Genomic DNA, 113,411 nt, shown 5'->3' on the forward strand with positions numbered 1-113,411 from the left:
CGGTTGACCGGTGTTGATTGGCAGCGGCCGGTGTTATTCCGCTGGGCGCGTGCCATTCGTGATGAGTTGTTGGCGGCGCGTGAGCCGGTGACAGTGGTGGCACACAGCTTTGGTTGTCTGGCTGCCGCCGTGGCGGTGGAGCAGTGCCCGCAAAAAGTCGCGGGTGTGGTGATGGTGGCACCGGCCGATCCACAACGGTTTTCGGTATGGGGCAAGCGTACCCACTGGCGCGCCTTTGCCAAGGGTGTGGATCAGCATCTGCCGCTAAACGGGCTGGGTGTTCCGGGGGTTCTGGTGGGCAGTCGTAACGACCCGTGGATGGCGCTGGATGATGCTGCGGCGTTGGCCGAACGCTGGCGGTTGTCGTTCTACGACGCTGGCCTGGCGGGTCATATCAATGCCGATTCCGGTTATGGCCCGTGGCCGTGGATAACCGATTTGCTGGCCAACACTGATCTGGTGACCCGCAGTCGTCTGGTCGATCGACAGCAACCGGTGCGGTTTTATTCCTGACAGGAGCACATCAATATGGCGATGCAACAGCCACCGCGGAGGCAACTCCCCGGTGGCTTTTTTGTATGCGGCATTCCTGCGTTGCGTTCCTGCATTCGATAACTGCATTCGATAATTGCACGACCTGCACGGCTTTTTAATTTGCCAGGCCGCTTGCCCTCCTGGGGGACCTTGTCCCCCGGCCGGGCGGGCCTCCCCCTGCTTTTGCCCTGCTGGGCTCGTGCCTCCGAAATTCACCGACAACGGCGTTTCGACCCCGGCCCGATGGCACATCCCTGTGCCAACGGGCCTTGCGGGGCATCCATGCCCCGGCTGGGTCGGCCGTTGCGATGAATCCCGGCTCGCCCAGATGGGCATTGGGCAGCCAGCTGCGCTGGGCAAAATTGGTGTGCTGGTGGATGCTGTTCGTCCGACTTCTGGCGGCTGCTCGGCTTGTTAATTGGCCCGGCCGCTTGCCCTCCTGGGGGACCTTGTCCCCCGGCCGGGCGGGCCTCCCCCTGCTTTTGCCCTGCTGGGCTCGTGTCTCCGAAATTCACCGACAACGGCGTTTCGACCCCGGCCCGATGGCACGTCCTTGTGCCAACGGGCCTTGCAGGGCATCCATGCCCCGGCCGGGTCGGCCATTGCGGTGAATTCCGGCTCGCCCAGATGGGCATTTTGTAGCCACCTTTGGTGGGTGACATCGGTGTGCTGGTGGATACTGTTCGTCCGACGTCCGACGTCCGACGTCCGACGTCCGACTTCTGGCAGCTGCTCGGCTTTTTAATTTGCCTGGCCGCTTGCCCTCCTGGGGGACCTTGTCCCCCGGCCGGGCGGGCCTCCCCCTGCTTTTGCCCTGCTGGGCTCGTGCCTCCGAAATTCACCGACAACGGCGTTTCGACCCCGGCCCGATGGCACATCCCTGTGCCAACGGGCCTTGCGGGGCATCCATGCCCCGGCCGGGTCGGCCATTGCGGTGAATTCCGGCTCGCCCAGATGGGCATTTTGTAGCCAGCTGCGCTGGGCAAAATTGGTGTGCTGGTGGATGCTGTTCGTCAGACGTCAGACGTCAGACGCCCCAGCATTAGCTGTTTTGTGGCAAAGCTTGTGATTTTTTCTTATTTCCACCGCCGCAGGCCGATCGATAGACTTTTGAAATTGGTTATCAGGGGGTGGTTATGTCAGATCTGGAAGTTATAAAAAGCACCCGGCCGGGTGTCAGGGAGCGGTTATGAGCGGGTTGTCCCGACATTCGGTTTTACCCGGTTTTGGCCTGTCGTTGGGTTACACGCTGGTGTACCTGTCGCTGATTGTATTGCTGCCACTGGCGGCGGTGTTCGCCAAAACCATGAGCCTGTCGTTTGTTGAGTTCTGGGCGATTGTTACCGAGCCACGGGTGCTGGCGTCGTACCGGTTGTCGTTTGGCACGTCGCTGCTGGCGGCGTTGATCAATACGGTGTTTGGCCTGCTGCTGGCGTGGGCGCTGGTGCGTTATTCGTTCCCCGGCAAAAAGCTGGTGGATGCCCTGGTTGATCTGCCGTTTGCGCTGCCGACCGCCGTGGCGGGGATCGCGCTGACCGCTCTGTATGCTCCGAACGGCTGGCTGGGGCAGTTTATTCAGGGTGATCTCGGGATCAAGGTGGCGTTTACGCCGCTGGGGATTCTGGTGGCGCTGGTGTTTATCGGTTTGCCGTTTGTGGTGCGTACCGTTCAGCCGATTCTGGAAGACCTCGACAGCGAGTTTGAAGAAGCCGCGGCCAGTCTGGGAGCCAGTCGCTGGCAGACCATCCGTTATGTGGTGTTGCCGGTGTTGTTGCCCGCCTTGTTAACCGGTTTTGCGTTGGCCTTCGCGCGGGCGGTGGGGGAGTACGGTTCGGTGATTTTTATCGCCGGTAACATTCCGATGGTGTCGGAAATTACCCCGCTGATGATCATCACCAAGCTGGAGCAATACAACTATGCCGGTGCTACGGCGATTGCGGTGGTGATGTTGCTGTTGTCGTTCCTGATGTTGTTGCTGGTGAATGGTCTGCAGGCCTGGACGGCCCGTCGCACCGGGAGGAATCGTTGATGAATGCGGTTGTTGCAAGCCTGCCGGGTGGCCGAACCTCGTCGCAAACCCGTTTTGAACGCAATTCCGCCACCGCCGAGCAGTCGTGGGTGCGTGCCGTGGTGTTAACGCTGGCGTTGGTGTTTTTTGGTCTGTTCCTGTTGTTGCCGTTAATCGCCGTGTTTGTGGAGGCGTTACGCAAAGGGCTGGAGGTGTACTGGACGGCGCTGGCCGATGCCGATGCGCTGGCGGCGGTGCGTCTGACCTTGCTGACGGCATTGATCGCCTTGCCGCTGAATCTGGTGTTCGGGGTGGCGGCGGCCTGGGCGATTGCGCGTTTCGAGTTTCGTGGCAAACACCTGCTGCTGACCCTGATTGATCTGCCGTTTTCGGTGTCGCCGGTGATTGTGGGCCTGATGTATGTGCTGCTGTTTGGGGCGCATGGCTGGTTTGGCAGCTGGCTGGCCGAACACGATATTCGCATCATTTTTGCCGTGCCCGGCATTGTGCTGGCGACTGTGTTTGTGACTTTTCCGTTTGTTGCACGCGAGCTGATTCCGCTGATGCAGGCACAAGGCAAGGAAGAGGAAGAGGCCGCAGTGGTGCTGGGAGCGCGTGGTTGGCAGGTGTTCTGGTACGTCACTCTGCCCAACATCAAATGGGGGCTGCTGTACGGTGTGATTCTCTGTAATGCGCGGGCGATGGGTGAATTTGGTGCGGTGTCGGTGGTATCCGGCCATATCCGCGGCCTGACCAACACCATGCCGTTACACGTCGAGATTCTCTACAACGAATACAACTTTGCGGCCGCCTTTGCGGTGGCTTCCCTGCTGGCGTTGCTGGCATTGCTGACCCTGGTGATCAAGACCTGGGTTGAACATCGCACCCACACCAGCGGCCATCGCCACTGAGGAGTTGAGCATGAGTATCCAGGTACGCAACCTGCAAAAACGTTTTGGTGACTTCACCGCGCTGGCCAATGTCAGCCTTGATTTTCCGGCTGGCGAGCTGGTGGCACTGCTGGGGCCGTCGGGCTGTGGCAAAACCACCCTGTTGCGGATCATCGCCGGGCTTGAACAGGCGGACTCCGGTCAGGTGTTGTTGGAAGGTGCCGATGCCTCCGACACCCATGTGCGGGAGCGTCAGGTCGGTTTTGTGTTTCAGCACTATGCCTTGTTCCGCCACATGACGGTGTTCGATAACGTCGCGTTTGGCCTGAGAATGCGCCCGCGCAGCACTCGTCCGGATGAGGCGACGATCAGACGCAAGGTCATGGAGTTGCTGGAGCTGGTGCAACTGGCCTGGCTGGCCGACCGCTTCCCGGCCCAGTTGTCCGGTGGTCAGCGCCAGCGTATTGCGCTGGCACGGGCCTTGGCGGTTGAGCCTCGGGTGTTGCTGCTGGATGAACCGTTTGGCGCGCTGGATGCCCAGGTGCGCAAGGAACTGCGGCGCTGGTTGCGCAAGTTGCACGACGAGCTGCATATCACCTCGATTTTTGTGACTCACGATCAGGAAGAAGCGCTGGAAGTAGCCGACCGCGTGGTGTTGATGGATCATGGCAAGGTTGAGCAGGTGGGCTCGCCCGAGCAGGTGTATAACCAGCCTGCGACGCCATTTGTGTATGGCTTCCTGGGTTCGGTTAACCGGATTCACGGCCAGTTTGATGCAGGCCATGTGCGGGTAGGGGATGATCGTTTGCCCCATAGCCCGGCCAGCCACAACGACATTCGCCACGGCAGTGATGTACAGGCATTTGTGCGTCCCCATGAGCTGGACATTGTGACCGACACCGACAGCCGTGCTGGTATCGCTGCTCGTGTGGATCGGGTGCTGCGTTTTGGCAGCAGCGCGCGGGTAGAGCTGGACGGTGTCGACAGCCTCAGCGGCCAGCGGTTTGAGGTGGAATTGCCAGACTCCCGCCTGTATGCACTCGATTTGCAAGCAGGACAGAATGTACGACTGCTGCCCACGCGGCTGGCAGTTTTTGAATCCAATCCGGGCCTGCCAGGAGGCAAGACGGCATGAACTTTCAACAGTTGCGGATTATCCGCGAAACCGTGCGGCGTGATTTTAATCTCACCGACGTTGCCAATGCCCTGTTTACCTCACAGTCCGGTGTCTCGCGCCATATCAAGGATCTGGAAGACGAGCTGGGTGTTGAGCTGTACGTGCGTAAGGGTAAGCGTTTGCTGGGGCTGACCGAGCCGGGCCAGCAGATGCTGAAAATCGTTGAACGTATGCTGCTGGACGCCAGCAACATCCGTAATCTGGCTGAACAGTACAGTCAGCAAGACACCGGTCAGCTCACCATTGCTACCACCCACACTCAGGCGCGTTATGTGTTACCAGCGGTGGTGACGCGCTTTCGTCAGCAGTTTCCGGGCGTGCACCTGAAATTGCATCAGGGCAGTCCGGGAGAAATTGCGCGGATGCTGCAACAGGGCGAGGCGGACATTGCGCTGGCGACGGAAGCGCTGGCGGATTTTGATCAGTTAACCGCTTTTCCGCTGTATCAGTGGCATCACGCTGTGGTGGTATCGGCTGGTCATCCGCTGGCATTGCAGGTGCTGGAGCGGGGCGAAACGCTGTCGCTGGAGGCGATTGCCGAACATCCGATTATTACCTATCACGAAGGGTTTACCGGTCGTGGTCGTATTGAACAGGCATTTCGCGATGCGGGCGTAACACCGGATGTGGTGATGTCGGCGCTGGATGCCGACGTGATCAAGTCGTATGTCGAGCTGGGGTTGGGCATTGGCATTATTGCCTCGGTGGCGTTTTCGGCCGAACGTGACCACAACCTGCGCCTGTTAGCTGCGAATCATCTGTTTCCGGTCAACGAAACCAAACTGGCCCTTCGCCGTGGCCATTTGTTACGTCAGTACGCCTATCGGTTTATCGAAATGTGCTCACCCGAGCTGACTGAAACCTATGTGGTTCAGCAGCTGGCAGAAGCTGCGGATGTCGGGATTTAATCGGACGTTCGTACGGGAGTGTTTTGGGGGTAGAAGTGTATTTTCGGGGGCGTATTTGTCGCCGCACACGATTCGCGCCCCGGAATCGGAATGTGTCGGTAATTTTTCTGAATATTGCACTGATTTTTCGCTAGCATATCCAAATATTCCTGAATATATCGAAATGTTTCAGGGTGGCTCTTTTTGTATTGGACATTGGTCGAATTATTCGACCAAAGTTTAAACATACCGGCTCGAATCGCGGCGTCGGACTCTTTAGCGTTGATCCTGATCACACAATAAACCTGATAAAGAGATCGACGATATGGCAATTCAACAACGCAAGGATGGCGCCGAACATCCGTATTGGCCGGCTGGGCCATTCAAAATACGTTTACCCTTTGTGCATTATCGCTGGGAGTTTCCGGAGATGGTGCAGGGGCTGGTGATGTTTGTGGTCGGTCTGGCCATGATTCCGCTGCTGCAAAAATATCTGGGTATGCCTTACGAGGCCGCACTCGCATTCTGTTTTATCGCCGGTATTGGTTACATGCTGCCAGCGCTGCTGGGTGTGCCGCTGGTGCCGGGCTGGATTACACCAGCGATTCCGGTGGTGATTCTGTTTCTGAACGGTTATGAACCGGGGCCGGAAGCCATCAAGGCCATGTTTGCCCTGCAAATTGAGGTTATGGTGATTTTCCTGATTCTCGGCCTCACCGGCTGGGGTTCAAAACTGGTGAATGTGATTCCGAACTCGCTGAAGTCGGGGATTATTATCGGTGCCGGTATCGCCGCCATGATGGGTGAATTAAAAGCCGGTGGTCGTATCGACAATACACCGATTTCCCTGATTGCCGGTTCCATTGTTGCCGCCTATATCCTGTTTTCGCTGTCGTTCAAAAACGTGGTGGAGCAATCGGCCTTTGCCCGTAAGATCGCCAACTTCGGTATGGTGCCAGGTATGCTGGTGGCCATGGCGATTGGCTGGATTGTGGGTGAATACCCGCTGCCGGATATCCAGTGGGGTATTACCCATCCGGATTTCGAGCTGATGTCGCAATATCTGATCATGAGCATCGGTTTCCCGGAGCTGGATATGTTCCTGCTGGCGATTCCAACCGCACTGATCGCCTATGTGATTGCCTTTGGTGACATTCTGGTCGGCACCACGCTGGTGGCGCGTGTGGATCGTGAACGCCCGGATGAACAGATCGAAATCAGCGTTGACCGCATTCACGTGGTGACCGCTATTCGTAATGCCCTGCATGCCTTCCTGGCACCGTGGCCTGGCCTGTCTGGCCCGCTGTTCACCGCCGCGCATGCAACCGTAGCCGAACGTTACGCGATGGGCCGCAAGGCGATGGATTCTATCTACAGTGGTGGTGGTACGTTCTGGGTAACCGGTTTCCTGGCGCTGTTCTGCCTGCCGCTGGTTTCCATGTTCAAACCCGTGCTGCCAATTGCGCTGTCGCTGACGCTGGTGCTGACCGCTTACATCTGCATCATGGTGGGGATGGAGCAGTTGAAAAACTCAGCCGAGCGCGGCGTTGCTGGTATCGTGGCGGTGACGTTGGCCATGCCTGATCCAAAGTCCACTGTGTATGCGGTGGTGATTGGTCTGGTGTTGTATTTCCTGATTGAACGTCCGCGTTTACTGGGTAAACACAAAGAGGAAGATGAGTTTATCTTTGCGGATGCCAAAACCTCGGAAGAAAGCCGGTAACGCTGGCGGCTGGCCGGGCCGCGATCGGATCTGGCGTCTGACGGCTACTCGGTTTGTTAATTGGCCAGGTCGCTTGCCCTCCTGAGGGGCTTGTCTGACGGCTACTCGGCTTGTTAATTGGCCAGACTGCTTGCCCTCCTGGGGGACCTTGTCCCCCGGCCGGGCGGGCCTCCCCCTGCTTTTGCCCGACTGGGCTCGTTTCTCCGAAATTCACCGACAACGGCTTTCGACCCCGGCCAGATGGTACATCCCTGTACCAACTGGCCTTGCGGGGCATCCATGCCCCGGCCGGGTCGGCCATTGCGGTGAATTCCGGCTCGCCCAGATGGGCATTGTGCAGCCAGCTGCGCTGGGCAAAATCGGTGTGTTGATGAATGCTGCTCGTCCGACGTCCGACGTCCGACGTCTGGCGCTTTGCGGCTACTCGGTTTGTTAAGTGGCCAGGCTGCTTGCCCTCCAGGGGGACCTTGTCCCCCGGCCGGGCGGGCCTCCCCCTGCTTTTGCCCGACTGGGCTCGTTTCTCCGAAATTCACCGACAATGGCGTTTCGACCCCGGCCCGATGGCACGTCCTTGTGCCAACGGGCCTTGCGGGGCATCCATGCCCCGGCCGGGTCGGCCATTGCGGTGAATTCCGGCTCGCCCAGATGGGCATTTAACGGTGGCCAGCTGCGCTGGGTGAAAACGGTGTTAATTCTCGTTCCCACGCTCCTGCGTGGGAATGTTGTGCTGGAGGTGTGGGTCTGGATGCTGTTCGTCCGACGTCCGACGTCCGACGTCTGGCGTCTGGCGTCTGGCGCTTTGCGGCTACTCGGCTTGTTAATTGGCTTGGCCTTTTGCCCTCCTGAGGGACCTTGTCCCCCGGCCGGGCGGGCCTCCCCCTGCTTTTGCCCGACTGGGCTCGTTTCTCCGAAATTCACCGACAACGGCTGTTCGACCCCGGCCTGATGGCACGTCCCTGTGCCAACGGGGCTGGCGGGGCATCCATGCCCCGGCTGGGTCGGCCATTGCGGTGAGTTCCGGCTCGCCCAGATGGGCATTGTGCAGCCAGCTGCGCTGGGCGAGAGCGGTTTTGTGGTAGGAGCGCGCCGTTGGCCGCGATGGCGTGGCGGTTGTTCCCGGCGTTGATGGATGCTGTTCGTCCGACGTCCGACGTCCGACGTCCGACGTCCGACGTCCGAAAATGCGAGCCAGTTGGCGTAGATACAGTTTCGCAACAGGCTGTCACAATGTGATTCAAGCGCTGACAGTCTGGTACGGCCACCGGTGATATGCTGTACAAAGATTAAACAGGGGTGTTCCACATGAGTGACGTCGGCTCCCTCTCTGCCAGTTATTCTTCTTATTCAGGCGCGTCTGCCAGTACTCAGGCCAGTGCGCAGCAGTTGTCGTCCGGGCAACGTATTTCAAGTGCGGCCGGTGACGCCGCCGGCATGGCCATTGGCTCGCGGATGTCGGCGCAGCTGAGTGGTATGGATATGGCGGCCCGCAACAGTATGGACGGTGTGTCGATGGTGCAAACCGCCAGCGGTGCGCTGGATACTTTGACCTCCAATATGTCGCGGATGCGTGAACTCGCTGTGCAGGCGGGTAACGGCACGCTCAATGATTCCGATCGGGCGGCGATCCAGTCGGAGATCAATCAGCTTAACGAACAGAACTCCAGCCTGCTGGAAGATGCCAACTACAACGGTCAGGCGCTGTTTCAGAACAGCCAGCCAATGCAGCTGCAGACCGGCCCGAATGCCGGTGATACCACCGAGCTGGCAACCGGTGATCTGCTGCAAACTCTGAAAGATTCCGGGGTGTTTTCGTTGGACGTCAGCAGCTCGGATGCTGCGAGTATGAGTCTGTCGACGCTGGATCTGGCGCTGTCGCAGGTAGGTGAGCGGCAATCGGGGCTGGGCGCGTTAAGTAACCGGCTTGATAGCAATCTCGATAACCTGGCAGAACGGCGACTGAATACCGCCGCCGCACAAAGCCGGATTATGGATACTGATATTGCCAAGGCGGCCAGTGAGTGGAGTTCATCGCAGATAAAAGATCAGATGCAGCTGGCCATGCAGGCGCAAGCCAATGCCCATGCGGGTGATATGTTGCAGTTGCTGGGCTGACGGGGTGGCTCAATAAGTGGATGTGCGAGTGTTGGGAAGTGCTTGTTTGTTCTGACGAGCGGTTGTTTGACGTTGGTTTGAGTGTTTTGACGTTGGCTTGAATAGTTTGAAGTTGTCAGTAGCAAGATGTTGGTTATAGCTCAGGGGTAACACCACGCGGTGTTACCCCTTTTTTTGTACAGCGGGTTTTGCCCCATACGCTTTCGGTACGAGTTTTCTCTATGAGGCGTGCGCAGGGCAAACCGGCTTACAGGCTGATGGTATCCAGCACGTCGTACATCTTCTGCAGCCATACTTTCACACGCTGACGCTCCAGCATACCCAGGGTTTCAATGCTGTCGCCCTTGTTGTTGATGGCTTTCCAGAAGCTGGTGTTGTGCAGGTCGATCTTCTGCATGGAGCCTTCGTTCAGCTTCGGCATGGAGATGATGGTGGCACCCAGCTCTTCCGCGCGGGCTTTTTCGGCAGACTGTTCGAAAATGGAGAAGTCGGAGCAACGGCCGTAGTTCTGCACCAGAATGTAGTTCGGCTTGTCGCCGTAGGTGTCGAACAGGTGGTTCAGCAGGTTAACGGAATCCTTGCTGCCATCGATCACGTGCCAGAAGTTCACCTGAATACCCAGTTCATCAAACAGGGTAAACAGGTCTGAATCTTCCACCCAACGCGCTACCGGAGCAAACGTCTGTGCTGCCAGATCAATCAGCACACTGTGCTCAGGATCTTCTGCAAAACACTCACCAATCAGGTCCAGGCTTTCGTAACTGTCGACCACGGTTTTGTGGGCGTAATCTTCGTAGAAACGACGGAAAGACTGGTGGGAACGGTCGGTGTCGAAACCGGTGAATGGTTTCTTCTGGTCAATAAAGTACTGGGCCAGAACACGAGACAGCACTGACTTGCCAACGCCGCCTTTTTCACCGCCGATAAAGTTAAGAGATCCCATGGTTTTCAGTTCCTTGCTTGAGTGGTAAGGCTGGTGGTTTCTGTCGTGAAAGTCAGCCGTCCGGATAGGGGCGTGAACCTTAGGGATAATTGCGCAGACATGCAACAGGAAAGGAGCGGGTGGTTCAGACGGTGTGGACTTTATTGGCAGAGTGCCGGGTATTGGCTGGATAAGATGGCTGTATGTGCTTATCATGGGTACATTGTACACGGAGGTTCCGGGTGATTACCTTTATCGAACTGGAAAGTTTCAGGAAGCGCCGTAGCACCTTGATGGACGATGACGAGTTCCGGGAGTTGCAGCAAACGCTTATTGTCAATCCGGAGCTGGGTCCGGTGATATCTGGTACGGGAGGCTTTCGCAAGTTGCGCTGGTCCCGTCCCGGGGCGGGCAAAAGTGGCGGAGTCAGAGTGATCTATTACAACCGTTCAGAGACTACGGGGCGTGTGTATCTGGCACTGATCTACGCGAAAAATGAAGCTGACAACCTGACCGCTGAACAGAAACACCTGCTGAAGGCTGTTGTAGAAAAGCTTAAGTGAGGCATTCAATGAAAGACGAACTTTTTGCCGATTTATTGGCCAGTGCCGAAGAAATGGTAGCGATTGAAACAGGAGTCAAAGCTCCGGCTCCTGAAGCTGTTCATGTCTTTGATACCGTCGACGTGCGTGCGATTCGCGAGGCGACAGGACGCAGTCGAGACGAATTTGCTGTTTTGATTGGCACCAGTGTGGAAACCGTAAAAAGCTGGGAAAACAGACGCCGTAATCCAACGGGTCCTACTCAGAAGCTGTTGCTGTTGATCCAGCATAATCCGGTGGCGATGACAGCCATTCTCGAACAAGGTGCTCATTAACAGGGGTGGGGTTACAAGGTGGCGGCATGACGGAGCAGGCTAGCTCATCTTGGATAGATTTAATTCAGATGATGTATTACGCGTTACGCCTGACGGCGCAACGCTAATACATCTACGGTGCTGTTCTCTGGACTCCAGACTGGAGCATCACACCTTGCGTGCCTTGATGGCGCGGCCTTTTACTTTGCCTTTGGTCAGCATGGTTAATGCCAGGCTGGCGCGTGGGCGTGGCACGGCGACGTAGGCGACAAAGTCCATCACGTCGATCTTGCCGATTTCATTACCATCCAGACCGCCAGCGGCGGTGAGGGCGCCAACGATGTCGCCCGGGCGCAGTTTGTCTTTACGACCCGCTGCCAGACACAGGGTAACCATGGCCGGGCGTTGCGGGTTGAGGCTGCGGTTACCCAGTTCAACCGGGCTGATCAGCTGGATGTCGGCCTGTTGCTGTTCGCGAATGGCGTTCTGTTTGTAGTCTTCGCTGCTGCTCACCAGGCTGATGGCGATACCTTCTTTACCGGCGCGGCCAGTACGACCGATACGGTGGGTGTACACCTCGGTATCGCGTGGCAGTTCGTAGTTGATTACCGCTGGCAGGTCGTCAACGTCGAGGCCGCGGGCGGCAACGTCGGTGGCGATCAGGAAGTTGGCGCTGTTCTGTTTGAAGCAGGTTAACACCTGATCACGCTCGCGTTGTTCCATATCACCGTGAATCGGCAGGGCGATGTAGCCGAGGTCTTTCAGGTGACGGGCGGTTTCTTCGGTGGTCTGACGGGTGTTACAGAAGATCACCGCTTGCTGCAGGTTGTAGTTGGCCAGTACGCGTTCGAGAGTGCCCAGGCGCTGGTCGCGTTCGGTCAGCACAAACGCCTGACGAATGCTGCTGGCGGTGTGCAAGGATTCAACTTTGACCGATTTTGGCTCCTGCTGGATGCGCGCGCTCAGCTGCTGAATGTTGTCTGGGTAAGTAGCGGAGAACAGCAGGGTCTGGCGGTCTTCCGGGGTGTGGCCAATGATGTGGTGAATGTCTTCGGTGAAGCCCATGTCGAGCATACGGTCGGCTTCGTCCAGCACCAGCATCTGCACTTCATCAATGCGCAGGGTGTTCTTGCGCAGGTGATCCTTGATGCGGCCCGGTGTGCCCACCACGATATGCGCGCCGTGCTCCAGCGAGGCGATTTGTGGTCCGATGGAGACGCCACCACACAGTACGACAATTTTTACGTTGGGTTGGAAACGCGCCAGGCGCCGCAGCTCGGTGGCTACCTGGGTGGCCAGTTCGCGGGTTGGGCACAACACCAGACCCTGACAGCCAAAGAAGCGCGGGTTGATACCGAGCAGCAATGGCAGGCCGAAGCTGGCGGTTTTACCGGAACCGGTGCGTGCCTGGGCAATCAGGTCGTGACCTTCCAGCGCCAGCGGCAGGGCCTGCTGCTGGATGGCGGTCATTTCCTTGTAACCAAGGCTGTCGAGGTTTTCGAGCAGGGCGGCCGGCAGTGGCAGCGAGGCGAAACTGGATGCGGTCATGAACTGGCTCCGTGGCGACGACGCAGCAACACGCCGGTTTCAATGTGTTCGGTGTACGGGAACTGGTCAAACAGGGCCAGACGTACAATGTCGTGAGTGGTGGTTAACACCTGCAGGTTCTGTTGCAGGGTTTCCGGGTTACAGGAAATGTACAGAATGTTGTCGTAACCCTGGGTCTGGCGCACGGATTCGTCGTCGAGACCGGCGCGTGGCGGGTCGACCAGAACGGTACGGAAATCATAAGACGCCAGATCAACACCTTTCAGGCGTTCGAATTGTTGTTCGCCACGCAGGGCGGTCACAAATTCTTCGCTCGACAGTCTGGCAATAATCAGATTGTCGATCTCATTTTTGGCTATATTAATCTGGGCGGCTGCAACCGAGGTTTTGGAAATCTCGGTGGCCAGTACGCGCTCAAAGCGGTCGGCCAGTGCAATCGAGAAGTTGCCGTTACCGCAGTAAAGCTCCAGCAAGTCTCCACCCATCCCGGTCAGGCATTCACGCGCCCATGACAACATGCGGCAGTTCATGCCGCCGTTTGGCTGTGTGAAGCCGCCTTCAATCTGGCGATAGTGGAGCTGCAGGCCATCAACCGGCAGGCACTCGTTCACGTAGTCACGATCCAGCACGATCTTCTGTTTTTTGGAGCGGCCAATCACCGGGAAACCGAGGGTGGCCATCAGCTGGCGTGCGGCTTCTTGCCATTCGTCTTCGAGTTTTTTGTGGTAGATCAGCGTGATCAGGGCGTCGCCACTGAGGGTGGTCAGAAACTCTACCTGAAACAGGCGATGACGCAGGATGTGATGCTGGTGCAGCTGGTCGAGCAGCTCCTGCATCAGGCGGTTGATCAGCGGAGCGGCAATCGGGAATTCGCGGACCTCGTAAACCTTGCTGCGATCACCCGGTTCAAACATGGCGTAAAAGCAACGTTCAGCCGTGTGCCACAGCCGGAATTCGGCACGCAGACGGAAGTGGCTGGGCGCGCTGGCGTGAACTTCAACGGCGGGTGGGTTGAACTCCGCCATCAGGCTTTGCAGCCGTTGGCTCTTTTGTTCCAGAAGTTCGGCGTAGCGTTCGGGGTCGACCCCGTGCTGGTACAAGTCGGACATATTTGTGGGTAAGCTCTGCGCTCGGTACGTTAGGTTCGCGTTCGAAAAAGCCGGGCATTATACGGTAAAGTCGGCGCGATGTTCGTATTTTGTGCGATTGCGCAAGCTGCCAGACAAGAATTGATAACCATAACAATAACAGCGTCATGATCTTGCCGGTGCCGTGGAGTGCAATGTGGCGGGGTCATTGCTGCAGGGGCATGAATGGCATGAGTAACGTTCTGGATGAATTGCTGGATCTTTTGGGGCTGGAGGCGATTGGTATGAATCGTTTCCGGGGCCGCTGTCAGGATCTCGGCTTTCGCAGTCTGTTTGGTGGGCAGGTGCTGGGGCAGGGGTTATCTGCTGCCATGCAAACCTTGCCCGGTGATTCGGGGCAGGGCTGGTGGCCCAACTCCCTGCACGCCTATTTTCTGCGCCCTGGTTCGGTGACTGAAAGCATCGAGCTGGAGGTGTCACTGCTGCGCGATGGCCGCAGCTTCGCCAATCGGCAGGTTATCGTCAGTCAGAAAGGCAAGGCACTGCTGTCGATGATCTGTTCGTTCCATCGGCCGGAAGACGGCTTCGAGCATCAGACCATCAAGCCGGATGTGCCCGGCCCGGAGGGTATTGCCTCGCAGGTGGAGCTGGCGCGTCAGTGGCGCGATCACTTCCCAGAACGTTTGCGGCCGCTCTACACTGCCGACAAGCCCATCGAAATGCGGGTGTTGAACCCGGTCAATATTTTCTCGCCTGAAGCCCGCGCCCCGGAAAAGGTGGTGTGGATGCGTGCCGATGACATGCTCGGCGGCAGTGTGCGCGAGCATACCTCGTTGCTGGCGTATGCCTCGGATTTCAACCTGATTACCACGGCGTTGTATCCGCATGGGGTGTCGGTGTATCAAAAGGATATGCAGGTCGCGAGTCTTGATCACAGCATCTGGTTTCATCGCCCGTTCCGGATGGATGAGTGGTTGCTGTATTGCATCGACAGCCCGAGTGCCAGTGGTGGGCGAGGGTTCTGTCGGGGGCAGATTTTCAGTGCTAGCGGTGAGCTGGTGGCGTCGGTGGCGCAGGAAGGTTTGATACGCAAACGGTGAGCGAGAGTGTTTTGTGTTCCCACGCCCCTCGGCAAAAAATCACCGTTGATACATGAAATGTGCCTGATCTTCAGATTGACCCGACATGGCATAGCCGTTTAACTGGCCGTTTTATGTATCCAGGGGATTACTCATGAACAATCTGACGACCATCCTGATGGATCTGCTCTGTTATCTCTCGGTAGAACCGGACAACGGTTACGACCCGGATGAAACGGCGGATTTGCAGATCAATGCCTGGCAAACCCTGATTCACGATCTGACGGAAGAAGAGTCGGAACTGATAAAAGAGGCCGCCCGTGTGAAGCTGGCGGCGATGGAAGGCATTCAGAATCCATCCGCCGAGCAGGAGCAGGTGATGGATATTCTGGCCGCGTTTGTGGACGGTGAGCTGCAGTAACGGACTGAAGCCGACGCTGGCGGGTGTCAGTATCAGCAGCCACCGTCGGTGAGAACCGGTGGCCATCCTGGAGGGCTGTTGTTGATCAGCGGCCTTCGAAGACCGGTCTGGTTTTGCTGCGCCAGGCTTCCATGCCACGATCGGCGTCTTCGCTGAACATCATGCGGTCGCTTTGCAGGCGGGTCTGGTACTGGATTTCGGTCGGGGTTTTGCCCATGGCGTCCAGGCACATGCGTTTGCTGTACTGCACCACCAGCGGTGCGTTGTCGGCCAGAATACGCGCCATACGCATGGCTTCTTCACGTTCCTTGCCCGGTGCCACCAGACGGTTGGCAAAGCCGACATCGTAGGCGCGCTGGCCACTGATGGGCTCGGCCAGCATGATCATTTCCATGGCCAGACGGGCAGGCATGCGTTTCACCGCGCCGATAATCAGGCCGTTGGAGAAGCCCAGCTTGGCTTCCGGGTAGTTGAAGACGGTTTCGTCACTCACCACGATGAAGTCGCACATCGACACCAGTGATACCCCAATACCAATGACCTTCTGGTTAGCGGCCACGATGATGGGTTTGTCGGTCTGGAAACCGATTTCCGGAATGGCTTCCCAGATATTTTCCGGTGGCTCGAACAGGTCGGCTCCCGCACAAAACACGCGCTCATCGTTGGATACCAGCACCGCCACCCGATCATCACTGGCGGCAAAACGTTTGAAGCAATCACGCAGTTCCGCCGCCATGCGGAACGAGATGGCGTTACGCTTGTCCGCCCGATTCAGGGCAATGGTGGCGATGCCATCGTTTGATTGGTAATCCATGAATTCATACATCGGCGGTTCCTCTGCTTTTATTTTGATTAGGGTTTATTTTGATTGGGCAAGGATGAACTTAAATTCTGAAATATAGAATTGAATTTCATACAGCGCCGCTGATGATCAAAAGCGTCGAAAGCGCACTCAACCACCCGCTGCAATTGTTCACCAAATACAGCCTGCGCTCAGCGGCCACCTGCACCTCTGTCGGGCTGGTATTGCTGGCGCATCAGGCTAGTGAGGTGATCGAGAACTTTGCCAATAATCTGGTTCCGGCGACACCAAAATCCATGACGTCCGCCGACGTTCTGCGGGAGCGCCTGCACAACATTCGTCACAGCGGTCATGTGATTGTGCGCGACGAATGGCAGTTCGGACTGTTGGCGGTATCGGTGGCGATCTACGAAAACGGCGAAGTCTCCGCCTGCATCACCATTTCCGGCACCTCGGACCGCCTGACCGCAGCCGTTGCCGAAAGCCTGTTACCCGCCATGCACAAAGCGGCAGCCGATATCAGCACGCTGATGCGCGGCGGATTCGGGCGTTAGTGGCCTTGTTGCTGGATTTCCGCACCGCAGGGTGGTTTAGCCGAGCGTCGCCCGGCTGGGGCGTAATCCATCAAACCATTCGATGTATTATTCGGTTCGCCTGGTGGCGTACACGCTAATACATCCTACAAAACTCCGATATCGTCTACCTCAATCCACCCAATCTTCCACCCGCAATCCCGGCACTCGTTCAAACTCCCTGAGGTTATTGGTCACCAGTATCAGCCCCTGGCTGCGGGCGTGTCCGGCGATCATTTGGTCGTAGTGACGTAGGATGTAATAGCCGAAGGCGTATTACATCAAGCCATTCGATGTATTACGCGGTTCGCCTGGCGGCGTACTCGCCAATACATTCTGCCAAACTCGGCTGGCACTGACCCGAGCTGGTGCTTACACCATGCCCGAGGCCATCAGTTGTTTGATGTCTTTCATCGGTGGTGCGCCGAACATGCGGCTGTATTCGCGGCTGAACTGGGAGGGGCTTTCGTAGCCGACTTCATAGGCGGCTTGGGAGGCTTCGAGTTGTTCGGCCAGCATCAGACGACGGGCTTCGCTCAGGCGAATCCGTTTGATGAATTGCAGCGGGGTCATGGCAGTCATGGCGCGGAAGTGGCTGTGGAACGCCGATACACTCAGGCCGGCGTCGCTGGCGAGGTCTTCAATTCGGACCGGGTGTTTGAAGTGGGTTTTTAACCATTCAATCACGCGGGCGATCTGGTGGCTGTGGCTACCGCTGGTGATGATGTTGCGCAGACGTGGTCCCTGATCGCTTTTTAACAGGCGATAGAAAATCTCCTGCTGGATCAGTGGTGCAAGGGTAGGGATGTCATCGGGCTGATCCAGCAGGCCCAGCAGGCGTTCGAATGCTCCGCGCAGATCGGCCGACAGATCACTCACGGCAACGCCCAGACGATCATCTTTCTGACGGCTGTTCTGTACCGGGTTGTCGATCATCAGTTGTGAGATGAGTTTGAGGTTCAGCTCCATGGTCAGGCCGAGGTAGGGCGCATCCGCGCTGGCGTCGGTGATCTGCGACACCACTGGCAGCTCAATGGAGGTAATCAGGAAGGTGTTGCAGTCGTAGACGAAGGCATCTTCGCCCAGAAACAGGCGTTTCTGGCCCTGGCCGATCAGGCAAATGCTGGGCGACAGCATGTAACTGACCGGTTCGGTCGGGTGTTCCCAACGATGCAGGGTCAGCCCCGGAATGGAGGGGGTCAGTCGATTGCCAAATGCCAGATGACGATTGATCTGGCTGGCCAGTGTCGTAACTGGCGGTGATGTTGAATTGCCTGATTCTATTGCCATGGCGTTTCTCCCGTCTTTTATGGAGATGGATGCTAGCACCGCTCGCGAACAGGCGCACAAGGCTTGCCTGATATTCGCAGAATCTGGCAATAAACTCGCAGGATCAGGCAAGTTGGATTGTTATGGCTCATGGGATCTATGAGTGTCGCGAATTAATAACTGCAGGGCTTCGTAGAATCAGGCAAAAACTGGCGAGGATTGGTCTACCGGCTGCAAGCGCCCGGACGCTTTAATGGACGCCATTGTTTCGAGAGTGAAATCCATCGTCCGAGGGAGATTTTTATGGCGAACAAATCCCGTATCAGTCCAGCCGCTTTGTTGGCGATTGCTGGTCTTTCCGGTGAAGTCAACGCAGCTGAAGCCCAGACTGTGTATCCGGCTGGCACTCTGCCGACCTTCACTGGCCCGGAAGCCATGTTCACCGGCAAGGTGGATGTGCAGATGGCTTTTCCGGGTGACAACACTCCCTACTCAGGCGCGTTTGTAACCTTCCAGCCGAGTGCACGTACGGCCTGGCACGATCATCCGGCGGGTCAGCACATGGTGGTGACCAAAGGCACGGCGATTACGGCAACCCGTGATGGTCAGGTGGTCAGTTTTTCTGAAGGTGAAGCGGTGTGGTGCCCGGAAGGGGTTGATCACTGGCACGGTGCTACACCGCATGCGGCCATGACCCATTTTGTGGTGACTGGCAGCAAGGACAACAGCGCTGTTAACTGGAAAGACAAGGTTTCGGATGCCCAATATCAGGCCGCGCTGGATGCTCTGAAAGGCACTGCCCCCGAGATCAAACGGCTGACCATTCGGGAACAGCAGCTGGTCGTCGCGGTTGCGTTTGCCGCAGCGGATGATCTGGGATCGCTGCGGGCGGTGTTTGATGAGTCGCTGGAAGCCGGAGTCACGATCAATGATCTGTCCGAATCCATGGTGCATCTGTACCCGTACGGCGGTTTTCCAAAATCCCTGAATGGTCTGGGTACCCTGATGGCGGTGGTGAACGAACGTAAGGCTGCCGGTAAAAAAGACGTAGAGGGCGCAGAGCCACAACCTCTGCCAGCACCGGATCAGGCGGAAGCGCTGGGCAAAAAAGTCCAGACCGAGCTGGTGGGGCATCCGGTAAGCGGCCCATTGTTCGACTTTGAACCAGTGGCCAACACTTTCCTGCAGAAACATCTGTTTGGTGATGTGTTCGCCCGTGGCCTGTTCAGCAATCAGGAACGGGAAATCCTGACGGTGGCAATTCTGGCCAGTATGCCGGGTGCTGCTCCGCAGCTGAATTCCCACATTGGTATGTCGCTGCACACCGGCGTCAGCCCGGAAACACTGCAGGAACTGGCCAGCTTGCTGGAATTCCGCGTCAGCCGTGCCACGGGGTTGCGCGTAAGCAGCGCACTGACGGCTGTACAAAACTGATCGGTTATCTCCCTTACGATGGGGAATCAGCTCCCGGTACAGGCGTTCGGGAGTGCGGTGAGTCTCTGATCGTAACCATCTTGCCCCGGTCCCCGGCCGGGGATTTTTTATTCTGCTGGTAGGTTGGTGTTCTCAGGGATACGCCGATTCTGCGGCCAAAGTCCCGTTACTTCATTCCCGTAATCTCCTTGCCAGGATTTTGATGGCTTCGCCAACGTCAATGGCGTTGTGGCGTAGATAGCCAGCCTGATTCTCGGATGAGGTAATACCTGCCAGCTCTGTTGTTGTCCCCATTTTCTGGGGACAACCTCTCTTGTCTTGTCCCTTTATTCTTGCCGGGTTGTCTGGTGTGCCGCGCCTGCGGGCTGCGTGATGCCAATACTCATCCAACAATAATGACAAGAGGTTTCTGCCATGCAGTATCACCTGAACGGTTTCAAGCCTGGCAACTTGCAGGTTGCTGATGCCGCCCGCGTTCCCGATCCGATTCCTCCGCTGGTTGATCTGCCCGACGAAGTGGATGTGCTGATCGTCGGTTGTGGTCCGGCCGGGTTGGCGCTGGCGCGTCAACTGGCGGATTTTGCCGATATTCGTACCTGTATTGTCGAGCAAAAAGCCGGACCGATGCTGTTTGGTCAGGCTGACGGTATTTCCTGTCGCACCCTGGAGATCATGGAAGCCTTCAACAGCAGCGAACTGCTGGTGAAAGAAACCTACCAACTGCGCCAAAACGCGTTCTGGGAGCCGGACGTGAACCAACCGCAACACATCAAGCGCGCTCACAAGGTAGCGGATGCGCGCCTGGGCCTGTCGGAGTTTGTTCATGGTGTGGTTAACCAGTCGCGCCTGCACGATATTCTGCTCGATGGCATGGCCAGCTCGATCAACCATCTGCGGCCGCATTACAGTCGCCGCCTGCTGGAGCTGAACATCGATCAGATCCTGACCCAGGATCTGAAGGCGTATCCTGTTACGGCGACGTTTGAGCGCCTGAATGCCACCATCGGCGGCTCTGAAACCCATCCGGCAGTGCGTACCGAAACCATCAAGGCCCGTTATATCGTCGGTTGCGATGGTGCTCGCAGCGCGGTGCGCAAAAACCTCGGTATTGCCTTGCAAGGTGACTCGGCCAACAAGGCCTGGGGCGTGATGGACGTGCTGCTGGTGACGGATTTTCCGGACATCCGGGTCAAGAGTTTCATTCAGTCGAAAGAACACGGTGCGGTGATGCTGATTCCTCGCGAGGGCGGTTATCTGGTGCGTTTGTACGTTGAACTGGATCTGCTCGGTCAGGATCAGCGGGCGGCGCAGCTCGACCTCAACGCCGACGACATCATTGCCAAGGCCAGACTCATCATGAATCCGTACCAGCTGGACGTGAAAGAAGTCGCCTGGTGGTCGATTTATGAAGTGGGCCAGCGGGTGGCGGAGCGTTTTACCGACCTGCCCGCCGACCTGACAGACGCCGAACGCGCCGGACGGATTCCGAGGGCGTTTGTCGCCGGTGACGCCTGCCACACCCACAGCCCGAAAGGTGGTTGGGGCCTGAACACCTCGTTGCCGGACACCTTCAATCTGGGCTGGAAGCTGGCGGCGGTGCTGCAAGGCAAGGCTCGCCCCGAGCTGCTGCAAAGCTACGAAGCCGAGCGTCGCAAGGTGGCGTTTATGCTGATTAACGCCGACCGCGAAATGTCAGCGCTGGTGGCGACCCAACCGAAAAAAGACGCCGCGCCGGTGAAGACCAATACCGCCGACATCGAGAAATTTATTGCCCGTCAGAACGGCTTTATTGCCGGCACCTCGATTGGCTACGACGCCTCGTATCTGTGCTGTGGGCATGAGCATCAGGCGCTGGCGACCGGTTTTCCGGTAGGGCAGCGATTTCATTCCGCCGAGGCGGTGCGCCTGGCCGATGGCTGCCCGGTGCAACTCGGGCATCTGGTCAAGGCTGATGGCCGCTGGCGCATTTTTGTGTTCGCTGACGCCGTCAGCCCGGTGACCACGACCGCCGCAAACCCTGGCTCAGAGGCGCTGCGACTGCTGGAATTTCTGGCCCATAACCCGCAATCCCCGCTGCTGAAATACACCCCGGCGGGAGCCGACATCGACTCGGTGATCGATGTTTACAGCGTATTCCAGCAGCAGGATCTGGCGCTGGAGAACCTGCCTGGCTCCCTCGATCCCGTCTTGCAGCCGCAGAAGGGCAAATTCGGCCTGCGCGATTACGAAAAGGTGTTCCAGACCGATGCTGGCCACGACATTTTCAACCAGCGTGGTATCGACCGTGAGCGTGGCTGCATGGTGATTGTGCGTCCGGATCAGCATATCGGTGCTCTGCTGCCGTTAACGGATCAGGTCGGGCTGGCGCAATTTTTTGCCCGCTTCATGATCGACAACGGCTGAAAACACCGTAGCATTTGCATCGGGCTTTCTGCGCAAGACGTTCTGTATTGGTCTTTCTGCCGTGAGCTGCCGGTGCAATTACCCAGGTGCTATACCATGCCGTCACAGACATCCTCCTGCGCCCTGGGGCGTCAACCGCTTGCTGATCCTCTGTTTCTCACTCAGCTGGCGCTGTTGGAAAGCCTTGGCGAGGGGGATTTCTTCGAAAAGCTGCTTGGCTGGATGCATGAGGTTCTGCAAACGGATCAATGCATGCTGTTTTTTCTGGGCAACGACCAACCGCTCAGCACTCTGCTGTACAAGGACTTCAGTGCTGATGCCCGTGCGCGCCAGCTGGCGTTTGAGTACATCAGTGAGGGACGCTATCGCCATGATCCGAATTTTGCGCGGCTGGTGGGCAGTGAAGAAGGCCGGATCGAAACCTGGTGCCTTGATGATCTTGGCCCGTCGATGCCGCGTGAGTACCGCAAGCGTTTTTTCGAGGCTCCGGGGTTCGTTGATAAATGGTCGATTCTGTTCCGCGCCCGTAACGGCTGTTTTTACCTGAATCTTTACAGTCGGCGGCAGATCTTCCGGGATCTGTTTGGCACCAGCCTGCCTGACGAAAACACCGTGGCCCGGCTGCTGGCGGTGCTGATCGGCAAGCACTACCAGATCAGTCAGGTGCAGTTGAGCCAGGGGCCGCTGGCGTTTCTGTCGGAGCGGGAGCGGCAGGTCTGTGAAGGCACGCTGGCCGGTAAAAAAGCCGAAGCCATTGCCCATGAACTTGGGGTTGCGGCCAGCAGCATCGTCACCTACCGCAAACGCGCCTACGACAAACTGGGCATCAATTCACGGGCGCAATTGTTTGCGCTGTGCCATGGCAAGGGCGACTGAGCCTGGCTGATCGGCTCTGCAGGTCGGCGCTGTGGCCAGCAAGTCGACCACCGGTATGTGATCGTGGCCAGATTGTATTACCGACAGGCTAACGCCCGATCACCAGTCCTACTTTCAGCCCGAAAAGCCCAAGCAACTGGTTCAGGGTTTTGATGGTGGGGTTACCTTTGCCGGATTCGATCTGGGCCAGTGTTCTCAGGGATACGCCGACAAGTTGGGCAAAGTCCTGTTGTTTCAGTCCTGTAATCTCCTTGCGCAGGATTTTGATGGCCTCTCCAAAGTCGATGGCACCCGAGTTCAACTGTTGCTCCACTGACTGCAGAATCTCGCGGCGTGAAGCGGTGTTCGATTGTTTGCTCATAGCAGCCCCCAGTTTGCCAAGCGGCTTTTCAGATTGCCCAGCTGGATGCGAGGATGATTAAAAACCGCGTCGGGTAGATGGTAGTCGCTGGCCAGGTCCGGTACCGATAACAGATCCTGTTTGGCAAATTGCCTGATTCCTTCCCATAAGGTCTCTTCGGAGAGCCCTGTGCTGGTGGCCGCGGCGACACATATTGCTCGCCAGTCAAACCGACCACCCAGCTCCAGATTGCCCCAGCGGCTGGTGCGGGTAATGCCTTCAGCATCCATACACATAGGCGCGAGGTCATAAACGGGTGCCAGCTGTAGTTGGTCGGCCTGTTTCAGAATGGCGGTGTTACGCCCGTGGTTGTCGGTATTGCCCAGCACAACGTTGAGCAGGTCGCGACGGAGGTAATCGAGGACCATATCTTCGATTTTTGATTGCTGATTGTATTCGCTCCAGTATCGAACCAGGCTGGCCAGATAGTCTGTGTGCTGAACCGTCTGGCCGGGTTCGCTAACCCCCTGCATGGCGTAGAGTGATTCCATACCGAGCCGGTGCTGCGCATCCGGTCTGTCAAAACGTTTCAGCCAGAGGCTGGGTTTGCTGATGAGTGGGTCATCATGATGGCTGAAAAAGATGGAGTCGAATCCTTTGGGGCCGGTGTCGATGCTGGTGATGCGATTGATGCGACTGCAAATCTGATAGTAACGGTATTCGCCTTCCAGAATGGTTTGGTCGAGTTGTAAAGACTGGTGGCGTGGAAACTTGACCAGAAATTGTTCTGCACAATTTTCATCGGGCAGTGATCCTGCCGGGTAATAAAGGCCATCAGAACCGAGCGATACCAGTAGTTTCGGTGCTTCACCGCCGGCGCCGGTTGCCCCGCCAATCGCTGCCCCTTGTTCGCGGGCATAGTCCAGAAAATCCGAATCCCGTTTAAGTACGTCAGTCATCGGGAAGCCGATTGCGGGAGTATCGGGTTGCTGAAGTGCTGACTCCAGGACCCGGAGGTTGCCGATGGGTGCCGGACAGTGGTTGCGCAGAAGGTAGAAATCATGGATTGGGCTGCTGTAGTTTTCCAGACCCAGCCGAAGACAGATGGCCCGGCGGGCGGCTCCTAATGGCAGAATATCCAGCAGAAAGGCAGGCCAGTGTTCGTTATGGTGAGGAAAAAAATCAACCGGAAACTCAAGGCTCAGGCGTGCGGCTGGATACTGCCTGAAACGAGCCACATAAGACGCATCATATTCAAGCTCAATCGCGCTGCTGCGGCCTCTGTCCGGATTGAGCACGGATAGCGTAGCGGCTGTCTGCCATGCTCCAGCCAGCCAGGTTTGCAAGGTAATGTGCTGGGGTGTCATACCGGTGCCTGCAATGGGTTGATAGTGCATTATAGTGCACTATTGGATCTGATAAGTTGAGTTTTATGTGTTTAAATACATTTTATGAGTCTTGAGATCTCTTTTAATGCATTAACGTGCATTTTTGAGGATGTGACCATCAGGGCGGCGGCATATTCATCAGCGGTGTCTGGGCTGACAATCCGGGTGATTCGGCTAACGATGAATTTTTGTAGAATCAGGCAATCATCAAACAGGATCTGGCACTCGTAAAAATCATGATCGCACTACACTGTTGTGTCATCCGGTGTCGGGCTTGCAAAGGCTCGGCCCGTTATTCCAGATTCTCTGACATCCTCAGGAGTGTGTATGAAAACGGTTGGTTACGCGGCTTTTTCGGCCAATGCCCAGATGGCACCTTATCACTTTGAACGTCGTGCCCTGCGTGGCAATGACGTTGCCATCGAGATTCTCTACAGCGGTATCTGCCACTCCGACCTCCACACCGTCAACGGTGATTGGGGTCCGCATCCATTTCCGCTGGTTCCTGGCCACGAGATTATCGGGCAAGTGATCGACGTGGGCGCTGATGTGACCCGTTACAAGGTGGGCGACAAGGTGGGTGTGGGCTGTATGGTCGACAGCTGCCAGCACTGTGATCAGTGTGATCACGGTGAAGAGCAATACTGCCGTCATGGTCTGACCGTGACTTACGGTGGTCTTGATCGTATTACCGGCGAAGTGACCCAGGGCGGTTACGCCAAACACATCGTGGTGCGTGAGGAGTTTGTGCTGCGCATTCCTGCAGCGCTGGATATGAAACGCGCTGCACCGATCCTGTGTGCCGGTATCACCACGTATTCTCCGCTGCGTACCTGGGGCGTAAAGGCCGGTACTCGTGTGGGGGTGATTGGTCTGGGTGGTCTGGGTCATATGGCGGTCAAACTGGCAGTGGCCATGGGTGCTGAGGTCACGGTGATCAGTCGTTCGGCTTCCAAGGATGCTGATGCCAAAAAACTGGGGGCCAAAGGCATTCTGGTGTCTACCGATGCTGAAGCGATGAAGGCCGCTGCGTGTTCGCTGGATCTGATTGTGGATACTGTGCCGGTCAAACACTCGGTTGATCTGTATACACCACTGCTGGATATCGACGGCACTCTGGTGATTGTGGGTCAGGTTGGCCCTATGGGTGAGCTGATGTCGGTGCCGCTGCTGCTGGGACGTCGTCGGGTTGCCGGTTCGATTATTGGTGGTATCCGTGAAACCCAGGAGGTGCTGGATTTCTGTGCCGAGCACAACATCCATCCTGAGTGTGAAATGATCCGTCCGGACCAGATCAACGATGCTTTTGCAGTGATGGAAAAGGGCGATATTGCCCACCGTTACGTGATGGATATGTCGAGCCTGGCACTGTAATCCGCCGCGATGTTTCGGGCTCGCCCCGAATCCTCCGACCAGAGCCGCCCAGCTCTGGTCAGTTTCTGGCCCGATGCGGCATCTTCAGATAAATCCCTACCGACAGAACCAGTACCAGTAACGAGGCGTACATACCGTAGCGCCACGGGCTGGAATAATCGTACAGGCGTTCAAATCGCTGCACATAAATGGTTTCGCAAGCGCCATTACCGGTGTCGGTGCGAACCGTGCTGGTCCCCCGGCTGCTGCCGCTATCGCCCTTGTAACTCGCCAGCATGCCGCTGATGTGAATCTGGTCACCGATGCCCAGTTTGGCGATTTCGTTACGCAGATAAGGGTTTTCGGTAATCAGGTGGTTGTTGGACAACTGGTCGCCGCGAAACTGCTGCCAGGCGGCGGAGTCGGTGGTTTTGAAGTTGCAGGTAAATTCGCCGTTCCAGAAATCAAAGCGGGTGAGATCCAGCGCGGCGGCGTTGTCGGCCCACACCACACAGACATCGGCGACGTTCAGATAATCGCCCCAGTCGTGGTGAATACCGAAGTCGGTGTTGTGTACCCGGTACGACACGACCAGTCCGTACAGATCGTAGTTGTACTGCGGTGCAACCTGATAGGTGTGCTCGCCCACCTGCACCTCAAAAGGAGCAACCGGAGTGGCTTCCTGCACGGGTTCGGCTGCCAGTTCCTGACGCGGAGCCGGGCGGAATGTGAGGTCGTCGCGCATCCAGAAACACACCAGCAGGGATATAAAACTGAACAGAATGATGTTGCGGATCACCAGCTGCACCTCGGTTGGGTTGGTGGTCGGTTGCCCATCACGCTAACAGGCATGGATGAATAGCAGCAATCAGAGGGCGGCCAGTGGTTGGGCCGGGCGGATAAAACGGCGACAGCGGAATCGTGCCGAGCAGGGTGAGATATCAAACGGCGAAGATTGAGCCTGGCCGTCGATGCCACGCGGGGCGCGCATCGACGGCGGCTGACGCCTTATTTTACGGTCTTGAGGATATCCAGATACGTATTGGCGTTGTGGTGCAGGGCTTCTGAGTTGAGCTTCGTAACCTTGGCGGAAGCGGTGTTGGTCAGTGCACTGATGGCGCTGCTGCCCAGGCTGGAGCCAGACTGCAGAGTACCGTCGTCTTTCAGAGTCAGCAGGGTGCCGATGCTGCGTTTGTTCATGGTCAGACCGGCGCTGGCCAGTTGCACGTAATCGTATTCACGTACGTACAGGGTGCTGATCTTGTTCAGGCGTGAGGTGATATCGGATGCCGCCAGTTTGCTCTGGAAGTTGGCGTCGGTTTCGTCACTCGGAATCTTGAAGATGGGTGGTGCACCAAAGGTGGTGACTTCGGTTACCGGGAAACCTTCAGCCATCAGTTTCATGGCCGCGGCCGCCGCGATTGCGCCGCCCTTGCTGTGGCCGCTCATCACAATGGCGGTCGGATTCTTTTCACGAATCAGCGCGGTGATATCGGCTTCGGCTTCTTCCCATGCGCTCACAAACCCCTGACGCACCGGGTAGCTGCTGGTCTGGTAGGTTTCGTACTGGCTCAGCAGGCTCAGGAAGTCTTTTTTCTCGTTGGAGCCGGTAAAGCTGATGTACAGGGTTTTGCCTTCTTCCGCGACGATGTATTGGGTGCCGCTGCTGGTGTTGGCGGTTTCGGTCAGACCTACGTATTTCACTTCGGTCAGGCCCTGTTCTGACAGCAGGCTCAGGCGGGTCTTGGCTGCCTGGTTATAGGCAGCGGCGGACAGCGCGGCTGATTTCAGATGCTGGGTCAGCGTGGCTTTGTCCTGGGTTACAACGGCATCGGTGCTGGAGGTTGCGCTGGTGCTGCTGGTGGCGGCAACGCCGGTCTGAACCATCTGTGTTGCGGCACCGCAGCCGCCCAGCAGGCCGAGTGAACAGGCCAGCAGGGCCGTGGTACCGGTTTTCAACAATTGCATGCTCATATTCTCCCTGAATGCATGGTGAGTTCGGATTTATAACCGCTTGATTGCGGGCAGTATGGGAGCAGTGGCCATGTCAGGCCAGCCTTGAAGGCGCAAATGCGGCACCACTGCACATTTCATGACTGTTTTTTCTTGAATAAATTCCTGAAGAATCAAACGTTTGCTGACCTTTTCGGAGATTGTCCGGAAGTGTCAGCGGGTTGGCGCGCGGGTCGGTGTTGGCGATTGTCGGCTTGCGGTTGCCACAGCAACGATCTGTTCCTGCCGATGCCGTGGGTATTTGCATTCGGTGCGTTGCTGCGCTTGTGGTGGCTCCGTATGGTGGTGGTTTTACGATACGGGGGTAACGACATGTTGAAGGGCAGCTGTTTGTGTGGCGCGGTTCAGTACGAACTGGATGGTGAGCTGGGGCCAATGGTGATGTGTCATTGCCAACGTTGCCGCAAGGCCAATGGTGCGGCGTATGCGGTGAATGCACCGATCAACTCGGCCGAGTTCCGCTGGGTCAGTGGTGAAACCGCACTGGCAGAGTTTGAATCCTCGCCGGGTGTGTTGCGGGTGTTCTGCCAGCGCTGTGCGTCGCCCCTGATCAGTCGCCGTGTCTCGCAGCCGGAGTTGTTCCGCTTGCGTCTGGGGACGCTGGATACTCCGATTGATGCGCGCCCGACGGCGCATATTTTTGTCGGTTCCAAAGCGGAATGGGACGAGATTCACGACGATTTGCCGCAGTACACCGAACGTCCGTGAATTGGGCAGCGGCGGCCTGTGCTGCCGCGGTCGTTGCTCCGTCAAAATGGGCGGCGACCCACTATTTTCATGACAGGATTGCGATTGTCATCGAACTTTCATATTCGAGGATTTAAGTGATCTGACGTCCGTTAGTTTTCGAAGGTCAGGACGAACCTTCCGTGATCCTTTCAAGGAGCTGATTATGATCAAACACGTTTGTCTGCTGGGGGCCGTTGGTCTGCTCGGGCTGTCATCGCTGGTGTCTGCCAATGGTGTAACCCCGATTGTTGGCAACAACCAGAACAACGAAATCTTTTACATCGAATTCGATAGCAAGCCCTACCGCTTTGAGCGTGAAACGCCGTCAACGACCGGGGGCCGCAGCATCGTTACGGCCTCGGAAAATATCGCCTGTGAGTTCGAGAGCAAGGGTGCCAATGCCCGTGAGTTCCATTGTGCGGCCGATGCCCCGGCGCCTCTGGCCGGTACTCGTTATCGGGCGGAACGGGTGAAGGGACGTTGTGAAGACGAAGATGACGAATTCCGTTATGTCTGTGTGGAAGGGTGTGACACACAGGCGGATGCCCCGCGCGAGATGTTCCAGGGCTACTGGGACTGCGAATAACCCCGGCCCACTGCCGACGGTGGTTCGCAATCATCGTCGGCAGGAGTAGTCTTGGCGGGTCTGTTCTGATTTCAGGGAAGCCGTTGTGACTGCTGATTCTTCTTCAAACCTGCGTAGTTATTACCCACCGATCGAGCCTTATGCGTCCGGTATGCTGGATGTTGGCGATGGCCATCAGATTTACTGGGAGCGGGTAGGGACCCCGGGTGCCAAACCGGCAGTGTTCCTGCACGGTGGTCCGGGGGGTGGCTGCAACGCCAACCATCGACGGGTGTTTGATCCGGCCCGATATGACGTTCTGTTGTTTGATCAGCGCGGTTGTGGCCGTTCTACCCCGCATGCCTGTCTGGACGCCAACACCACCTGGGATCTGGTGGCCGATATCGAGCGTTTGCGTGAACTCTGTGGCATCGACCAGTGGCTGGTATTCGGTGGCAGCTGGGGTTCGACGCTGGCGCTGGCCTATGCCGAAACCCATCCGCAGCGGGTGAGTGAACTGGTGCTGCGCGGCATCTATACCCTGACCCAGGCCGAGTTGGACTGGTACTACCAGTACGGCGTATCGGAAATGCATCCGGAAAAATTCGAGAAATTCCAGGCGCCGATTCCGGAAGCCGAACGTGGCGACATGATGATGGCGTATCACCGTCGTCTGACGGGTAACAACGAGGCCGAAAAACTGGCCTGTGCCAAAGCCTGGAGCCAGTGGGAAGGTGGCACCGTCACCCTGTTGCCAGATCCGGCGCTGGTGGATGACTTTGGTGGAGACCAGTTTGCACTGGCGTTTGCCCGCATCGAAAACCACTTCTTTGTGAACAAGGGCTGGATGGACGAAGGCCAGTTGCAGCGCGATGCCTTCAAGCTGAAAGGGATTCCCGGTGTGATTGTGCATGGTCGTTTTGATATGCCGTGCCCGCTCAAATATGCCTGGAATCTGGCCAAGGCCTGGCCAGAGGCCGAGCTGTTTATTGTTGAGGCCGCAGGCCACTCCATGACCGAACCGGGCATTCTCGATTGCCTGATTCGCGCCACCGACGCCTTTGCTGGTCAGGAATAATCAGGAGGTTTTTATGGCTGAACAACCCGATGACCAGACGGTGATTGCCGGGTTTCAGAGTTTTATTGGTGGATTCCGCTCGGCCGTGCTGGCCACGGTGGGCGGTGACGCCGTTCCTGAGGCCAGTTACGCGCCGGTGCTACAACAGGATGGCTGTTTTTACATTTATGTCTCCCGGCTGGCGGCCCATACCCGTAACCTGTTGGGCAGTCTCGAAAGCCCAGGCGAAAACGCCAATCTCTGTCTGCTGTTTATCGAACCGGAAGAACAGGCGCGTAACCTGTTTGCCCGCCAGCGCGCCACGGTGCAAGGCCGTGCGCGATTGATCGAGCGCGAATGTGGAGAGTGGCAGCAGCGTCTGGATGCCATGGCAGCGCAGTTCGGTGAAACCATCGGCCTGATCCGCCAGTTGCCAGACTTCTGTCTGTTCGAAATCACACCGCTCAGCGGTACGCTGGTGACCGGCTTTGCCAAAGCCTGGAAACTGGAGGGTGAGGGGCTGCGTCAGGTGACCTGGCAAACCCGCTGAGCCGATTGTTGTTCCTGCTGCGGGTGTGGCACAGCTATCTGCTGACACACCCGCTGGTCGCAGTCCGGCAGCTTGTATCAATCCCCTGTAACCTGTTTGCGCTTTCCTTTCTTTCTATCCCTCTGACAGGAGTTGTCGAATATGAAAATCGTGGTATCCGCCCAGGTAGATGCTCCACTGGCAGATGTGTGGTCCGCTTACACCACCCCGGCTGACATCGTGAACTGGAACTCGGCCTCGGATGACTGGTGCACCCGTTGGGCCACCGTTGATTTGCGAGTGGGGGGCGAGTTTTGTGCCCGTATGGAAGCGCGCGATGGCAGTGTCGGTTTTGACTTTACTGGTACCTACAGCGTGGTCGAGCCGATGACGTTAATTGAGTATCACTGCTGGGATCGTCATGTGCGGGTGGATTTTGAAGCTCAGGAGGCGGCAGCTGTGGTTGTGCGCGTGAGTTTTGATCCGGAAGACGAGAATCCGCTGGAGCTGCAACGGCAGGGTTGGCAGGCGATTCTGGATAATTTTGCCCGTTATGTCGCGGCCAAAAGCTGATCACGCGGCGCCACGCCCGGGAGTTTGATATGAAAGTTGATGTAGTTGAGCGTCCGGCGGTAGCCGTCGCCGGTTTCCGCCATACCGGCCCTTACGGTGCCAGCATCCAGCGTTTTTGGCAGGAGACGTACGCTCCGTGGGCGATGGCCAATCGTCTCGGTGCCGATCATGCCCGTTATGGCATCGCCTGGGATAATCCGCAAACCACGCCCGCCAAGGCCTGTCGCTACGATGCCATGGCAGAGCTGACCGAGGATTTTGCGAACTTGCCCGGCCCGGCCGGGGTTGCCTCGCACTCGATGGTGGCTGCTGGTCTGTACGCGGTGGTGGCATTTCGGGGTTCGTTACCGCAGTTGTTGGATGTCTGGCTGTGGTTGATGCAGGACTGGTTGCCAGCCAGTGGCTGGCGCATGGATGAGCGTCCGGCATTTGAGTATTACCGGCAAGGTGCATTTTTTGACCCGGAAAGCGGTGAGTTTGAATGTGAGGTTTGTGTGCCGGTGGTGAACGCCTGAGTGGGCGGGGCATTCATGACCGACGACCGACGACCGACGGCTGGTCTGCTTGTTAATTTGCCAGGCTGCTTGCCCTGCCTGGGGGACCTTGTCCCCCGGCCGGGCGGCCGTCCCCCTGCTTAGCCCTGCTGGGCTCGTTTATCCGGTTTTCACCGACAACGGCGTTTCGACCCCGGCCAGATGGCACGTCCCTGTGCCAACGGGCCTTGCGGGGCATCCATGCCCCGGCCGGGTCGGCCGTTGCGGTGAATCCCGGCTCGCCCAGATGGGCAATTGGCAGCCACCTTCGGTGGGCGAAAACTGCATTGTCTTGTAGGGGAGAGCCGTTGTCCGCGATGGCGTGGCGGTTATTCGCGGTGTTGATGAATGCTGCGCTCCCGACACCCGACGCCCGCCCCCCTACCTCACACGTTGGCCCAGATTTTCTCGGCCAGCGCTTTCAGTTGCAGTGATTCCTGCCAGCGGTCGGTGATGTCGAGTCCGTTGTGGCCGGTGATGGCGTAGGGGCGGGTGCCGAGTTCGCAGGTGAATGAGAGGGTGTCGCCTTGCTGGTGGCGGTGTTTCCAGTCGGTAAAGCCGTAGTGCCACAGTGATTGGAAGGCTTCTACCCAGGGTTGGTGCTGGGCGAAGCTGATGGGGATTTGTACGTGTTCGCGGTCGGCGATGCGGCCGTGGTAGGCCTGGCAGTTGCGCATGATGCGTTGCAGCTGGGCGATTTCAACGGCTGCGCCTTCATCGAGCGGAATCTCGTGGCCGGCGACGTAATGTGACAGGTCGCCCAGCAGTTGCAGGTTGGGCATGGCGTCGAGGATTTCGAGGGTAAACAGCAGGTCGTTGGTCAGGCGGTAACGGTGGGTTTCGATCAGCACCGGAACGTCGATCTGTTCAGCCAGTTTCTGCCAACCTTCGATAATCCGCATGGCTTCGCGCAGGTTGCGGGTGCGCACGTCCGGCTGAATGGTGACGTGATGGCAGCCAAACTCGGCCGCCAGCTCAATGGTAGGTTTGAGGGCATCAATGCTGGTGGGAAAACACTGGCCTTCCATGGTCAGGCCCAGAGGTTTGAGTTCGCTCATGATGGCCTGCACTTTGCGGCGCTCGATCATATGGTCGGTGATGCCATCAAAACCATGATCGGCGATGCGCTGTATGGCTTCTGGCATGGGTAATGTAGTGCCATCGGGCAGGATGTTTTCCATCGCCCACATCGACTGTAAAACCAGTAGTTTCATGATGTTTATCCTTTCAGCAGGCTTTTGAGGCTGATGCTGGTATCGGCCAGCTGTTCGGCGGATGGATGTAAACCCTGATTGATCAGGCGTTCGGCGATCTTGATATCGCGGGCCACGGTATTGCCGGGACCAACACCACAGGCGGCCACCAGTTGTTGGTGGGCGTTGAGCAAAAACACCAGACGGCTGCCGTTGAAGTCGCGGATAACCTCCTGTGTAACACCGATAGGCAGGCCCACCATTTGTAATCCCAGTTGATATTGATCGGACCAGAACCACGGGGCGACGTTGTAAATGGTGTTGGCGCCGAGCATGTTAAGAGCGGCGATTTCGCCCTGTTCGCGGGCGCAGCGCCAGGATTCCAGCCGTACCTCGGTGTTGTATAAGTCCAGCGGGAAGCGGGCGCAGTCACCGGCGGCAAAAATCATCGGGTCGCTGGTGCGCAGGCAATGATCCACCTGTATACCGTTATCTACGTTCAAGCCCGCGTCCTGTGCCAGGTGGGTGTTGGGCACCGAGCCGATGCCAGCCAGCACCCAGTCGGCGTTAATCCGCTCGCCGTTAAGCAGATGAAGCTGGTAGCCATAATCGGTGCTGCTGGCGTATTCAACGCTGCTTTGGCAACGAATTTCGACGCCCTGTTGCTGGTGTTCGGCGGCAATCAGGCTGGCAATACTGGCGGGCACGGCGCGTTGCAGGATGCGTTCGGCACTTTCCAGCACGGTAACCTCAAGACCCAGGGTGCGCAGGCTGGCGGCCAGTTCGAGGCCAATAAAACCGGCACCAATCATCACCACGTTCTGACCGGGCCTGGCTCGTTGGCGAATGCGTTCGGCATCGCCACGGCTGCGCAGGGTTAACACCTGCTCGGCGGGCATGCCTTCGATGGTGAGTGTGCGGGCCTGTGCTCCGGTCGCCAATAACAGGCGTTCGTAAGGTAGCTGTTCACCACTGGCCAGTTCGACCTGCTGTTGGTTGCGGTGAATGGCCACTACTCGTTGGCCGTTGCGGTACTGAATGTTCAGGGCTTCCAGCTGCTGGCTACCACTGATCAGTGGGGCATCGCTGCCGTCGAGCAGGCATTGTTTCGACAGCGGTGGGCGTTCGTATGGGCGGCCACTTTCGTCACCGAGCAGGGTGATCTGGCCCTGATAACCCTGCTGGCGCAGGGTCAGAGCGGCCTGCACACCGGCTTCTCCGGCGCCGATAATCAGGATTCCGTACATGGCGGTCTCCTTATTCGACGTTGAGGAATATCAGGCCGTTTTCGACCCGGGTTGGCCAGGTTTTCAGGTGTTCACACACCGGTGCACCCTGGGCCTTGCCGGTTTTGTAGTTGAAACGGCCGTTATGTTTCGGGCATTCGATGATGTCGTCCATCACCAGGCCGTCGGCCAGATGGATGCGTTCGTGGGTGCAGTGGCCGCTGGTGGCGTATACCTCACCGTTCGGGCAGCGATAAATGGCCCAGCTGTGCTGGTTGTGGTCAAAACGCATTACGTCTTCAGGGTCGATCTCGTCGAGAGAGCAGACTTCAATCCAGTTGGCCATAAGGAGTTCCTCGTTTTTATTGTTAATGATCAGGCGGTTTGGGGATGTTGGGCTGGCTGGTGATCGGTTGCGCTGCGTTGTGGCAATTCCCGCTGGATGTCGTATTCCGGGTTGTCGGTCTGGATCAGCAGGGCCGGCAGCATTTCGCGGATGGCACTGAAGGTGCTCGGGTACACCACCGGTAATTCGGCTTTCATCAGTTCATGCAGTTGTGGCAGGGCGTGGTACGGCACCATCGGGAACATGTGGTGTTCGGTGTGGTAATTCATGTTGGAGTAGATAAACCGGAATACCGGGTTCATCAGAATGGTGCGGCAGTTCAGGCGATGGTCGAGCACGTTCTCTGGCAGACCGGCGTGTTGCGTCAGACCAAAAATAAAGGCTATCCAGACACCGTACATACTCGGCAGCACGCCAATCACCATCACCAGATAAAACGATTGCAGATGTAGCGCCAGCGCAATAATGGCGGCGTGTACCAGCAGCGTCTGGCGGGCATAACGGATCACTTTGGTCTGTTCGGTCAGCGGAATAAAGTTGCGTTCTTCGGAGTTGAGATCACCACCGGCGTGCTGCAGCAGGCTTTTGAGCGTGCCCCAGGTTTGTGGAATACCGAACAGACCGGCGATCAGGCGGGCAATCTGTACCGGGCGTTTGGCCATGATTTCATAATCACGCCCGACCACGATGGTGTCGGTGTGATGACGGGCGTGGCTCCATTTCCAGACGTGGGATTCACGGAACACCATAAAGCTGGCGATCTGGTAAACGGCATCGTTCATCCAGCGGGTTTTGAACGCGGTGCCGTGGCTGCATTCGTGCCAGCGGGAGTCGGAGGCTGAACCGTACAACACGCCATACGCAACAAAGCAGGGAATGGCCCATAGAGTGCCCCAGCTCAGGTAACCCAGCCCGGCAAACAGTACCAGCAAGGCCAGCCACAACAGGGTATCGCGAATGGCCGGTGCATCACGGCGGGTCATCAGCGCTTTCATGGTTTTGCGGGGAATATCGGTCTGATACCAGTTAGCCGACACCAGGCCAGCCGCATGGGCATGGGGGGTAGAGGCGCCGGTGAGGGAATAGTCGCGCCGGGTTCCGAATGAACTCATCTTGTTCTCCAATGTTCCGATCCAGACATCCAGAGATACTCTGAATCCATGTCTGGAATTATTGTTATTGTGGAATTTGGCCAGCCGAAAGCCCTTCAGAGACAATCCCTGAATCACCGGAAGGTAAAAGAACTGCAGGCTGGATGGAGAAAATGTACGTGAACGCCATGCCGGGAAACATGGCGGGTTTTAATCAAAACATATCCATAATCACAATCGGATAGTTTGTTACGGGCGCTTGCGGAAGGTTTCCCGGAAGGCTTTGGGCGACAAACCATGACAGGCCTTGAACTGCCGTGAGAAGTGAAAGGCGGTGGCGAATCCGCATTGTTCGGCAATGAGGTTGATGGCCAGCTCGGTATGGCGCAGCAGGCTTTCTGCCTGCTTGATTCGCAGCCGCCACAAATAACGCATGGGGGTGGTCTGGTAACTGCGGTTGAACTGGTTGATCAGATGATTGACCGAGCAGTGAGCCTGTTCGGCGATCTGTTCGAGGGTCAGTGGCTGGCTGTAAAAACGCGCCATAAAGCGGCAGGCACGGTGCACGCTGCGTGGAATGCCATCGGGGCGGTCGTCTTCCGGCACTTGCTGGATAGCCAGATAAAACTGCAGCAGGGCTTCGCCCAGACGCTTCAGAACGACCTGCTGATCGATACGGGTATTGGCCGAAATCATCAGCCCCAGTTCGAGCAGCTGTTCCATTTCCGGGGTAACGGTGAGCTGGATCGGCAGGGTTTGCAGGTGTTCCACCCACTCCTGTGGCAGCTGCTGGAAGTCGAGCTGGCACCAGCTGTGTTCACTTTCCTGATCGGGATGAAAGTAATAGGACTCCTGGCGCTCCGGCAGCATCAGCGCCAGATTTCCCGGTTTGATGGCGGTGCGAATGCCGTCGACCTCAATCTCCAGGCCACCGGAAATCAGATACACAAACTGGATGCCGCGCTGGATGCGTGGCCCCAGCTTGCCACCCGGTGGGTATTTGACGATGCCAAAAAACACCCGGCGCAGATCGGGTAAAAACTGGTCGGTCTGCATGATTACTCCGCCTCCGACCACAGGTTTTCAGCGGTGTAGAGCTCAAACGGCAGAATGACCCGCGAGCGCGCCGGGGTTTGCTGGTTGCTCAGCTCCAGCATCAGGTCCACCGCCGATTGCGCCAGCCGTGGCCGCGGGTGGGAGATAACGCAGTCAATCCAGCCTTCAATCAGGGCATCGCGGGTTTCATCGGTCAGCTCATTACAGACGGTAATCACGTCGCGCCGACCGCTATCGCGCAGCGCCTGAATCACCCCGCTGACGCCACCACCTGCGCAGTAAATCCCGGTGATATCCGGGTTGGCAGTTAACAGCTCCAGCGTCGCTTCTTCGGCCAGGCTGGCGTCTTCAAGGCTGACCACGGCTTCCACCAGCCGGATATCCGCAGCGTTTTCGCGGCAGTAGGAGCGGAAACTCACCTCACACAGCTCCTGACACAGATAACGATGGCTGCCCATCACAATGCCGACCTTGCCGGGACGTCCGCTAAGGCGGGTCAGCATCCAGGCCGCGGTGCGTCCGGCCGAACGATTATCCAGCCCCACATGCCCGGCCTGCGCAGGTGACGACAGTTCACTAAGCAGGGTGATCACTGGCACCGGAGACTGCTCCAGCGCCAGATTCACCACCGGATGGTCGGCGGCGACCACCGCGATGGCATCACACTGTTCAGTCAGGCGGCTGATGCCCTGCGTGACGGCCCGTGGGCCCAGCTCATCGAGGAACAGAATCTGGGCGCTGACATGCGGATAACGGCTGCAGGCTTCTTTCAGGGCCTGACCCAGTAACCGGTAGAACAGGGTGCTTTTCTTCTGCAACAGAAAGCCCAGCTGGCGTGGTGGTTCCCGGGTTTCGAGGTTGTTACGAATCACCCGTGTGGCCCGGAACCCCAGTTGTTCCGCTGCTGCCAGCACTCGTCGGGCGGTGTCCTGACGTACTGGTGCCCGCTGGTTAACGACCCGGTCGACGGTGGCAACACCAACACCCGCCAGTTCGGCGACATCCTGCATGGTGACACGTTTACTGGCGCCGGAATCATCGGCCGGGTGGTCTGGCTGGTCACTCATATTGGCTCCTGTCGGGATGCTTGGGTTGCCCGGGTGGGGGTTCTTGAAAACACGGGTTTAGGTTGTTGATGGTTTGATAGGTTCTATCATTTTTATCAAATCGGGCCACTGAAAGTTTTGATTGAAAGCGGTCGTGGGCAATTGTTGGATGCCATTTTCTGCTTCTAGAATGGCCACTAACAGACCAACAGTCCAGAACAGCGGATGGTTTCTGTTGCGCAAAATAATAACAAAAACAGTGATATGCCAGTCTTCGCGGCAAGTGTGACCGATGTTGATACATCGGCAAACTGAATCCCTGATGTTTGTTATGACCTCTGCCAGCCGAATGCCTCTGATGTCCTGATATTTTGATAGCTTGATAGATCGAGGCAACCATCATGAGTTTGCGTGTGGGTGTAATTGGCACCGGAGCCATCGGCCGCGTTCACATCGAACGCATTACCAACCGCCTGACCGGTGCGGCGATTGTCGCCGTTAACGATGTGAGCCGCTCGCTGGCGGAAAAAGCGGTGCAGGATTTCGGCATCAACGCTGAAGTGTTTACCAGCGGTGTTGATCTGATTCGCAGCGATTCAGTGGATGCGGTGATTGTGGCCTCCTGGGGCCCGACCCACGAAGAATTTGTGCTGGCCGCCATTGCCGCTGGCAAACCGGTGTTCTGTGAAAAACCTCTGGCGGTGACCGCTGGTGGTTGCAAGGCGATTGTGGAAGCCGAAATGGCCGCCGGTCGCAAGCTGGTACAGGTTGGTTTTATGCGCCGTTACGACCTGGCCTATCGCCAGCTCAAGGATGTGATTGTGAACAATCGCATTGGTGCGCCACTGACCCTGAACTGTGCTCACCGTGCACCGGCTGCGCCGGGGTTTGCCGGTGACATGGCGATTACCGATTCCTGTGTGCACGAGTTTGATGTGTTGCGCTGGTTGCTGGCCGATGACTACGTGTCTGCCCAGGTGATCCTGCCACGCAAGACCTCTCTGTGTGATGAGCAGCTGCAAGATCCACATGTGATCCAGCTGCGTACCCGTTCCGGGGTGCATATCAGCATCGAGAGTTTTGTGAACGCCCAGTATGGCTATGACATTCGTTGTCAGGTGACCGGTGAAACCGGTATCGCCCATCTGGCGCAGCCGATCAGTGTGACTCTGCAAACCGCAGCCACAGAGCAGTCGGCCATTATCGTTGATTGGCAGGAGCGTTTTGTCGACGCCTTCGATCGTGAGTTCCAGTGCTGGATCAACGACACCCTCAAGGGTGAGATGAACGGCCCGAGCGCGTGGGATGGTTATGTGGTGGCAGTAACGGCCGATGCCTGTGTGAAAGCCAAGTATTCCGGCCTGATCGAAGCGATCAGCCTGCCAGAAACCCCGGCTTTTTATGCCTGAGCCGATTCGTACGGAATTTCTGATTCACACTGTTTGCGGAGCGTAACGCTGTTATGAAACTGTCTTTTTGTACCGACAGCCTGGGGCATCTGAGCTACACCGAGATGCTGGATTACCTCAAGGCCATGGATGTTCACTACGTTGAAATGACCACTGGCGGCTGGTCGTCGGCACCCCACGTGCGGATGGACCAACTGCTGGCCAGCTCGGAAGCCCGCAGTGTTTTCCTGAACGAACTGGAAATCCGCGGCATGCAGATTGCCGCCCTTAACGTCTCCGGCAACCCGCTGGACCCGGGCGCGATGGGCAAGGCCCACGCCAAGGCCGCCTTCGACACCATGGAACTGGCGGGTCTGCTGGGCGTGAAAAAGATTGTGATGATGAGTGGTCTGCCAGCGGCAGCACCGGGTGATACCGTGCCGAACTGGATTACCTATACCGTCAGCTGGCCAGCTTCGCTGAAAGAGCGTCTGGACTACCAATGGAACGACGTGGCCATCCCGTTCTGGAAAGAGCTGGTGGCCCATGCCGAGAAACACGGCGTGCAAAAGATTGCGCTGGAAAACTTCAGCTCCATGCTGGTCTGGAACCCGGAAACCCTGTTCCGTCTGCGTGATGCCGTAGGCCCAATGGTGGGTCTGAACCTCGACCCGAGCCACCTGATCTGGATGGGGGCTGATCCGATTGCTGCCGCTCGTGCTCTGGGCCCGGCGATTCACCATGTACACGGCAAGGACGTTCGTCTGGAGCGTGGTCTGGTGGATGTAAACGGTCTGCTCGAAACCAAGGTGGTGACCGATGTTGCCAACCGCGCCTGGAACTACGTGGCCGTTGGTTGTGGTCAGGACCTGCAGTGGTGGAAAGAATTTTTCTCGGTCGTTCGCATGATGGGCTACAACGATCATGTATCGCTGGAAATGGAAGACCTGACCATGTCGGTGGAAGCCGGTATCAAGACCTCGATCGCCGCTCTGAAACAATCCATCAGTCTCTGATGGATCTGGCCGTAGCGGTCGGCCCTGGCCGCTACGGCTTTATCACCAGCACCGTACAAGCCCGGTAGGGTCAATGGCTTGTTCATGAATAATAAGAAAACGAGGACACCAAGATGAAAGCATTTAGCAAAACCCTGATGGCCGCCGTAATCAGCGCGGGCTGTGTACTGGCTGCACCGGTGCATGCCGCCGACAAGATCAAGCTGGGCGTCACCCTGTTCAGCTTCGACGATAACTTCCTGTCGGTCCTACGCAACAGCATCGAGCAGTCTGCTCGTGATCAGGGTGTGGACTTCCAGGTGGAAGACGCCAAGAACGAGATTGGCACCCAGCTGAACCAGATCCAGAATTTTATCGCCGCCGGTGTGGACGCCATCATTGTGGATACCGTCGATTCTGACTCCACTCGCGCCATGACCGACTATGCCAAGGATGCCGGTATTCCGCTGGTATTCGTAGGCCGTCGCCCGATCAACGTTGACTCCCTGCCGGATAACCAGGCGTTTGTGGCATCCAACGAAGACGAATCCGGCACCCTGCAAACCCAGGAAGTCTGCCGTCTGCTGGGTGGCAAGGGTGATGTGCTGGTGATGATGGGTACACTGGGTGACAACGCCGCCGTTCAACGTACCGCTGACATTCACAAGGTGCTGGAACGTCCTGAGTGCAAAGGCATGAAGATTGTTGAAGAGCAGACCGCTGACTTCATGCGCACCAAGGGTAACGACCTGATGACCAACTGGCTGACGGCTGGTCTGGAGTTCGATGCCATCATCGCCAACAACGACGAGATGGCGATTGGTGCGATTCAGGCGCTGAAGGCTGATGGTCGCAAGATGGATTCTGTCGTGATTGCCGGTATCGACGCCACCGCTGACGCCCTGACTGCCATGCAAGCCGGTGATCTGGACGTGACTGTATTCCAGAACGCTGCGGCGCAAGGCCGTCAGGCGGTGGAAGCGGCGGTGAAGCTGGTGAAAGGTGTGGATGTGGATCAGAAGGTGTGGGTGCCGTTTGAACTGGTGACCCCGGCCAATATGGACAAGTACATCAAGCGCAACTGATAGCGGTTTGATGCCAATGTTTGACGAGTAGTGCCCTGGCAGGCATTTATCCTCTTACCGGGCTGGCTGCCCGGTTTTTTTATTTTGGGCCGACGGCTGGCGTCCTTCTCGTTCCCACGTGGGAATGCTGCGGTTTTTACTTGATCGGCGTCTGGCGCAACGCCGCTTGCCCTGCCTGGGGGACCTTGTCCCCCGGCCGGGCGGCCGTCCCCCTGCTTTTGCCCGACTGGGCTCGTTTACCCGGTTTTCACCGACAACGGCGTTTCGACCCCGACCCGATGGCACGTCCCTGTGCCAGCGGGTCTGGCGGGGCATCCATGCCCCGGCCGGGGCGGCCGTTGCGGTGAATCCCGGCTCGCCCAGATGGGCATTCTGCGGCCAGCTACGCTGGGTGAAGCCGGTGTTGATTGATACTGTTCGTCTGGCGTCTGGCGTCTGGCGTCTGGCGTCTGGCGTCTGGCGTCTGGCCGGGCCGCGATCGGATCTGGCGTCTGGCGCAACGCCGCTTGCCCTGCCTGGGGGACCTTGTCCCCCGGCCGGGCGGCCGTCCCCCTGCTTTTGCCCGACTGGGCTCGTTTACCCGGTTTTCACCGACAACGGCGTTTCGACCCCGACCCGATGGCACGTCCCTGTGCCAACGGGCCTTGCGGGGCATCCATGCCCCGGCCGGGTCGGCCGTTGCGGTGAATCCCGGCTCGCCCAGATGGGCATTCTGCGGCCAGCTACGCTGGGGGATGCTGTATTTTTTGTAGGAACTGCCGTTGGTTGTGATGGCGTGGCGGTTATTTGCGATGTTGATGGATTTCTCGTTCCCACGTTCCCACGTGGGAATGCTGCTGTTTTTACTTGATCGACGTCTGGCGTCTGGCGCAAAGCTGCTTGCCCTGCCTGGGGGACCTTGTCCCCCGGCCGGGCGGCCGTCCCCCTGCTTAGCCCTGCTGGGCTCATTTATCCGGTTTTCACCGACAACGGCGTTTCGACCCCGACCCGATGGCACGTCCCTGTGCCAACGGGTCTGGCGGGGCATCCATGCCCCGGCCGGGTCGGCCGTTGCGGTGAATCCAGGCTCGCCCAGATGGGCATTCTGCGGCCAGCTGCGCTGGGTGAAATCGTTTCAAATTGATGCTCTGTTGTAGTGTGGGCATTTATGCCCACAAAAATCGCGCCCGACGTCCGACGCCCGACGCCCGACGCCCGACGCCCGACATCAAACGCCCTACGGCCAAAGTGCGGTGGCGGTGGGATGGCGGGCGGGGTAGTCTCGTTGAGTTTCCCATTTTGCAGGAGCATGTGCCCGATGTCTGATTTCCGTATCCAGGCCGGTGAGGTCAGGGAGTTTCCGCACGGTATTTTCCGGATTGATGCTGATTACGTTCTGCCCGGTGTGGCCTGTGTGTATCTGCTGCGTGAGGGTGACCGGTTGGCGTTGATTGAAACCGGTACGGCCAATACGGTGCCGCATGTGCTGGCGGCGATTGCGGCGTTGGGGTTGACTCCCGAGCATCTGGATTATGTGATTCCGACCCATATCCACCTGGATCATGCGGCCGGTGCCGGGGCGCTGATTGCGCAATGTCCGAATGCGCGGCTGGTGATTCATCCGCGTGGCGCGGGGCATATGATCAATCCGGAAAAGCTGGAGGCGGGTACGCTGGCGGTGTATGGCGAGGCGCTGTATCGCAAGCTGTACGGCAGCCTGGTGCCGGTGCCGGAAGACAAGGTGACGGTGGCGCCGGATAACTTCACCCTCGATTTTAATGGCCGTACCCTGACTTTTCTCGATACGCCGGGCCATGCGTTACACCATTTCTGCATTCACGACAGCGCCAGTCAGTCGGTGTTTTCTGGTGATACTTTTGGCTTGTCGTACCGCCAGTTTGATACCGATGATGGCCGCGTTTTCCTGTTTGTAACCACTACGCCGGTGCATTTTGATCCGCAGGCCATGCGCGCCAGTATTGAGCGTATTGCGGCGTTGCAGCCTGAGCAGGTGTATCTGACGCACTTTGGGCCGGTGAACGCCGATGCCGATAATCTGCAGCAGTTGCTGGCGTCGCTGGATGCGTTTGTGGCGATTGCGAATGCTGAGCGTGGTCAGTCCGAGGGGCGTCATGGCCGTATGCGCGATGCGTTGATGAACTGGTTCTTGCAGCAGGTGCAGGCGCGGCAGATCCCGGTACGTGAATCGTTTGTGCGTCAGTGGCTGGCGACCGATGCCGATCTGAATGCCCAGGGGCTTGAGGTGTGGTTGCAGCGTCAGGAAAAAGCGGCGGGCTGATCCGCTGCAACCGCAGCCGGTCTTCGTGACCTGCTGCGGGGGCGGCAGGTCACGAAGTCCGATTTCTGGCAATGACGTTTGGCGAGGGCCTATTGCAGGGACAAGGTCCCGTTGAGGGTCAGGCTGGTGGTTTCACCACTGAAGCCTGGCACCACGAGGTCGTTAAAGCTGATGGTGTGATCGGTTTCGTTGACGGTGATATTGCTGCCCGGATTGGTGAGGTACCAGGTGTTGCCAAGCCAGCTGACGAAGCTGACCACCTGCCCGAAACCGGCTTGCCCGGGTTGGTCAAAGTAGAGGGTCATGCCGTTGCTGCTGGTCCAGGTGTAGCGGGTGTAAACACTGTTGGGTTGGGTAACGGCCAGGGTGTCACTGTCAAATCCGCTGCCGGCCCGCACGGTGCCGGTTCCGGAAATTTCTACCGCTTCGCCCGTCACAGGGGTGCTGTGCAGGGTGCCGTTGAGGGTCATGGTGCCGGAGCTTCCCGGCAGAGCATTCAGGCTGACGTTGGTGAACTCCCATTCACCGGCAGCGAGGTCCACACTGACGCCCAGCCCCGGCAATTTGTTGGCAACGTTGGTGCCTTGCCAGGTACCAAAGTTGGCGACCGATCCAATCGAATAACCACTCAGAGACAGAGCCCAGCTGTTGCTGCCAGCACTGACTCGCCAGATCTGGTAAAGCCCTTCCTTGCTGCTGGTCGCCGGAGCGAAGGTAGCCGGTACGCTGCTGATGCCCGCTGGATTGCCACTGATGCTGAGTGTGCCCAGTGCCCCCGTCGACGGGTATTCATCGCTGCTGGTGCTGTCATCTTCTGCGGTCAGATTGCGAATACTGATGCTGGCGTCCGCCGGGGACTCACCGGAGAACTGGCCGTCGGCAAACAGGTCGAGATGCGCTTCGTCAAAGTGCAGATACATCATGACCGGGTCGGCATCGGGTTCGATACAAATGGATTCCGGGTTGTAGACACTGGTGTTCAACACAATGGTGCCAGCCGCGGTTGAGGCGAAGCTGAAACTTCCGGTGCTGGTGAAGTCGCCAGCGTCGTTGTAACTGCCTTGTTCGCCGGTCCAGGTTTTTGCCCAGGTCTCCAGTTCGTCCGAGGTAGGCACCCGTACAATGGCGTCCTCTGCAAAACGGCTGGTATCACAGGTCAGGGTTTCAGTGCCGTCATCCGTGCCAGTATCGGTGCCGTCATCTGTACCTGTGTCAGTGCCCGTATCTGTTCCCGTATCGGTGCCGGTGTCGTCTCCGGTGTCTGTTTCCGATCCAGAGTTGTTGGAGGCGTTATTACCGTCCGATGAATTGCCGCCGCAGGCGGTGAGGGTACTGGTGGCGGCCACCAGCAACAGTGCCAGCATTCGTTTGTTCATGATCACTTCCCTTGTTATCACCGGCACCTGTGCTCAGGTGCTCGGGTGTTGTTGTGCAGACAGCCTAAGCGTCCGGACAAGGGAGGTGTTATCCCGTAACCACGGGGGATAATCGCACGACCACTGGCACGGCCTTTGCTTTGCCAGCGGTCAGAGCGGCGCTGCTGATCAGCGATTTTCGAGGCGGTTGTAGTCGAGAATGCCACTGCTGATTGGGAAGTGACGACGGTTTATATCGGCAATGGCATCACTCGCCGCCCAGAAATCCGGATTGGTACGGCGCACGCCAAAGCGGTCTAGCAGGCGGCTGTAATCCGCTTCGCTGGTCATACTGACAATGGCGGTCACCAGTTCCGGCAGGTCTTTGCGGTCGGCCTTGAGGATGACGTTGGGGTAATCGCCCAGTGTCCCGCGGCCAAGGGTGATGGAGTCTTCTGCCGGAATCAGGTTGTCGGCTTCACCGAACAGGCTGGAAATATTGGCGTGGCCACGGTTATGCACCAGGCTCAGCACTTCCAGCGGTTGCTCGTTATCGGTCACCAGCAACAACGACAGCTCTGGCAAATACTGCAGGGCAGCACCACGGGCATTGGCCAGTGGTTCAAGGTCGTGCTGGCTTTTGACCGGCAGAGGGCTGCGGTGTAACTCACGTTCGTGGTTTAGCACCGGCTGCAGATATTCACTCAGGCGATCAAACAGCTCCTGTTGGTGGTGAGCGGTGTGATACGGAATCGCGGTTTCCACATCCAGATGGATCAGGTCGGAGAAAATGTAATCCTTGATGTCGGTGCTGGCGTTGCGATACCAGTAATCGCGGATGTCATCGCGCTGCTGTTTTGGTAACAGCAACAGGAAGTTCATTTCACCTTCCATCCGCAGGAAGTCCATATACAGGCGGGTCACCAGCTGGTGGCCGACGTTGCCATACACATCAAAACCGGCCACCAGCAAATAATGGATACGCTCCAGCAGCGGGTAGTCGATTAACCAGGCGGTTTTCGGATATTGACCCACCAGGCCCTGCACCACGGCGGCGTTGTCGAAGTGGCGCATGACGGTCAGGGCGGCATTCGGATTGGTGCCGTCACCGTTCCAGAGCAGGTGTTCATCCAGACGGATACGGCTGCTGGCCAATTCGCGGTTGATCAGTTTCGACTTGGCGTGCAGGTAGTCTTTTTGCTGTTCGGAAAACTCAACCCACGAACTGAGTGGCAGGGCATTGCTGCTTTCACGGGCGGGGAGGTCGAGGTTACGCACCTGTTTTTCGAGGAACTGCGAGGCTTCGCTGCCGTAGGTGAGATCCGGGTTCACAAAATAGACCCAGAACTGTTCGTTGATGACGTTTACGGCCACCTGACCATGGCATACCGGGCCTTTGATAAAGGCCATGATGGTTTCCAGCGAATGCTCCAGCAGGAAGCGGTAACGGCTGTTGGCAGGCAGTTCGTGAAAGGTCTGGAACGGATTGGACGCACTTTCGACGTCGTAGCCCGGCAGTTTGCTGACCTCATAGGCTGGCTCGTAAAAAAGCCCGGACCAGAGTTTCCAGCGTGACTCGTCGAGTGAGAGCGGAATATGGGTCTTGGCGATGCGCGACTCACGATCTTCCATCAGGCGATACCAGGGACGTGTTACCCCCGGAGAGTCATACGGGCGACGGTCGGGAATAACGTCGATTGGCTGGCCAGGCGGTGTGCGTGAGCGTACCAGCCGGAAGCGGATGTTATGGTCGAGACCCAGATTCAGGCTGTACAGATAGATGTGTTCGTAAATATAACGATTCACCAGCTGTGACTTGATATCGTCGCCGTTGAAACGGTGCTCCCACAGCATCACCAGCTGCTGCAGTTCTTCGCTCAGGGGCGGCGTGGTTGGCATCAGGGCACCGCGCTGAATCCATTGCGCGAGCGTGCTGTATTCTTTCTGGTTCAGGGCTGGCAGGCCGTAGGGCATCCCCCAGCCCGGATAGTTGGTCGCAAACTGGTCATAGGTTTCGATAGTGGGGCACTGCTGGTTGCGATCGAGGCTGAAGTCGTAACTGGCGGGCAGAATCTTGTCGGTAAAGTCACCCTGCTGGCGACGCAGGGAAATAGCCCGGAACATCAGGCTGGCGTTGAGATTGCCCAACTGGGTATGACGGCGTTCGTTTAATACCGGGCTGAAGCCTTTGGCACGCCATTCATCGGTGTTGTGGGCATCAATAAAGAGCCGGGACGGTTCGGCGGCCAGCAGACGGGTGCCGTTGTATACGGGGTCTTTGTTGATACCGCGGTCGATCCCTTCCGGGGCGGTCAGCTTGAGCTGGCAGGGAGCGTCGTAACAGGCATGACAGGCCACGCAACGACTTTCCAGAACCGGTTTGACTTCCTGATTATAAAAACGGCCTTCAACACTCTGGTAACTGACCTGTCGGGTGCCCGGTTCGGGTTGGCCGTAGATGTCATCAAATTGCTGGGTTGCATAAACCGCACAGCCGCTGATCAGCAGGCAGGCGATCCAGACAAGGGTTGCCGGTTTCAGGCGTACAAACATGGGGTTACTCCACAACTCGATGGCCTGAGCATATCAGACACTTGTTGACAGAGCTGCTGACAACCCCCTGTTTAAGCGCGTCAAAAGATCAGGCCGCTTCCATACCGGCGTTTTTCATCACAACAGACTGTTCGCGTTTGCGCATCAGCAGCAATTGCCAGCCGAGGAAAGCGGTGGTTGCCAGCACCAGCAGTGACCCCATCACCACACCTTGCCAGTGTTGCCACTGCCAGAACTGGTTCAGGTACAGGCCACCGACACTGGCACCGGTGTAATAGAACACCAGATAGAGCGAGCTGGCACTGGCCTTTGCATGAGTCGCATTGCGGCTGACCCAGGCGCTGGCGGTGGAGTGGGTAAAGAAGAACCCGAATGAGTTGATAAAGAAGCCGAGGATAATGGTCGGCAGCCACGGGGTCAGGGTGACCAGAGTGCCCACCATCAGCAACAGGCTGCCTGCCACCATACATTGTGGTTGGCCAAAGCGGTTGCCCATACGGCCGGACAGGCTGGAACCCACGGTGCCGGTCAGATAGGTCAGGAACAGCATGCCGAGCCAGCTGGCCGACAGGTTCCACGGATCGGCTTCCAGCACGAAGGTAATAAAGCTGTACTGGTTTACAAAAATCATGAAGTTCAGGCCACCAATCAGGTAGGCAATCAACAAGCGTGGCGTACGCAAGTGCATACCGAGGTCGCGGGCCATCGATGCCGGATGCAACGGGCGTGGCTTGAACCCTTGCGGGGTGGGTAGCAACCAGAACACCACCAGCCATAGGGTCAGGCCGAGGGCGCCAATGGCCAGAAACGCATTGCTCCAGCCCAGATATTCACCGGCAAAACCACCAATCAGACGACCACCAATGCCACCGAGGGAGTTGGCCGCAATGTACAGACCGACGGCCGACAACAGGGCTGGTGGTTCGAACTCATCGGCCATGTAGGCCAGTGCCATGGCTGGCAAGCCACCCAGACACAGGCCTTGCAGGGCGCGCCACAACAGCAGGTGGTTGTAGTCCTGAACCTGACTCAGCGCTACGGTGCACAGCACCACACCCAGCATGCTGCCAATCATCAACCAGCGACGGCCAATGGCATCGGACAGTGGTCCGTAGATCAGCAGGGATACCCCCAGCGCCATGGTCGACACGGTAAAACTGTAGCTGGCTTGCAGCGGCGTAACGCCAAATTCGCGGGCTAACATGGGCAGCAGCGGCTGGGTTACGTAGAGGTTGGAAAACACCATAAACGAGGCCAGACACAAGGCCAGTGTCATGCGCCACCAGGCTGGGCTTCCGGATTGAATCATGGTTGGTACTCACACATCGCGTTCATCTGTGGGCACTATAGGCCTGACAAAATCATCATAAAAATATATGTTTAATATAATCGTGATCAAAAATTTTGATGCTTTGGCGGAGGTGATCATGGACTTCAAGGCGTTGGGGTATTTCTACGAAGTGGCACGTCTGGGCAGCTTTACCCGTGCGGCGGAATTCCTGAATCTGGCCCAGCCAGCAGTCAGTATGGCGGTCAAACGGCTGGAGCAATCGCTGGAGTTGAACCTGTTTCACCGCCATGAGCGGCAGATTTCCCTGACCACTGAAGGCGAACGTCTGTATCAGCAAGCGGGCAAGATTCTGCAAGCCATGGCCGATGCTGAACTGGAAATGGAAGAACTGCGGGGGCTGGAACGTGGTGTGGTGCAGCTGGGCACGCCCAGTATGCTGGGCTCCTATCACTTTCCGCCGATCATTATGGCCTTCAAGCACAAGTATCCGAACCTGATGTTTTCGGTGTACGAGGGTGGTGCCTGGCAGCTGCAACAGATGCTGGAGAAAGGTGAGCTGGATCTGGCTGTCATTGAAGCGGAGGAGGTGCCCGACAACATCGAGGCCCGCACGATTCTGCGTGAGGAAATGCGGGTTGTGGTGCCGCTCGATCACCCGTTCGCCACTCGCACGTCGGTGCCGGTGGAAGATTTTTTACGCGAGGATCTGGTCATCTTCCGCAAAGGCTATTTTCACCGCAAGGTGCTGGATCGTATGGCTGAAGAAGCCGGTATTGAACCGCGTATCAACGTTGAAACCAACCTGCTGCCGCTGATTCGCACCATCGTTAAACAGGGGTTTGCGATATCAACGCTGCTGAATATGGCGGTGGAGAATGACCCGGAGCTGGTGACGGTGTCGTTTGATCCACCGATCTGGCTGGATCTGTGTATCGCCTGGCGCAAGGATGGGTATCTGTCGCGCGCCAATCAGGCGTTTGTGGATTTTGTGCTGCAGAACGTCAAGGTTGAATGACCGGTTGTCGTAGCCCGGAAGAGCCGGAGGCGTTATCCGGGGAAGAGCCGGGCGTTATCCGGGGAAACTACTGGATTTCTGCTTTGCCGCAGCGCTTGCCCAGCCTGGGGTACCTTGTCCCCCGGCCGGGCGGCCGTCCCCCTGCTTAGCCCGACTGGGCTCGTTTCTCCGGTTTTCACCGACAACGGCATTTCGACCCCGACCCGATGGCACATCCCTGTGCCAACGGGTCTGGCGGGGCATCCATGCCCCGGCCGGGTCGGCCATTGCGGTGAATTCCGGCTCGCCCTATGGGCAATTAACGGTGGCCAGCTACGCTGGGTGAAGCAGGTGTTAATTGATACTGCTCGTCCGACGTCCGACGTCCGATCCGAACGCGGCCCGGCCCGACGCCCGACGCCCGACGTCCCGCTTATTGCTTGTTCAGCAGGTATTTCACCAGCAGGGATACCGGACGACCGGTTGAACCTTTGGCTTTGCCGCCGCCCAGCCATGCAGTACCGGCGATATCCAGGTGCGCCCATGGAGTACCTTCGGTGTAGCGCGACAGGAAGCAGGCAGCGGTGGTAGCACCCGCCAGCGGGCCGCCAATGTTGGCCATGTCTGCGAAGTTGGAATCCAGCAGGTCCTGGTATTCTTCTTCCAGTGGCAGACGCCATACCTTGTCGTTGGTGTAGTTGGCAGCGGATTGCAGTTCGCTGGCCAGAGTTTCATCGTTGGTGAACAGACCGGAGTTCACCTCACCCAGAGCGGCCATACAGGCGCCTGTCAGGGTAGCGATATCAACGATAGAAGCAGGTTTGTAGTTGTTGATGCCGTAGGTCAGGGCATCACACAGCACCAGACGGCCTTCGGCGTCGGTGTTGAGGATTTCGATGGTTTTGCCAGACAGGCTGGTCACCACGTCACCTGGCTTGGACGCATGGCCAGCTGGCATGTTCTCGGCGCTGGTGATCATACCCAGTACGTTGATTTTCGGCTTCAGAGCCACCAGTGCTTTCATGGTGCCCAGCACGGACGCAGCACCACACATGTCGTACTTCATCTCGTCCATCTTCAGGCCCGGCTTGATGCTGATACCGCCGGTGTCGAAAGTGATGCCTTTACCGAGGATCATATGCGGAGCGGCGTCTTTGTCGTCGGCACCGAAGTAACGCATCAGGATCATCTTGCCTGGCTCGTTGGAACCCTTGGCGACGGATACAAACGCACCCGCACCCATTTTTTCCAGCTCTTCTTCGTCCAGAACGATGGTTTCCAGATCACCGTTGGCTGCCAGAGCCAGCGCCTGTTCTGCCAGGTAGGTTGGGGTACAGATGTTCGGTGGCAGGTTACCCAGTTCCTTGGCGAAGGCGATACCGGTTGCAACGGCTTCACCGCGCGCCAGATCGGCGTTGACGTCAGCGCCCAGCCAGCTCACAGAAGACGGCTGCTTGGGTGCTTCTTCGGATTTCGCTTTGGTTTCGGTGTAACGGTACAGGGCGTTGCCGAAGGCGATTGCGGTTTGTTCTGCCAACCAGCCTTCCGACAGGGTGTCGGTGGCCAGATTGCTGATCGCCAGCGCGATGGTGCCATTCAGTTTGCTGGTGGCAGAAGCAATAGCCGCCAGCACTTTCAGTGCGGTGGTGGTTTTCAGAGCGTCCTTGCCGGTACCGACCAGCAGCACGCGTTCGGCCGCAACACCAGCAACCGCTGGCAGCAGCAGGGTTTCGCCGGTTTTGCCACTGATGTCGCCGGCAGCGTAACGAGCCTGGAGGAAACCATTGCTGGCCTGGTCAATGAGGCTGGCGGCCTCAGACAACTTGCCTGACTGGTCGATAGTGACCACAATACAGCTCGCCTGAACGGCGGTCGCAGATTGTTGGGATACCTGATAAATCATGGAAACTCCTGGCAGATAAATGCAGTTGATATGCAGCTGGTGAACAGTGGCTTTTTAACGTGGCTTTTTAACTATGTGCCGCCGAATTTACGAATTACAAGTCCGGATGCCTGAAGCATCCGCCGCAAGTCCCTGGCAGGTTTCTGATTAACTGCCCCTACAAGGTTATGCGTCGTTGATTATCTTTCGTTATCTGGCCAGGGAGCTGGCAGGTTCCCTGTTTGCCGTCACCATCGTGCTGCTGATGATTCTGATGAGCGGCAGGCTGATTCGTCAACTGGCAGCGGCGGCTGCTGGTGAGGTTTCACTTGATATCGTGTTTTTCACACTGATTCTGCGTCTGCCTTCGTTTCTGGAAATGATTCTGCCGCTGGCATTGTTTATCTCCATTCTGCTGTCGTATGGCCGTATGCACGCCGAAAGTGAAATGGCGGTATTAACGGCCACCGGTTTTTCCGAGCGTCGTTTGTTGTATTACACCGGAGCACCGACCCTGTTCCTGATGCTGGTGGTCGGCAGTTTCAGCCTGTTTCTGAGCCCATGGGGCGCACAACAGATGGAAGGTCTGTACCGCAAGCAGGCACAGCTGACCGAGTTTGAATTGCTGGCGCCGGGGCGATTCCAGAGTCTGAACGGTGATCGTGTGACCTATGCCGAGTCGCTGTCCGACGACAAGACCCAGATGAACCAGGTGTTTATCGCTGACGGTAACAGTCTGTTGCTGGCCGAGCGTGGCACCCAGTATGTCAGTGACGAAACCGGTTCGCGTTTTCTGGAGCTGCACAACGGTCGCCGTTATGACTGGGAGCCCGACAGTCTGGCGTTTCAGGCCCTCGATTTTGGTTTGTACGGCGTCAAAATCGCCGATGAACCGGAGGAACGCAGCAAGTTACGCAAGGAAGCGGTGCCAACGCTGGATCTGATTGGCTCCGACGACCTGAAACAACAGGCGCAACTGCAGTGGCGTATTTCCATGCTGCTGATGGTGCCGATTGTGGTGCTGCTGGCGGTGCCACTGGCCCGTGTGAACCCGCGTCAGGGGCGGTTTGCGCGTCTGTTTCCGGCCATTGTGCTGTATATGGTGTACATCTCTCTGCTGATCGCCATGACAGGTTTGATCGAGAAGGGGCGTTTGCCGTCCTCCATTGGCCTCTGGCCACTTCATATTGTGTATTTCCTGATCGGGCTTGGACTGTGGCTGGTGCCGGAATGGAATCGTCGTCGTAAGGTGAAGGCGTTATGAGTCGTCTCGACAGTTACATTGCCCGTTCGGTACTGCTGGCCACCTTGGTGGTGGTGCTGGTGATTGTGGGGCTGGATGCCATTTTCTCGCTGGTAGATGAACTCAACCAGCTGAAGGGCGATTACCAGTTTATGGACGCACTGCTGTTTATGTTTATCCGTCTGCCGCGTCGCATTTATGAATACCTGCCGATGGCCTGTCTGATCGGCTGTCTGGCAGGTCTTGGCAGCCTGGCGGCCAGCAGTGAGCTGACGGTGATGCGCGCTGCCGGGATTTCGGTTACCCGTATTACACTGGCCGTAATCAAACCAATGTTGATCCTGATGCTGTTGAATATGGCCATTGCCGAATACGTGGTGCCGCCACTGGAGCGTATTGCACAGGCATCAAAAGCAGTTGCGATGGGCAAGGGCGATACCTTGTCCAACAAGGGCAAGGGTTACTGGCATCGTGAGGGCAATACTTTCATGCGTTTCAGTGCCATTGAGCCTGGTGGTGTGCTGCATGGCGTAACTCTGTTCGAATTCAGCGAAGGCCGTGAACTGCAGCGTATTGTCGGGGCCGAAGAAGCCGTCTACAGCGATGGTGGCTGGCAGATGGAAAATATCACCGAGATGACCATTACGGCCGAGGAAACCCGCAAGGAGCATCGTGATTCATTACGCTGGGATGTGGCGCTGACGCCGGAAAGTCTGAGTGTGGTGATGGTGCAGCCGCGAGATATGTCGGTCAGCGCGTTGTACAACTACACTCGCTATCTCGAACAGCAAGGCCTCAATGCTGACAACTATCTGTTGTCATTCTGGCGCAAGGTGACTCAGCCGCTCGGTACGTTTGCGCTGGTGATCCTGGGGATTTCTTTTATCTTCGGGCCGTTGCGCAGTGTGACGCCGGGTTACCGGATTTTCTCCGGCATTCTGGTGGGGCTGGTGTACAAGTACGCGGAAGAGCTGTTGGCACCGGCCAGTATCGTATTTGGTTTTGCACCGGTATGGGCCAGTATCGGGCCGATTCTGGCGTGTTTCTTCGCCGGAGCTGTGATGTTACGCCGCGCCGGTTGAGCGCGGCGTACAGGCTTACTTGTAAGGGATATAAACGATTCGGGTCACGGAAGCGATGTCGTGCCAGGTGCGCTGGCGGGTGTCAAACAGCATCCACCAGAAGCCCAGGCCAGCGGCCAGTAGGGAAAAGAAACCCACAGCAGTGCGCAACATACACTGACTGACCTGCAACGGTTTGTCGCCGTTCTCATTCACGATACGAATACGCCAGGCTTTCATGCCGATGGTCTGGCCACCACGACGCCAGGAATGGCTGTAGTAAAAAAAGCTGATACAGAACATCAGCGACATGTTTGCGGCGGCTGAAAATGCGCCTGGCGGTTCACCACCGTGAAACGCTGCCGAAATGCCAACCAGAATAAAGCCAACGAAGATGTAACACGCCAGCAATACCAGACCATCGTAAGCCATGGCGGCGAGACGGCGGGTCAGAGAGGCGGTGGGGTAGTTATGCTCAAACATGTACCGGTTTCCGTAACAAAAACGCCCGCATGGTAGCAGAAAGCGGCGAGCTGGGGGTAAATCAAGGAAAGTGCCCCTGCATTGGTCCAGAATCAGACTTTCAGTTAACAGACATTCAGATTGGAGAGTAACAGCAATGGTCGATCTCAGTGATATTCGCAAGGAATACACCCAGGGACGTCTCGATGAAAACAAGGTGGCTGAACACCCGGTGGTGCAGTTTAATGCCTGGTTTGAGCAGTATCGCGGAACCAGTCCGATTGAGCCGACTGTTATGACCGTTGCCTCCATCGATGCCGATGGTATGCCGTGGCAGCGTATCCTGCTGCTGAAGGCGTTTGATGAGCACGGCTTTGTGTTTTTCACCAACTACGAAAGCAACAAGGGTCAGCAACTGGATCATAATCCGAATGCTTCCATCCACTTCTTCTGGATGACCATGGAGCGTCAGGTGCAGATTCAGGGGCGGGTCGAGAAGGTCAGCCGTGAAGAGGCTGAACGTTATTTTCACTCACGTCCACGCGAAAGCCAGCTGGGTGCCTGGGCATCCCAACAGAGTCGTCCTCTGGCAAGCCGTTCCGAGCTGGAAACCCGTTTTGCGCGTCTGAATGTCGAATATCAGGATCGGGAAGTACCACTGCCGGATTATTGGGGTGGTTTCCGTCTGGTGCCTAGCCGTATTGAATTCTGGCAGGGCGGTGAACACCGTCTGCATGATCGGGTGGAATATCGCCGTCAGGCCGATGGCAGTTGGAAAATCCAGCGTTTGAATCCGTAAATCGGAGTTAACCATTCCGGCAATCTGCAAAGGTTGCTGGAATGGGCGATTCTGGATTTTAAATGCACCGCAAAACAAAAAGCCGCTGCAATTGCTTGCAGCGGCTTTTTTGAATTCGTGGTAGCTATGACTGGACTTGAACCAGTGACCCCAGCATTATGAATGCTGTGCTCTAACCAGCTGAGCTACATAGCCACTAAAGGTATGCGTTTGAAGAGTGGTAGCTATGACTGGACTTGAACCAGTGACCCCAGCATTATGAATGCTGTGCTCTAACCAGCTGAGCTACATAGCCACATCACGTAACGCATCTGATGCAGTTCAGATGTCTGTGCTGCTTCAGTGGCGCGCATTATGCCACAGGTCGGAAAGCTGTCAAATATTTTTTGAAGAAAATCATTAACTTTTTGATGCGTTTCATCAAAGTGTCAGTGATTTTTACAGGTTGGGGTGGAGTGTTGACACTCAGCTGCTACCCTGAAAGCGAGTACTGGACAGATGTATCAGGGTGTGGGAATCTTTGCGCAACGTAACTGTCTTCAACATCAGTGTAAAAAAACTTCTGCTTGTTCTGGTTGTAGCCGGGTTATCTGGTTGCTCTGGAGATATGGCCGGGGTTTCTGATCGTGATTTGCGCCAAAAGCATTATCACTGTCAGATGAGCACCAATTTGTCTGCCGCCGAAATTCAGGTGTGTGCCAATGTCCGCCGTGAGTGTGATGCGCGGGCAAAATCTGGCCACTACGCCTGCTGAAAATCCGACAGATCCCATTTTATTGGCAATGTTCATGCGGTAACGTTGCGCCTGCGTATTAAACCCAACACGAGTATTTAGCATGAGTTTTATCAAGTCTGCACCACTGGTTATTGTTGGTGCTCTTTTATTGGCCGCGTGTGGTCAGGAGGAATCAGTGAAGTTGGAAAATCATATCGACCAGGCTAGCTACGGTGTGGGTCTGAACATTGGCCGTCAGCTGTCCCAGGAAGATGTTGAAATGAATGCCGATGCCATTGCAGCCGGTATCAAAGATGCTATCTCTGGTGCCAAGCAGCAGATCGATGACAGCGTTATCGAAGCTGCTTTCGCCAAGGTGCGTGAAGAGCAGATGCGCAAGCAGCAGGCTCTGAGTGATGCAACTGCCAAGGCCAGCACCGACTTCCTGGCTGAAAACGCCAAGCGTCCAGGTGTTGTGACGACTGAATCTGGTCTGCAGTACGAAGTGATCACTGCTGGTGCTGCTGATGCTGCCAAGCCAAGCCTGGAAGACGTGGTTCGTGTTCACTATCACGGCACCCTGATCGATGGCACTGTATTTGACAGCTCTGTGGAGCGTGGTCAGCCTGCTGAATTCCCTCTGTCCGGTGTTATTCGCGGTTGGACCGAAGCTCTGCAGCTGATGAAAGTAGGCGAGAAGTGGAAGCTGTACATTCCAGCTGAGCTGGCTTATGGCGCTCGCAGCCCAAGCCCGAAAATCCCGGCTAACTCCGCGCTGGTATTTGAAGTGGAACTGCTGGAAATCGTTAAGTAATCGATTTTGGCGGTATCAGAAAAGGGTCGACTGTGTCGGCCCTTTTTTATGTCTGCATATGGCTGATTCGAGTGAAGCGGAAACAATAAACGGAATCAGTTTTGGCGAGCGGCTGCGCTATCGGCTTCGTCATCGGCGATCTGGGCGTGTTTGCTGGTTGTGCTGACGTAGGTCTCCAGTTCGTTGCAGGTGCGTTGCATGGCTGACTGGATGCGGCGTTCGATGTTGATAGGTTGCTGGCAGTGGCGGCAGTTGATGGTGGTCTGCCCAAGCAGGTATGACAAGTTGAGTGCGGTGTTTCGCAAACAGGCTGGACAGGTGATAGGGTATTGAATGTGTTGGGAAAAATAACTCATCAGTCTTCCTGGCTTGATTAAAGTGCAGGTATGGAGACTAATGCAAAATGCTGATCAGGTGAATAAAAAGTTTCGATGTGAAAGCTTTTAAGGATCTGCGTGGAGGGTTGTTTCTGAAAGTAGTGCAAGAAGAGTGGTCGGGGTAGAGAGATTCGAACTCCCGACATCCTGGTCCCAAACCAGGCGCGCTACCAGACTGCGCTATACCCCGAACATATTGTGAGATGGCTCCCCGAGCTGGACTTGAACCAGCGACCAACGGATTAACAGTCCGCTGCTCTACCGACTGAGCTATCGGGGAATGTCTCTCAACAACGGCGCTAATATTACGCTTGGGGGATTTCCCTGTCAATACAATATTTCAAAAAAATTTAAAAATTTCAGGCCAGTTGTTGCAGCCCGTTATCACAGTTCTGAATCAACGACAGCAGGGCTGCCAATCCAGCGGGTTGGCTGTTTATGATCGTGCCATTGTGGTCGATCTGTGTGAAGCCTTGATGGTAAGCATTGCAGGTAATAATCAGGTCGGCGTTATCCGGAAGAGCAGGCATGATGCCCTGCTGCCAATCAGCCAGATCGGTCTGGGAGCTGTTACTCAGCTGGAGGTTCAGGCGTGGAGCAAGATCGGCCAGTTGGTGCTGAATCACACTGTGTTCACCCAGGCAGTGAAGGCGCAGAGGCTGAATTGATCTGGATGAGGTATTCAGCAATTCATCCAGCCATTGCTGTCGAACGGATGTCCGGCGATTGCCGCCAGGTTTGCTGCATTTATTGAAGTTCTGGATGGCTGCCAGGTATTCAATGTTTTGCCAGACGGACTCGTCGGTCAGAAACTGACCGTTGCCAAGCATGACATGCAGGCCATTAATGTCGTGGGCCTGTTCTTCAGCACCGATCAAGATTGCTGCATCGGCACCCAGGGTTCGAATGGCAAATGCCAGTTCGTCGGGGCTGGCGACGCCAATGTTGATTATGTGGCAACCTGCGTCCATTACTCCGCGGCTGGCGGAGTGGCTGAGGCTTTCACTGGTGGGGCGGGTGTCGCGACCAATGACCACCAGATTGGTGGTCATTGTCTGGGCGATGCTACGACCGATCCGGTACAACAGATCGTCGTTGAGTTGGGTGGGGATTTTTCCGAAGACCAGCTGTTGTCTGAAGCAAGCGAGAAAATCCCCCATCAACCATCAACCTTTCTTCTTGAAGATGTTGTTGTACACGTAGTTGGTGGCTTCAACGAAACCATCAATGCTGCCGCAGTCAAAACGCTTGCCACGGAACTTGTAAGCAATTACGCGACCTTCCTGAGCCTGTTTCAGCAGGGCATCGGTAATCTGGATTTCGCCGTTGATACCAGCGCCGGTTTCTTCGATCTTGGCGAAAATATCCGGAGTCAGTACATAGCGGCCAATAATGGCCAGATTGCTGGGCGCTGCATCTTTCTTTGGCTTTTCTACCATGGTGCTGACACGGTAAACGCCTTCTTCAATTTGTTCACCGGCTATTACACCGTATTTGTCGATAGTGTCCATCGGAACTTCCTGGACAGCTACCACTGAACAACCGTATTTTTCGTGAATCTGGACCATTTGAGCCAGAACGCCGATGTCGCCGTCTTCAACAACGCACAGGTCGTCAGCCAGTACTACACCAAAAGGCTCGTCGCCCATCAGGTATTTGCCGGTCAGGATGGCGTGCCCTAACCCTTTCATTTCGCTCTGACGGGTGTAGGCGAAAGTGTTTTCATTCATCAGGGTACGAATGCAGGAGATCAGTTCTTCCTTGCTGGTACCTTTGATTTGGTGCTCCAGCTCATAGCTGATATCAAAGTGGTCAGCGATGGCACGTTTGCCACGACCGGTGATGAATCCCATGAAGTGCATACCTGCCTCGTGAGCTTCCTCGGCGCCGTACTGAACCAGTGGTTTGTTCACGATTGGCAGCATTTCTTTTGGCATGGCTTTGGTGGCTGGCAAAAAACGAGTGCCATAACCAGCAACCGGGAACAGAACTTTACGAACCATGTTTGTCAATCCTTGCAAGTAGGTGTGCATCAAATCCGAGTATGCCACTCGGAAAATTGTCAATTGTGAGGGTGATCACAAAGCCGCGGCACAGAATGTCGCAACTGTTTCTCTTTGTAAATGGTTCAGCGACATGGTGATCTGCAATCTACGGAAGAATTCGGCAGACTAAGTGTGAAAAAGCACATTGCATGCCGGGCGTTCAATTCCAGGGCTCTGAAGCCAACCAGATGACATGCCTATACTGTAGTGAAAAGGGTGTAAAAGTTGATCGACGCCAGTCGTCGTAACCGAGGTGAATATGAATATCCAGTCCCCGTTTGAGCTTGTGTTGTTTGGAGGTCTTGGTGATCTGGCTCAGCGGAAGTTATTGCCAGCGTTATATCTGCTGTATCGCGATGGTCGTCTGCCGGAGGGGCGTATTATCTCTATCACCCGTCAGGCGCTGGATCACAAGGCATTTCTGGATGTTGTACGTTCAGCCTTGCGTACTCATGTGTCGTCGGAATATCTGGAAGAAAAAACCTGGCAGGAGTTTTCAGCCTTGCTGAGCTGTCTGACCATGGATATCAGTGATCTGGCCCAATACCAGATTCTCAAGGCTATGCTGGCGCCAGTGGATGTGAACCGGATGTGTTATCTGGCCACCGGATCGGATTTGTACACACCGGTATGCCGTGGTCTGGAAGAAGCTGGTCTGATTGGTGATAACACCCGGGTGGTGCTGGAAAAGCCGATTGGCCACGATCTTGAATCAGCCCGTGCCATCAATGAATCGGTGGGACAGTTTTTCCCGGAGTCGCGGATTTTTCGTATTGATCATTATCTGGGTAAGGAAACCGTCCAGAACCTGCTGGTGTTGCGCTTTGCCAACTCGCTGTTTGAGAGTCAGTGGAACCAGCACTTTATTGACCACATCGAGATTACGATTGCCGAGTCGCTTGGTGTTGAAAAACGCGCGGGCTTTTACGAGCAGGTTGGCGCAATGCGCGATATGTTCCAGAACCACTTGCTGCAGCTTCTGTGTATCGTGGCAATGGAGCCGCCGGCGCGTCTTGAAACCGATGCGGTTCGCGATGAAAAGGTGAAAGTGCTAAAAGCGCTGAAGCCGATTGTGGGGGATGCCATTAACCGCAATGTCGTACGTGGTCAGTACGATGCCGGTGTGTCCGAAGGCAAACCGGTACCGCCATACCGGGATGAGCCGGGAGTGCATCATAAAAGTAATACTGAAACCTTCGTGGCTGCACGCGTTGAAATCGAAAACTGGCGCTGGGCAGGTGTGCCTTTTTATCTGCGTACTGGCAAACGTCTTGCGGAAAGGGCCTGTGAAATTGTGGTGACCTTCAAGGAAATTCCGCACTCGATTTTCCCGTTGCAACACAAAAGCACCATGGCCAACAGGTTGGTGTTCCGTTTGCAACCGGATGAAGGTGTGCGTTTGATGTTATGTGAAAAGCGGGTTGGGCCTGGTATGAGTGTGAGGCCAATGAACCTGTCGCTGAATCCGGCTAATCATCGGAAAGCGCGAGTACCTGAAGCATACGAGCGTTTGTTATTTGATGCGCTTAGTGGTAACGCCACGCTGTTCCTGCGTAACGACGAACTGCTGGAGGCCTGGCGGTGGGTTGACCCGATTCTGGAGCACTGGAAAGAAGTAGATTTGCGTCCCGAGCCTTATACCGCAGGTACCTGGGGGCCGGCGGCATCGACTTTGCTTCTAGCCAGAGATGGCCGCCTGTGGGTGGAAAACAGCTAACAACCAGGATGAAAATCATGAGCGATAATTGTTTTGCAACGTCTGATGTACTGGCTCGTCAGCTGGCCGACGCCGTGGGGGGCGCCTTGCAGCGACGGATTGAGGAAAAGGGGCGGGCTTGTCTGGCCGTCAGTGGTGGGCGAACGCCTGTTGCGTTTCTGAGGGAGTTGTCGTCTCGTGATCTGCCCTGGTCGAAAATTTTGGTTACTTTGGTGGATGAGCGCTGGGTGGATGAAGATCATTTAGCCAGTAATGCTGCGCTGGTGCGGGAGTATTTGTTGCGTGACAAGGCGCGCAGCGCTTATTTCCTGCCATTGAAGAACCGTGCAGCCACACCCGCCGCCGGTTTTATGGAGTGTGAAAACCGTCTGCACGAACAAATTACCCGTCTGGACGTGGCCGTGTTGGGGATGGGGGAAGATGGTCACACAGCCTCCTGGTTCCCGAACTCCAGTGCGCTGGATGTCAGTCTGGATGAAGCTGGTTCGGCTTGGTGCTGTCCTGTGATGGATGGTGCGCCGGAACATAACCGTATGACGCTGACCTGGGCGATGTTGAGCCAGTGTCAGCGCCTGTTCTTGCATTTTGAAGGCGCTACCAAATGGCAGGTGTTCCAGCGCGCAGCCGATACGGTGCAGTTGCATGATTGGCGTTCCATGCCGGTGCGTCGTTTGCTTGATAACAATCCGGTATCACTGGCGGTTTACCGTACCGAATAAGCTCCCATGAGATAGTGATAGTAACGAAAAAATACCTGGATTGTGGACGAGGCATCTGGTCTGCCACAGGCGTTGTACGAGGGACCCTCTGAATAACTCGGTACCGCTCTGGCTTATCGGGATGGTGATGAATCACGAATCCGGTTTGATGGCCCTCTTGCTAAATACTGGAGCTATGTCAAAGCCCGCAACACAAAGTCATCACCATCCCGAAAGCCTTGAATGGCGCGGCCTTGCTCACACGCACTGCAGCACTCGCGCACGACTGCATGGATGCATGGAGGCAGGGTGAAGCAGGAGCCAGAGCCGAGAGCTGTGCAGAGTTATTCAGAGTGTCCCTGGTGCCTCAGGTGACAGCCAGAAACTCTGTGTCACTGGACGTCTCTGCCAGCAACGTGATATTGCTTAGGACACTCTGAATAACTCTGTCCAGCTCTGCACGAGTTCTGCAGCGCGCTCAGAGTTGTGCAGAATTATTCAGAGTGTCCCTTGGTGTTTTACCTCGCGCCCGGGATATTTGAGCAAGACAATGGAAATATACGCCTGTTTTTTAGCCGCCAGATTCAGAAATGCCCATTCTGGATAAACAACTGATAGTCGGAATCTATGTTAGACGTACATATCGATGATTTTTTCAAGGATTGTGCCACTATCCTTCTTACTGGTTTTCGCAGCTTTCCGCGGCCTCAGACATTATTTATTGAGGACATCAGCGGTCCTGATGATCGTGATGACTTCGGCTTGCACAGCAATCGCCACCTCGCTGCACTCGGAGCATTGGTATGGCTGCAAGAAGAAGGTTATGTGCGCTTTACCGGTCTGCATCGTCAGGAGTCAGTGGACGAGTTTGTACTGACCAGCAAATCCCTTGGAAAACTACTGGCTATTGCTCGCTCTGAAAACGATCCGATCAGTGCTGCTACCGCACCAACACCACTTTTTCAGGTTCTTGAGTTCGCACGCCTGCAAGGCGACAGTACCTGGGTCAGGCAACTGGTTTGCACATACATGCTCGGTCAGCCATAAATCAAACGAAACAATAGCTGTATTTACAGATATGGAAGTTGAAATACCACTCGAAATAGCCATCACTTATTCAGTATCTGTTATGCTACGGAACGATCCCTGAGTGGGATTTTTGCCAGAGATTTGAGAAATCAAGCACCTGCATCGCAGCATTTCATCTCTTTTATTCCAACGCTAAGGACCCTCAGAATAACCCAGTGTCCGCTCTGATTGGTCGGGATGGTGATGAATCACGAAGCCGGTTTGATGGCTCTTACATCTAAGGACACTCTGAATAACTCTGCACAGCTCTGCGCGAGTGCTGCAGCGCGTGTGAGCAAGGCGACGAACGCAGCGAAATGACGAGTCCTTTTCAAGTTCGTCAACACCGCTCAAACACGCTGCAGCCCGCGCCCTTCGGGGCTTTCGGGATGGCGATGACTCGGTGTCGCCGGTTTTCGACGTAGCCCGCTATGCCATCAAACCGGCTTCGTGATTCATCACCATCCCGATAAGCCAGAGCGGGCACCGAGTTATTCAGAGGGTCCCTAAATCCTGGATGCTACCTCTAAAGTCGTCACCATCCCGAAAACGTCAAAGGGCGCGTTTTATCGGTGTTGACGAATTTGCAACTGACTCGGCCATGCGGACTCGTCTTTCGCTGCGTTCATCGCCTTGCTCACACGCGTTGCGCCTTTTACACACAGCTGCATGGATGCAGGGCGAAGCAGGCGCCAGAGCTGTGCAGAGTTATGCCGAGTGTCCCTGAATCAATGAACACCCACACTGTTCATGATCCACCCCAGAAAAAGCACCTGCGGTACCGTCACAAGCGGCAGGAACAGGGAAATTTTCCAGCTTCCGGTGGTTTCTTTCAGTGCCATCACCTCGGTGTAGTCAGTAGCAGCCCCTGCCATCAGAAACACAAAGGCATTCCCCGGCGCCGCAGCGCGGGTCACCAGATCGGCGGCAATCGGGCTGGAGCCTTCCGAGCAAACCTCGATCAGAGTAGTCGCCAATAACGTCAGGAACAACCCGGAAATACTGGCGCCAAACCACACACCAAAGTCTTCCGTGGATACAAACGCCCGCACCAGAGCCACCATCACCACTCCGAGAAATACCCAGCGCAGCACGCTGCGGCTTTCTTTCAGACCTTGCCAGAACATTCTGGCCAGAGCTGGCACCGACCAGTCGTGATCACGCCAGGTATTTTTCATAATTGGCCACATCGCCACTTCCTGATAATCCGCCTGCCACGGATTGGCTGGCAAGGTGCCTCGAGCAACCAGCACTTCAAAAATCCAGCCGCTGATCCAGGCGATAACCAGCGACCCTGCGATAAATGCCAGAGTCCATTGCCAGCCGATCAATCCCACCAGAATCAGTGTCAGAGTAATGGAGTTCCACGGACTGGCTATCAGGAACGCCATCACCTGCCCTAGGCTAGCACCACGCTCGTACAGCTTCATGGCCACCATCAGAATGCCGTGGTTACACAGATCCAGTAACAAGCCAGCGATAGTTGCACGTAACACGCCACGCTTGCTGCCACCGCGCCCCAGCAGCGACATCACCAGTTCACGAGGAATACGCCCCAGTAAGCCGACAAACAGCGCCGCGGATATGACGCCCCACCACATGGCGTTTACCATCTCGAAAGAGGTGTGAGAAATCGTTTGCAACCAGGCTGGGCCAATATCACCCAGCAACCAATGACTGGCATAACCGGCCACCACAAAAGCGCCCGTCAATATCATCAGCCAGTCATGCCCTTTGGCGGGCTCGCAACAACCATCAGTATCGTTTCTTGAATCACAACACGACGATGCCGCAGCACTGCTGCAGCTTGACTGTGTCGTTGATGAACCACAGCAATCCGATTTTTCCGCCACTGTGGGCATGCCACAACTGCTCGATGTAGTGACCGACTCAGATGTGCTGCAACAGCTTGACGGTCGTGGAGGTAGGCCAACCACATCTCCAGCTGATGGTGCAATACGGCATTCATCAACAAACAGCAGTGCGTCATCATTCGTCTCATGCCTACTTCTTATGTTGTCACCAGCATCGTCGGCGGAATGACATCCACACCCACTGGAATGGCAAGACGTTGATTCATTTTCCACGAATACACCCTCAGTAGTTTGAAATACAGATGATAACACTTATCATTTTTGAAGCCATTGCTGCGATTGTCATGGGGGACAATACGATATGGATGTCGCACTCAGAGTCAGGGAAAGCCTATATGCTGATTATTCGGGGGATTTCTAAGTCGAATTCTTCCGAGTGTCCTTAAAAGTTATGCCAAGTTATAGTGCTTTCATGGTTCTTGATGCCTTGTAAGGGTGCGGATTTCAGCCCGGATATTTTGCTGCGATTCAGCCTGTAGTGGCCAGATGTCCGTTTATTGATCAACAGTTAGTCATCCAGACCGGAGCGGCACAGAACTGGCAACCAACAGATTCACTGTTCAGGCCAGACTGGAGTACACATGACCGGGATCACACGGATGATCGAACGACTGCAACGTATTTACCCTTCACCTGCAACAGCAGAAGCCTTGGCGGCCGACATTGAGCGCTGCTGTCAGGCCTTCTGTGATAATCGCAGTAGTAGTCGTTTGCCGAGGCTGGCGCGCTGGTCAGAAGACGATGTGATCCTGATCAGCTACGGCAACAGCTTGCAACTGCCTCAGGAAACACCTCTGCAAACGCTGGCGGGGTTTTTGGAAAGGCGGGCTGCGGGGTTATTCAGTTCCGTACACATACTGCCATTTTTTCCATTCAGTTCCGACGACGGTTTTTCCGTGATTGATTATCGTCAGGTCAACCCGGAGCTGGGGGGCTGGGAGGATATCGAGCGGCTGGCGGCCAGTTATGGCCTGATGGTCGATCTGGTCATCAATCATTGTTCACGGGAAAGTCTCTGGTTTGCTGATTTTGTCGCCAATCGGGAGCCATGGTGTGACTATTTTATCGAGATGGATCCTTCCACCGATGTGTCAGGCGTGACGCGGCCACGCAATACGCCACTGCTGACCCCTGTGCATACTCATCGTGGTGTTCGCCACGTTTGGGCTACCTTCAGTGAAGACCAGATTGATCTCAATTTTGCCAATCCGAGAGTGCTGCTGGAGTTTGTGCAGATCCTGCTGTTGTACGTAGAGCGCGGCGCGCGTTTTATCCGCCTCGATGCCATTGCCTTTTTGTGGAAACGGGTTGGTACGCCCTGTGTGCATTTGCCGGAAACCCACGAAGTGGTGAAGCTGCTGCGCGATGTGCTGGAGCGGGTCGCTCCGGATGTGGTGCTGATTACCGAAACCAACGTGCCGGTGGCGGAAAATCTCAGTTATTTCGGTCAGGGTGATGAAGCCCATATGGTTTACCAGTTTGGTTTGCCACCGCTGGTGTTGCATGCTCTGAATCGTGGCAAATCGGATTATCTGACCGATTGGGCGGCGCGGATTCCGGCCTTGCCTGGCGGCTGCACCTATCTCAATTTTACCGCTTCCCATGATGGCATCGGGGTTCGACCGGTTGAGGGACTGTTGCCTGCCCACGAAGTAACGGACCTGATTGACTGCATGCACCGGTTTGGTGGTTTTGTAAGTATGAAAGCCAATCCGGACGGCTCGCAGAGCCCGTATGAAATCAACATCAGTCTGTTTGATGCCTGTATGGGGACTCGCCGTGGTCTCGATCATTTGCAGGTGCCACGCTTCCTCTGCTCACAGGCCATCATGCTGGCGATGCAGGGGATTCCGGCCATGTACATTCACAGCCTGACGGCCAGCCCCAATGATCTGGCCAGAGTTGAACAAACCGGGCGCACCCGTTCGATCAACCGCCGTGTATGGCCAGCGGATGAACTCGAACAGCTGTTGGATAATCCGGTGACGCCGCAGGCAGAAGTGTTCGCCACGCTGGCGCGTATGCTGGTTTGCAGGCGTCAGCAGCCAGCGTTCCACCCGGATGCCCGTCAGGAAGTTATTCGAATCAACTCGGACCTGTTTATTTTCAAGCGGGTCGACGACACATCCGGGCAGGTGATTCATGCGATTCATAACGTCACCGACCGGCCGCTCGACTTGCCGTTGGCAGCGCTCGGGTTTCTGACGTTGGGGTTGCGGGATCTTCTGGAACCAACCGGCGAGTGGCGTCTGGGTTGTGTGTTAACTTTGGCGCCGTATCAGGCCGTGTGGTTAACGACCTGATACGCGTTTTGAAGAAAGGCCCCGGCCACAGGGACCGGTTGGGGCCAGGTTATACACCCGCTTCGCGGTTATCCGCTTCGACGGCTTCGTAAATGCGATCCAGAATATCCGGAATGGCCGAAATCACCCGGTTCCAGCTCGGGATAAACGGTGTTTCCATCGGATTGTCGAGGAAGCTTTCACCAGCCCTCATGATGTTCTCGGCGAACAGTTCCACCGCCTGTTCCTCCTTGTGGCGATCCAGACTGAGACCGTTTATGCGGGCGTCGTTGTAATAGGTTTCAATAAAATCGAGGGCAACCCGGAAATAGGTAGCCTTGATCGTGCGGAATTTTTCATTGCTGAACACCTCGCCCTGGGTCGCCAGCTTGCGGAAAATGGCTTTGCAGATATCAATGCTCATTTTTGACAGGCCAGCCGCAGCATCTTCGGCGGAAAGTGGCTGGTGTTTGTGGTCGTAGTTATCGCAAATATCGACCTGGCATAAACGACGGGTGCTGTAGTTGCGGTGCATCTCCGACAACACGCCCACTTCAAGACCCCAGTCGCTGGGGATCCGCAAGTCATTCAACACATCGACCCGCATCGAGAATTCACCCGACAGCGGATAACGGAAGCTGTCGAGGTAATCCAGATAATCGAGCTGGCCGTGGACTTTTTTCAGTGCGCGGATCAGAGGCGTTACCAGCAGACGACTGACGCGCCCATTCAGTTTGCTGTCAGCAATACGGGCGTAATAGCCCTTGGCAAACTGATAACTGAAAGCCGGGTTGGCCACCGGATAGATCAGGCGTGCCAGCAGGCTGCGGTCGTAGGTAACGATGTCGCAATCGTGCAGGGCGACGGCTTTGGCGCGGGCGGACGCCAGCACATAACCGTAGCAATACCAGACGTTACGGCCTTTGCCCATTTCCTTGGGGGCAAGCCCTTGTTCTTCCAGTAACGCATCAATCTTGCGCAGGCGCGGGCCATCATTCCAGAGAATGCGGTGATGTTGGGGTAAATGCCCGAACACATGCCGGGCATGTTTGAACTGGCGCTCATCGGCCTGATCAAGGCCGATCACAATTTCATTCAGGTATGGCACTTTGGCCACTTCGTTGATGATGTTCTCCAGGGCTGGGCCCTGGAGCTCGGAGTAGAGGGATGGCAGTACCAGTGCCATCGGGCGGACGCGAGAAAAACTCAGCAGCTCCTTTTCCATTTCCTCCAGTGATCGGTCTGTCAGGTTGTGCAGGGTGGTGACCACCCCGTTCTGATAAAAGTCAGCCATGACATGTCTCCTTTCGTCTGGTCGGCGACTGGATCATGATCCCGTCGATAACTGCTTCAGCAACTCCAGAATGGCGCTGTTCCAGCCAGCGGGGCCTTTGGATTTGGCGACTACAACGTCGGGACGTTGCAGTTCCAGAGTGCCGGATTGGCCTGGGATCACAATCGGGAAGTCCGCTGCATCAAGCATGCTGCGGTCGTTTTCACCATCACCCAGAGCAGCCATCAATGGACGGTCTTGCCACAGGTGCTGGTAATACTGACGGAAGAACTCAAGGCCGCTGGCCTTGTTAGTGTCTCCCATCACGTGATAGAAGCGACCTCCTTTGGTCAGGGTCAGGCGGAATTCTGCCAGCTGGGTGCGGAAGTCCTCGATGTTGTTAACGCTGTCGGTCCACAGCATGGGCTCGGTGGCGGCACGTTTTTTTGCCAGCCAGGCGTTGTCTTCATCGAGGCCGGTAAGGGCAGCGACTTCGCTGGTGGGCATGTCGTTAAAGCCCCGAAAGCGGAAGCCGCGTTTGCGAAGAATGTGCAGGGCCTTGAGGATTTCGACGTAACTGATGCCCAGCACTTCGCTGTTGTAGCCCTGGCCATCGGCTTTCGGAATGTAGATCACGCTGCCGTTTTCGCAGACGAAGGGATCGGTATTGTCGAGGTCGTGACGCAGCTTGATGACTTCGTCGCAGGTTTTGCTGGTATTAAAAATGACTGGGATGCCGGTTTCCCGCAGCCGCTGCAAGGCCTGGCGCGCAGGGCGCGCCGAGTAGTCATGATGATCCAGCAAGGTGCCGTCGAGGTCGGTAATCACGACCAGGCGGGGGGTTGGTACGGTGTTGATGATGCGTGGCTGGGTCGACATGGTTCTCTCCAGACGGTTGCAATTCATTCAATGCGCTTCACCAGGTGAAGGCTGTTCAGATCCAGTACCAGATCAGCATGCTCTTTCAGGTCCCGCAGGGCGTTGCAGGTTAGCCGCTCGTAGTGCTGGATAAATCTCGCCAGAGCGTTGGCATCCATGCTGCGGGTCGTGGCACCGCGCCGGTTCCTGTTATTTTCGACCTCTTGCTGGCTGCGCCAGTTCAGTACTGCCTGCATTCCGGGTACGCGCATGGTGACCAGTCGGTCAATCATGGCAAACCAGTCCCGGTAAGGACCGGCCAGCATGTCGTTGGCGCGGTGGCGCCAGCGGCCATCGGTGTCTTCCAGACGTTCCAGTTCGTTAAAAGGAGTTGCCAGTTCTTCCGCGGATACGGGTTGGCAACCCACACACCAGCCTTCAAACAGAATCAGGTCGATTGGACCAAACACCTTGTGCCAATCCTGCTCGGGTAAACGGTCATCCGAGGCCTTGTCAAAAGCGGGTAACTTGAGGATAGCACCGGGTTCGAGAGCTTTCAGGTCAGCAAAGACCTGTTTGCCCAATTCATAATCATGAGTGCCTGGCACGCCGCGCGTGACCAGCAGCGGATGGGTTTCTTGGCCCAGTCGCTGACGTTCGGCATGGGTCAGGTAGAGGTCATCTATGGATACACTGACTACGTTCCAGCCCAGCGCTTCCCGGTACAAACTGCACAAGGCGCGGCTGAGCGTGGACTTGCCGGAGCCTTGACCACCCTGGATGCCAATCACTGGTACGCCGCCGATTTCACGCTTCTGCTCTGCCACCCAGGTAGCGACCGGGGCCCAGACGGTTTCCCACTGTTTCATCCAGTTTTCTGGCATATCACGCAATGCTGAACGGTTGGACAGCAGTGTTTTCAGCAGGCGTTGATCCTGTTCGCGGGTTGCGGGCCACAGGGACGACATGGGAAGCCTCCGGTTTGTCGAGTTCATGACAATTTCATTGCTTCAAGGGTTATAAAGCACTATGCGTGCCAGATAAATAGGTATATCGGCTACAATCCATCCGCCAAAATGCCACAGAATGAGACATATCAGTATGTCCGGGGGCATGGTTGGCGATACTAAGGTGGTCCTTGTAGCGCATTTGTAACCTCGGTTAGAGTGCGCCCATTTGGGGATTGTTGCCAGATTTTGGTGCAAATTCGAGCATTTGTGTGTGCCAGTGTCGGCACATGGTCGTCCGTTTTAAATTGATTGGGAGACGTCATTGTGAGCAGGGTTGCGTATCAGGGTTCCGCCGGTGCGTATTCGCATCTGGCCTGTAGTCAGGTCTTTCCGGACTGGGAGGCGGTGCCTTGTGAAGACTTTCAGAGCGCTCTGGAGATGGTTAGTAATGGTCAGGCTGCACGTGCCATGATTCCGCTGGAGAACTCTACTGCAGGTCGAGTTGAGGAAATTTACCGGATTATTCCTCGCACACGCCTGTTTGTGATTGGCGAGCATTTTGAGCCGGTGAACCATTGTCTGTTGGCACTGCCGGGCGTCAAGTTGACCGACATCGAAGAAGTGGCATCCCATCCGCAAGCATTGGCGCAGTGTCATCAGCGAATTGTCAATCTGGGCATGAAACCACTGGCGACCATGGATACCGCCGAAGAAGCGCGGCAGTTGTCGGTCAGCAACAATCGTCATCGCGGTGCCATTGCGTCAGCGCTGGCGGCACGTTTGTACGGGCTGGATGTGGTGCATGAGAACTTTCAGGATGTAATGGGGAATACCACGCGTTTCCTGGTGTTTGCTCGTGAGCTGATGCATCAGCAGCGCGATCCGGAGTTGTCGTATGTGACCAGTCTGCTGTTTACCGTACGCAACATTCCAGCGGCGCTGTACAAGGCGCTGGGTGGCTTTGCCACCAACGGAATCAACCTGCTGAAACTGGAAAGTTATATGGATGGTTCAAGCATGGAAGCCAGTGTGTTCCATGTTGATATTGCGGCACATCCGCAAGACCCTCGTATGTTGTACGCCATGGAAGAATTGGCTCACTTCGCGCGCGACATTCGTATTCTGGGTTGTTACCCGGCCCACGATTATCGCTCCCGCCTGTAAGCGGTGGTGTTTGAGCCCGCTCAGGGCTCAAACACCTGGTTGCAATCCAGCCCCTGATGACGTGCCTGTAACAGAGCCTCTTCGGCCGCCAGCTGCCAGTCTTCGCCACTTTCGAATTCATCAATGTAGGGTGCAATGCCAATACTGACGCTGTAGTGGTCGCCCAGACGTTTGATGGCCTTGCGTACCCGTTCGGCAAAAAAGCGGGCATCTCCGGCGTCACTGTTATCCAGCAGGGCGAATAACAGATCATCGCAGTGATAGGCGGTGTCGGACTGTCGCAGGCTACGGTTAAATAGCGCTAGCAGGCTTTCGTCATAGTGACTACTGTTGTTGTCAATCTGCAGGCAGACCAGACATCCCGGTTGTTCTGATCGTGCACAACGGGCCAGCTGACGATTGAGTGTGTCATCCCAGCTGTGACGATCCCGAACTATGACGGCCGATTCAATGGTTTCGGTGGCTTGTGGTTTGATCTGGTGAGCTGTTATGTCTGGTGCTGCTGGCTCTGGTTTGTTTGTCACCTCAAGGGCGGAAGCGGCGGGGATGGCTGGTGCAATAATACTGGCACTGCACGATGGTGTGTCCCGTCCTGGCTGGATCGCTGCCAACTGTAATTCGTGGTCTCGGCGGTTGATGGCAATATCGGTCACGTCGTAAATAATCACGCAGATATGGTCGATGCTGCGCGAAATGGACTCCAGCGGAATAATCGCGGTGTTCTGGTACATGAAGGTCGCACGGCCAGTGATGGGCCGGTAGTTCTTGAAATGGAACAGGTAAGGGCGCTGTTCCCAGATTGTGAACGTACGGGTTTTCAACTGGAACACCGGTTGGCATTTTTCGCGAAACCAGGTTTCCGGAATATCCGGAAACAGTTTGAACAGGTTTTCACCTTTGGCCACTTGTGGGCTGAGGCCGCTGTGACTTTCCATAAAACCGTTCCAGAGCTGGATCCGGTATTCGCTGTCCATAACGACCAGTCCCACATCAATATTTTGCAGGATGTCCATCAGCCAATGGATGTCGCCCAGTTCAATGTTGCCCTGATTGCTCATGGAGTTACCTTAATCCAGCAGGTAGTCGATTTTCTGGTTGAGACGTAACACCGAATCTTCGGTAAACAGCAACAGCAGGTCGCAGTCGACGTTAACCGATTCCATGGTGTAGTGAATCTCGATCGCCAGGGTTTTGGTCCAGAGTTCGTTACCGGCCTTGAGAATATCCCGGACATTGCAGTGCTGACCCAGCACGACCGGGTGGCCCTGGTTAAAGTGAACTTCCAGCTGCTCACCGATGCCCTGAATGCAGGCACCGATCAGCAGGGAGCTGACATCCATCAGCAGCTCCAGCTGGCCGTTGTGGGTGAGGTCCTGTTCGCGCCGGGTCAGGCGCGCCAGGTCCTTGAAACTGGTGTCGTTGAAGACCAGCAAGGCTTCACCGGCAATGCCTGAGCCAATAAAGCCCTGACACACGGCGGATACCGAGCTGTCTTCACCATAACCTTCGAGAGCCATGCGCAGGTCGCTGCTTTCAATCAGGTTGACTCGTGGGATCGGCAGAACGACGTATTCGCCCAGCAAACGTGCCAGACGATCAGCCGCCTGGCCCATGGCAACGTTGGTCAGCTCCTGATAACAGTCGCGCTGATCATCGCTCAGGGTGACGGTGGGGGATGCTGTATTCATATCAGGCTCGTACCATGATGCCGTAGTCAGTAAGAACCGCGCGGGCCTTGTCGGCGTCGATCGGTTTCTTGATAAACGCCATTGCCCCCAGTGCCATCACACGCTGCTGGGCGTCTGGCTGGATATCACCGGATACCACAATCACCATGGCTGGCAGGTCTTCCTTGCGAATGGCTTCCAGCACCCCGTATCCGTCCATATTGGGCATGGTCAGATCGAGGAAAACCACCTCGCCTTTGCCTTCCCGGATTGCCTGCACACCTTCGACACCGTCGCCGGCGAAGTGCACCGTGACCTCCCATTCCGGAGGAATTGCACGCGCCATTTGTTTGCGGGCGAAACTGGAGTCGTCGCAGATCAGTACGTTGATGGCCATAATCCTGAATGGGTCCGTCAGATAAAGGTTGATTAAGTAATAGTTGTTGATTGCTGTACCGGCAAATACACACGACTAATTTCTGACACAAAAACCGCAAACTGACCTTTGTGTGGCGATTTTATTCTTGTATAAAAAGAGCCTCTGTTTTTCCTATTGGTTAATAGTTATGGCGGATTCACCAGAATATCGGCACGAGAAGTTCCTGCGGGCCAGTCGTTTTGTCTCGGCCCTGCCACATTGCCGGGTGTTGCAGCTCACTGTTGAAGATGTAGACGAACACGGGTTGGTATTACGCATGCCCTGGCAGTCGGCCATTGTCGGGAATCCTGCGACCGGTGCGGTGCATGGTGGCAGTCTGACCACGCTGATGGATACCGCCTGTGGCACTGCGGTGGTGATTTCACTGCCGGGATTCGAGCTGTGCCCAACTCTGGATTTGCGGGTTGATTACATGAAATCTGCCGTTGACCAGCGCGCGCTGCTGGCGCGGGCGCGAGTGGTGCGCATCGCCAATCAGGTGGTGTTTGTGGAGGCCTTTGTTACCCGCGAAGGCGACGATGAGCCGATTGCCCGCTGTCATGCGACCTTTATGCGCATCGGGGCGTTTATGGATGGTCATGGGCCCGCTACGGCCGAACAGAACAGTATCCAGACATCTGCCGGAGGTGATTCGTGAGCAGCACCGAATTTGAACAGTTGATCCGTTCAGCTCGCCAGAATGCTGAATTTGAGGCGCTGGTGGCGGCGATTCCGTATGCCACCCTGATTGGCATTGAAGTGCAAACCATCGGTGATGAGCTGCTGTTCCGGCTGCCGGAAAACCCCGCCAATATTGGCAATCCCATGCTGCCAGCCCTGCACGGTGGTGTGATTGGCGGGTTTATGGAAATGGCCGCATCGCTGCAATTGCTGTTGCGGGCAGAGCCGCTGTCGATGCCGAAAATGATCGATTTTTCATTGGATTATCTGCGTGCCGGACGCCATCGGGATACCTGGGCCGAGTGTAAGGTCTGGCGTCAGGGCGCGCGGGTCGCCAATGTGGCCATAACGGCCTGGCAATCCAGTCGCGACAATCCGATTGCCACGGCACGGGCTCACTTTTTGTTAAAAGCGCCTACTGTGGCGCAATCGGACGAATTGCCGTCGGCGTAAATCCGGTTTAATCTTCGCGCTCATTCTGTCGGGGTGCCTCATTCAAGAGGCTGAGATCGCAATCGCGGGTCCCGTTGAACCTGATCTGGTTAGTGCCAGCGTAGGGAACAGAAAAGCCAGTTGCTCACACCCCAGGTGTAATCCCTTGCGGCTGGTCCATCCGGTGACTCTCACCTGATCTTTTCTTTCTTGATGCTGCCTGCCTGATCCCACTTTGCAAAAGAGGAATCGCGCATGGGCAAGTCCAATAACACCACTCCATCTCCACTGGATCACGCCACGCTGGCGCCGCTGGCCTATCCGGCTTCGCGCAAGCTTTACATCGAAGGTGAATTTCCGGATGTCCGCGTCGGGATGCGGGAAATCAGCCTGACCCCAACCCGGATGCCGGATGGCACCGAAGAAGCCAACGCACCGGTACGGGTTTACGACATGTCCGGTCTGTATTCCGACCCGTCATATCAGCCAGATCTGACTGTGGGTCTGCCTGCCCTGCGTGACGGCTGGATTGCCGGTCGTGCTGATACCGAAGTGCTGGCGGAATCCGGTTCTGCCTACAGCCGTGCCCGTGAAGCCGACCTGCGTTTTGAAGAGTGGCGCATGAAACACCGCCGTGCTCCGCGTCGTGCCCGCGCTGGCCAGAACGTCACCCAGCTGCACTACGCCCGTAAAGGTATTATCACCCCGGAGATGGAATACATCGCCATTCGTGAAAACCTCGGCCTGTGTGAGCAGACTCTGGCGATGGCAACGGCGACCCAGCATCCGGGCCAGAGCTGGGGTGCCAGCATTCCACAAATCATTACCCCGGAATTTGTGCGTTCCGAAGTGGCGCGTGGTCGTGCGGTGATTCCGTGCAACATCAACCACCCGGAAGCCGAACCCATGATCATCGGCCGTAACTTCCGCACCAAGGTTAACGCCAATATTGGTAACTCTGCGGTCACCTCGTCGATCGCCGAAGAAGTGGAAAAACTGGTGTGGGCGACCCACTGGGGCGCGGATACCGTGATGGACCTGTCCACTGGCCAGAACATTCACGAAACCCGCGAGTGGATTCTGCGTAACTCGCCGGTGCCAATTGGTACTGTGCCGCTGTATCAGGCGCTGGAAAAGTGTGGTGGCGTGGCGGAAGACCTGAGCTGGGAGCTGTTCCGCGATACCCTGATCGAACAGGCGGAGCAGGGCGTGGATTACTTCACTATTCACGCCGGTGTGCGTCTGGCGCATATCCCGCTGACGGCCAAACGTCTGACCGGTATTGTCAGCCGTGGTGGTTCCATCATGGCCAAGTGGTGTCTGGCGCATCACAAGGAAAACTTCCTCTACACCCATTTCGAAGAAATCTGCGAAATCATGAAGGCCTACGACGTCACCTTCTCGCTGGGTGATGGCCTGCGTCCGGGTTCTGTGGCCGATGCCAATGACGAAGCCCAGTTTGCCGAACTGCGTACGCTGGGTGAGCTGACCACGATTGCCTGGAAACACGACGTACAGACCTTTATCGAAGGCCCGGGCCACGTGCCAATGCACATGATTCGCGAAAACATGGAAGAGCAGCTGAAGCACTGCCATGAAGCGCCGTTCTACACGCTTGGCCCGCTGACGACCGACATTGCTCCGGGTTATGACCACTTCACTTCCGGTATCGGTGCGGCGCTGATCGGCTGGTACGGTTGCGCCATGCTCTGCTATGTCACACCTAAAGAGCACCTCGGTCTGCCGAACAAGGAAGACGTGAAACAGGGTCTGATTGCTTACCGTATTGCTGCCCACGCGGCGGATCTGGCCAAAGGCCATCCGGGTGCCCAGCTGCACGATGACGCCATGTCCAAGGCGCGTTTTGAATTCCGCTGGCAGGACCAGTTCAACCTGGCGCTGGACCCGGAAACCGCTCGTGCCTATCACGATGAGACCCTGCCAAAAGAAGGCCACAAGGTGGCGCATTTCTGCTCCATGTGTGGACCAAAATTCTGCTCCATGAAGATTTCCCAGGAAGTGCGTGATTACGCGGCCGCTGAAGAAGGCATGAAAAACAAGGCGGAACAGTTCCGCGAACTGGGCAGCGAGATTTACCAGCCAGCCGCTACCGGCGAGGTCGCAGCGGATGCGGCGCGCGAGGAGTCTGCGGATGTCTGATCGCCCCGATGTGGCGATAGCCGGTGCGGGCCTGATGGGCAGCCTTCTGGGCTGGCGTCTGGCCCGACAGGGATATCGCGTTGAGTTATTTGAGGCGAGCCCGGCGGATGCACCGGCAGCAGCGGGTTACACCGCTGCTGCCATGGTGGCGCCCTGGAGTGAGCTGCCGGTGTGTGATCCGGCCCTGTTCGACTGGGGTAAACAGTCGCTGCAGCTGTGGCCGCAACTGCTGGATGACCTGTTTGCCGATACCGGTGAACGTATTCCGATGGGGCGCAAGGGCAGCCTGATTGTGGCCCACCCGGCTGATCAGGCCGAGTTGCAGGACTTCGGTCGGTATATGCAACGCCACGGCCAGAGTGCCGCCACCGGCGTGCATCATGTGGACCGCGCCGCCATCGACGAACTGGAGCCACAGCTGTCGAGCCGTTTCCGTGAGGGATACTTCATGGAACATGAGGCGCATATCGAGAACAGGCCGATGCTGGCGTTACTGCAGCGCGCCATTCTTGAGCGCGGTGGCCAGATTCATTACCAGTCCAGCGTGCAATTTGAAGGCGAGCGGGTGCTGGTGGATGGTCAGGTTCGCGACGCCGGACTCTGGATCGACAGCTGTGGCACCGGTGCGCGTCCGTGGTTACCGGAGCTGCGTGGTGTGCGTGGCGAGGTGATCTGGATCGAGGCGGCCGATGTGCACATCAGTCGTCCGGTGCGGTTGCTGCATCCGCGTTATCACCTGTATCTGGTGCCGAAAACCCAGGGTCGTTACATCCTTGGTGCGACTGAAATCGAAAGTGACGATCGCTCACCGGTGAGTGTGCGTTCGGCGCTGGAAATGCTCAGTGCCCTGTATGCGCTGTGCCCGGCACTGGCCGAGGCACGGGTGCTGGAGATGTCGGCCAATCTGCGTCCGGCCTTGTTTGGCCATTTGCCGGTGATCCAGCGTGATGCCAATCGTTTGCAGGTGAATGGCCTGTTCCGTCACGGTTATCTGCTGGCACCGGCCATGCTGGCGCGCATCCAGACCGAATGTGATCTGGGCCTGCAGCTGGCCGGAGGTCGGGTATGAGTCTGGTGTGCTGGATTAATGGCGAACAGCGCCAGTTGGATCTGAATGATGGCGCCAGTGTACGTACCGTGCTGGAAGCGGAAGGGTATCTGCAGGCCGGTGTTGTCCCGCGCGCCCGTATTATTGTTGCCCGCAATGAACAGCTGGTGCCGCAGGCCCTTTGGGCCAATGAAGCCGTCAGCAGCAATGACCGTATCGATGTGGTTGGAGCCGTAACCGGAGGTTAGCTCGAATGATGATGTCGGATGTTTATCGAAATGATGCTCTGGTCATTGCCGGAGAGCGTATTCCCTCGCGCCTGTGGCTGGGGACTTCTCTGTACCCGTCACCGGAGATCATGCGGCAGTCGTTGCAGGCGGCGTGGCCAGGCTTTGTGACCGCTTCGGCCCGCCGCCAGACCGCGCGCCAGTCCCAGGACAACGGCCATTGGGAATTCATTGAAGACTGGCTGCACAAAAGTGGCTCGTTGTTGCTGCCGAATACCGCCGGGTGCCACAGTGCCCGTGAAGCCATTCTGATGGCCAATATGACCCGCGAACTGTTTGATACCAGCTGGATCAAGCTGGAAGTTATCGGTGATGACTACAGTTTGCAGCCACATCCGTTTGAGCTGCTGGAAGCCGCCCGCGAGCTGGTCAGTCAGGGCTTCAAGGTGTTGCCGTACTGCACCGAAGATCTGGTGTTGTGTGAAAAATTGCTGGAAGCCGGTTGTCCGGCGGTGATGCCGTGGGGCGCGCCGATTGGCACCGGTCGTGGTTTGCAGAACATTCAGGGCCTGAAAACCCTGCGTCAGCGTTTGCCGCAGGCGGTCATGGTGATTGACGCCGGTATCGGGCGTCCGTCGCAGGCCATGCAGGCGATGGAAATGGGCTTTGATGCTGTGTTGCTGAATACCGCGGTGGCCAAGGCGGATGATCCGGTTGCCATGGCAACGGCGTTTTCCTCTGCTGTGAACGCCGGTCGTCTGGCCTGGCTGGCGGGCATGATGGCGGAGCGTGAGCAGGCATCACCCTCGACGCCGGTACCAGGATTGCCATTCTGGCATCAGTTTGACGCCTCTGGAGAAACGGCATGACTGAGGCGGTAGTTCGTCCGCAACTCTGGACCATTACGGCGTCCGACACTTCGTCGGGCGCGGGGATGCAGGCTGATCTGGCGGTCGCTCATAGTCTCGGTGTGCAGTGTGGTTGTGTGGTGATTGCCATTACCAGCCAGAACAGCCGTGGTGTGGCACACAGCCAGACGCTGGATCTGCCATTGATCGAGCAACAATGGCAAGCACTGGCGGCCGATGGTTGGCCAGCGGTGATCCGTCTGGGCTGGTTGCCTGCCGAGCCAGCGTTTATCGACTGGTTGCTGGTGCGTCTGCAGGAGTGCCAGGCCCAGGTGGTATGGGACCCGGTATTGGGCGCTACCCGCGTGAACAGCGGTTCGGGGGAGCTGGGCAGTGGGTGTGGTGGTGATGCCGGTTTGCAGCAGCTGCGTCGACTGCTGCCACACATTGATGTTTTGACTCCCAATCAGGCTGAAGCCCGTTTGCTGGCGGGGCTGGATAATTCCGCCAGCCAGACCCAGGCGCTGGATGCGCTGCTGGAGCTGGGCGTCCGCTCGGTCTTGCTCACAGGTGGAGATGCGCTGGCCGAAGATGACCGGATTTACGACTGGTTTGCCCAGCGGGTAGCGGCCAATAACCAGAATCCGGAAGAATTGGCCGTTGACCGTTTTGTGATCAGTCATCCGCGTTTGCCTCTGTCTGCCCACGGCACCGGTTGCCATCTGGCCGCCGGGCTGGCGTCGGCACTGGCGCGCGGTGAGCGTCTTTACGATGCGGTGATTACTGCGATCCGGGTCGCCCGTGCCAGTCTGGCACACGCGACTGAACGAGCGTCCGGTTATCACAATTGTTTTGCCACACTGGAGCAATCCAGTTGGCCGGAGCTGGATCTGCAGTTGCAGGTTGTGCCATGTCAGTCGGTATCAGACGTAGAGGCTGGTGCAGCGGAAGCGGTTGACGACCTGATTCGCATGCCGCTGCAGTTTCCAAAACTGGATCGTCCGCTGGGCTTGTATGGGCTGGTGGATAATCTGGAATGGCTGCAACGCCTGCTGGAACTGGGTGTGGACACCCTGCAGTGGCGGGTCAAAACACCGACCGGTGATTTCCGTGAGCAGACCGCCGAAGCCATTCGGATGTGTGAACAGGCGGGAGTGCCGCTCTACATCAACGACTACTGGCAACTGGCGCTGGAGTTGGGAGCCTGGGGTGTGCATCTGGGGCAGGAAGATCTGGCCACGGCGGATTTGTATGCACTGGCCGAGGCGGGGATTGCGCTGGGGGTCAGTACCCATACCGAGTGGGAAATCTTGCGTGCCCGTGCGGTTCGTCCTTCTTATATAGCGTTCGGGCCGATTTACCCGCCGCTGTCGAAGAAGCTCAAATACCCACCGCTGGGCATCGAACGGGTAGGGCGCTGGGTGGCCGCCAATCCGGATTATCCGCACACCACCATCGGTGGTATCACGGCCGATAATATAGGCGATGTGATGTCGACCGGTATTGGTTCGGCCGCCATTGTGACCGAGCTGCGTAACGATGCGGAATTGCCGGAGCGTTTGGCGATTTTGCGCCAGTACCTGTAACACGCTGGTTATTAACGGCTTTTGGCTGACGCTGTTGATCATGGGGGCCTTGAAATTGATTTTGAGGCCCCCACCTATAGAAACATCGCTGCTGGGCATGTTGCCCGCAGCTGAACGTATCTGTATGCGAAGTGATTGACAGGAGACTCTCATGACCGTGGCCAGCAAAGAGACGCTTGGTTTTAAAACCGAAGTAAAGCAGTTGCTGCATCTGATGATTCATTCCTTGTATTCCAACAAGGAAATTTTTCTGCGCGAACTGATTTCCAACGCCTCAGACGCTTGTGACAAGCTGCGCTTTGAAGCGCTGCAGAACGATGCCCTGTTCGAAGGCCAGAGCGAGCTTGCCGTTCACATCGATTTTGATGCCGACGCCCGTACCATCACCATTGAAGACAATGGTATCGGTATGAATCGCGACGACGTGATCAATCACCTGGGTACCATTGCCAAATCCGGTACTGCCGAGTTCCTCAGCAAGCTGAGTGGCGACCAGAAAAAAGACTCCCAGCTGATTGGTCAGTTTGGTGTGGGTTTCTATTCTGCGTTTATCGTGGCCGACAAGGTTACCGTTGAAACCCGTCGTGCCGGCGAAGCAGCCGACACCGGTGTGCGTTGGGAATCTGCCGGTGAAGGTGAGTTCTCCATCGAGTCGATCGACAAGGCCGACCGTGGTACTCGTATCACCCTGCATCTGAAAGCCGAAGAGTCCGAGTTTGCTGACAGCTGGCGCTTGCGCTCGCTGATCAAGAAATATTCTGATCACATTGCTATTCCGGTATTCCTGCCGCAGGAAGCCGGTGAAGGTGAAGACGGCGAAACCAAACAGATGCCAGAGGCAGTTAACCAGGCCAAGGCTCTGTGGACCCGTTCCAAGTCCGAATTGAAAGACGAAGACTACCAGGAATTCTACAAGCACATTTCCCACGACTGGACTGATCCGCTGCTGTGGATGCACAACCGTGTGGAAGGCAAACTGGATTACACCAGCCTGCTGTATATCCCGGCCAAGGCCCCGTTTGACCTCTGGAATCGCGACAAGAGTCGTGGCCTGAAGCTGTACGTGCAGCGTGTGTTCATCATGGACGACGCTGAGCAGTTCCTGCCGCTGTACCTGCGCTTCGTAAAAGGTGTGCTGGATTCCAACGATCTGTCCCTGAACGTATCCCGTGAAATCCTGCAGCAAGACAAGCAGGTTGAAACCCTGCGCAGCGCGCTGGTGAAACGTGTGCTCGACAGCCTTGAAAAGCTGGCTCGTGACGACTCCGACAAGTACCAGTCCTTCTGGGAAGAGTTCGGTGAAGTCATGAAAGAAGGCCCGGCGGAAGATTTCGCCAACAAGGAAAAGATCGCCGCGCTGTTCCGTTTTGCAACCAGCAAGAGCGAAGGCGAGAAACAGATCGTCAGTCTCGACGATTACGTGGCTCGCATGCGCGAAGGCCAGAAAAAGATCTATTACATTACCGCCGATAGCCACGCCGCCGCTTCCGGTAGTCCGCACATTGAATACTTCAACAAGAAAGGCGTTGAAGTACTGCTGCTGACCGACCGTGTGGACGAGTGGATGGTGGGTCACCTGAGCGAGTTCAAAGGCAAACACTTCCAGGACATCACCAAAGGTGAACTGGATCTGGACGACCTGGCGGATGAGGCCGAAAAAGCCCAGCAGAAAGAACTGGAAGAGACTCACAAACAACTGGTTGAGCGTATGCAAAACGTTCTGGTTGAAGTGAACACCGTTCGCGTCAGCTCCCGTCTGACGGACTCTCCAGCCTGTATGGTGGTGGGACAGTTTGATATGGGCGGCCATATGCGTCGTCTGCTGGAAGCGGCTGGCCAGAAAATGCCGGAAGCGGAAGTGACCATGGAAATCAATCCAACTCACCCGCTGATTGCCCGTCTGGATCAGGAGCAGGACGAAGACCGTTTCTCCGAGTTGGCTGAGCTGATTTACGCTCAGGCACTGCTGGCAGAAGGCAGTCAGCTGAAGAAACCGGCCGAGTATGTGGCGCGTCTGAACAAGCTGTTGCTGGACCTGATGAAATAATCAAAAACGCTCCACGTTTCTGAACTGCGCTCCGGCTGCGGGGGAACTTACGGTAGTTGCCGGCGTTCCACCGTACCCGGAGCGCTGTTATTATGCGGCGCGTCAATGGTTGTAACGGGACAAGCCGTCATAACCGTTTAATCTTTCTGTTTTTGGGGGATGTTATGAAAGGATCTGTTGTTGCTGGCGTAATGCTGGCGGCTGCTTCTGCTGCCAATGCCGGTGGTGCGGTGGACATCAGCGTGGCTGATGAAGCACTGCGTCTGGCTTACGATGCAACTGCGACCCGTACCGGTATGCACGTTAACCTGTCTGGTCTGCACCACACTCACGAAGGCAACATCGTGGGCGCTGGTCTGCATGCAGTTGACGTTCGTAACCGTAACACCAACCTGTTTATCGGTGTCGGTGCCAAACTGTTTGCGTTCGATACTGGCAACTTTGAGGATGTGAACGGTGATCCGTTCTCCGGTTCTGCGCTGGGTCTGGGCGGTTTCTTCCGTTACAGCTTCCGTGTGCAGCCAGACGTGAGTGTGGCTGCCTATGCTTACTACGCGCCACCAGTAACTTCTTTTGGTGATGCGGACAACTTCATCAACACTGACTGGCGTCTGCAGTACAACCTGATCCCGGCTGCACGTATTTACGGTGGTTACCGCTACAACAGCATTAACCTCGAAGGCGTGCGTCATGACTACCGTCTGGGCGAAGGCTGGCACGTCGGTCTGACTATGGACTTCTGAGGTCTGCTGTGACGATCTGGATCGGTTTTACCAATCAAAAACTCTATCAGGCCCGCCTGTTGCTTGGGCAGGCGTCGTCCTGTGATGCACCAGTGCTGGCCAGTGCCCTGCGCGACAGTGCGCTGTTGCACATGCAGTTCGCCTGGCGTTCGTATCTGAACGAGATGGGAGCAGCCACTCGCCTGAAATTCGAAGTTGGCAGTCTGGACGAGCTGGTGGCAGCCACCAGTCTGGTAACCGGTGAGATGCGTGAGTGGCAGAATCTGCAGGCGGATGCGTTTTCCTGGTTTAACGCGTTCCAGAGCGCGGCCAATCGCATTGGTTGGCCAGAGCAGGCATCTACCGTCAAGGAAGTGCCTGGCCAGCATGCCGTTAACCTGATTGCGGTCGCCAGTGCCGATGATGCACCGGACGACCTGTCAGGCTGGTGGCAAAAGCTTTCCGGGCTGATTGACGCCCAGCGCCAGAATCGTCAGGAAAGCTGACTTATTACGACCCTGGTGCTACCGAACAGGTCAGGGTCGTGCTATTCCGTTACAGACGGATACCGTTCAGCTTAACGAATAGGTTGAGACCCGTGCCACAGCTTGTGGTACACTCGCGGCCCCTTTTCCCCGAGACTCTATATGGCACGCTTTTTCGAAATCGTAGAACTGTCCAATGGTGATGTCGCCCTGCGTCGTGCAGATGAACAGGACGGAGACGCGCTCGTGCGCATTCATTTCTCTGACGATGCCAAAGCCAGCCTGAGTGCCCACCATATGGATGTTGCCCGTGTCATGCTGGAAGCTGGTGTGCGTAAGGTCGGTGAGCTGTCGGGTATGGAAGTGGACGATGAGGACTTTGAAGCGCCAGAGCACACTCGCTGGTTGCATTGATCGTTCGACAAGAATTTTAAAAAACGGGCCTGATGGCCCGTTTTTTTTGGCTGCTGTTCGCCGTTTGAACATGCGTTAGCGGGTATCTGGTGGCATGGTGTGGTAGAGCCAGCAGCAAATAATCATGTCTGGATCATGTCGGGATCGAGGAGGGCACAACTGATCGTTTTTTGGCTAAATTAAGCCAGATCAGTGGCAATCAGCGTGCCAGAAGGTTATGCAGTCAGTTATCCACAGAAAATGTGGATAAAGATGTCCTGTTTGCGCAGTGAAAGTCAGGCGTCAAAACCTGGGTCCTGGCGCACCAGGACTACATGGCTGTTACTGGACAACGCCGCCTGACGAATTTGCTGGCGTTCGCTGTTGTTGATACGACCTTGCCATTCAATGATGACGTGGCTGTTACCGCTGCCCAGAACCTTCTTGCACAGCTCCAGCTGCCGCAAGTTGCACAGTTCAACGTGTAATACCGGCACTTCCTGCATGTTCATGCTGGTTAGCCATTGTTTGTTCATTGGGCGTTCAGGGCTCAGCCACATCAGCCAGCGCTGCTGGCGATTGCATTCGGCCAGTAGCGGTAACAGATGTAATGGCTGGATGGCTCCGGCCTCGCTGATGATGATTTCGGTAAGACTGCCACTCGCAGACGGGGTGACACCATGACGGCCTGGCAGCGTTTGCTGGCTGCTGAGAGTCAGGGCGGGTTGTTGATTCACGGACAAACTGAACTGGCGCATGTTTACCCTCGCAAGCCCGCGGCCGGGCCGGTTAGTGTTGGCGACGAACCACACCTACATAAAGCCCTTCAACATTGAACTCCTGTTCTCGCAGGTCGATTTCAATCGGGACGTAGGCTTCGTTTTCGGCGTGCAGCAGCACGCGGTTCTTGTGTTTCTCAAGACGTTTTACCGTCACTTCGTTTTCAACCCGAGCGACCACGATCTGGCCATTACGAGCTTCGCTGGTTTTGTGTACAGCAATGTAGTCGCCATCGAGAATGCCGATGTTTTTCATACTGTCGCCGTGTACTTCCAGCAGGTAGTGAGCAGCTGGTTTGAAGAAACTGGCTGGCAGGTCGCAATAGTCTTCAATATGCTCCTGAGCCAGAATCGGTGAGCCAGCGGCTACCCGTCCAATAATCGGCAGGCCCGCAGTCGGCGGTTCTGCACCAATAATTCGAATACCCCGCGACGCACCTGGCATCATTTCAATGGCTCCTTTACGGGCCAGTGCTTTCAGATGCTCTTCAGCGGCGTTGGGCGAACGAAAGCCCAGTTCCCTTGCAATTTCTGCTCGGGTTGGTGGAAAACCGGTGGCTTCCAGCGCTTTCCGAATGAAATCGAGTACTTCCTGTTGCCGTGCGGTGAGTTTGATCATGTCGGATCCGGATCTGTTTATCTGTACAGTATGTGTAAATATATACAGTAAAAAACACTGTGTAAACCCTCAGTGGTTGGTGCTGGTCGTAGGGCGTTGGGCAATTGCGTCGTATTCTGTCGCATTGCCCGGATTCGTACGCAGGTGTTCAGCTCCGTGTTTGGCAGCTGTCACCGGGATGAGGATATTTGCTTTTAAATGAATGACTTGCCTGACAATTACTTGCCAGTAACTGGTTTGAAACGTATGTTTGAAACAAACAATCGGCAGGTCCGGGATATGGCTCAGAAAGATACGGCGAAAAGTATTCTCAATGCAGCGGAGGAGTTGTTCTCCGAACGCGGTTTCGCAGAAACCTCGCTGCGTAACATTACCACCCGTGCCGGTGTTAACCTGGCGGCGGTCAATTATCACTTTGGCTCCAAGAAAGAACTGATTCAGGCGGTGTTTGCCCGTTTCCTGACGCCATTCTGCGTGGACCTGGAGCAAGTCCTGAAAGCCTATGAAGAGGGCTTGCAGGAACGTACTCCGCAATTGCCTGAACTGCTGGAATTGTTGGCCGCTACCGCGTTGAAAGCGGGTAAGGGTAATCCGCGTCGTATTGGTATATTTATGCGTTTGCTGGGGTTGGCATACGCTCAGAGCCAGGGACACCTGCGCCGTTTCCTGCGTCAGGAATACGGAACCCTGTTTGGCCAGTACATGAATCTGGTGACATTGGCATCTCCGGAACTGACCGCCGAAGAACGCTTCTGGCGAATTCACTTTATGCTGGGTGCAACGGTGTTTACCTTGTCGGGTGTTGAATCCCTGACCGCCATGGCCGAACATGATCTCGGCCAGACCACCGACACCGCCGGTGTTATGTCTCGTCTGGTTCCTTTCCTGTCGGCCGGTTTTGCCGCGCCGCATCAGGCCGATTCCTGATTCCCTGAGAGTGGGTTTATTTGCACATGGATGAGTCTGTTTTGCCTCTGGTTGAGGTGTCGCTCGACGACCAGCAGCTGCGTCTGAGTACGGCAGATGCCTGTTTCCTGTTTCCGGTGTCTACGGCTGCCAATGGTCCTGGAGAGCGTGAGGGCAGTGGTTGTACTCCGCGTGGTTGGCATCGGGTAGCCGCTCGCATTGGTGATGGGTTACCGGTTAATTCCGTGCTGGTTGGCCGTCGTCCAACCGGTGAGGTCTACAGCGAGCAGCTGGCCCGTGATTTTCCGACCCGCGACTGGATCCTGACCCGCATTCTGTGGCTGCAAGGCATGGAAGTCGGGCGTAATCGCCTCGGCAATCTCGACAGTATGCGTCGTTATATCTATATCCACGGCACCCCGGATACTGAGCCTATGGGGGTTCCGGCGTCTCATGGTTGTATCCGGATGCGTAATGAGGACCTGCTGACCCTGTTCGAACGGGTGCCCGCTGGTGCCCGTGTCTGGATTCAGCAACACAGTTTTTCGAGGATTCCATGTCGCAATCTCTGACTCTGGCCAATATCGGCGCGGTGGGCGTAATCGCCGATCTTGAAGGTACGGTTTTGTCCGATACCGATCGCCAGATTCTGTCTGCTCCGGCGTTGTCAGGACTGATCCTGTTTGCCCGCAACTATGAATCCCCAAGCCAGCTTTGCGAGCTGGTGGCGTCAGTGCGGGCAATTCGTGCGGATCTGCCGTTTTTTGTGGATCAGGAAGGTGGCCGGGTTCAGCGTTTCCGCGAAGGGTTCAGTCGTCTGCCGACTATGCTGACCCTTGGCCATGCTTACGATCAAAACCCGACGGCTACATTGGCGCATGCCCGCCAGCTGGGCTGGCTGATGGCCAGCGAGTTGCAGCAGTGTGGTGTGGATGTCAGTTTTGCTCCGGTTCTGGATGTTGAACGCGGGTTGTCCAAAGTGATTGGCAATCGTGCATTTGCAATGGACCCGGCACGGGTGACCCTGCTGGCGGGTGCTTTTATTGATGGTATGGCGGACGCGGGTATGGCTGCGGTGGGGAAACATTTTCCTGGCCATGGTGCGGTGGAAGCGGACTCTCATCATGAGCTGCCGGTGGATGCGCGTTCGCTTGAACAACTGCGTTACGACATGCGTCCGTTTGTGCACCTGATCAGCCACGGCAAGTTGGGTGGCATCATGCCGTCACATGTGTTGTATCCGGCGCTGGACCCGCTGCGAACGGCTGGTTTTTCGTCGCGCTGGCTCGATTTTCTGCGCAGCCAGCTGGGATTCGGTGGTGTGATTTTCAGTGACGATCTGAGTATGGAAGGCGCGGCGGCTGCCGGTGGTTATGCTGAACGCGCTGAGCAGGCCATGGCGGCTGGTTGTAATGCGCTGGTGGTGTGTAACCGTCCGCAGGGTGCAATGGCGGTGCTGGCGGCGACTGCGCAGCAATTGCAAAATGGCCGACCATTACTGGATTTGTCGGCGTGGCGTAATCATACGGCTGTTGATGCCAGCCAGCTGCAGAGTGTTCGCTCTGAGCTGAGTGCTGCCGGTTTGCTGGGCTGATTGGCCCTGAATAGAAGTTTGATAGAGGAATTCTGATGCAACGTATCGCCATCATTGGTGGAACCGGATTAACCCGTCTGAGTGGCCCGGAGGTCATTCAGGAACATTGGCTGGAAACGCCACTGGGCAAACCATCCGGAGCCATTCAGGAAGGCCGTTGGGAAGGTTGTGAGGTGTTGTTTCTGGCCCGTCACGGGCATCCTCACGCGGTGCCGCCGCACCGGGTAAATTATCGCGCTAACTTGCTGGCCCTCAAGGAGTTGGGGGCGGATGCCATTCTGGCGGTGAACGCCGTCGGCGGTATTCATCCATTGATGGGGGCGGGGGCGCTGGTGGTGCCCGATCAGATTGTTGACCTGACCCATGGTCGGGATAACACCTTTTTTGATGGTGACTACCTGCCGTTGGATCACATTGATTTCACCGAGCCGTTTGATGCCGGATTGCGTCAGCAGCTGTTAAAAGCCGGACGCGATTGCGGCTTTGCTGTCCATGATCGTGCTGTGGTGGCCGTGACTCAGGGCCCGCGTCTGGAAACGGCGGCGGAGATTAATTATCTGGAGCGTATCGGTTGTGATCTGGTAGGTATGACCAGCATGCCGGAAGCAGCGCTGGCGCGTGAGCTGGGTATTCCTTATGCCAGTCTGGCACTGGTGGTCAACCCGGCGGCGGGTCGTAGCGACAGCCTGATTACCATGGATGATATTCGCGCGGTGCTGGATCAGGGTATGGACAAGGTGCGGGATATGCTGGCGCGGGTGTTGGTGAACCGCAGCAACTGATACGCCGTGAGGCTGGTTGCATAACAGAAAAGCCCGCCAAATGGCGGGCTTTTCTGATTGGCACTGTTTCGTCTTGTTCTCGTGTCGGATGGCTGCACGGCTTGTTAATTGGCACAGCAGTTTGCCCTCTTTGGGGACCTTGTCCCCCGGCCGGGCGGGCCTCCCCCTGCTTTTGCCCGACTGGGCTCGTTTATCCGGTATTCACCGACAACGGCTGTTCGACCCCGACCCGATGGCACGTCCCTGTACCAACGGGTCTGGCGGGGCATCCATGCCCCGGCCGGGTCGGCCGTTGCGGTGAATCCCGGCTCGCCCAGATGGGCATGTTGCAGCCAGCTGCGCTGGGCTAATCCGCTATCTTTGCTTTGGGTTTTCAGTGCCGCGAAACCACGTTGGTCGTGCGGCAACCTCCGTTACAGCTCTTTCTGCAGCTCGGTCAGTATCTGCTCAATAGTGTTAAAGCGCCGTTCGATCGTGTCCATCTTGAAGAAAAAGCGCAGGGTGTGGCCACCTTCAAGTTTGTAACTGGCGGATTTGCTCTGCACCAGTCGCACCAGGGTGAACGGATTGATGGTGGTGTGGGCGCCAAACTCGATACGACCATGTTCCGGCCCGGCGTCGAGTTTGCGGATTCCGAGTGGATTCAGGCGCAGTTTCAGGGAGGTCTGACGGAACAGGTTACGGGTCGGCTCTGGTAACAAACCGAAGCGATCAATCATCTCCACCTGCAGTTCATGCAGGTCGTCATCGCTCTGGCAGTTGGCCATACGTTTGTAGAGCGTCAGGCGGGTGTTAACGTCGGGCAGGTAGTCGGACGGAATCAGTGCCGCCAGGTGCAGGTTGACTTCAGCACCGGCATCCGGGCTGAGATCGTCCGATGGCATCTTGCCAGAACGCATGGCTTTGACTGCCTGTTCCAGCATTTCCATATACAGACTGAGACCGATGCTTTCGATCTGGCCGCTCTGTTCTTCACCGAGTAATTCACCGGCACCACGGATTTCCAGGTCGTGGGTGGCCAGCATAAAACCGGCACCCAGATCCTGCGCCGAAGCGATGGCTTCGAGACGTTTTTCGGCGTCTTTGGTCAGGGTCTTCGGCGGTGGTGTTAACAGATAGGCGTAGGCCTGGTGGTGCGAACGGCCAACCCGGCCGCGCAGCTGGTGCAGCTGCGCCAGACCAAATTTGTCGGCGCGCTCGATAATAATGGTGTTGGCGGACGGAATGTCGATACCGGTTTCAATGATGGTGGTACAGACCAGTACGTTAAAACGCTTGTGGTAGAAATCACTCATCACGGTTTCGAGTTCGCGCTCGGACATCTGGCCGTGGGCGTGTACCACACGGGCTTCCGGCAACAGCTCATCGAGGTCGCGGGCGACTTTTTCGATGGTTTTGACTTCGTTGTGCAGGTAATACACCTGACCACCACGGAGAATCTCACGCAGAATCGATTCCTTGATGGTGGCTTCGTCGTACTGGCGCACGAAGGTTTTGACGCTCAGACGGCGCGCTGGTGGGGTGGCGATAATCGACAGGTCGCGAATGCTGGCCATTGCCATGTTGAGCGTACGCGGAATAGGCGTGGCGGTGAGGGTCAGAATGTCGACCTCCGCACGCAGTGCCTTGATACGTTCTTTCTGTTGCACACCAAAGCGGTGTTCTTCGTCGATGATCAGCAAGCCCAGATGTTCGAACTTCACATCTTTCTGCAGCAGCTTGTGGGTGCCTACAACAATATCGGTTTTGCCTTCGAGCATGCTGTCGAGGGCTTTCTGGGTGTCCTTGGCGGATTTGAAGCGCGACAGCACATCGACTTTTACCGGCCATTCGGCAAAGCGGTCGGCGAAGTTCTGGTAGTGCTGCTGAGCCAGCAAGGTGGTGGGCACCAGTACTGCGACCTGTTTGCCACTCTGTACGGCCATAAAGGCTGCGCGCATGGCCACTTCGGTTTTACCGAAACCGACGTCACCACACACCAGTCGGTCCATCGGACGTGGTGAACACATATCGTTGATAACGGCGTCGATGGCCGCTTGCTGATCCGGGGTTTCCTCGTAAGGGAAGCCGGCCGCAAAACGTTCGTATTCTTCGTCCGGACCGGCAAATGCATAACCCTTGCGAGCCTCGCGGCGGGCGTAGATTTCCAGCAACTCGGCGGCGGTATCACGGATTTTCTCGGCGGCCTTGCGTTTGGCCTGCGCCCATTTTTCGGTGCCGAGTTTGTTGATTGGCACTTCGCCGTCAACAGCACCGCCATAGCGCGAAATCAGGTGCAGCGACGATACCGGCACATAAAGCTTGCTGTTGCCCTGATATTCCAGCACCAGAAATTCGTTGACCTGGCCACCAGCGTCGAGTGCCTGCAGGCCCTGGTACAGACCAATACCATGATCAAGGTGAACCACGGGTGAGCCGGGTTGCAGCTCGGACAGGTCGCGAATCACCATGTCGGCATCGACTTTCTGGCGTGCGCGACGACGGCTCTGGCGAATACGCTGGCCGTACAGCTCGTTTTCGGTCACCAGGCTGATGGCGGTCTCGCCATTAATGGTGAAGCCGTTGTTCAGTGGTGCAACCGTCAGCGCCAGGGTCTGGTCGCCATCGACAAACTCTTCCCAGCTGCCAATCTCACGGGCGACGACACGAATACGGCCGAGCATTTCTTTTAATGCTTCACGGCGACCGGCGGATTCGGCGCAGAACAGCACACGCTGACGGGTCTGGCCCGACAACCAGGTTTGCAGGCGCTGCAGTGGTTGTTCCAGGCGGGCATCCACACTGAGGTCGGGCAGGGTAGCGCTGTCAAAACGGGTGGCGCCAGCACGGTCCGGCATCGGATTCTGATCATCGTGCCACTGGATACGCGGGTACTGGTTCAGCTGGGTAAACAGCTGTTCGGTAGCCATAAACAGCGCGGCTGGAGGCAAAATCGGGCGGGTGCGGTCGTAACGACGGCTTTCATAACGTTGTTCCAGTTCGGTGCGGAACTGGCCAATGGCGGCGTCGACACCGGCGCTGTGCACAATCAGGCTGTTGGCTGGCAGGTGGTCAAACAGGTTGCCCAGATCTTCAGCAAAAAACAGCGGCAGATAATATTCGATACCGGCAGGGGCAATGCCCTGGGTGATGTCCATGTAAACCGGACAGTCATTCGGATTGTGCTCGAAAAAATCAAACCAGCGGGCCTTGAACAGGCGCACGCTGGCGGTGTTCAGGGGGAATTCCCGCGCTGGCAAAATGCGGATTTCCTTGACCTTGTCGAGGGTGCGCTGGCTTTCCGGGTCGAAGGTACGCAGAGATTCGATTTCATCAATCACCAGCTCAATCCGGAATGGCTGTTCAGCCCCCATCGGATAGATGTCGATGATGGACCCGCGTACCGCGAATTCACCGTGTTCATAGACCGTATCGACACAACGGTAACCGGCGGCTTCCAGCTGTTTGCGGCTGTTGTCGAGGTTAAATGTCTGGCCGACATCCAGTGAGAAACTCTGGCCCTGATAGAAACTGGCTGGTGGCAGGCGCTGCAGCAGGGTGGCAATCGGAATAATCAGAATGCCCTGTTGCACATCCTGCAGGCGGGTCAGGGTGGCAATACGCTGGGAGATAATGTCCTGATGGGGCGAGAACACGTCATACGGCAGCGTTTCCCAGTCTGGAAATAGCAGGATGTCGAGTTCGCTGGCAAAAAAGCGGATTTCTTCTTCCAGTTGCTGGGCGCTGCTGGAGTCGGCGGTAATGACCAGGGTCAGGCCTTTGTGCTCGCGGGCGGCGCTACTGATGGCGAGTGCCAGGGCAGAGCCGTGCAGATTTCCCCAGAAGCGGCGTTCGGCCGCCCGGGAGGGCAGTTCGGGGCGGATTGGGCTGGTCATGAATTCTCCGTGAATAGGCGGTCGATGCCGTCGGTCGCCAGTGTAATCAATTGCGGGCGCGGGTGCACAGTCTGCACCGGTAGCGCGCTCAGGTCGGGCAATTTTCGCGCAGGTATACCGTGATCTCCGGTTTGATTCCCAGTGGTCGTTCACCTTCGCGAGCAAAATGGCGGGCGAGGGTGGCCAACGCACTCAAGGCTTCTTTCTCCGGGTTCTGGTCGATCACGGCGTCGATCACGCCATCCTGTAACAGCTGACGGCGTTCCGGGGTCAGTTCGTGGCTGATCACAATCGGTTTGTGGTTGAACCGCTGTTCGTGAAGTGCCAATACCCGCGCAATCGACTGGTCACCGGTCGACAGATTATAGACCCCGGCCAATTGTGGTTGCTGACGCAGGGCGTCGGCCAGAAGCTGGCCAGCCTGTTGCGGGTTTTCCCGGGTTTCGACCAGCGCCTGCATATAACAGTGGGGATAACGGCTGGCCAGCAAGGCGCGGAACCCCTGTTCGCGCTGCCCCTGACTGACATAACTCTGCATCCCGGAAATCACCAGAATCGGGCCGCCTTGCGGGCCAATAAAGCGTCCCATCAGTTCGGCGGCGGTACGTCCAGCGGCGAGGTTGTCGATGCCGATATAGGCCAGCTTGTTGGTTAAGGGCAGATCGGACGACAACACTACCAGCGGGATGCGACTGGCGATGTCGTCCATGGTGCGCACCAGCACGGGTTCGTTCGGCAGGGCCACAATCATGGCGTCATGCTGACGGGCAATTCGACTGGCAAGTATGCTGACCTCCTCAATGGTGCGCTCACTGACTCCCTGATTGCCTTCGTAATAATGAAGGCTGATCTGGATGTTGGCGGTCTGATACAGGCTGCGTGCGTAGCGGAAGCTTTTCTGCAGGGCATCGTAGAAGGGATTGGATGGATGCTGCATCAACACCGCAAAACGCAGGATTTTGCCGGGGTTGCGTTGCAAGTCACGGTCAGCGCCGAGCTTGCGGGCCTGTTCCAGCACCCGGCGTTCTTTTTCGATACTGACTCCGCCACGGCGGTTTAACACCCGGTCAACGGTGGCCGTGCTGACGTTAGCCGCTTTGGCGATATCTTCGATGCTGATTCTGGCCATCTGCTGCTCCTGCTGCGATTGATGGAAAACCATCAAAAATCCGATGTTCTGATTGAATTGTCTCCCGTTTAATGAACGCCAGCCAGTCGTCATTCACACGCAGCGGAGTCGGCCCCTGCTGAATTGCCTGACTGCTGTCTCGTTGCAACAACCATTTCTTTCCAACAAAAATAAAGAACATCGAGGATTACCATGGCGGAAAACATTCAATCCCGTCCTGAAATTGGCGTCGGCGTTATTGGTGCCGGTTATATGGGCAAGGCTTACAGCATTGCTTTCAACGCGGTGAATGCGACCTTCCCGCTGACCGCCAATGCGCGGTTGGAAATGCTGGCAACCATGGAACATGAGGATGCTGAAGGGCGCGCCCGTAGTTGGGGCTACAAACGTGCGACCCGTAACTGGCGCGAACTGATTGAAGATCCTGCGGTTGATGTGGTGGCCGTTTGTACTCCGACCTTTATGCACCAGGAAATGGCGATGGCCGCTATTCGTGCTGGCAAACATGTGATTTGTGAAAAGCCGATTGCGCTGGATGCGGCGTCTGCTCGTGCGATGGCCGACGCTGCTGAGGCCGCCGGGGTGGTGAATCTGGTGGGTTATAACTATGCCCGCAATCCGGCGGCGCAGCTGGCGCGTCAGATGATTCAGGCTGGCGAGCTTGGCGATATCGTCAGCTTTCGTGGTACTCACGTTGAGGATTTTCTGGCCGACCCGCAAGCCGGTATCAGCTGGCGTCAGCAAAAGGACTTTTCCAGCCGTGCCGGTGCGTTAGGGGATCTGGCATCCCATATTGTGAACCTCGCGCATTACCTCTGTGGTCCGATCAGCCGGGTAGTGGGGGATCGTCAGGTGGTGCATGCCCAGCGTCCGGATGCCAATGGCAATCTGCTGCCGGTTGAAAACGATGATCAGGCGTCTTTCCTGATGCGGTTTGCCAATGGTGCGATGGGTTCTATTGAAGCCAGTCGGGTAGCGCTGGGGCGCAAGATGGGGCTGACGTTCGAAGTTACCGGTACCCGTGGCAGTCTGTATTTCACTCAGGAACGTATGGCGGAATTGCAGTTTTACAGTGGTTCGGATGATCCGGCCCGCAGTGGTTTCCGCACCATCCTGATTGGCCCGCAGCATCCGGATTATGGCCATTTCTGTCTGGGTGACGGTCATGGCATCGGCTTTAACGATATGGTGACCATCGAGATGCGTGACCTGCTGGAAGCCATCAGTGCTGGTCGTCCGCTGTGGTCGACCTTCCGCGACGCTTGCCACACCGCCGATGTAGTGGAAGCGGTGCTGCGTTCTTGCGATAGCGGCCACTGGCAGACGCTCGAATAACCCCTGAAGTTACGATTCGCAAGTTGATGGTTTCTGAAATCGGGAGATATGTCCGCCCCTCTTTTCGTCAATAATCATGATTTTTCAAAAATCGTGGCTCACTCTTTTGTCTTGCCAAAATGCTTTTGGGGTCAACCCGACCCCTTTTTTATAGAAAAAATGTCAGCTTATTCCGACCTGCGGCAATATTTTTTGCAGAATAAATACCGATCTGAGGGGGGAGATTAGGCTTGGAAAAGGTCATTTTTCCGTTAAGTTTCCAAAATTTGTTGGTTAACCAATTAAAATGTCATGGATTGCTGATACTGCCTTGCAGGGTTCCAAGACGGTTTTTGATGGTTGCTTTGGAACGTATCCAGTTGCCTGCTTTTATAATAATCCCGTCAGTAATTGGTGCGCTTTGGCCCGCTAATTCTGGCTTGAAAGGCTCATGGTTGCTGGTTTTGTTTCGATTCGAAAGTGCTCTGCTCTGACAAAATCGCTGGGATGTAGTAGAAAATTGAGATGCGATTGGTAACGCTGGTGGAATGAAAGTTTTTCTGTTTTGTGGTCTTTTCTACGTAGATTTCCTACCAAAAAGGTTGATTTTTCCGCCGATTGTGATCGGCGCCGCGCCCGTGCATAATTCGCCCCGATCAAGCCTATGAACACTTGAATGGAAGGTGTACCTGTGACCCAAGATATGCGTGATTCCTGCCTGCAGGACTGGAGCGACCGCGAAGCCGTTGCTGAATCCATGCTGCCACTCGTTGGTAGTCTGTTTCGCAAGAACAACGTGATTACCTCTCTGTATGGTCGAGCCATCATCAATCGCTCTGTGATTGATATCATGAAAGCCCACCGCTTTGTCCGTCATATGGAAAAGCAGGAATTGACCGTTCACGATACATTCCCGGTACTGAAGGCTTTGACCGAGCTGGACGTTAACAGCATCCATGTGGATATTGGCCGTCTGGCTGTGAAATACCGCAAGGAAGGCAATGGCATGGACGTTAAAGAGTTCGTTGCTGCCGAACTGGGGGATGCCATTGGCCAAAACCCTGTTGATAGCGAAAGCCGTGACATTGTGCTGTACGGTTTTGGCCGTATCGGTCGTTTGCTGGCTCGCATCCTGATCGAAAAAGCCGGTGCTGGCCGTGGTCTGCGCCTGCGTGCGATTGTGGTTCGTCGTGGTAAAGGTGACGACCTTGTGAAGCGTGCCAGCCTGCTGCGTCGTGACTCGGTCCATGGCACTTTCCGTGGCAGTCTGACTATTGATGAAGAAAATGAAGCGCTGATCGCCAACGGCAACTACATCAAGATCATTTACGCCAGCAACCCGGCTGAAATCGATTATACCGCTTACGGCATCAACAATGCTCTGGTGATCGACAACACTGGTGTCTGGCGTGATCAGGCTGGCCTGAGCCAGCACCTGAATGCCAAGGGCGTTTCCCGTGTGCTGCTGACTGCTCCTGGCAAAGGCGACATCAAGAACATCGTTTACGGTATCAACCACTCTGATGTTGCAGCTGAAGACACCATTCTGTCTGCTGCTTCCTGTACTACCAACGCCATCACTCCGGTTCTGAAAGTGATGCACGACCAGTACAACATCATCAGCGGTCACGTTGAGACTGTTCACTCTTACACCAACGACCAGAATCTGATCGACAACTACCACAGTGGTGATCGTCGTGGCCGTTCTGCTCCGCTGAACATGGTTATCACCGAAACTGGTGCTGCCAAAGCGGTTGCCAAGGCTCTGCCAGCACTGAAAGGCAAGCTGACCGGTAACGCTATTCGCGTTCCAACTCCTAACGTATCCATGGCAATCCTGTCTCTGAACCTGAGCAAGGAAGTGACTGTGGAAGAAGTGAACGATTACCTGCGTGATGTTTCCCTGAACACTGAACTGCACCGTCAGATCGACTGGGTAAACAGCCCTGAAGTGGTATCTACCGACTTCGTTGGCAACAGCCATGCCGGTATCGTGGACGCCAAGGCCACTATCGTTAACGGTTCTCACGTTAACCTGTACGTATGGTACGACAACGAATACGGTTACAGCCGTCAGGTTGTTCGTATTGCTCATCAGCTGTGCGGCGTTGAATACCCGATGTTCCCACGCGCCTGATGTGATTGACCGGAACCCTGTTCCGGTCAGTTGTGCCCGCTACGGCGGGCACAATCTTCTTCCCCGTATGGTCCGCCCTTGTTCTTTTCCGCTTTCTGAACCACTCAGAACTTTTATTCCGTTTTTGGTATGACCTGTAGCCGGTTGGTCGCTAGATTATTCGGCCCCTCATCTTTATACTACCCGCCGATTTTTAACTTAGTAAACTTAGCAAACGAGTCTCCAAGTACTTGTTTCCCCATATAAATGTCCAATGGGGAGTAGGTTCCATCTCGAGAGGAACCGAATTTCGGGCGTTTTGACGGGGTTTCGGTACTCTGGAAACCATGTGATTAGGCGAGGCATATGATCAAAATTAAAAAAGGTCTCGACTTACCCATCACTGGAGCTCCTGAGCAAACCATTACGTCGGGCCAGTCTGTAACGCAGGTTGCAGTGCTTGGTGCTGATTACGTCGGAATGAAACCGACAATGGCTGTTCGGGAAGGTGACCGGGTAAAGAAGGGGCAGGTCTTATTCACCGACAAAAAAACCGAGGGTGTCCAGTACACCGCACCAGGGGCAGGGGTTGTCAAAGCGGTTAACCGTGGCGATCGTCGCAAGTTCCTTTCTGTGGTGATCGAACTGGATGGCAACGAGGAAGTGGAATTCGCCAAATACGGTGCATCCCAACTGGCTTCCCTGTCTGCCGACGACGTACAGGCCAACCTGATCAACTCAGGTCTGTGGACTGCACTGCGTACCCGTCCATATTCAAAGGTTCCGGCACCGGGTTCCCGCCCGTCTGCAATCTTTGTGAACGCAATGGATACCAATCCTCTGGCTGCCAATCCGGAACTGGTTATTCGCGAGCAGGCTGATGCGTTCAAAAATGGTCTGACCGTTCTGAAAAAGCTGACCGAAGGCAAACTGTTTGTCTGCAAGGCAGCTGGCGCCAACATTCCATCCGCTGGTGTAGAGACCACTGAAGAGTTTGCAGGTGTTCACCCTGCAGGTCTGGCTGGTACTCACATCCACTTCCTGCATCCTGTCAGTGCTACCCGCACCGTCTGGACCATTGGTTACCAGGATGTGATTGCGGTGGGCCTGCTGTTTACCACTGGCAAACTGAGCAGCGAGCGTGTGATTTCTCTTGCTGGTCCTCAGGCCAAGCAGCCTCGTCTGGTTCGTACCCTGGTGGGTGCTGATCTGACTCAGCTGACTGCTGGCGAACTGAAGTCTGGCGAAAACCGTGTGGTAGCCGGTTCTGTGTTCGGTGGTCGCACTGCGACGGGTGCCGAAGCATTCCTGGGTCGTTTCCACAATCAGGTAACCGTACTGGAAGAAGGCCGTGATCGCCCATTCCTGCACTACCTGGTAGCTGGCAGCAATCGCTTCTCCGTGATGCCGATTTATCTGTCACGCTTCATGAATAAAACCTTCTCCTTCACTACCTCTACCAACGGTAGTGAGCGTGCCATGGTACCGGTTGGTACTTATGAGCGCGTGATGCCACTGGATATCCTGCCAACTCATCTGCTGCGTGCACTGATTGTTGAAGACCTGGAATCCGCTGTGGCGCTGGGAGCGCTGGAACTGGACGAAGAAGACCTGGCCCTGAGCAGCTTTGTTTGCCCTGGCAAGTACGAATACGGTCCAATCCTGCGTAAGAATCTCACTCGAATCGAGGCGGAGGGTTAATCATGGGTCTGCGTAGTACTCTCGATAATCTTGCCCCGCTGTTCGAAAAGGGTGGCAAGTACGAAAAGATGTATCCTCTGTATGAGGCTGTTGACACCGGTCTGTATTCTCCACCGAATGTCACCAATAACACTGCACACGTTCGTGACGGCATCGACCTGAAGCGCATCATGATCACCGTGTGGCTGTGTACTTTCCCGGCCATGTTCTTTGGTATGTACAACATCGGTCTGCAGGCGAACGAAGCCATCGCAGCCGGTCACGGTACTGTACTGGAAGGCTGGCGTGAGTTCCTGATCGCCCTGCTGGGTGGTTCAGGTCATAGCGCTGCCAGCATCTGGGACAACTTTGTATTTGGTGCTGCTTACTTCCTGCCAGTTTACGCGGTGACGTTCATCGTGGGTGGTTTCTGGGAAGTGCTGTTTGCTACTGTGCGTCGTCACGAAGTAAACGAAGGTTTCTTCGTTACCTCCGTGCTGTTCGCGCTGACTCTGCCTCCTACCATCCCGCTGTGGCAGGTTGCTCTGGGTATTTCCTTCGGTGTTGTTATCGGTAAGGAAGTATTCGGCGGTACTGGCAAAAACTTCCTGAACCCGGCTCTGGCTGGTCGTGCATTCCTGTTCTTCGCTTACCCGGCTTCCATGTCTGGTAACGCGGTATGGACTGCTGCTGACGGCTTCACCGGTGCGACTGCTCTGGGCAGTGCTGCTGAAGGTGGCGTGGCCAAGATCATCGAAAACGGTGTGACCTGGTCTGATGCATTCTTCGGTACCATCCAGGGTTCCATGGGTGAAACCAGTACTCTGGCGATCCTGATTGGTGGTGTGGTGCTGATGGCCATGAACATTGCTGCCTGGCGCATCGTTGTCGGCGTGATGATCGGTATGGTTGCTTTCTCTACTCTGCTGAACGTTGTTGGTTCCGATACCAACCCTATGTTTGCTCTGCCTTGGTACTGGCACCTGGTTCTGGGTGGTTTTGCCTTCGGTATGATCTTCATGGCTACTGACCCTGTGTCTGCTTCCATGACCAACAAGGGTAAATGGTACTTCGGCGGTCTGATCGGCTTCATGGTGGTGATGATTCGTGTGGTTAACCCTGCTTTCCCTGAAGGCATGATGCTGGCCATTCTGTTCGCCAACCTGTTTGCTCCTCTGATCGACCACTTCGTGGTACAGGCAAACATCAAGCGGAGGATTGCCCGTGTCAGCAAATAACGACAGCATTCAAAAGACCCTGACGGTCGCTATCCTGCTGTGTCTGATCTGTGCGGTATTCGTTGCTGGTGCTGCTGTAGGTCTGCGCAAGGAACAGGCCGAGAACAAGGCTAACGACAAGCGTGCTGCAGTTCTGCAGGCGGCTGGTCTGTATGAAGCCGGCAAGCCGGTAGCAGCCCAGTTCGATGCCAAGATCAAGACCCGTATCGTAAACCTGGCTGAAGGTCGCTTTGCCAACGATGACGAGCTGGCGGAAATCCGTGCAGCTGGTCTGAACGTTGACAACTTCGACCAGAAGAAATCTTCCAAGATCCCGGCAGTTTCTCGTGAACTGTCTGGCGAGGAAGACAAGGCCAGCATCAAGCGTCTGGAAAAGTTCGCAGCCGTATTTATCGTGGGTGATGGCGACAAGATCGAGAAGATCATTCTGCCAGTTCACGGTTACGGTCTGTGGTCTACCCTGTATGGTTTCCTGGCACTGCAAGGTGACATGAACACTGTTGTTGGTCTGGGCTTCTACTCTCACGCCGAAACCCCTGGTCTGGGTGGTGAAGTAGACAATCCGAAGTGGAAATCACTGTGGGTTGGCAAGCACATTTTCAACGACAAGGGCGACGTGGCTCTGACTGTTGTGAAGGGCGGTGCAGCAGAAGGCAACCTGAACCAGGTTGACGGTCTGTCTGGTGCAACCCTGACCAGCCGTGGTGTTAACAACCTGGTTCAATTCTGGGTTGGCAACCTGGGCTTCGGCAAACTGATTGATAACCTGAAAGCGCAGGGGGCATAACCATGTCTGAAATCAAGAAAGTTCTGACCGAACCCTTGTTCGGCAAAAACCCGATCGCTGTACAGATTCTGGGTATCTGTTCTGCGCTGGCGGTAACCACCAGCCTGAAAGTAACCCTGGTAATGTGTATCGCCCTGACTCTGGTAACCGCGTGTTCCAGTGCTGGTATTGCGCTGATCCGTAACCACATTCCAAACAGCATTCGTATCATCGTGCAGATGATCATTATTGCGTCGCTGGTAATTGTGGTTGACCAGATCCTGAAGGCTTATGCATACGACGTCAGCAAACAGCTGTCTGTATTCGTAGGTCTGATCATTACCAACTGTATCGTAATGGGTCGTGCAGAAGCGTTCGCCATGAAAAATGGCCCGGTTCTGAGCTTCTTCGACGGTATTGGTAACGGTCTGGGCTACTCCCTGATGCTGATCTCCGTAGGTACTGTTCGTGAGCTGTTTGGCTCCGGCAAGCTGCTGGGCTTCGAAATCCTGCCACTGGTAAAAGACGGTGGCTGGTACGTGCCTAACGGTCTGCTGCTGCTGCCACCATCTGCTTTCTTCATCATCGCACTGTTCATCTGGGCTCTGCGTACCTGGAAGAAAGAACTGGTTGAGCACCACGAGTTCAAAATCCTGCCTAACACTGAAAAGTCTGGAGGTCATCACTAATGGAACACTATATCAGTCTGTTCGTGAGATCCGTGTTCCTTGAGAACATGGCGCTCTCGTTCTTCCTGGGGATGTGTACCTTTATGGCGATCTCCAAAAAAATCCAGACCGCTATCGGTCTGGGTGTTGCGGTTGTGGTGGTACTGGCGATCTGTACCCCGATCAACAACCTGATCTACGGCCTGCTGCTGAAAGAAGGCGCCATGACCTGGGCGTCTCCTGAAATGGCTTCTGTTGACCTGAGCTTCCTGGGTCTGCTGACCTACATCGGCGTTATTGCCGCTGTGGTGCAGATCATGGAGATGGTTCTGGACAAGTATGTGCCGGCTCTTTACAACGCCCTGGGCGTGTTCCTGCCACTGATCACCGTAAACTGCGCCATCATGGGTGCGGTACTGTTCATGGTAGAGCGCGACTACAACTTCGCAGAAAGTGCGGTGTTTGGCGTTGGTTCCGGTCTGGGTTGGGCTCTGGCGATCACTGCTCTGGCCGGTATTCGTGAAAAGCTGAAGTACAGTGATGTTCCAAAAGGCTTGCAAGGTCTGGGCATCACCATGATGACCGTGGGCCTGATGTCCCTGGGCTTCATGTCCTTCTCTGGCGTATCACTGTAAGGAGACAGGATTTTGGATATCGAAATTATCCTGGGCGTCGTGATGTTCACCGTGATTGTACTGTCACTGGTGTTCATCATTCTGGGCGCTCGTGCCAAGCTGGTCAGCTCCGGCACTGTGAAAATTCTCATTAACCATGAGAAGACCATTGAAACCGAAGCCGGTGGCAAGCTGCTGCAAACCCTGGCTGCCAATAACATCTTCCTGTCCTCCGCTTGTGGCGGCGGCGGTACCTGTGCCCAGTGCAAGTGTGTGGTCAGCAGTGGTGGTGGCGAAATGCTGCCAACTGAAGAAGCTCACTTCACCAAAGGTCAGGCCCGTGAAGGCTGGCGTCTGTCTTGCCAGACTCCTGTGAAGCAGGACATGGTGATTGAAGTTCCGGAAGAAGTATTCGGCGTGAAGAAGTGGGAGACCACTGTGGTTTCCAACCCGAACATGGCGACCTTCATCAAGGAACTGACTCTGGCTCTGCCAGAAGGCGAAAGCGTGGACTTCCGTGCCGGTGGTTACGTTCAGCTGGAATGTCCTCCGTATGAAATCAATTACTCTGATTTCGACATTCAGCCTGAATACCGTGGTGACTGGGAGCGTTTTGGTTTCTTCAACCTGAAAGCGGTTAACACTGAAACCACTATCCGTGCTTACTCCATGGCCAACTACCCAGAAGAACGTGGTCTGGTGAAGTTCAATATCCGTATTGCAACTCCACCACCAGGCTCTCAGGGTATTCCACCAGGCATCATGTCTTCCTACGTCTTCAACCTGAAGCCGGGCGACAAGGTGACTGTATATGGTCCATTTGGTGAGTTCTTCGCACGTGATACCGACGCCGAAATGGTGTTCATCGGTGGTGGTGCGGGTATGGCTCCAATGCGTTCCCACATCTTCGACCAGCTGAAGCGTCTGAAGTCCAAGCGCAAGATCAGCTTCTGGTACGGTGCGCGTTCCCTGCGTGAACTCTTCTATAAGGAAGAGTACGACCAACTGGCCGCTGAGAACGAAAACTTCACCTGGCACGTGGCGATGTCTGACCCACAACCAGAAGACAACTGGACTGGCCTGACCGGCTTCATCCACAACGTGTTGTACGAACAGTACCTGCGTGACCACCCGGCACCAGAAGACTGTGAGTTCTACATGTGTGGACCTCCGATCATGAACAAGTCTGTGATCAACATGCTGCTGAGCCTGGGTGTTGAGCCTGAGAACATCATGCTCGACGACTTCGGTGGCTGATTGGCACCGCTCGACCGGCCCTCGGGTCGGTCAGCACAAAAAACCGCTTCTTCGGAAGCGGTTTTTTTTCGTCTGTAGAAAAGTTCTGATCAGCCAATCGCACGACGGATATACGCATCAAATATCCTGATGCCGGGCTTAAGGGCCGAGATTTTGGCTGTTATCGGGAAGTGTCCGGTGGTGAGGTGTTAACAAGGTCGGATGAGTCAGCATAAGGAGTTCCGGCTTCCACTGAAGGCGCATGTCGAACTGCCGGATTGTGGTTTAGTATCAAATGACTGGCTGGTTGAATTGGCAACTACCGCAGAGATAACAAGAATATATGAGCACGAACACACCCACTCCAAAACCACCCATTTTGTGGATTCCGACCGGCATGTTTATCGTCACCACCCTTGGAGCCGCCACTCTGGTGCCCTGGTACGGGCTGACCTACGGTTATCAGACTTCGGCATGGGTATCCTGGCTGGTGATCACCTGGCTGACCGGTATGGCGATTACCGGCGGTTATCATCGGTTGTGGTCACACAACGCCTACGAAGCGCATTGGCTGTTGCGCGTCTGGTATGCCTTGTGGGGAGGGGCTGCATTGCAGAACACCATTCTGGAGTGGGCGTCGGGTCATCGTAAGCATCATCGTCACGTTGATGATGAAGAGCATGACCCGTATTCCGCTCGCAAGGGCCTGTGGTTTTCCCATATCGGCTGGATGCTGCGTGAATACCCGGCCGGTGTGACCAACTATGCCAACGTTCAGAACCTGACCAAAGATCCGATTGTGATGTGGCAAGAGCGGCATTACGTGGCGATTGTGCTGGGCATGAACATCGGTGTGCCGCTGCTGTTGGGTCTGATCTTCGGTGATATCTGGGGGATGTTGTTGCTGGCCGGTTTGCTGCGCATAGTGGCGACTCACCATGTCACGTTTTTTATTAACTCGATTGCGCACAAATGGGGCAGTCAGCCCTACACCGATGAAAACACCGCCCGTGACAACGCCCTGTTTGCGTTTCTGACGCACGGTGAGGGTTATCACAACTATCACCATATCTTCCAGAGTGACTACCGCAACGGCGTACGCTGGTATCAGTGGGACCCGACCAAATGGTTTATCAAGGCCTGTTCCTGGGTGGGGTTGGCGTCCAATCTGAAGACCGTGTCAGACTTCCGTATCCAGCGCGCCCGGGTGCAAATGCAGTTCAAGCGTGCGGAAGAAAAACTGGCTGCTCGCCAGCTGCAGGAAGACGAACATCGCAAGTGGCTGGAAGTGCTGGAGAAGGAATATGAGCAGTACAAGGCCATGCTCAATGACTGGACCAGCCTGCAAGGCGAACGCTACGAAAATACGCGCCAGAATCTGATCAGCAAGTGGGAAAGTGCTGCCATTCGAACCCGTTATCAGGCGCTGGAGTATTCCTTGCGGATGCAACAGAAGCGGATGCAATTGTTGTTAACCCAGTTGTCGCTGGCCTGATCAGACTGTTCCTGCCTGCCAGCTCCGCTTTGCGGGGCTGGCATTTGCACACCCGGTGTGTCCCCGTTAGTATGGCCCGCACTCACAACCCAGGTGGAGCGCTTGTATGGCCAATATCGTTATTACCGGAGCCAATCGTGGCATCGGTCTGGAACTTGCCCGTCTCTACAGCCAGCGCGGCGATACCGTGTTTGCCGTATGCCGGGAGTCATCGGATGAGCTGGACGAACTGGCCGACCAGATTATTTCCGGAATCGATGTCACTGATGCCGATGCCGTGAGTGGTCTGCAAACCATCCTGGCGGAGTTCCTTGATGGTCCGCTGGATGTGTTGATTAACAACGCCGGCATTTTCCTCAACGAAACTCTGGATGAGATGGACTTTGACCAGATCATGCGTCAGTTCGAGGTGAATGCGGTGGCTCCACTGCGTGTAACACATACGCTGTTACCCTTGATGCAGTCCGGTGGCAAGATCGCCAACGTGACCAGTCGTATGGGCTCCATGGCCGATAACGGTTCTGGCAAATACTACGGTTATCGTGCCTCCAAGGCAGCGCTGAATGCGTTTGGCAAAAGCCTGGCGCAAGACCTGCGTGAACGAGGCATTGCCGTCGCTCAGCTGCACCCCGGTTTTGTACAAACCCGCATGGTGAATTTTGCCGGTGATATTACCCCGGTGCAGGCCGCAACCGGTCTGGCTGCCCGTATTGATGAGCTGACGCTCGAAAATTCCGGTGGTTTCTGGCACAGCAATGGCCAGCAACTGCCCTGGTAAACCTATCCGTTTCAAAAACAGGACACACACATGGCAAATGCCCGTATTACCAAGAAATACCACACCCGTTTTCTGGCTGACTTCTTCGTTGAGTGCACTCACGATGCAGCCTGGGAAGCCAAACTGAAAGGCTTGGAGCTGGAAGGCAAACTGGATACCGCGGTGGAAGGTTTCCCGGAAGTGTTCGGTGACATGTACCCGGAAACTGACGGTATGAACCTGCACTACTGCATCGAACGTGTTGAGCTGGCGGCGATTCCACGTGCGGCTTCCTGCTGGTGGCCAATCAGTGCCGAAACTGAATTCTTTATGTGCTACCCGGCGGATTTCCCGCAGAGCGCGGTGTACATGGCAATCGACTTTGAAGACCACGACTGTGGTGATGATGCCTGTGACAACGAAGGTTGTGGCCACGCCCACTGAGTGTGATGGCAGCGTTGCCGGTTACCGGCAACGCTGATGTCAGACCGGGCAGTGATGGTTAACACCGGCTGCCCAGGTTTTGATTGAGCGTGTCCTTAACGAACAGGTCCGCCAATTTCCTCGAATTTGACTCCGGCATTCTGCTGCAGTCGTTCAATCAGACGCATATCGAATACCGAGGCAGGCGTCAGCCAACCGCTCATACTCTCGTCCTTTGTGCCATCAGCCAGATGGTAATCCTTCGCCAGACACACCGCCGCTTCACCAATCATACGCGCTGTTGCGCCATAACCCGGATCGCGGTCGGCTGCAACACGTACCCGAATTGCCGGTTCCCCGTTGTGATAACCGTAGAAGTGCATATCAAAAAAACCGTTTTCCTGTTGCAACTCGTCCGGGCCCTGACCGGGTTTTGGCAGTACAAAGCGCTGCATCAGCAGACGGGTTGGCTGCCAACGTAGCAGGCTGTAGAACAGCTTGCCACCCATGGTGATGGCATGGGTCGCCAAACCGGCAATCGGGCCGGAACGGGTCAGCACCGCTTCGTCATAACGGAAGTGACGGCCATAACGGCCATTGCGGAGGGCGTTGGAGCGGTGGACCACACGGCTGTTCACCGGTCCCATGATAAACGGCATGCTCCAGCGACCACTGGGGCGATGTTTGCGTACCAGACTGGCATCGGGCTGGGTGATGCGGAAACCATGGCCCGGTGGGCAGGCGGAGTAGGGATCGGCCATTTCCGCGGCGATTTCCGGATCGCGTTTCATATCGGTCAGCAGATTCAGCAGGCTGGCCACTGTGCCGCCTGAAAATCCACCCTTACCGGCGCTCAGGCGCATTTCAATCTGATCGCAGCTGTAACCAAAACGGCTGGATGCCTGATGTTGCAGGAACCACACCCCCATGTCGGATGGAATCGAATCAAATCCACAACTGTGGATCAGACGGGCACCGGTCTGCTGGGCGCGCTGGTGATAGCGGTCCTGCATCTGGCGAATCCAGTGGGGTTCGCCCGTGAGGTCAACATAGTCGATCCCGGCATCAGCACAGGCACGCACAAGGGGTTCACCATACAGGGCATATGGGCCCACAGCACTGATTACCACCCGGGTCTGGCGGCACAACACCAGCAACTGGTCGTAACGGCTGGCGTCGGCTTCAAGAATCGACAGGTCGGCCAGCTCGTGACCGTAACGGTCTTCCAGCTGAATACGCAACTGGCGCAGACGATGCGGGTTGCGGCCCGCAATGGCCCAGCGCAATTCACCACGATTGCCATATTGGCTGGCCAGATAACGACTGATGATGGTGCCCACAAACGAGGTGGCACCAAACAGGATGACATCAAACTGGGGAGACATGGACGATTCCTTCTGAAAGTCGATTTGCAGCCGCACCTGCAAGATGCGCAAGGGTACTGGCTGAAGCTCCGAAAAAAAAGCGCCTTGTCTCAAGCTTTCTTTATTCGGTAATATCTGGAAAACCACATATGCGGATTTCCAGATGTCTTCCGAACCTGTTATTGACCCCGTCGAGCTGTTCCGGCTGCTCGGTGAACCGACCCGGCTGGCAGTGGTGATGCTGCTGACCCGCCATTCTGAACTGTGCGTGTGTGATTTGATGAGTGCGCTGGATGTACCGCAGTCGCGGATCTCGCGTCACCTCGGCATCTTGCGCGCCGGTGGTTTGCTGGCCGATGAACGTCGTGGCCAGTGGGTGTATTACCGGCTGGCAGTTGCCGCCGACAGCCCCGAGCACAGTTTGCTGCTGGGCATTGGCGAGCGTTACCAGAGCTTTGTACAGCCGTTTGCGAATCGGCTGACTGAATGTATTGAACCTGATTGTTGTGGAGGCCCAGCCTGATGTTGAAGTTGTTGTTTGTCTGTACCCATAACCGTTGTCGCAGCATCACCGCTGAAGCGGTCGCCCGCCATGCCGGTGCTGGTGTGCTGGATGTGCGCAGTGCTGGTAGCCAGCCTGCTGGTGTGGTGTATCCGGGAACGCTGGTGGCGCTGCAACGCCATGGTATGAGCACCGATAACCTGATCAGCCAGTCCTGGGATGAGTTCGAAGAATTTGCGCCGGATTTTGTGATCACCGTGTGTGACAGCGCTGCCGCCGAAAGCTGCCCTGTATGGATGGGCGCTGGCAGCAAGGTGCACTGGGGGCTGGCCGATCCATCCAAACTGCCTGCGGGCGCAGAGCAGGATGCCGCTTTTGATCGTCTGATCGGCATTCTGGAAAACCGTATCCAGCGCCTGTGTGACGGTTTGCCTGCCTGTGTGGATCAGGCGGCTCGCAAGTCCCTGTTGCAATCCTTGGTGGAGCCAGCCTGATGGGTATTTTTGAGCGTTTTCTGACCCTGTGGGTGGGTGCCGGTATCGTTGCCGGTGTGGCTCTGGGGTTACTGTTTCCGGGTCTGTTTGCGGCGCTGGCCGGGTTTGAAGTGGCGCATGTGAATCTGGTGGTGGCCGTACTGATCTGGCTGATGATCTATCCGATGATGATCCAGATCGAGTTCTCGGCCATACGCGATGTGGGCCGCAAACCGCGCGGTCTGATGCTGACGTTGGTGATCAACTGGCTGATCAAGCCATTCAGCATGGCGCTGCTGGGCTGGCTGTTTTTCCGCGTACTGTTTGCCGATCTGGTTGACCCGCAAACCGCTGGAGAATACATCGCCGGTATGATCCTGCTGGGTGTGGCGCCTTGTACGGCGATGGTGTTTGTCTGGAGCCAGCTGACCAAAGGTGATCCTAACTACACCTTGGTACAGGTGTCGGTGAACGACCTGATTATGGTGGTGGCATTTGCACCGCTGACCGCACTGTTGCTGGGTGTATCCGACGTTGAAGTGCCGTGGGGCACTCTGCTGCTGTCGGTGGTGTTGTACGTGGTGCTGCCATTAATCGCCGGTTATCTGACCCGCAAACAGCTGAGCCGTAAGGGCCCGCAGGCGGTTACTGAACTGGTGAGCACGCTCAAGCCCTGGTCGATTGGTGGTCTGATCTTGACCGTGGTGATCCTGTTTGCGCTGCAAGCCAACGCCATTGTTGAGCGTCCGTTCGATATCCTGCTGATTGCGATTCCGTTGATTCTGCAAACCTACGGCATTTTTGCTCTGGGTTACTGGGCGGCCCGCAAGATGAAACTGGAACACAACATTGCCGCACCGGCCTGCATGATTGGCACCAGTAACTTTTTTGAGCTGGCGGTCGCGGTGGCGATTTCCCTGTTTGGCCTGCATTCCGGTGCTGCGCTGGCGACGGTGGTGGGTGTGCTGGTGGAAGTTCCGGTGATGCTGACTCTGGTGGCGTTCGCCAACCGTACCCGTCACTGGTTCTGAGGAGTTGTCTGTGAATCCTGCTGATCTGGTCAATACTTCTGACTTGCCAAACATCGATTCTGAACTGTTTCAGGTGCCGTCGGTAGAGGCCTTGTTTGCCACCGCCGCCAGCACACACAAGCCGCGCATCCTGATTCTGTACGGATCGTTGCGCAGTCGTTCGTTCAGCCGTCTGTTGAGCGAAGAAGCCGCGCGCCTGTTGCAGGCCATGGGGGCGGAAACCCGCACCTTTAATCCGTCGGGATTACCTTTGCCAGACGACAGCGAAGCCGATCACCCCAAAGTCGTCGAGCTGCGTGAGCTGGTGAACTGGTGTGAAGGTATGGTCTGGTGCTCGCCTGAGCGTCACGGAGCCATGACGGCGGTGATGAAAGCCCAGATCGACTGGATTCCGCTGTCGAGTGGAGCCATTCGCCCGACTCAGGGCAAAACCCTGGCGGTGATGCAGGTCTGTGGTGGTTCGCAGTCGTTTAACGTAGTGAACCAGTTGCGGGTATTGGGACGCTGGATGCGGATGCTGACCATCCCCAACCAGTCGTCGGTGCCAAAAGCCTGGCTGGAGTTCGACGACAACGATCGTATGAAGGCGTCCAGTTATTACGATCGGGTGGTGGATGTAATGGAAGAACTCATGCAGTTCACTTACCTCGTGCGCGATCGACAGGATGTGCTGATGAACCGTTATTCCGAGCGCAAGGAAAGTGCCGAGCAACTCAGCCAGCGGGTCGCTCAGCGTAATCTGTAAGAGCCAATACTGATCCAGCCCGTGCAAACCCCGGTCGTCAGGCCGGGGTTACTGGTCTGACTGGCGCCCAGCCAGTAAACTGCTGATTGCAGAAATGACCACCCTCATTGGAAAACTGTTCCATTTATGAACACACCCCTGGATTTGAACGACATCATCGGTTGGCACAACTGGGCCGGGCTTGGCTGGTTTATGCTGTGCTGGATCAGTTACAGCAAGTTCGCCAAATACATGGCCAAACGCACCGCCTCCTTGTCATCGGTAATGCACGTACACCGTATCAACTGGATGCGCCGTATGCTCAACCGCGAAGTACGGGTAGGGGATGCCGCACTGCTGGCCAACGTTGAACGTAACGCCAACTTTTTTGCCTCGTCCTGTGTACTGGTGCTGGCGGGTTTGCTGACCGCGATTACCGCCGCCCAGGAGATTCAGGACATGGTGTCGCGGGTGTCGTTTGCCACTCCCGACACGCTGGTGGCCACCGAGTTAAAAGTCGCGGTGATGATCTGCGTGTTTATCTACGCGTTTTTTATGTTCACCTGGTCCATGCGCCAGTTCGGATTTGCTGCTGTGCTGATGGGCGCTGCACCGTTCCCGAATGACAACTCGGTGACCGCCGCTGAACGTCGCAGCTTTGCGATTTTTGGTGCCAAGGTGATTGATGAAGCCAGCCACAGTTACAACTACGGTTTACGCTCCTTCTATTTCTCGTTGGCCCTGTTGTTCTGGTTTGTGAACGTTTGGGTATTCATGATTGCCGCCGCCGTGGTGGTTGGCATTCTGTATGAACGCGAATTCCTGTCGTCATCGCTGAAGTCGCTGAAAAAGGTCGAAAACGTTGGCGACAAACTCAGCAAGAACGACATCGAACTGTCCCATTATTAAGGAACCCTCATGCTCGATATCATCCTGATTATTGTGGTCGCCGGCCTGCTGGGCTGGGCCATGCGCCGTGCCGGTGTTGGCAGCAAAGGCGCGGAAGAAAACCGCAGTGCGGGTAATCTGTTTCTGGAACAGAACAAGACCGAAGCAGGCGTAGAGTGCAGCAGCAGTGGCCTGCAGTGGAAAGTTCTGCAGCCGGGCACTGGTACCCGTCATCCGACCGCCAAAAGCAAGGTCCGTGTGCATTACCACGGTACCCTCACTAACGGCAAAGTGTTCGACAGCTCGGTTGAACGTAACGATCCGATCAGCTTCCGCCTGAATCAGGTGATTCCGGGTTGGACCGAAGGGGTTCAGCTGATGGTCGAAGGCGAAAAGCGTCGCCTGTTTATTGCCCCGGATCTCGGTTACGGCAACCACCGTGCCGGTGATATTCCACCGGGCTCGGTGCTGATCTTTGATGTCGAACTGCTCGCCATCGAAGACTGATTCCGCTTGAATAACACAGGCCGCTGTAAATCAGCGGCCTTTGTTTTTGTGCTACTCATGCCAATCTTGTTGCGTTTTATATGGAACAGTTGGTTCACGTTTTTGCCCATCACCCTGTGGTAGCCTCGCAGTCCTGTCGCATCACCCGCTATCGTTTGCTGATCAGGGACTCACACCATGACCTTACAGAATCTGCTGGGAATTGAACTGCCGATTATTCAGGCGCCGATGGCCGGGGCACAGGGCAGTGCCATGGCCATTGCGGTGTCCAACGCCGGAGGGCTAGGGTCCTTGCCCTGTGCCATGCTGACGCCAGATGCCTTGCGCACCGAATTGCTGGCTATCAAGGCCGCAACCCGTAAACCCTGGAACGTAAATTTTTTCTGCCATACACCACCCGAGCTGAACCTCCAGCGTGAGAAAGCCTGGCGTATGGCCTTGTTGCCCTATTTCCGTGAGTTCGGGGTCGATCCCAACAAGATTCCGGTAGGTGCTGGACGTGCGCCGTTTACCGAAGAACTGGCCGATATTCTTGAGGAATTTCATCCGCCGGTGGTGAGTTTCCATTTTGGTTTGCCGGAATCCCGCTTGTTGCGGCGGGTGAAATCGTGGGGGACGGTGATCCTGTCGTCGGCGACCACGGTTGAAGAAGCGCTCTGGTTGCAAGAGGCCGGTGTGGATGCGGTGATTGCCCAGGGCGTGGAAGCCGGTGGTCATCGCGGTATGTTTCTGACCGATGACCTGCTGACCCAGACTGGCACTCTGGCCTTGTTGTCACAGATTCGCCAGCGCGTGACGATTCCGGTAATTGCCGCCGGTGGTATTGCCCATGCTGGAAGTGTGCAGGCGGTGTTGGCCGCCGGTGCGGTGGCCGCCCAGATTGGCACAGCCTATCTGTTATGTCCGGAAGCCTCGATTACCGATTTGCACCGTCAGGCGTTACAAAGCGATGCTGCGCGTATCACCGCCCTCACCAATCTGTACAGCGGCCGTCCGGCACGGGGAATTGTGAATCGTCTGATGCGCGAGCTGGGGCCAATCAGCACCAAGGCACCGGAGTTTCCGCTGGCAACCGCCGCGATTGCACCACTGCGGGCGGCGGCAGAAGCCAAAGGTATCCATGATTTTTCACCCCTGTGGTCCGGACAGGACAGTACGGGCTGCAAGGCCATTCCGGCAGCGCTGTTGACCCGTGAATTGGCTGGCCTGACAAGGTGACAAACATGGCCACTTGTTGGCTTGCCTTATGACTGTTAGGGTCTTTACTGTTGGTGGATCAGCGGGTGCTGATCCTTGTATTCAGAGTTATGGTGGGATCGAAAGGAGTCGAGTATGAAATACCGGTCTTGTGCCATTCTGGCGGCAGTGGTTCTGAGCCAGTTGCTGACGGCCTGTGATGAATCCAACGCGGAGGCCGATGCTCCTGCTGCCAGTGCGACCTCCACCAGTGCGGCCTCTACCAGTGCGACTGGGGAAGCGCTTGTCAGCACCAGCAAACCGCTGGCGCAGCAGATCGAATCCTTGCCGAACACCGCCCCGGTTGCCGGGCAGTGTGCCGGGTGGCAACGGGATCTGGCCACTGGCTCGCATCAATACGAAGTTGAAGCCTGCCTGCGTCAGAAAGCACTGAATGATCGTGCGGCAGCCGTGGCTGATGCCATGCAGATGAGCAACTGGATTATCCGTAACAGCCATACGTCTGATCTCAAGGATGTGCTGGTCGCACTGATCAAATATCCCGCTGAGGGCAGCCTCGAAAAACACCTGCGTGATCTGTCGTTGTTGCCGAATGCTCCTGACGAAGAAGACGTCAGTACCAGCATTACCGCTGCTGAATATCTGATGGAGATGGGCAATGTCTACTGGTTTGATACCGAAACCGGCTCCTTTCCGAACCAACACGATTATCTGCTGACCGAAATTGCTGCACTCAGTGATTTGCCTGCGCTGCGGTTTACCGAAATTCCTCCCGCCGAAGGCCAGGATGATCAGCCGTATCGTTTACAGGCCGTATGGGAAGACAAGTCGTGGCAGCGCGATGCCGAAAATCTCGGCGACTGGTACGACGTTGAAACCGTGTTGTCATTGTTGAACCAGATTGCCCTTGATCTGGACGCCAGTAGCCGGTTCGTTTATCTGCCAACGGGCGATCAGACCGCTGCGGTATGGGTGGTCGATCAGGAAAAACTGGCGCAGTTGCTCACCGAAGGTCTGCTCACCGACAGTGGTGCCATGCGCTCCACGCTGGCGGGCAAGAATTTCGAGCAAGCCTTTCGCGAAGCGGCGACCGCTGAATAATCAATACGTCAGCGCGCAGAGTGCTCGCCGCGTCGTTCTGACGTAAAGTGCACGCTGTT

Annotated in this window: 107 protein-coding genes, 4 tRNA genes and 1 riboswitch (1 of these 112 cut by a window edge); of the genes, 71 read left to right on the top strand and 40 right to left on the bottom strand. The window is 56.2% G+C overall.

Features of this window, described 5'->3' with window-relative positions; all coding sequences use genetic code 11:
* The 7 genes from OUO13_RS05180 to OUO13_RS05210 form a co-directional block, all read left to right on the top strand.
* Positions 1–513 carry the 3' portion of an RBBP9/YdeN family alpha/beta hydrolase gene (locus tag OUO13_RS05180; protein WP_283172792.1) on the top strand. 87 nt of this gene lie to the left of the window's left edge, so only the last 513 of its 600 coding nucleotides appear in the window; its start codon lies off the left edge, out of view; it ends in the stop codon at positions 511–513.
* Between the two features lie 1,210 nt (positions 514–1,723).
* Positions 1,724–2,563 carry a sulfate ABC transporter permease subunit CysT gene (gene cysT, locus OUO13_RS05185; RefSeq protein WP_283172793.1) on the top strand — a complete coding sequence of 280 codons (840 nt, stop codon included), beginning with the start codon at positions 1,724–1,726 and terminating at the stop codon, positions 2,561–2,563.
* Entirely contained in the window at positions 2,563–3,453 is an 891-nt protein-coding gene (cysW, locus tag OUO13_RS05190) for a sulfate ABC transporter permease subunit CysW (RefSeq protein ID WP_283172794.1), read from the top strand. Before cysT ends, cysW begins: the two co-directional genes overlap by 1 nt.
* A 10-nt stretch (positions 3,454–3,463) precedes the next feature.
* Positions 3,464–4,567 (top strand): sulfate/molybdate ABC transporter ATP-binding protein, encoded by a 1,104-nt coding sequence (locus tag OUO13_RS05195; protein ID WP_283172795.1) that lies wholly within the window; start codon positions 3,464–3,466, stop codon positions 4,565–4,567.
* A complete protein-coding gene (locus OUO13_RS05200) occupies positions 4,564–5,517 on the top strand; it encodes a CysB family HTH-type transcriptional regulator (protein WP_283172796.1) in 954 nt (317 codons plus the stop codon). Before OUO13_RS05195 ends, OUO13_RS05200 begins: the two co-directional genes overlap by 4 nt.
* A 304-nt stretch (positions 5,518–5,821) precedes the next feature.
* The gene (locus tag OUO13_RS05205; protein WP_283172797.1) at positions 5,822–7,219 is read left to right on the top strand and encodes a solute carrier family 23 protein; all 1,398 of its coding nucleotides are present in this window, start codon (positions 5,822–5,824) and stop codon (positions 7,217–7,219) included.
* A gap of 1,302 nt (positions 7,220–8,521) precedes the next feature.
* Positions 8,522–9,331 (top strand): flagellin N-terminal helical domain-containing protein, encoded by an 810-nt coding sequence (locus tag OUO13_RS05210; RefSeq protein ID WP_283172798.1) that lies wholly within the window; start codon positions 8,522–8,524, stop codon positions 9,329–9,331.
* A gap of 247 nt (positions 9,332–9,578) precedes the next feature.
* Here OUO13_RS05210 and OUO13_RS05215 read toward each other — a convergent pair whose 3' ends face one another.
* Positions 9,579–10,274, bottom strand: a complete 696-nt coding sequence (locus OUO13_RS05215; RefSeq protein ID WP_283172799.1) for a P-loop NTPase family protein — start codon at positions 10,272–10,274, stop codon at positions 9,579–9,581.
* Positions 10,275–10,495: 221 nt separating this feature from the next.
* On the opposite strand from OUO13_RS05215, the gene OUO13_RS05220 reads away from it, so the two are divergent.
* Both OUO13_RS05220 and nadS read left to right on the top strand, forming a co-directional pair.
* Complete coding sequence (locus tag OUO13_RS05220; RefSeq protein ID WP_283172800.1) at positions 10,496–10,816, top strand: type II toxin-antitoxin system RelE/ParE family toxin; 321 nt, start codon at positions 10,496–10,498, stop codon at positions 10,814–10,816.
* A gap of 8 nt (positions 10,817–10,824) precedes the next feature.
* Positions 10,825–11,130, top strand: a complete 306-nt coding sequence (gene nadS / locus OUO13_RS05225) for a NadS family protein (protein WP_283172801.1) — start codon at positions 10,825–10,827, stop codon at positions 11,128–11,130.
* Between the two features lie 147 nt (positions 11,131–11,277).
* Here the strand turns inward: nadS and dbpA are convergent, their stop codons facing one another.
* Together dbpA and trmA are read right to left on the bottom strand one after the other, a co-directional pair.
* A complete protein-coding gene (gene dbpA, locus OUO13_RS05230) occupies positions 11,278–12,657 on the bottom strand; it encodes an ATP-dependent RNA helicase DbpA (RefSeq protein ID WP_283172802.1) in 1,380 nt (459 codons plus the stop codon).
* The gene (gene trmA / locus OUO13_RS05235; RefSeq protein WP_283172803.1) at positions 12,654–13,766 is read right to left on the bottom strand and encodes a tRNA (uridine(54)-C5)-methyltransferase TrmA; all 1,113 of its coding nucleotides are present in this window, start codon (positions 13,764–13,766) and stop codon (positions 12,654–12,656) included. Before trmA ends, dbpA begins: the two co-directional genes overlap by 4 nt.
* Before the next feature lie 209 nt (positions 13,767–13,975).
* Here trmA and OUO13_RS05240 point away from each other — a divergent pair, with 209 nt between their 5' ends.
* Complete coding sequence (locus OUO13_RS05240) at positions 13,976–14,845, top strand: acyl-CoA thioesterase (RefSeq protein WP_283172804.1); 870 nt, start codon at positions 13,976–13,978, stop codon at positions 14,843–14,845.
* A 133-nt stretch (positions 14,846–14,978) separates the two neighbouring features.
* A complete protein-coding gene (locus OUO13_RS05245; RefSeq protein ID WP_283172805.1) occupies positions 14,979–15,245 on the top strand; it encodes a hypothetical protein in 267 nt (88 codons plus the stop codon).
* A gap of 85 nt (positions 15,246–15,330) precedes the next feature.
* Here the strand turns inward: OUO13_RS05245 and OUO13_RS05250 are convergent, their stop codons facing one another.
* Positions 15,331–16,071, bottom strand: coding sequence for an enoyl-CoA hydratase/isomerase family protein (locus tag OUO13_RS05250; RefSeq protein WP_283172806.1), 741 nt, complete (start codon positions 16,069–16,071; stop codon positions 15,331–15,333).
* A gap of 101 nt (positions 16,072–16,172) precedes the next feature.
* Here OUO13_RS05250 and OUO13_RS05255 point away from each other — a divergent pair, with 101 nt between their 5' ends.
* Positions 16,173–16,601 (top strand): IclR family transcriptional regulator domain-containing protein, encoded by a 429-nt coding sequence (locus OUO13_RS05255; protein ID WP_283172807.1) that lies wholly within the window; start codon positions 16,173–16,175, stop codon positions 16,599–16,601.
* Between the two features lie 390 nt (positions 16,602–16,991).
* On the opposite strand, the gene OUO13_RS05265 is transcribed toward OUO13_RS05255, so the two are convergent.
* Complete coding sequence (locus OUO13_RS05265) at positions 16,992–17,909, bottom strand: AraC family transcriptional regulator (protein ID WP_283172808.1); 918 nt, start codon at positions 17,907–17,909, stop codon at positions 16,992–16,994.
* Between the two features lie 282 nt (positions 17,910–18,191).
* On the opposite strand from OUO13_RS05265, the gene OUO13_RS05270 reads away from it, so the two are divergent.
* The 3 genes from OUO13_RS05270 to OUO13_RS05280 all read left to right on the top strand — a co-directional run bounded on the left by OUO13_RS05270 (position 18,192) and on the right by OUO13_RS05280 (position 22,601).
* Complete coding sequence (locus OUO13_RS05270) at positions 18,192–19,322, top strand: cupin domain-containing carboxymuconolactone decarboxylase family protein (protein WP_283172809.1); 1,131 nt, start codon at positions 18,192–18,194, stop codon at positions 19,320–19,322.
* Positions 19,323–19,736: 414 nt separating this feature from the next.
* A complete protein-coding gene (locus tag OUO13_RS05275) occupies positions 19,737–21,725 on the top strand; it encodes an FAD-dependent monooxygenase (RefSeq protein ID WP_283172810.1) in 1,989 nt (662 codons plus the stop codon).
* A gap of 96 nt (positions 21,726–21,821) precedes the next feature.
* Positions 21,822–22,601, top strand: a complete 780-nt coding sequence (locus tag OUO13_RS05280) for a helix-turn-helix transcriptional regulator (RefSeq protein WP_283172811.1) — start codon at positions 21,822–21,824, stop codon at positions 22,599–22,601.
* Between the two features lie 88 nt (positions 22,602–22,689).
* Here OUO13_RS05280 and OUO13_RS05285 read toward each other — a convergent pair whose 3' ends face one another.
* Both OUO13_RS05285 and OUO13_RS05290 read right to left on the bottom strand, forming a co-directional pair.
* Complete coding sequence (locus OUO13_RS05285; RefSeq protein WP_283172812.1) at positions 22,690–22,962, bottom strand: helix-turn-helix transcriptional regulator; 273 nt, start codon at positions 22,960–22,962, stop codon at positions 22,690–22,692.
* Positions 22,959–24,287 (bottom strand): type II toxin-antitoxin system HipA family toxin, encoded by a 1,329-nt coding sequence (locus OUO13_RS05290; protein ID WP_283172813.1) that lies wholly within the window; start codon positions 24,285–24,287, stop codon positions 22,959–22,961. The genes OUO13_RS05285 and OUO13_RS05290 overlap by 4 nt, the downstream gene beginning before the upstream one ends.
* A gap of 369 nt (positions 24,288–24,656) precedes the next feature.
* Here OUO13_RS05290 and OUO13_RS05295 point away from each other — a divergent pair, with 369 nt between their 5' ends.
* Positions 24,657–25,703 carry an NAD(P)-dependent alcohol dehydrogenase gene (locus OUO13_RS05295; RefSeq protein ID WP_283172814.1) on the top strand — a complete coding sequence of 349 codons (1,047 nt, stop codon included), beginning with the start codon at positions 24,657–24,659 and terminating at the stop codon, positions 25,701–25,703.
* A gap of 58 nt (positions 25,704–25,761) precedes the next feature.
* Here OUO13_RS05295 and OUO13_RS05300 read toward each other — a convergent pair whose 3' ends face one another.
* On the bottom strand, positions 25,762–26,481 hold the full coding sequence (locus OUO13_RS05300; protein ID WP_283172815.1) for a hypothetical protein: 720 nt from the start codon (positions 26,479–26,481) through the stop codon (positions 25,762–25,764).
* A gap of 209 nt (positions 26,482–26,690) precedes the next feature.
* Positions 26,691–27,650 (bottom strand): lipase family protein, encoded by a 960-nt coding sequence (locus OUO13_RS05305; RefSeq protein ID WP_283172816.1) that lies wholly within the window; start codon positions 27,648–27,650, stop codon positions 26,691–26,693.
* Positions 27,651–28,007: 357 nt separating this feature from the next.
* Between OUO13_RS05305 and OUO13_RS05310 the strand changes: the two genes are divergently transcribed.
* The 6 genes from OUO13_RS05310 to OUO13_RS05335 all read left to right on the top strand — a co-directional run bounded on the left by OUO13_RS05310 (position 28,008) and on the right by OUO13_RS05335 (position 31,663).
* A complete protein-coding gene (locus tag OUO13_RS05310; RefSeq protein ID WP_283172817.1) occupies positions 28,008–28,403 on the top strand; it encodes a GFA family protein in 396 nt (131 codons plus the stop codon).
* A 184-nt stretch (positions 28,404–28,587) separates the two neighbouring features.
* Positions 28,588–29,010 carry a hypothetical protein gene (locus tag OUO13_RS05315; RefSeq protein ID WP_283172818.1) on the top strand — a complete coding sequence of 141 codons (423 nt, stop codon included), beginning with the start codon at positions 28,588–28,590 and terminating at the stop codon, positions 29,008–29,010.
* A gap of 85 nt (positions 29,011–29,095) precedes the next feature.
* Entirely contained in the window at positions 29,096–30,067 is a 972-nt protein-coding gene (gene pip / locus OUO13_RS05320; protein ID WP_283172819.1) for a prolyl aminopeptidase, read from the top strand.
* Positions 30,068–30,080: 13 nt separating this feature from the next.
* On the top strand, positions 30,081–30,596 hold the full coding sequence (locus tag OUO13_RS05325; RefSeq protein ID WP_283172820.1) for a HugZ family pyridoxamine 5'-phosphate oxidase: 516 nt from the start codon (positions 30,081–30,083) through the stop codon (positions 30,594–30,596).
* Positions 30,597–30,737: 141 nt separating this feature from the next.
* Positions 30,738–31,148: an SRPBCC domain-containing protein gene (locus OUO13_RS05330; RefSeq protein WP_283172821.1), complete on the top strand. Its 411-nt coding sequence runs from the start codon at positions 30,738–30,740 to the stop codon at positions 31,146–31,148.
* A gap of 29 nt (positions 31,149–31,177) precedes the next feature.
* On the top strand, positions 31,178–31,663 hold the full coding sequence (locus OUO13_RS05335; protein ID WP_283172822.1) for an AraC family transcriptional regulator: 486 nt from the start codon (positions 31,178–31,180) through the stop codon (positions 31,661–31,663).
* A gap of 404 nt (positions 31,664–32,067) precedes the next feature.
* On the opposite strand, the gene OUO13_RS05340 is transcribed toward OUO13_RS05335, so the two are convergent.
* The 6 genes from OUO13_RS05340 to OUO13_RS05365 form a co-directional block, all read right to left on the bottom strand.
* A complete protein-coding gene (locus tag OUO13_RS05340; RefSeq protein ID WP_283172823.1) occupies positions 32,068–32,895 on the bottom strand; it encodes a sugar phosphate isomerase/epimerase family protein in 828 nt (275 codons plus the stop codon).
* 5 nt (positions 32,896–32,900) lie between these two features.
* Positions 32,901–34,121, bottom strand: coding sequence for an NAD(P)/FAD-dependent oxidoreductase (locus OUO13_RS05345; RefSeq protein ID WP_283172824.1), 1,221 nt, complete (start codon positions 34,119–34,121; stop codon positions 32,901–32,903).
* A 10-nt stretch (positions 34,122–34,131) separates the two neighbouring features.
* Positions 34,132–34,446: a MocE family 2Fe-2S type ferredoxin gene (locus tag OUO13_RS05350; RefSeq protein WP_283172825.1), complete on the bottom strand. Its 315-nt coding sequence runs from the start codon at positions 34,444–34,446 to the stop codon at positions 34,132–34,134.
* 29 nt (positions 34,447–34,475) lie between these two features.
* Positions 34,476–35,558 (bottom strand): fatty acid desaturase family protein, encoded by a 1,083-nt coding sequence (locus OUO13_RS05355; RefSeq protein WP_283172826.1) that lies wholly within the window; start codon positions 35,556–35,558, stop codon positions 34,476–34,478.
* Positions 35,559–35,786: 228 nt separating this feature from the next.
* Positions 35,787–36,593: an AraC family transcriptional regulator gene (locus OUO13_RS05360; protein ID WP_283172827.1), complete on the bottom strand. Its 807-nt coding sequence runs from the start codon at positions 36,591–36,593 to the stop codon at positions 35,787–35,789.
* Positions 36,594–36,595: 2 nt separating this feature from the next.
* Positions 36,596–37,660 (bottom strand): LacI family DNA-binding transcriptional regulator, encoded by a 1,065-nt coding sequence (locus tag OUO13_RS05365; protein WP_283172828.1) that lies wholly within the window; start codon positions 37,658–37,660, stop codon positions 36,596–36,598.
* 380 nt (positions 37,661–38,040) lie between these two features.
* Here OUO13_RS05365 and OUO13_RS05370 point away from each other — a divergent pair, with 380 nt between their 5' ends.
* The 4 genes from OUO13_RS05370 (at position 38,041) to OUO13_RS05385 (ending at position 43,385) form a co-directional block, all read left to right on the top strand.
* A complete protein-coding gene (locus OUO13_RS05370; RefSeq protein WP_283172829.1) occupies positions 38,041–39,048 on the top strand; it encodes a Gfo/Idh/MocA family oxidoreductase in 1,008 nt (335 codons plus the stop codon).
* A 53-nt stretch (positions 39,049–39,101) separates the two neighbouring features.
* Positions 39,102–40,043 (top strand): sugar phosphate isomerase/epimerase family protein, encoded by a 942-nt coding sequence (locus OUO13_RS05375; protein ID WP_283172830.1) that lies wholly within the window; start codon positions 39,102–39,104, stop codon positions 40,041–40,043.
* Positions 40,044–40,156: 113 nt separating this feature from the next.
* Positions 40,157–41,107: a sugar ABC transporter substrate-binding protein gene (locus OUO13_RS05380; RefSeq protein WP_283172831.1), complete on the top strand. Its 951-nt coding sequence runs from the start codon at positions 40,157–40,159 to the stop codon at positions 41,105–41,107.
* A 1,297-nt stretch (positions 41,108–42,404) separates the two neighbouring features.
* Positions 42,405–43,385: an MBL fold metallo-hydrolase gene (locus tag OUO13_RS05385; protein ID WP_283172832.1), complete on the top strand. Its 981-nt coding sequence runs from the start codon at positions 42,405–42,407 to the stop codon at positions 43,383–43,385.
* Between the two features lie 89 nt (positions 43,386–43,474).
* Here the strand turns inward: OUO13_RS05385 and OUO13_RS05390 are convergent, their stop codons facing one another.
* The 3 genes from OUO13_RS05390 to OUO13_RS05400 all read right to left on the bottom strand — a co-directional run bounded on the left by OUO13_RS05390 (position 43,475) and on the right by OUO13_RS05400 (position 48,602).
* Positions 43,475–44,761: a hypothetical protein gene (locus OUO13_RS05390; protein ID WP_283172833.1), complete on the bottom strand. Its 1,287-nt coding sequence runs from the start codon at positions 44,759–44,761 to the stop codon at positions 43,475–43,477.
* 168 nt (positions 44,762–44,929) lie between these two features.
* Positions 44,930–47,293 carry a fatty acid cis/trans isomerase gene (locus tag OUO13_RS05395; protein WP_283172834.1) on the bottom strand — a complete coding sequence of 788 codons (2,364 nt, stop codon included), beginning with the start codon at positions 47,291–47,293 and terminating at the stop codon, positions 44,930–44,932.
* A gap of 88 nt (positions 47,294–47,381) precedes the next feature.
* The gene (locus OUO13_RS05400) at positions 47,382–48,602 is read right to left on the bottom strand and encodes an MFS transporter (RefSeq protein ID WP_283172835.1); all 1,221 of its coding nucleotides are present in this window, start codon (positions 48,600–48,602) and stop codon (positions 47,382–47,384) included.
* 118 nt (positions 48,603–48,720) lie between these two features.
* Between OUO13_RS05400 and OUO13_RS05405 the strand changes: the two genes are divergently transcribed.
* Positions 48,721–49,599, top strand: a complete 879-nt coding sequence (locus OUO13_RS05405; protein ID WP_283172909.1) for a LysR family transcriptional regulator — start codon at positions 48,721–48,723, stop codon at positions 49,597–49,599.
* Positions 49,600–50,011: 412 nt separating this feature from the next.
* Here the strand turns inward: OUO13_RS05405 and OUO13_RS05410 are convergent, their stop codons facing one another.
* A complete protein-coding gene (locus tag OUO13_RS05410) occupies positions 50,012–51,481 on the bottom strand; it encodes a leucyl aminopeptidase (RefSeq protein ID WP_283172836.1) in 1,470 nt (489 codons plus the stop codon).
* Between the two features lie 175 nt (positions 51,482–51,656).
* Here OUO13_RS05410 and lptF point away from each other — a divergent pair, with 175 nt between their 5' ends.
* A complete protein-coding gene (gene lptF / locus OUO13_RS05415) occupies positions 51,657–52,724 on the top strand; it encodes an LPS export ABC transporter permease LptF (RefSeq protein ID WP_283172837.1) in 1,068 nt (355 codons plus the stop codon).
* Positions 52,721–53,785: an LPS export ABC transporter permease LptG gene (gene lptG / locus OUO13_RS05420; protein WP_283172838.1), complete on the top strand. Its 1,065-nt coding sequence runs from the start codon at positions 52,721–52,723 to the stop codon at positions 53,783–53,785. The genes lptF and lptG overlap by 4 nt, the downstream gene beginning before the upstream one ends.
* 15 nt (positions 53,786–53,800) lie before the next feature.
* Here the strand turns inward: lptG and OUO13_RS05425 are convergent, their stop codons facing one another.
* Positions 53,801–54,247 carry an RDD family protein gene (locus tag OUO13_RS05425; protein ID WP_283172839.1) on the bottom strand — a complete coding sequence of 149 codons (447 nt, stop codon included), beginning with the start codon at positions 54,245–54,247 and terminating at the stop codon, positions 53,801–53,803.
* 136 nt (positions 54,248–54,383) lie between these two features.
* Here OUO13_RS05425 and pdxH point away from each other — a divergent pair, with 136 nt between their 5' ends.
* Positions 54,384–55,025 carry a pyridoxamine 5'-phosphate oxidase gene (gene pdxH / locus OUO13_RS05430; RefSeq protein ID WP_283172840.1) on the top strand — a complete coding sequence of 214 codons (642 nt, stop codon included), beginning with the start codon at positions 54,384–54,386 and terminating at the stop codon, positions 55,023–55,025.
* A gap of 118 nt (positions 55,026–55,143) precedes the next feature.
* On the opposite strand, the gene OUO13_RS05435 is transcribed toward pdxH, so the two are convergent.
* Positions 55,144–55,220 (bottom strand) — tRNA-Met (locus tag OUO13_RS05435).
* Between the two features lie 23 nt (positions 55,221–55,243).
* A tRNA-Met gene (locus OUO13_RS05440) sits at positions 55,244–55,320 on the bottom strand.
* A gap of 225 nt (positions 55,321–55,545) precedes the next feature.
* Here OUO13_RS05440 and OUO13_RS05445 point away from each other — a divergent pair.
* On the top strand, positions 55,546–55,779 hold the full coding sequence (locus tag OUO13_RS05445; RefSeq protein ID WP_283172841.1) for a hypothetical protein: 234 nt from the start codon (positions 55,546–55,548) through the stop codon (positions 55,777–55,779).
* Between the two features lie 82 nt (positions 55,780–55,861).
* Positions 55,862–56,554, top strand: a complete 693-nt coding sequence (bamJ, locus tag OUO13_RS05450) for a BamJ family beta-barrel-assembly machinery protein (protein WP_283172842.1) — start codon at positions 55,862–55,864, stop codon at positions 56,552–56,554.
* Positions 56,555–56,649: 95 nt separating this feature from the next.
* Here the strand turns inward: bamJ and OUO13_RS05455 are convergent, their stop codons facing one another.
* From OUO13_RS05455 to galU, 5 genes are all read right to left on the bottom strand, one after another.
* Complete coding sequence (locus OUO13_RS05455; protein ID WP_283172843.1) at positions 56,650–56,910, bottom strand: hypothetical protein; 261 nt, start codon at positions 56,908–56,910, stop codon at positions 56,650–56,652.
* 134 nt (positions 56,911–57,044) lie between these two features.
* Positions 57,045–57,121 (bottom strand) — tRNA-Pro (locus tag OUO13_RS05460).
* A gap of 14 nt (positions 57,122–57,135) precedes the next feature.
* Positions 57,136–57,211, bottom strand: a tRNA-Asn gene (locus tag OUO13_RS05465).
* A 79-nt stretch (positions 57,212–57,290) separates the two neighbouring features.
* Entirely contained in the window at positions 57,291–58,091 is an 801-nt protein-coding gene (locus OUO13_RS05470) for a phosphohexomutase domain-containing protein (RefSeq protein WP_283172844.1), read from the bottom strand.
* A gap of 6 nt (positions 58,092–58,097) precedes the next feature.
* Positions 58,098–58,934 carry a UTP--glucose-1-phosphate uridylyltransferase GalU gene (galU, locus tag OUO13_RS05475; protein WP_283172845.1) on the bottom strand — a complete coding sequence of 279 codons (837 nt, stop codon included), beginning with the start codon at positions 58,932–58,934 and terminating at the stop codon, positions 58,098–58,100.
* A 301-nt stretch (positions 58,935–59,235) separates the two neighbouring features.
* On the opposite strand from galU, the gene zwf reads away from it, so the two are divergent.
* From zwf to OUO13_RS05490, 3 genes are all read left to right on the top strand, one after another.
* Positions 59,236–60,693, top strand: coding sequence for a glucose-6-phosphate dehydrogenase (gene zwf / locus OUO13_RS05480; protein WP_283172846.1), 1,458 nt, complete (start codon positions 59,236–59,238; stop codon positions 60,691–60,693).
* A 17-nt stretch (positions 60,694–60,710) separates the two neighbouring features.
* Positions 60,711–61,412: a 6-phosphogluconolactonase gene (gene pgl, locus OUO13_RS05485; RefSeq protein ID WP_283172847.1), complete on the top strand. Its 702-nt coding sequence runs from the start codon at positions 60,711–60,713 to the stop codon at positions 61,410–61,412.
* 606 nt (positions 61,413–62,018) lie between these two features.
* Positions 62,019–62,438 carry a hypothetical protein gene (locus tag OUO13_RS05490; RefSeq protein WP_283172848.1) on the top strand — a complete coding sequence of 140 codons (420 nt, stop codon included), beginning with the start codon at positions 62,019–62,021 and terminating at the stop codon, positions 62,436–62,438.
* A gap of 749 nt (positions 62,439–63,187) precedes the next feature.
* On the opposite strand, the gene OUO13_RS05495 is transcribed toward OUO13_RS05490, so the two are convergent.
* A complete protein-coding gene (locus tag OUO13_RS05495; RefSeq protein ID WP_283172849.1) occupies positions 63,188–64,177 on the bottom strand; it encodes a permease in 990 nt (329 codons plus the stop codon).
* A 737-nt stretch (positions 64,178–64,914) separates the two neighbouring features.
* Between OUO13_RS05495 and OUO13_RS05500 the strand changes: the two genes are divergently transcribed.
* Positions 64,915–66,636, top strand: coding sequence for a sugar phosphorylase (locus tag OUO13_RS05500; protein WP_283172850.1), 1,722 nt, complete (start codon positions 64,915–64,917; stop codon positions 66,634–66,636).
* A 49-nt stretch (positions 66,637–66,685) separates the two neighbouring features.
* Here the strand turns inward: OUO13_RS05500 and OUO13_RS05505 are convergent, their stop codons facing one another.
* From OUO13_RS05505 to OUO13_RS05515, 3 genes are read right to left on the bottom strand one after another with little or no spacing between them, the layout of a single operon-like run.
* Positions 66,686–67,909 carry a glycosyltransferase family protein gene (locus OUO13_RS05505; protein ID WP_283172851.1) on the bottom strand — a complete coding sequence of 408 codons (1,224 nt, stop codon included), beginning with the start codon at positions 67,907–67,909 and terminating at the stop codon, positions 66,686–66,688.
* Between the two features lie 33 nt (positions 67,910–67,942).
* Positions 67,943–68,767 (bottom strand): HAD-IIB family hydrolase, encoded by an 825-nt coding sequence (locus OUO13_RS05510; RefSeq protein ID WP_283172852.1) that lies wholly within the window; start codon positions 68,765–68,767, stop codon positions 67,943–67,945.
* A gap of 23 nt (positions 68,768–68,790) precedes the next feature.
* A complete protein-coding gene (locus tag OUO13_RS05515) occupies positions 68,791–69,714 on the bottom strand; it encodes a hypothetical protein (protein ID WP_283172853.1) in 924 nt (307 codons plus the stop codon).
* Positions 69,715–70,020: 306 nt separating this feature from the next.
* Here OUO13_RS05515 and OUO13_RS05520 point away from each other — a divergent pair, with 306 nt between their 5' ends.
* Positions 70,021–70,860 (top strand): prephenate dehydratase, encoded by an 840-nt coding sequence (locus OUO13_RS05520; RefSeq protein WP_283172854.1) that lies wholly within the window; start codon positions 70,021–70,023, stop codon positions 70,858–70,860.
* A gap of 20 nt (positions 70,861–70,880) precedes the next feature.
* On the opposite strand, the gene OUO13_RS05525 is transcribed toward OUO13_RS05520, so the two are convergent.
* The 3 genes from OUO13_RS05525 to OUO13_RS05535 are packed head-to-tail and all read right to left on the bottom strand — an operon-like array spanning position 70,881 to position 72,924.
* Entirely contained in the window at positions 70,881–71,918 is a 1,038-nt protein-coding gene (locus tag OUO13_RS05525) for a PAS domain-containing protein (RefSeq protein ID WP_283172855.1), read from the bottom strand.
* A gap of 9 nt (positions 71,919–71,927) precedes the next feature.
* Positions 71,928–72,548: a histidine kinase gene (locus OUO13_RS05530; RefSeq protein ID WP_283172856.1), complete on the bottom strand. Its 621-nt coding sequence runs from the start codon at positions 72,546–72,548 to the stop codon at positions 71,928–71,930.
* A gap of 1 nt (position 72,549) precedes the next feature.
* Positions 72,550–72,924 carry a response regulator gene (locus OUO13_RS05535; protein WP_283172857.1) on the bottom strand — a complete coding sequence of 125 codons (375 nt, stop codon included), beginning with the start codon at positions 72,922–72,924 and terminating at the stop codon, positions 72,550–72,552.
* Positions 72,925–73,093: 169 nt separating this feature from the next.
* Here OUO13_RS05535 and OUO13_RS05540 point away from each other — a divergent pair, with 169 nt between their 5' ends.
* The 11 genes from OUO13_RS05540 (at position 73,094) to OUO13_RS05590 (ending at position 83,595) form a co-directional block, all read left to right on the top strand.
* Positions 73,094–73,603 carry a PaaI family thioesterase gene (locus OUO13_RS05540; RefSeq protein WP_283172858.1) on the top strand — a complete coding sequence of 170 codons (510 nt, stop codon included), beginning with the start codon at positions 73,094–73,096 and terminating at the stop codon, positions 73,601–73,603.
* A complete protein-coding gene (locus OUO13_RS05545) occupies positions 73,600–74,079 on the top strand; it encodes a PaaI family thioesterase (protein WP_283172859.1) in 480 nt (159 codons plus the stop codon). The genes OUO13_RS05540 and OUO13_RS05545 overlap by 4 nt, the downstream gene beginning before the upstream one ends.
* A gap of 19 nt (positions 74,080–74,098) precedes the next feature.
* Positions 74,099–74,203: riboswitch (TPP riboswitch) on the top strand.
* Positions 74,204–74,313: 110 nt separating this feature from the next.
* Positions 74,314–76,218: a phosphomethylpyrimidine synthase ThiC gene (gene thiC, locus OUO13_RS05550; protein ID WP_283172860.1), complete on the top strand. Its 1,905-nt coding sequence runs from the start codon at positions 74,314–74,316 to the stop codon at positions 76,216–76,218.
* Positions 76,211–77,287, top strand: a complete 1,077-nt coding sequence (locus tag OUO13_RS05555; protein WP_283172861.1) for an FAD-dependent oxidoreductase — start codon at positions 76,211–76,213, stop codon at positions 77,285–77,287. Before thiC ends, OUO13_RS05555 begins: the two co-directional genes overlap by 8 nt.
* Complete coding sequence (gene thiS, locus OUO13_RS05560; RefSeq protein ID WP_283172862.1) at positions 77,284–77,514, top strand: sulfur carrier protein ThiS; 231 nt, start codon at positions 77,284–77,286, stop codon at positions 77,512–77,514. Before OUO13_RS05555 ends, thiS begins: the two co-directional genes overlap by 4 nt.
* A gap of 5 nt (positions 77,515–77,519) precedes the next feature.
* On the top strand, positions 77,520–78,362 hold the full coding sequence (locus tag OUO13_RS05565) for a thiazole synthase (protein WP_346429335.1): 843 nt from the start codon (positions 77,520–77,522) through the stop codon (positions 78,360–78,362).
* Positions 78,359–79,927 carry a thiamine phosphate synthase gene (locus OUO13_RS05570; protein ID WP_283172863.1) on the top strand — a complete coding sequence of 523 codons (1,569 nt, stop codon included), beginning with the start codon at positions 78,359–78,361 and terminating at the stop codon, positions 79,925–79,927. The genes OUO13_RS05565 and OUO13_RS05570 overlap by 4 nt, the downstream gene beginning before the upstream one ends.
* 151 nt (positions 79,928–80,078) lie before the next feature.
* A complete protein-coding gene (htpG, locus tag OUO13_RS05575) occupies positions 80,079–81,974 on the top strand; it encodes a molecular chaperone HtpG (protein ID WP_283172864.1) in 1,896 nt (631 codons plus the stop codon).
* Positions 81,975–82,138: 164 nt separating this feature from the next.
* A complete protein-coding gene (locus tag OUO13_RS05580; protein ID WP_283172865.1) occupies positions 82,139–82,717 on the top strand; it encodes a YfaZ family outer membrane protein in 579 nt (192 codons plus the stop codon).
* Between the two features lie 8 nt (positions 82,718–82,725).
* Positions 82,726–83,202 carry a DUF6586 family protein gene (locus OUO13_RS05585; protein ID WP_283172866.1) on the top strand — a complete coding sequence of 159 codons (477 nt, stop codon included), beginning with the start codon at positions 82,726–82,728 and terminating at the stop codon, positions 83,200–83,202.
* Positions 83,203–83,343: 141 nt separating this feature from the next.
* A complete protein-coding gene (locus OUO13_RS05590; protein WP_283172867.1) occupies positions 83,344–83,595 on the top strand; it encodes a hypothetical protein in 252 nt (83 codons plus the stop codon).
* A gap of 275 nt (positions 83,596–83,870) precedes the next feature.
* Here OUO13_RS05590 and OUO13_RS05595 read toward each other — a convergent pair whose 3' ends face one another.
* Together OUO13_RS05595 and lexA are read right to left on the bottom strand one after the other, a co-directional pair.
* Complete coding sequence (locus OUO13_RS05595; RefSeq protein ID WP_283172868.1) at positions 83,871–84,332, bottom strand: cell division inhibitor SulA; 462 nt, start codon at positions 84,330–84,332, stop codon at positions 83,871–83,873.
* 31 nt (positions 84,333–84,363) lie between these two features.
* A complete protein-coding gene (lexA, locus tag OUO13_RS05600; protein ID WP_346429336.1) occupies positions 84,364–84,972 on the bottom strand; it encodes a transcriptional repressor LexA in 609 nt (202 codons plus the stop codon).
* A gap of 279 nt (positions 84,973–85,251) precedes the next feature.
* On the opposite strand from lexA, the gene OUO13_RS05605 reads away from it, so the two are divergent.
* The 4 genes from OUO13_RS05605 to OUO13_RS05620 are packed head-to-tail and all read left to right on the top strand — an operon-like array spanning position 85,252 to position 88,254.
* Complete coding sequence (locus tag OUO13_RS05605; protein ID WP_283172869.1) at positions 85,252–85,899, top strand: TetR/AcrR family transcriptional regulator; 648 nt, start codon at positions 85,252–85,254, stop codon at positions 85,897–85,899.
* A 26-nt stretch (positions 85,900–85,925) separates the two neighbouring features.
* The gene (locus OUO13_RS05610; RefSeq protein WP_283172870.1) at positions 85,926–86,450 is read left to right on the top strand and encodes a L,D-transpeptidase; all 525 of its coding nucleotides are present in this window, start codon (positions 85,926–85,928) and stop codon (positions 86,448–86,450) included.
* Positions 86,435–87,472, top strand: a complete 1,038-nt coding sequence (gene nagZ, locus OUO13_RS05615) for a beta-N-acetylhexosaminidase (RefSeq protein WP_283172871.1) — start codon at positions 86,435–86,437, stop codon at positions 87,470–87,472. The genes OUO13_RS05610 and nagZ overlap by 16 nt, the downstream gene beginning before the upstream one ends.
* A gap of 35 nt (positions 87,473–87,507) precedes the next feature.
* Positions 87,508–88,254, top strand: a complete 747-nt coding sequence (locus OUO13_RS05620) for an S-methyl-5'-thioinosine phosphorylase (protein ID WP_283172872.1) — start codon at positions 87,508–87,510, stop codon at positions 88,252–88,254.
* A gap of 413 nt (positions 88,255–88,667) precedes the next feature.
* Here the strand turns inward: OUO13_RS05620 and mfd are convergent, their stop codons facing one another.
* The 3 genes from mfd to OUO13_RS05635 all read right to left on the bottom strand — a co-directional run bounded on the left by mfd (position 88,668) and on the right by OUO13_RS05635 (position 93,439).
* Positions 88,668–92,129, bottom strand: a complete 3,462-nt coding sequence (gene mfd / locus OUO13_RS05625) for a transcription-repair coupling factor (protein WP_283172873.1) — start codon at positions 92,127–92,129, stop codon at positions 88,668–88,670.
* Positions 92,130–92,217: 88 nt separating this feature from the next.
* Positions 92,218–93,258, bottom strand: a complete 1,041-nt coding sequence (locus tag OUO13_RS05630; RefSeq protein WP_283172874.1) for a LacI family DNA-binding transcriptional regulator — start codon at positions 93,256–93,258, stop codon at positions 92,218–92,220.
* Positions 93,218–93,439 (bottom strand): hypothetical protein, encoded by a 222-nt coding sequence (locus tag OUO13_RS05635; protein WP_283172875.1) that lies wholly within the window; start codon positions 93,437–93,439, stop codon positions 93,218–93,220. The genes OUO13_RS05630 and OUO13_RS05635 overlap by 41 nt, the downstream gene beginning before the upstream one ends.
* Positions 93,440–93,450: 11 nt before the next feature.
* Between OUO13_RS05635 and OUO13_RS05640 the strand changes: the two genes are divergently transcribed.
* The 11 genes from OUO13_RS05640 (at position 93,451) to OUO13_RS05690 (ending at position 105,586) form a co-directional block, all read left to right on the top strand.
* Complete coding sequence (locus OUO13_RS05640; RefSeq protein WP_283172876.1) at positions 93,451–94,593, top strand: Gfo/Idh/MocA family protein; 1,143 nt, start codon at positions 93,451–93,453, stop codon at positions 94,591–94,593.
* A 670-nt stretch (positions 94,594–95,263) separates the two neighbouring features.
* Positions 95,264–96,709, top strand: a complete 1,446-nt coding sequence (locus tag OUO13_RS05645) for a glyceraldehyde-3-phosphate dehydrogenase (protein ID WP_283172877.1) — start codon at positions 95,264–95,266, stop codon at positions 96,707–96,709.
* 345 nt (positions 96,710–97,054) lie between these two features.
* Positions 97,055–98,389 (top strand): Na(+)-translocating NADH-quinone reductase subunit A, encoded by a 1,335-nt coding sequence (locus OUO13_RS05650; RefSeq protein ID WP_283172878.1) that lies wholly within the window; start codon positions 97,055–97,057, stop codon positions 98,387–98,389.
* 2 nt (positions 98,390–98,391) lie between these two features.
* A complete protein-coding gene (locus OUO13_RS05655) occupies positions 98,392–99,606 on the top strand; it encodes an NADH:ubiquinone reductase (Na(+)-transporting) subunit B (RefSeq protein ID WP_283172879.1) in 1,215 nt (404 codons plus the stop codon).
* The gene (locus tag OUO13_RS05660) at positions 99,593–100,393 is read left to right on the top strand and encodes a Na(+)-translocating NADH-quinone reductase subunit C (protein ID WP_283172880.1); all 801 of its coding nucleotides are present in this window, start codon (positions 99,593–99,595) and stop codon (positions 100,391–100,393) included. The genes OUO13_RS05655 and OUO13_RS05660 overlap by 14 nt, the downstream gene beginning before the upstream one ends.
* A 2-nt stretch (positions 100,394–100,395) precedes the next feature.
* The gene (locus OUO13_RS05665) at positions 100,396–101,061 is read left to right on the top strand and encodes an NADH:ubiquinone reductase (Na(+)-transporting) subunit D (RefSeq protein WP_346429337.1); all 666 of its coding nucleotides are present in this window, start codon (positions 100,396–100,398) and stop codon (positions 101,059–101,061) included.
* Positions 101,061–101,675, top strand: coding sequence for an NADH:ubiquinone reductase (Na(+)-transporting) subunit E (nqrE, locus tag OUO13_RS05670; RefSeq protein ID WP_283172881.1), 615 nt, complete (start codon positions 101,061–101,063; stop codon positions 101,673–101,675). The genes OUO13_RS05665 and nqrE overlap by 1 nt, the downstream gene beginning before the upstream one ends.
* Before the next feature lie 12 nt (positions 101,676–101,687).
* Positions 101,688–102,911 carry an NADH:ubiquinone reductase (Na(+)-transporting) subunit F gene (gene nqrF / locus OUO13_RS05675; protein WP_283172882.1) on the top strand — a complete coding sequence of 408 codons (1,224 nt, stop codon included), beginning with the start codon at positions 101,688–101,690 and terminating at the stop codon, positions 102,909–102,911.
* 322 nt (positions 102,912–103,233) lie between these two features.
* Complete coding sequence (locus tag OUO13_RS05680) at positions 103,234–104,385, top strand: fatty acid desaturase (protein WP_283172883.1); 1,152 nt, start codon at positions 103,234–103,236, stop codon at positions 104,383–104,385.
* Positions 104,386–104,491: 106 nt separating this feature from the next.
* A complete protein-coding gene (locus tag OUO13_RS05685; protein WP_283172884.1) occupies positions 104,492–105,163 on the top strand; it encodes an SDR family oxidoreductase in 672 nt (223 codons plus the stop codon).
* A 30-nt stretch (positions 105,164–105,193) separates the two neighbouring features.
* Complete coding sequence (locus OUO13_RS05690; protein WP_283172885.1) at positions 105,194–105,586, top strand: hypothetical protein; 393 nt, start codon at positions 105,194–105,196, stop codon at positions 105,584–105,586.
* A gap of 95 nt (positions 105,587–105,681) precedes the next feature.
* Here the strand turns inward: OUO13_RS05690 and OUO13_RS05695 are convergent, their stop codons facing one another.
* On the bottom strand, positions 105,682–106,950 hold the full coding sequence (locus OUO13_RS05695) for a saccharopine dehydrogenase family protein (RefSeq protein ID WP_283172886.1): 1,269 nt from the start codon (positions 106,948–106,950) through the stop codon (positions 105,682–105,684).
* A gap of 142 nt (positions 106,951–107,092) precedes the next feature.
* On the opposite strand from OUO13_RS05695, the gene OUO13_RS05700 reads away from it, so the two are divergent.
* The 8 genes from OUO13_RS05700 (at position 107,093) to OUO13_RS05735 (ending at position 113,352) form a co-directional block, all read left to right on the top strand.
* Positions 107,093–107,452, top strand: a complete 360-nt coding sequence (locus OUO13_RS05700) for an ArsR/SmtB family transcription factor (protein ID WP_283172887.1) — start codon at positions 107,093–107,095, stop codon at positions 107,450–107,452.
* The gene (locus tag OUO13_RS05705; RefSeq protein WP_283172888.1) at positions 107,452–107,925 is read left to right on the top strand and encodes an arsenate reductase ArsC; all 474 of its coding nucleotides are present in this window, start codon (positions 107,452–107,454) and stop codon (positions 107,923–107,925) included. Before OUO13_RS05700 ends, OUO13_RS05705 begins: the two co-directional genes overlap by 1 nt.
* Positions 107,925–108,935, top strand: a complete 1,011-nt coding sequence (arsB, locus tag OUO13_RS05710; RefSeq protein WP_283172889.1) for an ACR3 family arsenite efflux transporter — start codon at positions 107,925–107,927, stop codon at positions 108,933–108,935. Before OUO13_RS05705 ends, arsB begins: the two co-directional genes overlap by 1 nt.
* A gap of 10 nt (positions 108,936–108,945) precedes the next feature.
* Positions 108,946–109,680 carry an arsenical resistance protein ArsH gene (gene arsH / locus OUO13_RS05715; RefSeq protein WP_283172890.1) on the top strand — a complete coding sequence of 245 codons (735 nt, stop codon included), beginning with the start codon at positions 108,946–108,948 and terminating at the stop codon, positions 109,678–109,680.
* 126 nt (positions 109,681–109,806) lie between these two features.
* Positions 109,807–110,568, top strand: coding sequence for a DUF599 domain-containing protein (locus OUO13_RS05720; protein WP_283172891.1), 762 nt, complete (start codon positions 109,807–109,809; stop codon positions 110,566–110,568).
* Between the two features lie 9 nt (positions 110,569–110,577).
* Positions 110,578–111,054, top strand: a complete 477-nt coding sequence (locus OUO13_RS05725) for an FKBP-type peptidyl-prolyl cis-trans isomerase (protein ID WP_283172892.1) — start codon at positions 110,578–110,580, stop codon at positions 111,052–111,054.
* A gap of 177 nt (positions 111,055–111,231) precedes the next feature.
* Positions 111,232–112,272 (top strand): NAD(P)H-dependent flavin oxidoreductase, encoded by a 1,041-nt coding sequence (locus OUO13_RS05730; RefSeq protein ID WP_283172893.1) that lies wholly within the window; start codon positions 111,232–111,234, stop codon positions 112,270–112,272.
* Between the two features lie 114 nt (positions 112,273–112,386).
* Positions 112,387–113,352, top strand: coding sequence for a hypothetical protein (locus OUO13_RS05735; RefSeq protein ID WP_283172894.1), 966 nt, complete (start codon positions 112,387–112,389; stop codon positions 113,350–113,352).
* The last annotated feature ends 59 nt before the right edge of the window (positions 113,353–113,411 follow it).

Source organism: Parathalassolituus penaei (assembly GCF_026626885.1).
GTDB classification, from domain to species: Bacteria; Pseudomonadota; Gammaproteobacteria; order Pseudomonadales; family Oceanobacteraceae; genus Oceanobacter; species Oceanobacter penaei.

Excerpts from the sequence above, each read along its gene's own strand:
- cysT (WP_283172793.1), top strand. The coding sequence starts at position 1,724 with ATGAGCGGGTTGTCCCGACATTCGGTTTTACCCGGTTTTGGCCTGTCG.
- cysW (WP_283172794.1), top strand. The coding sequence starts at position 2,563 with ATGAATGCGGTTGTTGCAAGCCTGCCGGGTGGCCGAACCTCGTCGCAA.
- OUO13_RS05195 (WP_283172795.1), top strand. The coding sequence starts at position 3,464 with ATGAGTATCCAGGTACGCAACCTGCAAAAACGTTTTGGTGACTTCACC.
- OUO13_RS05200 (WP_283172796.1), top strand. The coding sequence starts at position 4,564 with ATGAACTTTCAACAGTTGCGGATTATCCGCGAAACCGTGCGGCGTGAT.
- OUO13_RS05205 (WP_283172797.1), top strand. The coding sequence starts at position 5,822 with ATGGCAATTCAACAACGCAAGGATGGCGCCGAACATCCGTATTGGCCG.
- OUO13_RS05210 (WP_283172798.1), top strand. The coding sequence starts at position 8,522 with ATGAGTGACGTCGGCTCCCTCTCTGCCAGTTATTCTTCTTATTCAGGC.
- OUO13_RS05215 (WP_283172799.1), bottom strand. The coding sequence starts at position 10,274 with ATGGGATCTCTTAACTTTATCGGCGGTGAAAAAGGCGGCGTTGGCAAG.
- nadS (WP_283172801.1), top strand. The coding sequence starts at position 10,825 with ATGAAAGACGAACTTTTTGCCGATTTATTGGCCAGTGCCGAAGAAATG.
- dbpA (WP_283172802.1), bottom strand. The coding sequence starts at position 12,657 with ATGACCGCATCCAGTTTCGCCTCGCTGCCACTGCCGGCCGCCCTGCTC.
- trmA (WP_283172803.1), bottom strand. The coding sequence starts at position 13,766 with ATGTCCGACTTGTACCAGCACGGGGTCGACCCCGAACGCTACGCCGAA.
- OUO13_RS05240 (WP_283172804.1), top strand. The coding sequence starts at position 13,976 with ATGAGTAACGTTCTGGATGAATTGCTGGATCTTTTGGGGCTGGAGGCG.
- OUO13_RS05245 (WP_283172805.1), top strand. The coding sequence starts at position 14,979 with ATGAACAATCTGACGACCATCCTGATGGATCTGCTCTGTTATCTCTCG.
- OUO13_RS05250 (WP_283172806.1), bottom strand. The coding sequence starts at position 16,071 with ATGTATGAATTCATGGATTACCAATCAAACGATGGCATCGCCACCATT.
- OUO13_RS05255 (WP_283172807.1), top strand. The coding sequence starts at position 16,173 with ATGATCAAAAGCGTCGAAAGCGCACTCAACCACCCGCTGCAATTGTTC.
- OUO13_RS05265 (WP_283172808.1), bottom strand. The coding sequence starts at position 17,909 with ATGGCAATAGAATCAGGCAATTCAACATCACCGCCAGTTACGACACTG.
- OUO13_RS05270 (WP_283172809.1), top strand. The coding sequence starts at position 18,192 with ATGGCGAACAAATCCCGTATCAGTCCAGCCGCTTTGTTGGCGATTGCT.
- OUO13_RS05275 (WP_283172810.1), top strand. The coding sequence starts at position 19,737 with ATGCAGTATCACCTGAACGGTTTCAAGCCTGGCAACTTGCAGGTTGCT.
- OUO13_RS05280 (WP_283172811.1), top strand. The coding sequence starts at position 21,822 with ATGCCGTCACAGACATCCTCCTGCGCCCTGGGGCGTCAACCGCTTGCT.
- OUO13_RS05285 (WP_283172812.1), bottom strand. The coding sequence starts at position 22,962 with ATGAGCAAACAATCGAACACCGCTTCACGCCGCGAGATTCTGCAGTCA.
- OUO13_RS05295 (WP_283172814.1), top strand. The coding sequence starts at position 24,657 with ATGAAAACGGTTGGTTACGCGGCTTTTTCGGCCAATGCCCAGATGGCA.
- OUO13_RS05305 (WP_283172816.1), bottom strand. The coding sequence starts at position 27,650 with ATGCAATTGTTGAAAACCGGTACCACGGCCCTGCTGGCCTGTTCACTC.
- OUO13_RS05310 (WP_283172817.1), top strand. The coding sequence starts at position 28,008 with ATGTTGAAGGGCAGCTGTTTGTGTGGCGCGGTTCAGTACGAACTGGAT.
- OUO13_RS05315 (WP_283172818.1), top strand. The coding sequence starts at position 28,588 with ATGATCAAACACGTTTGTCTGCTGGGGGCCGTTGGTCTGCTCGGGCTG.
- OUO13_RS05325 (WP_283172820.1), top strand. The coding sequence starts at position 30,081 with ATGGCTGAACAACCCGATGACCAGACGGTGATTGCCGGGTTTCAGAGT.
- OUO13_RS05330 (WP_283172821.1), top strand. The coding sequence starts at position 30,738 with ATGAAAATCGTGGTATCCGCCCAGGTAGATGCTCCACTGGCAGATGTG.
- OUO13_RS05335 (WP_283172822.1), top strand. The coding sequence starts at position 31,178 with ATGAAAGTTGATGTAGTTGAGCGTCCGGCGGTAGCCGTCGCCGGTTTC.
- OUO13_RS05340 (WP_283172823.1), bottom strand. The coding sequence starts at position 32,895 with ATGAAACTACTGGTTTTACAGTCGATGTGGGCGATGGAAAACATCCTG.
- OUO13_RS05345 (WP_283172824.1), bottom strand. The coding sequence starts at position 34,121 with ATGTACGGAATCCTGATTATCGGCGCCGGAGAAGCCGGTGTGCAGGCC.
- OUO13_RS05350 (WP_283172825.1), bottom strand. The coding sequence starts at position 34,446 with ATGGCCAACTGGATTGAAGTCTGCTCTCTCGACGAGATCGACCCTGAA.
- OUO13_RS05355 (WP_283172826.1), bottom strand. The coding sequence starts at position 35,558 with ATGAGTTCATTCGGAACCCGGCGCGACTATTCCCTCACCGGCGCCTCT.
- OUO13_RS05360 (WP_283172827.1), bottom strand. The coding sequence starts at position 36,593 with ATGCAGACCGACCAGTTTTTACCCGATCTGCGCCGGGTGTTTTTTGGC.
- OUO13_RS05365 (WP_283172828.1), bottom strand. The coding sequence starts at position 37,660 with ATGAGTGACCAGCCAGACCACCCGGCCGATGATTCCGGCGCCAGTAAA.
- OUO13_RS05370 (WP_283172829.1), top strand. The coding sequence starts at position 38,041 with ATGAGTTTGCGTGTGGGTGTAATTGGCACCGGAGCCATCGGCCGCGTT.
- OUO13_RS05375 (WP_283172830.1), top strand. The coding sequence starts at position 39,102 with ATGAAACTGTCTTTTTGTACCGACAGCCTGGGGCATCTGAGCTACACC.
- OUO13_RS05380 (WP_283172831.1), top strand. The coding sequence starts at position 40,157 with ATGAAAGCATTTAGCAAAACCCTGATGGCCGCCGTAATCAGCGCGGGC.
- OUO13_RS05385 (WP_283172832.1), top strand. The coding sequence starts at position 42,405 with ATGTCTGATTTCCGTATCCAGGCCGGTGAGGTCAGGGAGTTTCCGCAC.
- OUO13_RS05390 (WP_283172833.1), bottom strand. The coding sequence starts at position 44,761 with ATGAACAAACGAATGCTGGCACTGTTGCTGGTGGCCGCCACCAGTACC.
- OUO13_RS05395 (WP_283172834.1), bottom strand. The coding sequence starts at position 47,293 with ATGTTTGTACGCCTGAAACCGGCAACCCTTGTCTGGATCGCCTGCCTG.
- OUO13_RS05400 (WP_283172835.1), bottom strand. The coding sequence starts at position 48,602 with ATGATTCAATCCGGAAGCCCAGCCTGGTGGCGCATGACACTGGCCTTG.
- OUO13_RS05405 (WP_283172909.1), top strand. The coding sequence starts at position 48,721 with ATGGACTTCAAGGCGTTGGGGTATTTCTACGAAGTGGCACGTCTGGGC.
- OUO13_RS05410 (WP_283172836.1), bottom strand. The coding sequence starts at position 51,481 with ATGATTTATCAGGTATCCCAACAATCTGCGACCGCCGTTCAGGCGAGC.
- lptG (WP_283172838.1), top strand. The coding sequence starts at position 52,721 with ATGAGTCGTCTCGACAGTTACATTGCCCGTTCGGTACTGCTGGCCACC.
- OUO13_RS05425 (WP_283172839.1), bottom strand. The coding sequence starts at position 54,247 with ATGTTTGAGCATAACTACCCCACCGCCTCTCTGACCCGCCGTCTCGCC.
- pdxH (WP_283172840.1), top strand. The coding sequence starts at position 54,384 with ATGGTCGATCTCAGTGATATTCGCAAGGAATACACCCAGGGACGTCTC.
- bamJ (WP_283172842.1), top strand. The coding sequence starts at position 55,862 with ATGAGTTTTATCAAGTCTGCACCACTGGTTATTGTTGGTGCTCTTTTA.
- OUO13_RS05455 (WP_283172843.1), bottom strand. The coding sequence starts at position 56,910 with ATGAGTTATTTTTCCCAACACATTCAATACCCTATCACCTGTCCAGCC.
- OUO13_RS05470 (WP_283172844.1), bottom strand. The coding sequence starts at position 58,091 with ATGGGGGATTTTCTCGCTTGCTTCAGACAACAGCTGGTCTTCGGAAAA.
- galU (WP_283172845.1), bottom strand. The coding sequence starts at position 58,934 with ATGGTTCGTAAAGTTCTGTTCCCGGTTGCTGGTTATGGCACTCGTTTT.
- zwf (WP_283172846.1), top strand. The coding sequence starts at position 59,236 with ATGAATATCCAGTCCCCGTTTGAGCTTGTGTTGTTTGGAGGTCTTGGT.
- pgl (WP_283172847.1), top strand. The coding sequence starts at position 60,711 with ATGAGCGATAATTGTTTTGCAACGTCTGATGTACTGGCTCGTCAGCTG.
- OUO13_RS05490 (WP_283172848.1), top strand. The coding sequence starts at position 62,019 with ATGTTAGACGTACATATCGATGATTTTTTCAAGGATTGTGCCACTATC.
- OUO13_RS05495 (WP_283172849.1), bottom strand. The coding sequence starts at position 64,177 with ATGATATTGACGGGCGCTTTTGTGGTGGCCGGTTATGCCAGTCATTGG.
- OUO13_RS05500 (WP_283172850.1), top strand. The coding sequence starts at position 64,915 with ATGACCGGGATCACACGGATGATCGAACGACTGCAACGTATTTACCCT.
- OUO13_RS05505 (WP_283172851.1), bottom strand. The coding sequence starts at position 67,909 with ATGGCTGACTTTTATCAGAACGGGGTGGTCACCACCCTGCACAACCTG.
- OUO13_RS05510 (WP_283172852.1), bottom strand. The coding sequence starts at position 68,767 with ATGTCGACCCAGCCACGCATCATCAACACCGTACCAACCCCCCGCCTG.
- OUO13_RS05515 (WP_283172853.1), bottom strand. The coding sequence starts at position 69,714 with ATGTCGTCCCTGTGGCCCGCAACCCGCGAACAGGATCAACGCCTGCTG.
- OUO13_RS05525 (WP_283172855.1), bottom strand. The coding sequence starts at position 71,918 with ATGAGCAATCAGGGCAACATTGAACTGGGCGACATCCATTGGCTGATG.
- OUO13_RS05530 (WP_283172856.1), bottom strand. The coding sequence starts at position 72,548 with ATGAATACAGCATCCCCCACCGTCACCCTGAGCGATGATCAGCGCGAC.
- OUO13_RS05535 (WP_283172857.1), bottom strand. The coding sequence starts at position 72,924 with ATGGCCATCAACGTACTGATCTGCGACGACTCCAGTTTCGCCCGCAAA.
- OUO13_RS05540 (WP_283172858.1), top strand. The coding sequence starts at position 73,094 with ATGGCGGATTCACCAGAATATCGGCACGAGAAGTTCCTGCGGGCCAGT.
- thiC (WP_283172860.1), top strand. The coding sequence starts at position 74,314 with ATGGGCAAGTCCAATAACACCACTCCATCTCCACTGGATCACGCCACG.
- OUO13_RS05555 (WP_283172861.1), top strand. The coding sequence starts at position 76,211 with ATGTCTGATCGCCCCGATGTGGCGATAGCCGGTGCGGGCCTGATGGGC.
- thiS (WP_283172862.1), top strand. The coding sequence starts at position 77,284 with ATGAGTCTGGTGTGCTGGATTAATGGCGAACAGCGCCAGTTGGATCTG.
- OUO13_RS05565 (WP_346429335.1), top strand. The coding sequence starts at position 77,520 with ATGATGATGTCGGATGTTTATCGAAATGATGCTCTGGTCATTGCCGGA.
- OUO13_RS05570 (WP_283172863.1), top strand. The coding sequence starts at position 78,359 with ATGACTGAGGCGGTAGTTCGTCCGCAACTCTGGACCATTACGGCGTCC.
- htpG (WP_283172864.1), top strand. The coding sequence starts at position 80,079 with ATGACCGTGGCCAGCAAAGAGACGCTTGGTTTTAAAACCGAAGTAAAG.
- OUO13_RS05580 (WP_283172865.1), top strand. The coding sequence starts at position 82,139 with ATGAAAGGATCTGTTGTTGCTGGCGTAATGCTGGCGGCTGCTTCTGCT.
- OUO13_RS05590 (WP_283172867.1), top strand. The coding sequence starts at position 83,344 with ATGGCACGCTTTTTCGAAATCGTAGAACTGTCCAATGGTGATGTCGCC.
- OUO13_RS05595 (WP_283172868.1), bottom strand. The coding sequence starts at position 84,332 with ATGCGCCAGTTCAGTTTGTCCGTGAATCAACAACCCGCCCTGACTCTC.
- lexA (WP_346429336.1), bottom strand. The coding sequence starts at position 84,972 with ATGATCAAACTCACCGCACGGCAACAGGAAGTACTCGATTTCATTCGG.
- OUO13_RS05605 (WP_283172869.1), top strand. The coding sequence starts at position 85,252 with ATGGCTCAGAAAGATACGGCGAAAAGTATTCTCAATGCAGCGGAGGAG.
- OUO13_RS05610 (WP_283172870.1), top strand. The coding sequence starts at position 85,926 with ATGGATGAGTCTGTTTTGCCTCTGGTTGAGGTGTCGCTCGACGACCAG.
- nagZ (WP_283172871.1), top strand. The coding sequence starts at position 86,435 with ATGTCGCAATCTCTGACTCTGGCCAATATCGGCGCGGTGGGCGTAATC.
- OUO13_RS05620 (WP_283172872.1), top strand. The coding sequence starts at position 87,508 with ATGCAACGTATCGCCATCATTGGTGGAACCGGATTAACCCGTCTGAGT.
- mfd (WP_283172873.1), bottom strand. The coding sequence starts at position 92,129 with ATGACCAGCCCAATCCGCCCCGAACTGCCCTCCCGGGCGGCCGAACGC.
- OUO13_RS05630 (WP_283172874.1), bottom strand. The coding sequence starts at position 93,258 with ATGGCCAGAATCAGCATCGAAGATATCGCCAAAGCGGCTAACGTCAGC.
- OUO13_RS05635 (WP_283172875.1), bottom strand. The coding sequence starts at position 93,439 with ATGTTCTTTATTTTTGTTGGAAAGAAATGGTTGTTGCAACGAGACAGC.
- OUO13_RS05640 (WP_283172876.1), top strand. The coding sequence starts at position 93,451 with ATGGCGGAAAACATTCAATCCCGTCCTGAAATTGGCGTCGGCGTTATT.
- OUO13_RS05650 (WP_283172878.1), top strand. The coding sequence starts at position 97,055 with ATGATCAAAATTAAAAAAGGTCTCGACTTACCCATCACTGGAGCTCCT.
- OUO13_RS05655 (WP_283172879.1), top strand. The coding sequence starts at position 98,392 with ATGGGTCTGCGTAGTACTCTCGATAATCTTGCCCCGCTGTTCGAAAAG.
- OUO13_RS05665 (WP_346429337.1), top strand. The coding sequence starts at position 100,396 with ATGTCTGAAATCAAGAAAGTTCTGACCGAACCCTTGTTCGGCAAAAAC.
- nqrE (WP_283172881.1), top strand. The coding sequence starts at position 101,061 with ATGGAACACTATATCAGTCTGTTCGTGAGATCCGTGTTCCTTGAGAAC.
- OUO13_RS05680 (WP_283172883.1), top strand. The coding sequence starts at position 103,234 with ATGAGCACGAACACACCCACTCCAAAACCACCCATTTTGTGGATTCCG.
- OUO13_RS05685 (WP_283172884.1), top strand. The coding sequence starts at position 104,492 with ATGGCCAATATCGTTATTACCGGAGCCAATCGTGGCATCGGTCTGGAA.
- OUO13_RS05690 (WP_283172885.1), top strand. The coding sequence starts at position 105,194 with ATGGCAAATGCCCGTATTACCAAGAAATACCACACCCGTTTTCTGGCT.
- OUO13_RS05695 (WP_283172886.1), bottom strand. The coding sequence starts at position 106,950 with ATGTCTCCCCAGTTTGATGTCATCCTGTTTGGTGCCACCTCGTTTGTG.
- OUO13_RS05700 (WP_283172887.1), top strand. The coding sequence starts at position 107,093 with ATGTCTTCCGAACCTGTTATTGACCCCGTCGAGCTGTTCCGGCTGCTC.
- OUO13_RS05705 (WP_283172888.1), top strand. The coding sequence starts at position 107,452 with ATGTTGAAGTTGTTGTTTGTCTGTACCCATAACCGTTGTCGCAGCATC.
- arsB (WP_283172889.1), top strand. The coding sequence starts at position 107,925 with ATGGGTATTTTTGAGCGTTTTCTGACCCTGTGGGTGGGTGCCGGTATC.
- OUO13_RS05720 (WP_283172891.1), top strand. The coding sequence starts at position 109,807 with ATGAACACACCCCTGGATTTGAACGACATCATCGGTTGGCACAACTGG.
- OUO13_RS05725 (WP_283172892.1), top strand. The coding sequence starts at position 110,578 with ATGCTCGATATCATCCTGATTATTGTGGTCGCCGGCCTGCTGGGCTGG.
- OUO13_RS05730 (WP_283172893.1), top strand. The coding sequence starts at position 111,232 with ATGACCTTACAGAATCTGCTGGGAATTGAACTGCCGATTATTCAGGCG.
- OUO13_RS05735 (WP_283172894.1), top strand. The coding sequence starts at position 112,387 with ATGAAATACCGGTCTTGTGCCATTCTGGCGGCAGTGGTTCTGAGCCAG.